Origin of the sequence: Flavobacterium gossypii (assembly GCF_014138495.1) — a bacterium.
Classification (GTDB): Bacteria; Bacteroidota; Bacteroidia; order Flavobacteriales; family Flavobacteriaceae; genus Flavobacterium; species Flavobacterium endophyticum.
Genome location: NZ_JACJIS010000001.1, coordinates 1892262 through 2003891, shown reverse-complemented (window position 1 = coordinate 2003891; position 111630 = coordinate 1892262). Strand labels below are relative to the sequence as shown.

101 protein-coding genes and 1 tRNA gene (1 of these 102 cut by a window edge) are annotated in these 111630 nt (G+C 37.6%); 57 read left to right on the top strand and 45 right to left on the bottom strand.

The genetic code is table 11. The annotated features are described in order from the left end of the window. Positions 1–378: 378 nt before the first annotated feature. Positions 379–951 (bottom strand): DUF4082 domain-containing protein, encoded by a 573-nt coding sequence (locus tag GGR22_RS09085; protein ID WP_121376015.1) that lies wholly within the window; start codon positions 949–951, stop codon positions 379–381. Positions 952–1118: 167 nt separating this feature from the next. Between GGR22_RS09085 and GGR22_RS09080 the strand changes: the two genes are divergently transcribed. Together GGR22_RS09080 and GGR22_RS09075 are read left to right on the top strand one after the other, a co-directional pair. Further along, positions 1119–1826 carry a LytR/AlgR family response regulator transcription factor gene (locus GGR22_RS09080; protein ID WP_121376014.1) on the top strand — a complete coding sequence of 236 codons (708 nt, stop codon included), beginning with the start codon at positions 1119–1121 and terminating at the stop codon, positions 1824–1826. Beyond that, positions 1823–3808, top strand: a complete 1986-nt coding sequence (locus GGR22_RS09075; RefSeq protein WP_182493365.1) for a tetratricopeptide repeat protein — start codon at positions 1823–1825, stop codon at positions 3806–3808. Before GGR22_RS09080 ends, GGR22_RS09075 begins: the two co-directional genes overlap by 4 nt. Before the next feature lie 53 nt (positions 3809–3861). Here the strand turns inward: GGR22_RS09075 and trxA are convergent, their stop codons facing one another. The 4 genes from trxA to GGR22_RS09055 form a co-directional block, all read right to left on the bottom strand. After that, on the bottom strand, positions 3862–4179 hold the full coding sequence (gene trxA / locus GGR22_RS09070; RefSeq protein WP_121376012.1) for a thioredoxin: 318 nt from the start codon (positions 4177–4179) through the stop codon (positions 3862–3864). Positions 4180–4297: 118 nt separating this feature from the next. After that, positions 4298–8797 carry a DNA polymerase III subunit alpha gene (dnaE, locus tag GGR22_RS09065; RefSeq protein WP_182493364.1) on the bottom strand — a complete coding sequence of 1500 codons (4500 nt, stop codon included), beginning with the start codon at positions 8795–8797 and terminating at the stop codon, positions 4298–4300. Between the two features lie 176 nt (positions 8798–8973). Next, positions 8974–9357: an RNA recognition motif domain-containing protein gene (locus tag GGR22_RS09060; protein ID WP_121376010.1), complete on the bottom strand. Its 384-nt coding sequence runs from the start codon at positions 9355–9357 to the stop codon at positions 8974–8976. 207 nt (positions 9358–9564) lie between these two features. Then, complete coding sequence (locus GGR22_RS09055) at positions 9565–10032, bottom strand: DUF6252 family protein (protein WP_182493363.1); 468 nt, start codon at positions 10030–10032, stop codon at positions 9565–9567. Between the two features lie 229 nt (positions 10033–10261). Between GGR22_RS09055 and GGR22_RS09050 the strand changes: the two genes are divergently transcribed. From GGR22_RS09050 to GGR22_RS09040, 3 genes are read left to right on the top strand one after another with little or no spacing between them, the layout of a single operon-like run. Next, entirely contained in the window at positions 10262–10834 is a 573-nt protein-coding gene (locus tag GGR22_RS09050; RefSeq protein ID WP_182493362.1) for a 30S ribosomal protein S16, read from the top strand. 13 nt (positions 10835–10847) lie between these two features. Further along, positions 10848–11372 (top strand): ribosome maturation factor RimM, encoded by a 525-nt coding sequence (gene rimM / locus GGR22_RS09045; protein ID WP_182493361.1) that lies wholly within the window; start codon positions 10848–10850, stop codon positions 11370–11372. Between the two features lie 38 nt (positions 11373–11410). Further along, entirely contained in the window at positions 11411–12121 is a 711-nt protein-coding gene (locus tag GGR22_RS09040) for a tRNA1(Val) (adenine(37)-N6)-methyltransferase (RefSeq protein ID WP_246336932.1), read from the top strand. A gap of 73 nt (positions 12122–12194) precedes the next feature. On the opposite strand, the gene GGR22_RS09035 is transcribed toward GGR22_RS09040, so the two are convergent. Further along, positions 12195–12398, bottom strand: coding sequence for a hypothetical protein (locus GGR22_RS09035; RefSeq protein WP_121376005.1), 204 nt, complete (start codon positions 12396–12398; stop codon positions 12195–12197). A 358-nt stretch (positions 12399–12756) separates the two neighbouring features. Between GGR22_RS09035 and GGR22_RS09030 the strand changes: the two genes are divergently transcribed. The 3 genes from GGR22_RS09030 (at position 12757) to GGR22_RS09020 (ending at position 16537) form a co-directional block, all read left to right on the top strand. Next, entirely contained in the window at positions 12757–13935 is a 1179-nt protein-coding gene (locus GGR22_RS09030) for an acyl-CoA dehydrogenase family protein (RefSeq protein ID WP_121376272.1), read from the top strand. A 75-nt stretch (positions 13936–14010) separates the two neighbouring features. Beyond that, the gene (locus GGR22_RS09025; protein WP_121376004.1) at positions 14011–14793 is read left to right on the top strand and encodes a DUF3050 domain-containing protein; all 783 of its coding nucleotides are present in this window, start codon (positions 14011–14013) and stop codon (positions 14791–14793) included. A 349-nt stretch (positions 14794–15142) separates the two neighbouring features. Continuing rightward, positions 15143–16537 (top strand): T9SS type A sorting domain-containing protein, encoded by a 1395-nt coding sequence (locus GGR22_RS09020; protein WP_182493360.1) that lies wholly within the window; start codon positions 15143–15145, stop codon positions 16535–16537. 51 nt (positions 16538–16588) lie between these two features. Here GGR22_RS09020 and GGR22_RS09015 read toward each other — a convergent pair whose 3' ends face one another. From GGR22_RS09015 to GGR22_RS08970, 10 genes are all read right to left on the bottom strand, one after another. Next, complete coding sequence (locus GGR22_RS09015; RefSeq protein ID WP_182493359.1) at positions 16589–16921, bottom strand: 2Fe-2S iron-sulfur cluster-binding family protein; 333 nt, start codon at positions 16919–16921, stop codon at positions 16589–16591. A 2-nt stretch (positions 16922–16923) separates the two neighbouring features. Continuing rightward, positions 16924–17976 (bottom strand): NAD(P)/FAD-dependent oxidoreductase, encoded by a 1053-nt coding sequence (locus GGR22_RS09010; RefSeq protein ID WP_121376271.1) that lies wholly within the window; start codon positions 17974–17976, stop codon positions 16924–16926. Between the two features lie 231 nt (positions 17977–18207). Continuing rightward, positions 18208–18447 carry a NifU family protein gene (locus GGR22_RS09005; protein ID WP_056071984.1) on the bottom strand — a complete coding sequence of 80 codons (240 nt, stop codon included), beginning with the start codon at positions 18445–18447 and terminating at the stop codon, positions 18208–18210. A gap of 79 nt (positions 18448–18526) precedes the next feature. Next, positions 18527–19654 carry an Mrp/NBP35 family ATP-binding protein gene (locus tag GGR22_RS09000; RefSeq protein ID WP_121376001.1) on the bottom strand — a complete coding sequence of 376 codons (1128 nt, stop codon included), beginning with the start codon at positions 19652–19654 and terminating at the stop codon, positions 18527–18529. Positions 19655–19810: 156 nt separating this feature from the next. After that, entirely contained in the window at positions 19811–21115 is a 1305-nt protein-coding gene (locus tag GGR22_RS08995; protein WP_182493358.1) for a TolC family protein, read from the bottom strand. After that, a complete protein-coding gene (locus GGR22_RS08990) occupies positions 21108–23537 on the bottom strand; it encodes an ABC transporter permease (protein WP_182493357.1) in 2430 nt (809 codons plus the stop codon). Before GGR22_RS08990 ends, GGR22_RS08995 begins: the two co-directional genes overlap by 8 nt. A gap of 45 nt (positions 23538–23582) precedes the next feature. Continuing rightward, the gene (locus GGR22_RS08985) at positions 23583–26006 is read right to left on the bottom strand and encodes an ABC transporter permease (protein WP_182493356.1); all 2424 of its coding nucleotides are present in this window, start codon (positions 26004–26006) and stop codon (positions 23583–23585) included. Between the two features lie 92 nt (positions 26007–26098). Beyond that, positions 26099–26797, bottom strand: coding sequence for an ABC transporter ATP-binding protein (locus GGR22_RS08980; protein ID WP_121375997.1), 699 nt, complete (start codon positions 26795–26797; stop codon positions 26099–26101). A gap of 51 nt (positions 26798–26848) precedes the next feature. Then, entirely contained in the window at positions 26849–27286 is a 438-nt protein-coding gene (locus GGR22_RS08975) for a hypothetical protein (protein WP_182493355.1), read from the bottom strand. A gap of 2 nt (positions 27287–27288) precedes the next feature. After that, entirely contained in the window at positions 27289–28527 is a 1239-nt protein-coding gene (locus GGR22_RS08970) for an efflux RND transporter periplasmic adaptor subunit (protein WP_182493354.1), read from the bottom strand. 142 nt (positions 28528–28669) lie between these two features. Here GGR22_RS08970 and GGR22_RS08965 point away from each other — a divergent pair, with 142 nt between their 5' ends. The 3 genes from GGR22_RS08965 (at position 28670) to aqpZ (ending at position 32144) form a co-directional block, all read left to right on the top strand. Beyond that, the gene (locus GGR22_RS08965) at positions 28670–30013 is read left to right on the top strand and encodes a sigma-54-dependent transcriptional regulator (RefSeq protein WP_182493353.1); all 1344 of its coding nucleotides are present in this window, start codon (positions 28670–28672) and stop codon (positions 30011–30013) included. Position 30014: 1 nt separating this feature from the next. Next, positions 30015–31337, top strand: coding sequence for a sensor histidine kinase (locus GGR22_RS08960; RefSeq protein WP_182493352.1), 1323 nt, complete (start codon positions 30015–30017; stop codon positions 31335–31337). A 102-nt stretch (positions 31338–31439) separates the two neighbouring features. Then, positions 31440–32144 carry an aquaporin Z gene (gene aqpZ, locus GGR22_RS08955; protein WP_121375994.1) on the top strand — a complete coding sequence of 235 codons (705 nt, stop codon included), beginning with the start codon at positions 31440–31442 and terminating at the stop codon, positions 32142–32144. A gap of 38 nt (positions 32145–32182) precedes the next feature. Here aqpZ and GGR22_RS08950 read toward each other — a convergent pair whose 3' ends face one another. Genes GGR22_RS08950 through trmB form a run of 3 tightly spaced genes read right to left on the bottom strand, consistent with a single transcriptional unit; the run spans position 32183 to position 33825 of the window. After that, entirely contained in the window at positions 32183–32512 is a 330-nt protein-coding gene (locus GGR22_RS08950; protein ID WP_182493533.1) for an MGMT family protein, read from the bottom strand. 10 nt (positions 32513–32522) lie between these two features. Then, on the bottom strand, positions 32523–33149 hold the full coding sequence (locus GGR22_RS08945; RefSeq protein ID WP_182493351.1) for a LysE family transporter: 627 nt from the start codon (positions 33147–33149) through the stop codon (positions 32523–32525). 1 nt (position 33150) lies between these two features. Then, a complete protein-coding gene (trmB, locus tag GGR22_RS08940; RefSeq protein WP_182493350.1) occupies positions 33151–33825 on the bottom strand; it encodes a tRNA (guanosine(46)-N7)-methyltransferase TrmB in 675 nt (224 codons plus the stop codon). Positions 33826–34038: 213 nt separating this feature from the next. Here trmB and GGR22_RS08935 point away from each other — a divergent pair, with 213 nt between their 5' ends. Further along, positions 34039–35097, top strand: a complete 1059-nt coding sequence (locus GGR22_RS08935) for a glycosyltransferase (RefSeq protein WP_121375990.1) — start codon at positions 34039–34041, stop codon at positions 35095–35097. On the opposite strand, the gene GGR22_RS08930 is transcribed toward GGR22_RS08935, so the two are convergent. Together GGR22_RS08930 and GGR22_RS08925 are read right to left on the bottom strand one after the other, a co-directional pair. Continuing rightward, positions 35071–36114 (bottom strand): sensor histidine kinase, encoded by a 1044-nt coding sequence (locus GGR22_RS08930; RefSeq protein ID WP_182493349.1) that lies wholly within the window; start codon positions 36112–36114, stop codon positions 35071–35073. The genes GGR22_RS08935 and GGR22_RS08930 overlap by 27 nt on opposite strands. A 3-nt stretch (positions 36115–36117) precedes the next feature. Then, positions 36118–36801, bottom strand: coding sequence for a response regulator transcription factor (locus GGR22_RS08925; protein WP_121375988.1), 684 nt, complete (start codon positions 36799–36801; stop codon positions 36118–36120). 184 nt (positions 36802–36985) lie between these two features. On the opposite strand from GGR22_RS08925, the gene GGR22_RS08920 reads away from it, so the two are divergent. The 5 genes from GGR22_RS08920 (at position 36986) to GGR22_RS08900 (ending at position 43643) form a co-directional block, all read left to right on the top strand. Next, complete coding sequence (locus GGR22_RS08920; RefSeq protein ID WP_121375987.1) at positions 36986–39730, top strand: TonB-dependent receptor; 2745 nt, start codon at positions 36986–36988, stop codon at positions 39728–39730. A 208-nt stretch (positions 39731–39938) separates the two neighbouring features. Next, entirely contained in the window at positions 39939–41072 is a 1134-nt protein-coding gene (locus GGR22_RS08915) for a hypothetical protein (RefSeq protein WP_182493348.1), read from the top strand. 103 nt (positions 41073–41175) lie between these two features. Continuing rightward, positions 41176–41517 (top strand): T9SS type A sorting domain-containing protein, encoded by a 342-nt coding sequence (locus GGR22_RS08910; protein ID WP_182493347.1) that lies wholly within the window; start codon positions 41176–41178, stop codon positions 41515–41517. 113 nt (positions 41518–41630) lie between these two features. After that, positions 41631–42524: a lamin tail domain-containing protein gene (locus GGR22_RS17140; protein ID WP_182493346.1), complete on the top strand. Its 894-nt coding sequence runs from the start codon at positions 41631–41633 to the stop codon at positions 42522–42524. Positions 42525–42662: 138 nt separating this feature from the next. Further along, a complete protein-coding gene (locus tag GGR22_RS08900) occupies positions 42663–43643 on the top strand; it encodes a LuxE/PaaK family acyltransferase (protein WP_182493345.1) in 981 nt (326 codons plus the stop codon). 8 nt (positions 43644–43651) lie between these two features. Here GGR22_RS08900 and tyrS read toward each other — a convergent pair whose 3' ends face one another. Continuing rightward, on the bottom strand, positions 43652–44947 hold the full coding sequence (gene tyrS / locus GGR22_RS08895; RefSeq protein ID WP_182493344.1) for a tyrosine--tRNA ligase: 1296 nt from the start codon (positions 44945–44947) through the stop codon (positions 43652–43654). Between the two features lie 128 nt (positions 44948–45075). On the opposite strand from tyrS, the gene GGR22_RS08890 reads away from it, so the two are divergent. Beyond that, positions 45076–46068 (top strand): NAD-dependent epimerase/dehydratase family protein, encoded by a 993-nt coding sequence (locus tag GGR22_RS08890; RefSeq protein WP_182493343.1) that lies wholly within the window; start codon positions 45076–45078, stop codon positions 46066–46068. On the opposite strand, the gene GGR22_RS08885 is transcribed toward GGR22_RS08890, so the two are convergent. The 3 genes from GGR22_RS08885 to GGR22_RS08875 are packed head-to-tail and all read right to left on the bottom strand — an operon-like array spanning position 46061 to position 48562. Then, positions 46061–46435, bottom strand: a complete 375-nt coding sequence (locus GGR22_RS08885) for a DUF4296 domain-containing protein (protein ID WP_182493342.1) — start codon at positions 46433–46435, stop codon at positions 46061–46063. The genes GGR22_RS08890 and GGR22_RS08885 overlap by 8 nt on opposite strands. Before the next feature lie 9 nt (positions 46436–46444). Further along, positions 46445–47785: a dihydroorotase gene (locus tag GGR22_RS08880; RefSeq protein WP_182493341.1), complete on the bottom strand. Its 1341-nt coding sequence runs from the start codon at positions 47783–47785 to the stop codon at positions 46445–46447. 51 nt (positions 47786–47836) lie between these two features. Continuing rightward, the gene (locus tag GGR22_RS08875; RefSeq protein WP_182493340.1) at positions 47837–48562 is read right to left on the bottom strand and encodes a polyprenol monophosphomannose synthase; all 726 of its coding nucleotides are present in this window, start codon (positions 48560–48562) and stop codon (positions 47837–47839) included. Between the two features lie 149 nt (positions 48563–48711). Here GGR22_RS08875 and GGR22_RS08870 point away from each other — a divergent pair, with 149 nt between their 5' ends. Together GGR22_RS08870 and GGR22_RS08865 are read left to right on the top strand one after the other, a co-directional pair. After that, positions 48712–49377 (top strand): DUF4271 domain-containing protein, encoded by a 666-nt coding sequence (locus GGR22_RS08870; protein ID WP_121375977.1) that lies wholly within the window; start codon positions 48712–48714, stop codon positions 49375–49377. Positions 49378–49397: 20 nt separating this feature from the next. After that, positions 49398–50156: a uroporphyrinogen-III synthase gene (locus GGR22_RS08865; protein ID WP_121376268.1), complete on the top strand. Its 759-nt coding sequence runs from the start codon at positions 49398–49400 to the stop codon at positions 50154–50156. 68 nt (positions 50157–50224) lie between these two features. Here GGR22_RS08865 and pckA read toward each other — a convergent pair whose 3' ends face one another. Together pckA and GGR22_RS08855 are read right to left on the bottom strand one after the other, a co-directional pair. Beyond that, positions 50225–51853: a phosphoenolpyruvate carboxykinase (ATP) gene (gene pckA, locus GGR22_RS08860; RefSeq protein WP_182493339.1), complete on the bottom strand. Its 1629-nt coding sequence runs from the start codon at positions 51851–51853 to the stop codon at positions 50225–50227. Positions 51854–51931: 78 nt separating this feature from the next. Then, the gene (locus tag GGR22_RS08855; protein WP_182493338.1) at positions 51932–52318 is read right to left on the bottom strand and encodes a DUF423 domain-containing protein; all 387 of its coding nucleotides are present in this window, start codon (positions 52316–52318) and stop codon (positions 51932–51934) included. 124 nt (positions 52319–52442) lie between these two features. Between GGR22_RS08855 and GGR22_RS08850 the strand changes: the two genes are divergently transcribed. Together GGR22_RS08850 and GGR22_RS08845 are read left to right on the top strand one after the other, a co-directional pair. Beyond that, positions 52443–53813, top strand: coding sequence for a saccharopine dehydrogenase family protein (locus GGR22_RS08850; protein ID WP_182493337.1), 1371 nt, complete (start codon positions 52443–52445; stop codon positions 53811–53813). Between the two features lie 118 nt (positions 53814–53931). Further along, positions 53932–54402: an Lrp/AsnC family transcriptional regulator gene (locus tag GGR22_RS08845; protein WP_121375973.1), complete on the top strand. Its 471-nt coding sequence runs from the start codon at positions 53932–53934 to the stop codon at positions 54400–54402. 366 nt (positions 54403–54768) lie between these two features. Here GGR22_RS08845 and GGR22_RS08840 read toward each other — a convergent pair whose 3' ends face one another. Both GGR22_RS08840 and leuS read right to left on the bottom strand, forming a co-directional pair. Beyond that, complete coding sequence (locus tag GGR22_RS08840; protein WP_182493336.1) at positions 54769–55473, bottom strand: zinc metallopeptidase; 705 nt, start codon at positions 55471–55473, stop codon at positions 54769–54771. A gap of 99 nt (positions 55474–55572) precedes the next feature. Further along, the gene (leuS, locus tag GGR22_RS08835; RefSeq protein WP_182493335.1) at positions 55573–58437 is read right to left on the bottom strand and encodes a leucine--tRNA ligase; all 2865 of its coding nucleotides are present in this window, start codon (positions 58435–58437) and stop codon (positions 55573–55575) included. Between the two features lie 247 nt (positions 58438–58684). On the opposite strand from leuS, the gene GGR22_RS08830 reads away from it, so the two are divergent. From GGR22_RS08830 to GGR22_RS08810, 5 genes are all read left to right on the top strand, one after another. After that, positions 58685–59560 (top strand): cell division protein FtsX, encoded by an 876-nt coding sequence (locus GGR22_RS08830; RefSeq protein ID WP_182493334.1) that lies wholly within the window; start codon positions 58685–58687, stop codon positions 59558–59560. 51 nt (positions 59561–59611) lie between these two features. Then, entirely contained in the window at positions 59612–59860 is a 249-nt protein-coding gene (locus GGR22_RS08825; RefSeq protein WP_121375969.1) for a DUF3098 domain-containing protein, read from the top strand. A gap of 61 nt (positions 59861–59921) precedes the next feature. Further along, on the top strand, positions 59922–60731 hold the full coding sequence (locus GGR22_RS08820) for an undecaprenyl-diphosphate phosphatase (protein ID WP_182493333.1): 810 nt from the start codon (positions 59922–59924) through the stop codon (positions 60729–60731). A gap of 7 nt (positions 60732–60738) precedes the next feature. Beyond that, on the top strand, positions 60739–61437 hold the full coding sequence (gene truB, locus GGR22_RS08815) for a tRNA pseudouridine(55) synthase TruB (protein WP_182493332.1): 699 nt from the start codon (positions 60739–60741) through the stop codon (positions 61435–61437). A 3-nt stretch (positions 61438–61440) separates the two neighbouring features. After that, the gene (locus GGR22_RS08810; protein WP_182493331.1) at positions 61441–62070 is read left to right on the top strand and encodes a YiiX/YebB-like N1pC/P60 family cysteine hydrolase; all 630 of its coding nucleotides are present in this window, start codon (positions 61441–61443) and stop codon (positions 62068–62070) included. 1 nt (position 62071) lies between these two features. On the opposite strand, the gene GGR22_RS08805 is transcribed toward GGR22_RS08810, so the two are convergent. Then, positions 62072–62806: a phytanoyl-CoA dioxygenase family protein gene (locus GGR22_RS08805; protein ID WP_182493330.1), complete on the bottom strand. Its 735-nt coding sequence runs from the start codon at positions 62804–62806 to the stop codon at positions 62072–62074. Further along, positions 62806–63417, bottom strand: a complete 612-nt coding sequence (locus GGR22_RS08800; RefSeq protein ID WP_182493329.1) for a thioredoxin family protein — start codon at positions 63415–63417, stop codon at positions 62806–62808. Before GGR22_RS08800 ends, GGR22_RS08805 begins: the two co-directional genes overlap by 1 nt. 124 nt (positions 63418–63541) lie before the next feature. On the opposite strand from GGR22_RS08800, the gene pyrH reads away from it, so the two are divergent. From pyrH to GGR22_RS08785, 3 genes are all read left to right on the top strand, one after another. After that, entirely contained in the window at positions 63542–64249 is a 708-nt protein-coding gene (gene pyrH / locus GGR22_RS08795; protein ID WP_121375963.1) for a UMP kinase, read from the top strand. Positions 64250–64320: 71 nt separating this feature from the next. Continuing rightward, a complete protein-coding gene (gene frr, locus GGR22_RS08790; protein ID WP_182493328.1) occupies positions 64321–64884 on the top strand; it encodes a ribosome recycling factor in 564 nt (187 codons plus the stop codon). Between the two features lie 176 nt (positions 64885–65060). Then, positions 65061–67559: a DUF5686 and carboxypeptidase-like regulatory domain-containing protein gene (locus tag GGR22_RS08785; RefSeq protein ID WP_182493327.1), complete on the top strand. Its 2499-nt coding sequence runs from the start codon at positions 65061–65063 to the stop codon at positions 67557–67559. A 130-nt stretch (positions 67560–67689) separates the two neighbouring features. Here the strand turns inward: GGR22_RS08785 and GGR22_RS08780 are convergent, their stop codons facing one another. The 3 genes from GGR22_RS08780 to GGR22_RS08770 all read right to left on the bottom strand — a co-directional run bounded on the left by GGR22_RS08780 (position 67690) and on the right by GGR22_RS08770 (position 71527). After that, positions 67690–69960, bottom strand: a complete 2271-nt coding sequence (locus GGR22_RS08780) for a cation:proton antiporter (RefSeq protein WP_182493326.1) — start codon at positions 69958–69960, stop codon at positions 67690–67692. A gap of 111 nt (positions 69961–70071) precedes the next feature. After that, on the bottom strand, positions 70072–70791 hold the full coding sequence (locus tag GGR22_RS08775) for a LytR/AlgR family response regulator transcription factor (protein ID WP_182493325.1): 720 nt from the start codon (positions 70789–70791) through the stop codon (positions 70072–70074). Further along, positions 70754–71527, bottom strand: coding sequence for a sensor histidine kinase (locus tag GGR22_RS08770; protein WP_121375958.1), 774 nt, complete (start codon positions 71525–71527; stop codon positions 70754–70756). Before GGR22_RS08770 ends, GGR22_RS08775 begins: the two co-directional genes overlap by 38 nt. Before the next feature lie 187 nt (positions 71528–71714). Here GGR22_RS08770 and asnS point away from each other — a divergent pair, with 187 nt between their 5' ends. The 3 genes from asnS to GGR22_RS08755 all read left to right on the top strand — a co-directional run bounded on the left by asnS (position 71715) and on the right by GGR22_RS08755 (position 75337). After that, the gene (gene asnS / locus GGR22_RS08765) at positions 71715–73148 is read left to right on the top strand and encodes an asparagine--tRNA ligase (RefSeq protein ID WP_182493324.1); all 1434 of its coding nucleotides are present in this window, start codon (positions 71715–71717) and stop codon (positions 73146–73148) included. Between the two features lie 113 nt (positions 73149–73261). After that, the gene (gene rpoN, locus GGR22_RS08760; protein WP_182493323.1) at positions 73262–74728 is read left to right on the top strand and encodes an RNA polymerase factor sigma-54; all 1467 of its coding nucleotides are present in this window, start codon (positions 73262–73264) and stop codon (positions 74726–74728) included. Between the two features lie 3 nt (positions 74729–74731). After that, positions 74732–75337, top strand: a complete 606-nt coding sequence (locus GGR22_RS08755; protein WP_182493322.1) for a hypothetical protein — start codon at positions 74732–74734, stop codon at positions 75335–75337. Here GGR22_RS08755 and GGR22_RS08750 read toward each other — a convergent pair. The 5 genes from GGR22_RS08750 to GGR22_RS08730 form a co-directional block, all read right to left on the bottom strand. After that, positions 75332–76156, bottom strand: coding sequence for a porin family protein (locus GGR22_RS08750; protein WP_182493321.1), 825 nt, complete (start codon positions 76154–76156; stop codon positions 75332–75334). The genes GGR22_RS08755 and GGR22_RS08750 overlap by 6 nt on opposite strands. A 62-nt stretch (positions 76157–76218) precedes the next feature. Continuing rightward, a tRNA-Ser gene (locus tag GGR22_RS08745) sits at positions 76219–76305 on the bottom strand. A 63-nt stretch (positions 76306–76368) separates the two neighbouring features. Beyond that, positions 76369–77397 carry an asparaginase gene (locus GGR22_RS08740; RefSeq protein WP_121375953.1) on the bottom strand — a complete coding sequence of 343 codons (1029 nt, stop codon included), beginning with the start codon at positions 77395–77397 and terminating at the stop codon, positions 76369–76371. After that, on the bottom strand, positions 77387–78523 hold the full coding sequence (locus GGR22_RS08735; protein ID WP_121375952.1) for a 1-acyl-sn-glycerol-3-phosphate acyltransferase: 1137 nt from the start codon (positions 78521–78523) through the stop codon (positions 77387–77389). Before GGR22_RS08735 ends, GGR22_RS08740 begins: the two co-directional genes overlap by 11 nt. Positions 78524–78589: 66 nt before the next feature. Then, positions 78590–79357, bottom strand: a complete 768-nt coding sequence (locus GGR22_RS08730; protein ID WP_182493320.1) for a TatD family hydrolase — start codon at positions 79355–79357, stop codon at positions 78590–78592. A 146-nt stretch (positions 79358–79503) separates the two neighbouring features. Here GGR22_RS08730 and GGR22_RS08725 point away from each other — a divergent pair, with 146 nt between their 5' ends. Beyond that, the gene (locus tag GGR22_RS08725) at positions 79504–79944 is read left to right on the top strand and encodes a retropepsin-like aspartic protease (protein WP_182493319.1); all 441 of its coding nucleotides are present in this window, start codon (positions 79504–79506) and stop codon (positions 79942–79944) included. A 68-nt stretch (positions 79945–80012) separates the two neighbouring features. On the opposite strand, the gene odhB is transcribed toward GGR22_RS08725, so the two are convergent. Further along, on the bottom strand, positions 80013–81254 hold the full coding sequence (odhB, locus tag GGR22_RS08720; protein WP_121375949.1) for a 2-oxoglutarate dehydrogenase complex dihydrolipoyllysine-residue succinyltransferase: 1242 nt from the start codon (positions 81252–81254) through the stop codon (positions 80013–80015). An 88-nt stretch (positions 81255–81342) separates the two neighbouring features. Then, positions 81343–84126 carry a 2-oxoglutarate dehydrogenase E1 component gene (locus tag GGR22_RS08715; protein WP_182493318.1) on the bottom strand — a complete coding sequence of 928 codons (2784 nt, stop codon included), beginning with the start codon at positions 84124–84126 and terminating at the stop codon, positions 81343–81345. 114 nt (positions 84127–84240) lie between these two features. On the opposite strand from GGR22_RS08715, the gene GGR22_RS08710 reads away from it, so the two are divergent. Then, positions 84241–84774: a hypothetical protein gene (locus tag GGR22_RS08710; RefSeq protein ID WP_121375947.1), complete on the top strand. Its 534-nt coding sequence runs from the start codon at positions 84241–84243 to the stop codon at positions 84772–84774. Between the two features lie 175 nt (positions 84775–84949). Further along, a complete protein-coding gene (locus GGR22_RS08705; RefSeq protein ID WP_182493317.1) occupies positions 84950–86179 on the top strand; it encodes a cation:dicarboxylate symporter family transporter in 1230 nt (409 codons plus the stop codon). Positions 86180–86595: 416 nt separating this feature from the next. Here the strand turns inward: GGR22_RS08705 and GGR22_RS08700 are convergent, their stop codons facing one another. Further along, positions 86596–86949, bottom strand: coding sequence for a hypothetical protein (locus GGR22_RS08700; RefSeq protein ID WP_182493316.1), 354 nt, complete (start codon positions 86947–86949; stop codon positions 86596–86598). A gap of 61 nt (positions 86950–87010) precedes the next feature. After that, complete coding sequence (locus tag GGR22_RS08695; protein ID WP_182493315.1) at positions 87011–87985, bottom strand: polyprenyl synthetase family protein; 975 nt, start codon at positions 87983–87985, stop codon at positions 87011–87013. Between the two features lie 170 nt (positions 87986–88155). On the opposite strand from GGR22_RS08695, the gene GGR22_RS08690 reads away from it, so the two are divergent. The 5 genes from GGR22_RS08690 to GGR22_RS08670 all read left to right on the top strand — a co-directional run bounded on the left by GGR22_RS08690 (position 88156) and on the right by GGR22_RS08670 (position 95182). After that, positions 88156–88752 carry a TetR/AcrR family transcriptional regulator gene (locus GGR22_RS08690; RefSeq protein WP_121375943.1) on the top strand — a complete coding sequence of 199 codons (597 nt, stop codon included), beginning with the start codon at positions 88156–88158 and terminating at the stop codon, positions 88750–88752. Positions 88753–88787: 35 nt separating this feature from the next. Next, positions 88788–90152, top strand: coding sequence for a TolC family protein (locus tag GGR22_RS08685; protein WP_182493314.1), 1365 nt, complete (start codon positions 88788–88790; stop codon positions 90150–90152). A gap of 18 nt (positions 90153–90170) precedes the next feature. After that, positions 90171–91232: an efflux RND transporter periplasmic adaptor subunit gene (locus tag GGR22_RS08680; protein WP_182493313.1), complete on the top strand. Its 1062-nt coding sequence runs from the start codon at positions 90171–90173 to the stop codon at positions 91230–91232. An 80-nt stretch (positions 91233–91312) separates the two neighbouring features. Further along, positions 91313–94486: an efflux RND transporter permease subunit gene (locus GGR22_RS08675; RefSeq protein ID WP_182493312.1), complete on the top strand. Its 3174-nt coding sequence runs from the start codon at positions 91313–91315 to the stop codon at positions 94484–94486. A gap of 138 nt (positions 94487–94624) precedes the next feature. Next, complete coding sequence (locus tag GGR22_RS08670) at positions 94625–95182, top strand: hypothetical protein (protein ID WP_182493311.1); 558 nt, start codon at positions 94625–94627, stop codon at positions 95180–95182. A 59-nt stretch (positions 95183–95241) separates the two neighbouring features. On the opposite strand, the gene GGR22_RS08665 is transcribed toward GGR22_RS08670, so the two are convergent. Next, complete coding sequence (locus GGR22_RS08665; protein WP_121375938.1) at positions 95242–95589, bottom strand: toxin-antitoxin system YwqK family antitoxin; 348 nt, start codon at positions 95587–95589, stop codon at positions 95242–95244. A gap of 293 nt (positions 95590–95882) precedes the next feature. Between GGR22_RS08665 and aspS the strand changes: the two genes are divergently transcribed. Further along, the gene (aspS, locus tag GGR22_RS08660; protein ID WP_182493310.1) at positions 95883–97628 is read left to right on the top strand and encodes an aspartate--tRNA ligase; all 1746 of its coding nucleotides are present in this window, start codon (positions 95883–95885) and stop codon (positions 97626–97628) included. A 32-nt stretch (positions 97629–97660) separates the two neighbouring features. On the opposite strand, the gene GGR22_RS08655 is transcribed toward aspS, so the two are convergent. Further along, on the bottom strand, positions 97661–99337 hold the full coding sequence (locus tag GGR22_RS08655; protein ID WP_182493309.1) for an AraC family transcriptional regulator: 1677 nt from the start codon (positions 99335–99337) through the stop codon (positions 97661–97663). Positions 99338–99772: 435 nt separating this feature from the next. On the opposite strand from GGR22_RS08655, the gene GGR22_RS08650 reads away from it, so the two are divergent. The 15 genes from GGR22_RS08650 to nuoH form a co-directional block, all read left to right on the top strand. Next, entirely contained in the window at positions 99773–100498 is a 726-nt protein-coding gene (locus GGR22_RS08650; protein ID WP_182493308.1) for a hypothetical protein, read from the top strand. A 223-nt stretch (positions 100499–100721) separates the two neighbouring features. Then, the gene (locus GGR22_RS08645; protein ID WP_182493307.1) at positions 100722–101168 is read left to right on the top strand and encodes a hypothetical protein; all 447 of its coding nucleotides are present in this window, start codon (positions 100722–100724) and stop codon (positions 101166–101168) included. A gap of 124 nt (positions 101169–101292) precedes the next feature. Next, entirely contained in the window at positions 101293–102144 is an 852-nt protein-coding gene (locus tag GGR22_RS08640) for an HTTM domain-containing protein (protein WP_182493306.1), read from the top strand. Positions 102145–102216: 72 nt separating this feature from the next. Further along, the gene (locus tag GGR22_RS08635; RefSeq protein WP_182493305.1) at positions 102217–102462 is read left to right on the top strand and encodes a hypothetical protein; all 246 of its coding nucleotides are present in this window, start codon (positions 102217–102219) and stop codon (positions 102460–102462) included. Positions 102463–102515: 53 nt separating this feature from the next. Then, complete coding sequence (locus tag GGR22_RS08630; RefSeq protein WP_182493304.1) at positions 102516–102965, top strand: hypothetical protein; 450 nt, start codon at positions 102516–102518, stop codon at positions 102963–102965. Positions 102966–102986: 21 nt separating this feature from the next. After that, complete coding sequence (locus GGR22_RS08625; protein WP_182493303.1) at positions 102987–104123, top strand: hypothetical protein; 1137 nt, start codon at positions 102987–102989, stop codon at positions 104121–104123. 217 nt (positions 104124–104340) lie between these two features. Beyond that, entirely contained in the window at positions 104341–104541 is a 201-nt protein-coding gene (locus GGR22_RS08620; protein ID WP_027310289.1) for a cold-shock protein, read from the top strand. Positions 104542–104843: 302 nt separating this feature from the next. Then, the gene (locus tag GGR22_RS08615; RefSeq protein ID WP_121375930.1) at positions 104844–105209 is read left to right on the top strand and encodes an NADH-quinone oxidoreductase subunit A; all 366 of its coding nucleotides are present in this window, start codon (positions 104844–104846) and stop codon (positions 105207–105209) included. 118 nt (positions 105210–105327) lie between these two features. Beyond that, positions 105328–105876, top strand: a complete 549-nt coding sequence (locus GGR22_RS08610) for an NADH-quinone oxidoreductase subunit B (RefSeq protein ID WP_121375929.1) — start codon at positions 105328–105330, stop codon at positions 105874–105876. 8 nt (positions 105877–105884) lie between these two features. Continuing rightward, on the top strand, positions 105885–106406 hold the full coding sequence (locus tag GGR22_RS08605; protein ID WP_182493302.1) for an NADH-quinone oxidoreductase subunit C: 522 nt from the start codon (positions 105885–105887) through the stop codon (positions 106404–106406). 25 nt (positions 106407–106431) lie between these two features. Continuing rightward, positions 106432–107667: an NADH-quinone oxidoreductase subunit D gene (locus tag GGR22_RS08600; RefSeq protein ID WP_121375927.1), complete on the top strand. Its 1236-nt coding sequence runs from the start codon at positions 106432–106434 to the stop codon at positions 107665–107667. A gap of 135 nt (positions 107668–107802) precedes the next feature. After that, positions 107803–108333 (top strand): complex I 24 kDa subunit family protein, encoded by a 531-nt coding sequence (locus tag GGR22_RS08595; RefSeq protein ID WP_182493301.1) that lies wholly within the window; start codon positions 107803–107805, stop codon positions 108331–108333. Between the two features lies 1 nt (position 108334). Further along, positions 108335–109702: an NADH-quinone oxidoreductase subunit NuoF gene (nuoF, locus tag GGR22_RS08590; RefSeq protein ID WP_121375925.1), complete on the top strand. Its 1368-nt coding sequence runs from the start codon at positions 108335–108337 to the stop codon at positions 109700–109702. Positions 109703–109793: 91 nt separating this feature from the next. Next, positions 109794–110843: a 2Fe-2S iron-sulfur cluster-binding protein gene (locus GGR22_RS08585; protein WP_121375924.1), complete on the top strand. Its 1050-nt coding sequence runs from the start codon at positions 109794–109796 to the stop codon at positions 110841–110843. A 5-nt stretch (positions 110844–110848) separates the two neighbouring features. Next, positions 110849–111630, top strand: partial view of an NADH-quinone oxidoreductase subunit NuoH gene (gene nuoH / locus GGR22_RS08580; protein ID WP_182493300.1) — the 5' portion only. Its footprint extends 253 nt past the window's final position; only the first 782 of its 1035 coding nucleotides appear in the window; its start codon is at positions 110849–110851; its stop codon lies beyond the right edge, outside the window.

The window sequence follows — 111630 nt, the reverse complement described above, 5'->3', positions numbered from 1 at the left end:
AACACTGCAGTTGACATCTTGAAATGACTTCACTTTGACCTGTCAACTCCGGTTGACACCCTGAAACGACCTCACTTTGACCCGTCAACTGCAGTTGACATCTTGAAATGACTTCACTTTGACCTGTCAACTCCGGTTGACACCCTGAAACGACCTCACTTTGACCCGTCAACTGCAGTTGACACCTTGAAATGACTTCACTTTAACCTGTCAACTGTGGTTGACACCGCGAAGCAACCTTGCTTTAACCAATTCAATCTGTTTTTCAATGTTATAAATACAATCAATAAGGTAATTTTGAGATTATAATAATTTACGACACAAAAAAGACTTGACAGATGAACTGTCAAGTCTTTTTCTAACTAACCCTAGAAACATCTATTCTGTCTGCTTAAAGTCAAAGCTCAAATCCCCACCGTTATAATTTAAGGATACGTTTGTTGGATACGTCTGTGTTGCACCAGACACCCATCTGTATTCTAAAAATTTAATATTTCCAGCCGTGATAGGATAGGTCGCATTTGTATTGTCTGCTTTACTTCTTTTGTACCAATCATTAGAATTCATGGTTATCAAGTATTTCTTGTCTTTTTCTAAAGCCAAGTCAGAAATAGTTTTCGTAACAAGCACATCTGCTGTTGCCACATTCATGTTTTCTGATTTTAAAACCGCCTTGGTATCGTAATCCCAAATGGTTACTCTTACCTCAGGGTTTGCTTCTGGTAGCTTTAACGTTATCGCTTTAATAACCCCTTTGACGTTTGGAGAAAATGCTAGCCCAAACTCATAACTGCCTGCATTTATAAAATTGGAAGTTGTCGTAAACCCAGCCTGCTGATGGTAGGACTCTAATGGATTTTCAACAGCATAAGAAGGACCGCTGTCATCGCTACTGCAAGAAATGGCAAAAATGGCTAATAAAGCTCCCGATAAAATTTTAATCGTTTTCATGATGTAATTTTTTGTTGTTAATTCTTTTAATCATTTGGTTAGACAAAGGTGCACTCATCATTAAGCTAAAAAAACCAGTAATAGACCAATAACATTTTAAATAGACCAATAACATTTTTTCTGTTAAATGTTAATTTTTTACTTATATTTGAGTAAATGCTTAAAATATGGAAAAGCTCAAATGCATTATAGTCGATGATGATGAAATAGACAGACTTACTGTAGTTTCATTTGCAAAAAGATTTGAAAATCTTGCCATAGTTGGGGCTTTTGACAATGCAGAAGAAGCTCTTGATGCCATAGAAAACACTACAATAGATATCTTATTTCTAGATATCGACATGCCTGGCTTGAGCGGCGTGGAACTTCGAAAAAGAGCATCTGCGGTACCCGCTTGTATCTTTATAACTTCGCATCCTGAATTTGCCGTAGAAAGCTTTGAATTAGATACTCTCGACTTTATCGTAAAACCTCTGAAATTTGACCGTTTCGCCCAAACCATGAGGCGCATTGAAGAATTTTTGGAAATAAAACATAAAGCACTGCTTTTTGAATCCAGCATAGGTGGTGACGTAATTTATATAAAAGAAGGGCACGAGCAGACGAAAGTAAAGCTGCACGACATTTTATATCTTGAAGCTTTGAAAGATTATACGCTGATCATTACTTCTAAAAAAAGACATTGCGTATTGTCGAGTATCGGACTGCTTTTAAAGGAAGACCACTTCCAATCTTTTATCAGGGTCCACAGAAGCTTTGCCGTACAAAAACAGTTTATAGAAAAGATCAATCCTCAAGAAGTGCTTCTCAATAATGGCGCTATGATTCCTGTTGGAAGAAGCTTCAAAGAAAATATCAATATGCTCCTATTATGAAAAAAGCCATCTTCTTTTTAGCGCTATGCCTATTTTCAATAACAGTAAACGCCCAAAAACAGGGGCAAATGCTGATTGATTCTTTAGAAACTTCACTAAAGAGCACCAAAGACAAAAAGACGATTGTTATCATAAAAAACAAGCTCAGCCAAGAATATTCTAGGGTAGATCCTGAAAAAGGAAAATCACTGGCTAAAAGCGCCATAGCAATGGCGGAAACGATCGATTTTAAAAATGGATTGGCGGAAGGCTATCGATGCTTAGGAATCAATACTACCGATTCGACGGCAATAAATTTTTACCGAAAAGGACTTGAAATTGCAAAAGAGACTAAAGATAAGCAGGTATTGAGCGTCTTGTACCGAAACATAGCAGTATATTACATTTACAGGAACGATTACAAAAACGGACTCGACTATAGTTTTAAATCCCTAAAATTAAGCGAAGAATTAAACAAACATGAAGAAATTGCAGGGACTTACATTAATATCGGATTCATCTACAACGACCTCAAAGACACGAAAAAAGCACTGGAATATTTCAAAAAAGCGTTGGAAATAAATAAAAAGTTCAACAATCCAACGATGAAGGCGGTAATCTTGGAGAATATAGGCGTTCTCTACAACAATCAAGAAAAAAATGAATTGGCTGTTTCCTATCTCAACCAAGCGCTGGCTATCAATAGAAAAAACAACAACCTGAATTTTGTCGCTACAAATCTAGGCACCTTAGGCAGCAGCTATCTCGAATTAAAAAAATATGACCTGGCAGAAAGCCATACCAAAGAAGCCTTAAAAATCAGCAAAGAATTAAAGATAAGCAGAATCATGTCGTATAACCTGCAAAATCTTTCCATTATCTACAGATACAAATACAACAATCCTAAAGACAAGTCATTTTATAAAAACGAGACTGTATTAGACACTTCCTTACTGATGCTGAGAGAAGCTGTAAACTACGACAAAGAAAGCAATGACATCAAATCGCTATCGAAAGATTTTATGGAAATTGCAGAGATTTATGAAGAAAAAGGAGATTCAAAAAATGCATTGCTTTATTTCAAAGAATTCAACTCTTATAAAGATTCCATCTACCAAAGCACCACAAAAGAAACCGTAAAGAATCTGGAGGATCAGCGAACCATCGAGTTAAAAAACAAGGAAATCCAGCTCAATAAGCTAAAAATCGAAAACAAAGAAAGACAAAAATGGTATTTTATCTTAGGTATCATTTTACTGGGAACTATTGGGATTTTATTATTCTATCAAAGCAGAAACCGCAAAAGAATTAATGAAAAATTGCAGCTGCTAAACAATGAATTAGATCAGGCTAATAAGACCAAATCTCGTTTTTTCAGCATCCTCAACCACGATCTCCGAAGCCCTGTCGCCAGTCTCATTCACTTCCTGCACCTCCAAAAAGAAAATCCTGAACTGCTTGATACCGAGAGCAAAAAAAGGATGGAAGATAAAACGATCATGTCTGCCGAAAACCTATTAAATTCTATGGAAGACCTGCTTTTATGGAGTAAAGGACAGATGGAAAATTTTAAACCTCAACCCAAAACAATTAGCGTTACTTCCTTGTTTGAAGACACTCAAAAGCATTTTTCAGGAGAAGCCATCCAGATGACATTCGAAAACCCAGAGAATATCATGCTGAATACGGACGAAAACTATCTTAAAACCATCATCAGGAATCTTACGGGAAATGCCATAAAAGCTTTGGCAAAAACAGAAAACGCTATCATTACATGGAAAGCATGGCAGGAAAACGGCCAAAAATACCTGTCTGTTTCAGATAATGGACCAGGCGGCACCCAGGAACAGTTCAAGGCTTTATACGACGACAAAGAAGTTGTGGGAATCAAGACCGGATTAGGATTGCACCTCATCCGAGATTTGGCAAAAGCCATCGATTGTAGGATCGATATCAAGACACAGCCGGGAGAAGGCACCACTTTTATCTTGACCCTAAATTAAAAAACCCTTCCAAAGCAAGCTTTGGAAGGGCATATTAAGATATAATCTTTCGATTATAACAATGCGTCAATTGCGTCTGTGTAGTTTTGTTTTGGTGCAACACCAACTTGTCTTCCTACAACCTCACCATTTTGAAAAACCAATACGGTTGGAATATTTCTTACGCCATATTTTGCTGCAAATTCTTGGTTTGCATCCACGTCAACTTTTCCAACGACAGCTTTTCCGCTATATTCAGTACTGATTTGGTCGATGATCGGACCTACCATTCTACAAGGTCCACACCATGCTGCCCAAAAATCTACTAAAACGGGTTTATCTGATTTCAATACAATTTCTTCGAAAGTTGCATCTGTTATTGCTTGTGCCATATTTTTTGTTCTTTAGTTTAACAGTACAAAATTAGTCATTTAATCTGTAATTTTTTGTTAATTGGAAATCACTTTTGATTATAAACGTATTAACAAATACTATCCGTGTATATTTCGCCTAATTCAGCTTGAATTTCAAATCTAAACTCTCCAATTCACGGAGCAATTCTCCCGAAATATTGACCTTTAATTTACGGCTTGGCATGGAAAGATAGGTAATCACTTTTGTTTCTTCAACAACTGTCGGAACAGCCAACTCCATTTCTTCTTCAAGATTTTCTTCATCTGAAGTTGCTTCAGGAGCTACTGCTTCAACTACAGCAGGAGCAATTTCTTTAGTGACTTTTTCTACTTCCATGACTTCAAAAGTCACGTTATTATCTCCGCTGTTCGCTTGAAAGATACGGCTTAGTTTCGTAATCATTTCTGACTGCAGCTCCTTTATGTTCATCGTAATAATCAGCTTTTTAGCAAAGCTTGCTAAAACATCTTGTAATTGCTTAGCTTCCAAAAACTGAATTCTTGCTTCCGATTTCTTTCCTGTATCTCTGTTTACCCAGCCTTCTTTTACACTCAATTTGAAATAAATAAATTGATTGTTGACCAAAAAGTGACGAAACTTTAGATATTCTTCATTGAACATTCTAAACTCGAAACTTTCGTCATAACCTTCGAGCGTAAACATTGCCCAGTCTTTTCCGTTTTTTGCAGTTCGGTATTGAACGTTCGTAATAATTCCGGCAATTGTCAAATTTTTTCCGACATGCATTTCTAAATTCTTCAATGCTTCCAACTTCGCATTGCAGAAATATTTCATCTCGAATTTAAAATCATCTAAAGGATGTCCAGAAATATAGATACCGACGACTTCTTTTTCTTTAGCCAGTTTTTCCATCGTGCTCCAATCTTCGCAAGGCGGCACGACCGGTTCTGGAATCTGAACGTCGCTCGATTCGCCAAACAAGCTTACTTGAGACGAATTTTCGTTTTCTTGGAATTTAGAACCGTAGCGTACTGCTTTTTCTAAAAACGTAATTCCGTCGCCTTCATCATGGAAATATTGAGCGCGGTGCGCCGTAAAACAATCGAAACCTCCTGCCAAAGCCAAGTTCTCGAAAGCTTTCTTATTTGCAGCACGCAGGTCAATGCGTTTTGCTAAATCAAAAATCGATTTGTATTTTGCTTCCTTTCTGTTTTCCACAATCGTTTGCACCGCTCCAGAACCGACTCCTTTAACCGCTCCCATTCCGAAACGCACGGCATAATTTTCGTTTACTGTAAATTTATAGAACGATTCATTGACATCTGGTCCGAGAACCTGAAGTCCCATTCGCTTACATTCTTCCATAAAAAACGAAACCTGCTTGATATCGTTCATGTTGTTCGAAAGTACCGCAGCCATATATTCGGCAGGATAATGCGCTTTTAAATAGGCTGTCTGGTAGGCAATCCAAGCATAGCAGGTCGAGTGCGACTTGTTGAATGCGTATTGGGCAAATGCTTCCCAGTCTTTCCATATTTTTTCGAGCTTATCGGCAGCATGACCATTTGCTACGGCCTGGTCGATAAACTTAGATTTCATCTTATCCAAGACATCTTTTTGCTTCTTACCCATAGCCTTACGCAAGACATCGGCATCACCTTTCGAGAAGCTTGCCAGTTTTTGCGACAGCAACATTACCTGCTCTTGGTACACCGTAATTCCGTAGGTATCTTTTAGGTATTCTTCGCAAGCTTCAAGGTCATAGACAATTTCTTCTTCGCCATTTTTTCTTCGGACGAAACTCGGAATATATTCCAACGGACCTGGACGATATAAGGCATTCATTGCAATCAAATCTCCAAAAACCGTAGGCTTCAGGTCTTTCATGTATTTCTGCATCCCGACAGACTCGTATTGGAAAATCCCAACCGTTTCTCCTCTCTGGAAAAGCTCATACGTCTTGACATCATCGATAGGGAATGCATCAGGATCTAATTGGACTCCTGTTCTATATTTTACCAGCTTGACCGTATCTTTAATCAACGTAAGGGTCTTCAGACCCAAGAAGTCCATTTTTAGCAATCCGGCGCTTTCTACGACCGAGTTGTCAAATTGCGTCACATACAAATCCGAATCCTTTGCCGTAGCTACAGGAACGAAATTCGTGATATCGTCTGGCGTAATAATCACACCGCAAGCATGGATACCTGTATTTCGAAGGTTTCCTTCTAACAGTTTTGCTTGGGTAATTGCTTCTCCGCCTAAATCGCCTGCATTAGCTAAAGCGATTAGCTCTTGAACCTTGTCAAATTCTTCGGCTCGAAGGGCTTTTTTTAGCTGTTCGTTATCGTAGGTAAAAATCTTGGCCAAATTCAAGTTCATCGGAATGAGCTTGGCAATCTTGTCTGCTTCAAACAACGGCAGATCCAAAACACGGGCAGTATCTCTAATTGAAGATTTTGCCGCCATAGTACCATACGTTATAATCTGCGCTACCTGATTAGAACCGTATTTTTTGATTACATAATCCATTACGCGACCGCGACCTTCATCATCAAAATCGATATCGATATCGGGCATGGACACACGATCTGGATTCAAGAAACGCTCAAAAAGCAAATCGTAGAGCATCGGGTCAATATTTGTAATTCCCAAACAATACGCAACTACAGAACCCGCCGCAGAACCACGACCAGGACCAACGGAAACGTCTAAATTCCTAGCTTCGGCGATGAAATCCTGAACAATCAAAAAGTAACCCGGGTAGCCCGTTTTTTCAATAGTCTGCAATTCAAAATCCAATCGTTCTTGGATTTCTGGCGTAATTTCTTTATATCTTCTTTTGGCGCCTTCGAAAGTAAGGTGCTTTAAATATAAGTTTTCACCTCTTTTCCCTCCGTCTGCTTCATCTTCGGGAACAATAAACTGTTCTGGGATATCGAATTTTGGAAGCAATACTTCGCGTGCCAAGTCAAAGATTTCTATTTTTTCTACAATCTCTTGGACATTAGAAATTGCTTCTGGCAAATCAGAAAAGAGAGCTTTCATTTCGTCTCCAGACTTGAAATAATATTCTTTGTTTGGCATTCCGTAACGATAGCCGCGACCACGGCCTACGGGCGTAGACTGCTTTTCTCCATCGCGGACGCACAAAAGAATATCATGGGCATTCGCGTCTTCTTTGTTTATATAGAAAATGTTATTCGTCGCAACTAGTTTCAAATCGTGTTTTCTCGCCAATGAAATGAGGGAAGTATTGACACGATTTTCATCTTCTTGGTTGTGGCGCATCAATTCGATGTAGCAATCTTCGCCGAATTCTTGTTTCCACCAAAGCAATGCTTCTTCTGCTTGGTTTTCGCCAATATTTAAAATCTTGTTGGGAATTTCTCCATAAAGGTTTCCCGACAAAACAATAATGTCTTCTTTGTATTTTTTAATGACTTCTTTGTCTATTCTTGGAACATAGTAAAATCCTTTAGTATAGGCGATGGAAGACATTTTGGCTAAATTGTGATAGCCGTTTTTATTTTTTGCCAACAAGACAATCTGATAACCGTTGTCTTTTCTGGAACGGTCTAAATGGTCTTCGCAGACAAAAAATTCGCAGCCGACAATGGGTTTCATCGGAACTTCTGTCGGCTCTTCTCCATTATCGATCAGGGCTTGATTTTTTGCCTTGGCCGCTTTATTATGATTTAGGACATCACGCACAAAGTGAAAAGCACCCATCAAATTAGCATGGTCTGTCATCGCAACGGCAGGCATTTTATACTTTGCCGCAGCTTTAACCAAATCCCCAATACTGATCGTTGATTGCAATACCGAAAACTGCGTGTGATTGTGCAGATGTACAAAATCGACATCGGCTAAAGAAATGTTGCTTTCTTCTGTCTGCTTTTTAGCGGTATCGTCGGTTGCTTTTTGCAAGCGGGCACGAATCTCATCTGAAGCTTGTTTCAGATTGATATGCTTCAATCCGATAAGCTGGATTTCTTTAGGGTTGTTTTCGTTAAACTCCCTGAAATAATCCGCAGGAACATCAAGCTGTTCTTTCGTGAAAGCTTCGCGACGGATCAGCTCTAAAAAACAGCGGGTCGTCGCTTCAACGTCGGCAGTTGCGTTATGCGCTTCTGCAAAAGGCTGATTGAACAGAAACTGGTGTAGTTCTGTTAATGTTGGCAATTTGAATTTTCCACCCCTACCTCCAGGCAATTTTAAAAGCTCTGCCGTATATTCGGTACAGGTATCCAGCACTGGCATTTCGGCCATTTTGGAATCCACTCCAAATCTGTAAAACTCGCAACCCATAATATTCACGTCAAAACCGACATTCTGGCCAACGATGAATTTGGATTTTGAAAGCGCTATATTGAATTTTTCTAAAACTTCTGAAAGTGCTACGCCTTGCTCTGTAGCCAATTCGGTAGAAATTCCGTGAATCCTTTCGGCATCATAGGGAATATTAAAACCTTCTGGCCTTACCAAATAATCCTGACTTTCTATCAGATTCCCCATGGCATCATGCAGCTGCCAAGCAATCTGAATACAACGCGGCCAGTTATTTGTATCGGTTATAGGCGCGTCCCAACGTTTTGGCAATCCGGTTGTTTCTGTATCGAAAATTAAGTACATCGCTAATTAATAAGGTTTTATGTTTTTGAAAAATCAAAAAATGTAGTTTACAAAAATAAGCTTTTTTAAGCGAAAATATCTGTTTAAGTTATCAACAGGAATATAATATCTGAGTGCTTTTTGAGCATAAAAAAAGCTGCCAAATCGGCAGCTTTTAATTCAATATATTGTAAGGCTTAGTAACCTCCTCTGTTTCCACCTCCACGGTTGTTTCCATATCCACCACCGCTATTGCGATCGTTTCCATAACCGCCACGGCTTCCACCACGAGAGTCACCACCACTACGGTTGTTGTTGAAACTTCTTCTTTCTCCTTCAGGTTTTGGCTCTGATTTGTTAACAACGATAGCACGTCCTTGAACAGTAGCACCGTTTAGCTCATCAATTGCTTTTTGACCTTCTTCGTCATTTGGCATCTCTACGAAACCAAAGCCTTTACTTCTTCCAGTAAATTTATCTGTAATAATTTTTACAGAATCAACTGCACCATAAGCCTCAAAAGACTCTCTTAAATCTGCTTCCTCAATACTGAACGGAAGGCTTCCAACGAAAATATTCATATGTACGATAATTATAATTACAACAAATGTACTTTAATTTTTCCGTAAAGCACTATATATTAGAATATTTTATCATTAAATCTTTTCATCAAAGGGATTACTAGCAATGGCGCCCGATTTAACCGCTTTTTTGAATCTTACAGTATTTAATAAAAACAAAAATCCCAACCAAATGGTCGGGATTTCTAATTTATTAAGATCAAACTGTTATTGAGCCGCTTGAATCGGAACTCTATAAAAATGTCCTTCTTGGTAATTTACAGATGGCGCTCCTATCGGATCAGCGATTGTTGATGGCGCATTAAAATAAAAAGTACCCGTTACAGTTCCTTCTGGGCTTGCTTCAATTTTAATCTGTCCATCTCCTATACCTGTTCCCGTTGAATAGGTAGAAGTAATTCCGTCAGCTTCAAAACTATAGGAAGCTTTGTTTGAATTATTTACACCCAAAGTATACGTTCCTGGTGCAGTCGAAGCCGTAATCAGGGTCAACGTTTCAAAAGGAGTGTATGCATTAATGGTCATAACGCCGCCAGTAATAGTCGCTGTCGAGCTAGATGCTCTCCATAAAACGTTGTCTTTTTTACCTTGAACGGATGGGTTATTAAAACTAGCATCATCTTCACAAGAAGCGAAAACGGCCACAAGCACTAAAAGTGATAAAATCTTTTTCATATATGGTTATGGATATGGGTAATCAAATTTTTACATCGACAAAAATAGTTTTTTATAGAATATATGCTAATGAATTTTGAAAAAATAACATCAAAATCGCAAAATAATACAATCATAAACTGCAAAAAATGACAAAAATTGCATGCAGAATAGTTTGTATTACAAAGTTTTGTATATTTGCACCCTTAATTAACAGAGGTCGTGTACCTCAAAATTTAATCACTAGATTATGTCTGTAAAAATTAGATTACAAAGACACGGTAAAAAAGGAAAACCTTTTTACTGGGTTGTAGCGGCTGATGCTCGCTCAAAAAGAGATGGTAAATTCTTAGAAAAAATCGGAACTTACAATCCAAACACTAACCCTGCGACTATCGACTTGAACCTTGATAGTGCTGTTCAATGGTTGCACAATGGTGCTCAGCCAACTGATACAGCTAGAGCAATTCTTTCTTACAAAGGAGCTTTATTGAAACACCACCTTGATGGAGGAGTTCGTAAAGGTGCTTTGACTCAAGAGCAAGCTGATGAAAAATTAGCAAAATGGCTTGATGAGAAAGCTGGAAAAGTTAACGCTAAAAAAGAAGGTCTTTCTACTTCTAAAGCAGATGCAAAAGCGAAAGCTCTTGCTGCTGAGAAAAAAGTAAATGAGGATCGTATCGCTGCTGCTAAACAAGCTGAGCTAGATGCTGCTAAAGCTGATGAGCCTGCTGTTGAAGAAGAAGTTGCTGATGTTGAGGCTGAAGTTTCAACTGAAGAAGCTCCTGCTGCAGAAGAAAACAACGAAGAGACTCAAGCTTAATTTTGATGCGATAATGCGTAAAGAAGAGTGTTTCTATTTAGGTAAAATCGCGAAAAAATTTAGTTTTAAAGGTGAAGTCCTTGTCTATCTTGACACTGATGAGCCTGAGTTATACGAAAATTTGGAATCAGTGTTTGTCGAATGCGGCAAACACTTGGTTCCTTTTTTTATTGAAAACAGTTCGCTTCACAAAAACGACTTTCTCCGAGTTCGTTTTGAAGATGTAGCTACCGAAGAAGAAGCAGATGCTCTCATAGGGAATGCTGTTTACTTACCTTTAAACATGCTGCCGAAACTAGAAGGCAACAAGTTTTATTTCCATGAAGTCATTGGTTTTGAAGTAGAAGACAAGCGTCTAGGCGTAGTCGGAAAAATACAATCCATAAATGATTCCACAGCCCAGCCTTTATTTGAAGTCTTGAACGGCGAAGCGGAAATCCTAATTCCGATGATTGATCACTTCTTGGTGAAAATTGATCGCGAAAACAAAAAAGTACTCATGGATCTTCCTGAAGGATTGATCGAGATGTATCTTTAGTTCATCTTTTTCTTTATTCTCTAATTTCAATTATACTCATGCCTTTCCAATTCAAGCAATTCTCTGTAGAACAAGACCGTTGCGCTATGAAAATTGGAACAGACGGCGTATTGCTAGGTGCATGGGCGCCTCTACTAAACAATCCTTTTAGCGTTTTGGATATCGGGGCAGGAACCGGAATTATTTCGCTGATGATTGCTCAAAGAAGCAATGCGCAACAAATTGATGCGCTGGAAATCGACGAAGATGCGTACGAACAGGCCGTAGAAAATTTTGAAAACTCTCCGTGGGGCGACAGGCTATTTTGCTTTCATGCTGGATTGGACGAATTTATGGACGAGCCAGAAGACGAATACGACTTGATCGTTTCTAATCCGCCATTTTATACCGAAGATTACCAATCCGGAAACGAACAACGCGACTTAGCCCGTTTTTCGGACGCCTTACCTTTTGAAGATTTGGTGGAAGCCGCTGATTTATTGCTTTCTGAAAACGGAATCTTTGCGGTAATCATACCCTTTAAGGAAGAAAAAAAAATTATAGCCTTGGCGAAAGATTTCGACTTGTTTCCGATGAAAATCACACGCGTCAAAGGAGCACCTTCTACCGAAATCAAGCGCAGTCTTTTGGCTTTTAGTAGAAATTCTGCTGAAAACTTTCCAGTTGACGAATTAGTCATTGAAACGTCCAGGCATATTTATACTCCCGAATATATTGAATTGACCAAAGACTTTTATTTGAAGATGTAACTCTTTTAAATAAAAATTCTATTGCCCAAAGAAACTTCAAGCAATAGAATTGTTACTTTTTTGTGTTGTAAATCTAAGAATCTGTTCCGCAAAGCAGTTTTGTCAATATTTCACAATTGTCGGCATGTCCAACAACAAGAGTACCTGACCCTGGGCAAATACAAGCAATAATCGGATCTCCTCCACCGCCTCTAATTACACCATTACCTTTAATTGATTTTTGTTCACCATTGCTTAATTCGTGAACACCTTCTAATTTTAAAATGTTTTCTAACATACTGTAGGTTTTAAAAATTATGAATAACCCAATCATTTAAAGACACTTAGGTTTTATGTCTGGACTACCTTAAAATATTCATTTTTATTTTCTGAAATTTTGTTTTTATAAAATTGTAAGATAAATGTAACAAAAAAATAGTTACGCTGAATAGGCTTCCTTCAATTTTATAAGTGATTTTTTGTCAAAAACGCAATTATTGAAGCTATTACCGAAAATATATTAGTCGTTTCTAACATTTGCTAATTGTTTTGTTGCAATTCTTTATGTAAGTTTGCAAACGTTTTCGCAGGAAACAAAAACGAGTATAAAACATGAAGGCGATACTTACGCAAAGCCTTCCAAATGATAAAAAAAAATGAGACCCGATCTTTTTCAAGCTCCAGATTATTACCTTTTAGACGAATTATTGTCAGACGAACATAAAATGGTACGTGATGCGGCCCGCGAATGGGTAAAGCGCGAAGTATCTCCAATCATCGAGGACTATGCTCAAAAAGCAGAATTTCCAAAACAAATCATCAATGGTTTGGCAGAAATAGGCGCTTTTGGACCTTACATCCCAGAAGAATATGGCGGTGCTGGCTTAGACCAAATTTCGTATGGCTTGATCATGCAAGAAATTGAAAGAGGCGATTCAGGCGTGCGTTCTACAGCTTCTGTTCAGTCTTCCTTAGTTATGTATCCGATTTGGAAATACGGTAACGAAGAACAAAGAATGAAATACCTTCCAAAACTAGCTTCTGGCGAGTTCATTGGATGTTTCGGACTGACAGAACCAGACCACGGTTCTAACCCTGGAGGAATGGTCACTAATTTTAAAGATAAAGGCGACCACTATTTATTGAACGGTGCCAAAATGTGGATTTCAAATGCTCCTTTCGCAGATATTGCTGTAGTTTGGGCAAAAGATGAAACAGGAAGAATTCACGGACTGATTGTAGAAAGAGGAATGGAAGGCTTTACGACTCCTGAAACGCACAACAAATGGTCGCTTCGTGCTTCTGCAACTGGAGAACTTATTTTTGACAATGTAAAAGTTCCAAAAGAAAATTTATTGCCAAACAAATCGGGTCTTGGAGCTCCGCTTGGATGTTTAGATTCGGCTCGTTACGGAATTGCTTGGGGTGCTATCGGTGCTGCAATGGATTGCTATGATACAGCGCTGCGTTATGCTAAAGAAAGAATCCAGTTTGACAAGCCAATTGCTGGAACTCAGCTACAACAGAAAAAATTAGCCGAAATGATTACTGAAATCACGAAGGCGCAATTGCTGACTTGGAGGCTGGGCGTCTTGAGAAACGAAGGAAAAGCAACTTCTGCTCAAATTTCTATGGCTAAAAGAAACAATGTTGATATGGCTATCAATATTGCTAGAGAAGCAAGACAAATTCTTGGAGGAATGGGAATTACGGGCGAATATTCAATCATGCGACACATGATGAACTTAGAATCTGTAATTACGTATGAAGGAACACATGATATCCACCTATTAATTACCGGATTGGATATTACCGGAATTCCTGCATTTAAATAATAAACAAATATTAAAGTATCATAAAAAGCTTCTCTATAATGGGAAGCTTTTTTACATTTGTAAAAATCCCTCGTCATGAAAATTGAAAACATTAACGCCAGTATCCAGCCACAAAAAGATATTTTATTAAATCACCCGTTGTACAAAAAAGTACAAAACCTTGAAGATTTACGTCGATTTTTGGAAAGTCACGTATATGCAGTTTGGGACTTCATGTCGCTATTGAAAGCATTACAATCCAAATTAACTTCGACAACAACACCTTGGCTTCCTGTCGGAAATCCAGAAATCCGCTATTTGATCAATGAAATTGTCTTGGCAGAAGAAACTGACTTAACTCTTGATGGAAAAAGACAAAGCCATTATGAGATGTATATAGACGCCATGAAAGACTGCGGTGCTGATATTTCTGAAATCCAAAAATTTTTAGAGAATGTCATCACAACACAAAATATTTATGTCTCTATTAAACAGAGCGAACTGCACCCTAAAATAAAAGCATTCTTGGATTTCACCTTCCGCGTTATTGACGAAGGAAAGCCGCATGAGATTGCCGCCGCTTTCACTTTCGGAAGAGAAGACCTGATTCCTTCGATGTTTACGGAAATATTAAAGAATTTTCAAGAAAATTTCCCAAATACCGACTTGAGAAAACTGATCTATTATTTTGAAAGACATATCGAACTGGATGCAGACGAACATGGCCCGATGGCCATGCAAATGATTGAAGAATTATGCAACAATGACGACCATAGATGGCATGAAGTAAAAGAAGTTTCGATTCAGGCCCTAGAAAAAAGAATCGGTCTTTGGGATGCCATTGAAGAACAGATTTCAATGAAGGCCGAAATGGCTTAAAATAAAAACGGCAAATCTGCCGTTTTTTTATGCCAGCATCTTGCATTGCATTTTATCTATCGGCAATTTCTTCTTATCAATCTACAAAATATTCTTATCCGTATATTAAAAGAAATAAACAAAACAATAAAACCTACTTTTAGGCTCGAATTTGTATGTATAGTAGGATGTCGAAAAGCAATTGTATATAATACAAAACAGTTTTTTCTTACTATTTAGATTAGTTTTAAATTATTTTTATTAAAATATGCTTTTAATTCCTAGATATTTATAACTTAGCGCACTTTTTAAAATAGAAAAATAACAAATCCTATTTAAATAATTATTAATTACCCAACTTTCATATTCAATGAAAAAAATTACCCTCTTTAAATTTTTAATAGCAGTGTGTCTTAGCATAGTAAGCGTTGATGCTATTGCACAAAATGTACCTCAAAAAGAAAGAACTGTCTTTGGAAGAAAAGTCCAAAGCATCAATCCAAAATCAGGATTGATTAGATGTGTTTCTTCTGAATACGAATTATTCTTGCAAGAGCAAGATCCTAAAAGAGCAACAAATCAACAATTCGAGGAATGGATCGCTCCAAAAGTAGAAGCTATCAAATCAAAATTATTAGCAAGTAGAGGCACGCAAGGAACTGCTGCTGTAGTTACTATCCCTGTTGTAATACATGTTATTCATACTGGTCAAGCAGTTGGTACTAGCAGAAATATTTCAGATGCTAGGGTACTATCACAAATTACAGTCCTAAATCAAGATTTTAGAAAAATGCTAGGAACGCCAGGGCACAACACTAACCCAATAGGTGCCGATGTTGAAATCGAATTCTGTTTGGCAAAAGTAGATCCAAGCGGAAATGCAACTACTGGGATCGATCGTATTAACAGAAGCACAACTTGGAGCTATAATAATATTCAAACGATTTTGAAGCCACAAACGCAATGGGATCCTACAAAATATCTTAATATTTGGGTATGTCAGTTTGGAGGAGATTTAGACGGTGTTCTTGGATATGCCCAATTCCCAAGCGGCTCAGGCCTAGAAGGATTACAAGGACCATTTACTGCTAATACTGACGGAGTAGTAATCGATTGGAGAGCCTTTGGTTCTTCAGATTATGCCCCTGGAAATTACTTTCAACAAATAGACAAAGGAAGAACTACTACTCACGAAGTAGGACATTATTTCGGACTAAGACATATCTGGGGAGATGCTGGAAATCAAGAAGACGGCCTTAACTGTGGCGGTACTGATTACTGCGCGGATACTCCAAATGCCGGCTGGGAAAACTATGACTGTGATGATGTTTATGACTCATGTCCGGAAGAAGGAAACGACATGACAGAAAACTATATGGATTATACGAATGACACCTGTATGAATATCTTTACTTTAGATCAAAAAGCAAGGATGATGGCCGTACTACAAAATTCTCCAAGAAGAAGCACATTGCCAGCTTCTACTGTATGTCAGCCACCTTTAAGCAATCCTTCATTTGAATTGTTGCAAGGAATAAAACTATATCCAAACCCTGCTAATGAGGTTTTAAACATTGCTGTTTCAGGTAATATGACTCCAGACAGTTATACTATTTATAATAGCCTAGGACAAGCTGTTATGCAGGTTACTACTGTTTCAGAATCTAATTTAAAAGTAAATACTTCAAATTACGCTACTGGAATCTACATGATACGTTTTACAAAAGACAATCAAAGCAAGACTTTACAGTTCGTTAAAAACTAATAAGTCCTGACTCTAATAAAAAAGCCTCCAAATTGGAGGCTTTTTTATTTTTTAATATTCTGGTGCTAATTCTATTTCTAAGCCATCCAGCTCTTCCGTAATATGAATCTGACATCCTAGACGACTGTTTGATTTGACAAAAAAAGCTTCCGAAAGCATGGCTTCTTCATCATCGCCCATTTCTGGCAATACAATATCGTTTAAGACATAACACTGGCAAGAAGCACACATTGCCATGCCTCCACAGACACCAATCGTTCCTTCGGGCGCTAATTCATAAGCACGAACCAGCTCCATGATATTCATGTTCATGTCTGTCGGTGCTTGGACTTCATGTGAAATCCCTTCGCGGTCCGTTATTTTTATAGTAACGTCTTGAGACATTTTTAATCTATTGATTTGACAACTGCTTTTTCGGCTTCCTTTCTTGTTCCATCAAAGCCATCAACACCAGAAACTGTAGTGTATTTCAACACATATTTCTTGCCTGGATTCAATTTGTTATAAACACTTTGGCACATCAATGTCGCTTCGTGGAATCCGCAAAGAATCAATTTCAGTTTCCCTGGATAAGTGTTCACGTCTCCAATAGCATAAATGCCCTCGATATTCGTTTGATAATCTAGTGCGTTGTTTACCTTGATTGCATTTTTTTCAATTTCGAGGCCCCAATTGGCTATCGCTCCTAATTTTGGAGACAATCCGAAAAGCGGTATAAAATAATCCGTCTTGATAGTCCTGTGTGCCCCATTTTCATCTATATCGATCGATTCTAAATGTTCAGCTCCGTTTAATCCTATGACTTCCGCTGGAGTTATCAGATGGATTTTTCCGGCATGTTTCAATTCTTGTACTTTTTCTACCGAATCTAAGGCACCACGGAATTCATTTCTTCTGTGGATCAACGTTACTTCTGAAGCTACATTGGAAAGAAAAATACTCCAATCTAGCGCCGAATCTCCTCCTCCTGCAATTACTATTTTCTTATTGCGGAATAATTCTGGATCTTTTACGAAATATTCGATTCCTTTATCTTCATAAAATTCGATGTCTTCAATCAAAGGTTTTCTTGGTTCAAAACTTCCCAATCCGCCTGCAATAGCAACAGCTTTGCACAAATGTTTTGTTCCTTTATCTGTGGTGACGATAAAAGTACCATCAGCTTGTTTTTCAATTGTGTCTGCTTTTTCATTCAGCGTAAACCCAGGCTGGAACTGTTTGATTTGTTCCATAAGATTGTCTACCAAATCTCCTGCCAAGACAGAAGGATATCCCGGAATGTCAAAGATTGGTTTCTTAGGATAAAGCTCTGACAATTGGCCGCCTGGCTGTGGCAGAGCATCGATAATATGGCATTTTAATTTTAGCAGTCCTGCTTCAAAAACGGCGAATAGTCCAGTGGGTCCGGCGCCGATTATTAGTATATCTGTTTCAATCATTTCTTTACGATTCTGAAGTTTTTGGCTTTCTGAGATACAAAATTCAGAAAACCAGAAGTATTTTTCTATGATAAATATCATGTCGCTGGACCGCGTGAGTGATTGCAGCGAAAATCCTTTTGTCCATTAGATTGCAAGGCAACGAAGCAATCTTGACAAAAGATTGTAGCGAAAAGCACGACCGCAGGAAAATGCCATCAGGCTTTTTCATGGGGTCACGCCAAAAAAAATTTAAGCTACATTGACCACAGTTTCAATCTGCGGCGCATATTTTTTTATGGTAGTCTCAACACCAGCTTTCAGCGTCATCTGGTTCACGCTGCATCCGACGCATGCTCCTTCGAGACGAACTTTGACATGTTTGTCGTCTTCAATCTCGATAAGCGAAATATTTCCACCGTCTGATTCAAGAAAAGGACGAATCTCGTCCAATGCTTTCTCTACGTTTAATTTGATTTCTTCTGTTGTCATAATTTTGTTTTTTGGATTATTCGGATTTTTCAAGCGTTAGATAAATACGATCTAACGGATTTTCTAAATCTAAAAAATCTTATTTTTTTACTGCAGAACATCCAGCCATTGTCGTGATTTTCACGGCTTCTGACGGCGGCAGGTTTTCGTTTCTGCTTACGGTTTCCTGAACGACGTTTCTAGCAATTTCTTCAAAAACTTTTTCTAATGGAGAAGCTGTCTGCAATGCCGCTGGACGACCATAATCTCCAGCCTCACGGATGGACTGAACGATTGGAATTTCTCCTAAAAATGGAACCTCAAGATCTTCTGATAAGTTTTTAGCTCCTTCTTTTCCAAAGATATAATATTTATTTTCTGGAAGTTCTTCTGGCGTAAAGTAAGCCATATTCTCAATAATTCCCAATACAGGAACATTAATTGAATCAGATTGGAACATTGCTACTCCTTTTTTGGCATCTGCCAAAGCTACAGCCTGCGGCGTGCTCACAACGACAGCTCCAGTAATTGGCAATGATTGTACGATAGACAAATGGATATCGCCTGTTCCTGGCGGCAGGTCAATCAGCATGAAATCTAATTCGCCCCAATCTGCATCAAAAATCATTTGGTTTAAGGCTTTTGAAGCCATCGGGCCTCTCCAGATTACCGCCTGGCTAGGAGCTGTAAAAAATCCTATTGAAAGGATTTTTACCTCATAGCTTTCAATCGGTTTCATTTTGGATTTTCCGTCAACAGTAACTGAAATTGGCTTTTCAGATTCAACATCGAACATAATTGGCATGGACGGGCCATAAATATCTGCGTCTAATATTCCGACGCTAAAGCCCATTTTCGCTAAAGTTACCGCCAAGTTTGCCGTAACTGTCGATTTGCCTACGCCTCCTTTTCCAGAAGCGACCGCAATAATATTTTTGATTCCAGGAATTGACTTTCCTTTGATTTCAGGTTTTTCAGGAGCTTCAACTTTGATGTTGACTTTTATTTTGGCTTCTGCCGAAATTTTTTCCTGAATGGTTTTGATAATATCGGCTTCTGCCCGTTTTTTGATATGCAATGCCGGTGTTGAAAGGGTCAACTCGACTACGACTTCTTCTCCGAAAGTAAGTACATTTTGGACTGCGCCGCTTTCAACCATATTTTTACCTTCTCCAGCAATGGTAATAGTTTCCAATGCTTTAAGAACTTCTTTTCTATCTATTTTCATTTTGGGTATAGCTCTCTTTTTCAAGCCTTTAAATTAGACTGATTTTAAATTGCAAAGATAGCATGAAAACTTCGTAATGTAAAGTTAATAGATTGAAAAAGTTTATGGTTTGATAGAGGAAATTGGGTTTGTGAATTTTGCCGATTTAGATAGCAGTTACAGTTCGTTTTTTTGGATCAAATTAATCTTCAGCGAAGCGTACTGTACTAATAAATTATTTTTCAAGAAATCGTATTCTGAAGAAAGCAATTGGTTTTTTACTGAAGTATAAATCACCGCATCAACTTTTCCGCTGGTGAATTTTGCCTGTGTTGTTCTAAATGATTCTTTGGCATATTTCAACGTATTCTGCAGGTTTGAAGCCAATTGCAGGTATTGTTTTTTTCGGGTGGTCTCTAGTTCGACTTGCTGTTTGATCTTGATTTTTTCTTGTTCAGAAATCAACTTTACTTTTTCTGCTTCAATTTTAAAAGCGGTAATCTGTCTGTTTTTGCGGAATCCTGTGAATACGGGAACATTGAGCCTAAGCCCTACTTCATGGTTTTTATTGTCATCAAATTGGGATTTAAAGCTGGGCACAGTACTATTAGGCTGGTTTATGGGTGAGGAATAAAACGTAGAAAGGCTATAAAATCCTGAAATAGAAGGAAGGTTTTCGGATCTAAGAATTGAGATTTCTTTTTTGGAGCTTTTATAGGCTAAATCGGCATATTCGATTTTTGGATTTTTAAAAGGCGATTCGCTTTCGGTCTCCGTTTCTTTAGCAAGATAAACTTCAAAGGTAATGGCTTCGAGGTTTTCTACAGGAAAATTCATCAGCTGAAAAAGCTGCAGTTTTTGAGTTTCAAATAATTGTTGTGCTTCAAGCAAGCGTTTTTCATCTTGAGAAAAGCTCAATTGGATGTCATACAAATCACTTTCTGGCTTATTGCCAATTTCTACTTCTTTCTTGATTCGGTCTAAGTTGAAAGTCGTATTTTGAATCTGCTCTTTTTGGATTTTGACTAATTCCTGCGAAAACAAGGCATCAAAGTATTTTTCTAGAAGCTGCAGCTTGTATTCATATTCGATTACTTCTTTGTCTGCTTTGGCCAATTCAATATTTATCTTATTTCTTTGGGCAACGGCTAAGTTTCCAAAATTTAAAAGACTTATGTCTGCTCCAAGATTCAAGTTATCGTATTGGATATCAGAACTCACCCTATTATTGGTGCTCGGATCAATAGTAGAACCAAAATTATAGTTGTGATTGCCCGTTAAGTTTACCGTTGGAAATAATTCCAAGAGCGGATGCGTATAAAGCTTCTTGGCTTTGTTGATTTCGAGCTGTTTGATTTTTATATCGATGTTGTTTTCTAAAGCGATAGCAAAACACTTTTGCAATGACCAAGAATTTTCTTGGCCATTAACAAAAATGCTCGAAGTAATTAGGAGCAAGCTCAAAATTAGTCTCTTATTCATATTTTAAATATTTTAAAACATTGACTCTTGTGGCTTGATACGCTCTTGACAATACGACTAGCAGCATCAAACATAGAAGAGCAATAAAACCAATTATAAAAGGAACAACAGAAATATCAATACGGTAGGCAAAGTTCTCCAGCCATTTGTTTAACAGGAAATAAACAGGAAACAGAGCAATCAGGAATCCGATGATACAGAAAAGCACATACTGCTTGGAAAGCTCTTTCAACAGTATTTTTGTTTCTGCTCCTAACGTTTTTCGGATGGCTATTTCCTTCATTCGGCGCTGGATCGAATAGGATGCCAAAGCAAACAAGCCGGAAAGCGCAATGAGTATCACGACAATATTCAGCAATGAAAACAAGTTTCGTTGGTTTACATAAGCTTGATAAGATCTTGCATAGCTTTTGTTTACAAAATCGTATTTGAAAGGGTATTCGGTATCGACTTTCTTGATCCAAAAACTCTCAATTTCCTTGAGGGCACTTTCCATGTGCTGTGCTTCTATTTTTACAAAAACCTTGTTTGCATTTTGAATCATCCAATTGATCGTTTTATAATGGAAAATCGTCATCGGCGGAATTTCATCTTGCGGGCCGCTGATATGAAAATCTTTGGCGACACCCACAATTTTTAATTTTTTGTCATTCCAATTGATTTCTTTCCCAAGAGGGTCCTTTTCTTTCATCAGCCTTATGGCTGTTTCATTGAGGATGATAGAATTTACGGTATCAGATGAAAACGAAGCGGACAAGTCCCTACCTTCTTCTATTTTTATTTTCATCATGTCCAGCATTCCAAAATCAATTGCCATATTTTTTCCTTGAACGCCTATGCCTTCGTAATCAAATCCAGAAGAAGCCTGAGCGCCGCTTCCAAAATCAAACGACCCGATAGAAACTTGCTGTACTCCTTTTATCTTTAATAATTCTTGTCGGATCGTTTCATAACGACGTACTATATTTTCCAGATAGCCTTTTTCGCGATAATCATACGGGTTTCTATAGCTCACCTGCACGACCTGATCTCCTTGGAATCCTAAATCTTTAGAATTCATATAGGAAACCTGCTGATAAACAATATAGGAGCCGACAATAAAGAAAGAAGCGATTGCAAATTGCAGGATAAGCATTCCGTTTCTAAGCCAGATTCCGTTTTTGCTTCTTCCAAAATTGCCTTTCAAAACTTTTAAAGTTTCAAAGTTTGACACGTATAGCGCTGGGAAAATGCCTGCGAGTACTACTACCAATCCAAATATCAATAGGATCTGAAGGTAAAACTGTCCGCTATGAATAAGCAGGTCTTTTCCTAAAAACTCATTATAATACGGCAATGAAAGTTCTACGATTACCAGCGAAATCAGTATAGAAAAACCGGCCGTCAGTATCGTTTCAAAAATAAACTGCTTCACAATGTTGCTTCTGGAGGCTCCTACTATTTTCCGAACACCGACTTCTTTGGCTCTTTTGATTGCATTTGCGGTCGCCAGGTTTACATAGTTTACAATAGAAAGCGTCAAAATTAAAAGAGACAGTCCCATCATGATTAGCAAAAACTGGTAATTCCCTCTTCCTTCTGCGTAATTTTCTACAACGGAATGAAGTCTTGCCTTTGTTAAGGGTTCTAGGATAATTTTAGAGCCATGATCGCCATTCTTTTTTCGCCATTCTTCAGGACTTAAGCCTTCTTGCTTGGCCCATTTCAGGTCTCTGTTTTCATAAAGCAGTCTTTCTAATTTTAACTGTACAGATTTCGTCTGTTCTGGGTCTTTTAATTTCAGCATCAACGCGTAATTAAAATTTCCCCATTGTGTTCTGTCTCCCTCTAGCCTGCTATCGATTGTACTGATGACAACGTCTGGAGCCATAGAAGATCTGCCTTGAATCTTATAAACTCCTCTTACCACAAACTTCTTGTCAGAACAAGCCACTTCTTTTCCTATTGGGTCTTCATTTCCGAATAATTTATGGGCCGTCTCTTCAGACAAAACAATGCTGCCTTTATCTGGCAAGGCATTTTTTGCACTGCCTTTTATAAATTCAAAGGGAAAGAATTCGAAAAAGTTTTTCTGAGCATCGGTAATTTTCAGGATTTCCTTTTTGTTCTTATAGCGAACGATATCTTCTGTATATTCATTATCAAAATAGCAATAGGATTCTAGTTCATCATAATTTTTAAGGTAAGGTTCATAACCTGCAACGTTGGTAGACCACATCATGTCTTCGCCAAGGTTAGAAATAGAAAGGAATATTCTTTCTTTATCAGGATTCCAATCGTTATAGGAATGTTCATCATTCCAATAGAGAATGGCAAAAATCAAACCTGCGATTCCCATACTTAGTCCCAAGACATTTAAAGTCGTGAAAATCTTATTGTCTTTAATTTGATAGAAAAATATTTTTAGCCAGTTTTTCAGCATTTTATACTTTTTTAAATTAGTTAACTCTATTATTGGGTCTTGAGATTATTCGTATTTCAAATATTTCAAGACATGGATTCGTGTTGCCTGATAGGCCCTTGAAATCACCACAGTCAGCGTAAGCAGCATTAACAAAAAGAAGCCTATTACAAAAGGAAGCAAGGAAATATTAATCCTGTAGGCAAAATTCTCCAGCCAGCCGTTTAACAAATAATAGACTGGGAAAAGCGCAATCAAAAAGCCAATGATGCAGAAAACTACATATTGCCTAGATAGCGTGGACAATAATGTTTTTGTATCAGCTCCTAATGTTTTTCTGATGGCAATTTCTTTCATCCGGCTTTGAATCGAATAAGAAGCCAGTGCAAACAATCCGAAAAGAGCAATAAGGATAACTACCAGATTTAATAGCGAAAACAAATTTCGCTGGCTGATATAGCCTTCATAAGTGCGTGCAAAATTTTTATCTACAAAATCATAAGAGAACGGGTATTTGGCATCCACTTTTGCCGTCCAAAACCGTTCTATTGCGGCTATGGTTTCTTCCATGTTTTCAGGAGCAATTTTTATATACATCCTGCTTAAAAAATTACTTTCCGAAATGGTTTTCATGTGATAGATTAGTATCGGAGGAATCTTTCGCTGGGGTCCATAAGTATTGAAATCTTCTACAATACCGACAATCTTCAGGGTTCGTATGCCAGGATTATCGCCCTCATCTTCAAAGCGAAATTCTTTTCCGATAGGATCTTTTTCGCCCATCATTTCGGCAGTAGCCCTATTGATAAGCACTGAACTGATCGTGTCTGAAGCATAGGCCGGTGAAAGATTTCTCCCTTCTGCTATTTTGATTTGCATCATATCCAGCATTCCAAATTGCATCGACATGTTTTCTATTTCGACATCTTTGCCTTTGTAGTCAAAAACGGTCGTAAAATAGCCTCCGCCTCCAAAAGAAAAATTACCAGATGAGACCTCTTTTACTCCTTTTATTTTCAATAATTCGTTATGAATCATTTCGTAAGTATCTTCCTTTCTTATTTCATTGAGATTGATATCCAAGACCTGGCTGCCATTAAAACCTAAATCCTTATCCATCATGAAATTTACCTGCTGGTGGACGATATAGGAGCCAACGATAAAAAAAGAGGCAATCGCAAATTGGAAAATCAGCATGCCGTTTCTGAGCCAGGTTCCTTTTTTGCTTCGACTGAAATTTCCTTTCAGCACTTTCAGCACATCAAAATTGGCGATATAGAGCGCTGGAAAAATGCCTGCAAAAACAACCGTGATTACAAAAACCAAAAACAACTGAAGGTAAAACTGGCCGCTGTGCATCGCCATGTTTTTTGACAAAAATTCGTTGTAATAAGGCAATAAAAGTTCTACAATCACCAAGGCAAAAAGTATTGAGAATACTGTGATAATTACAGTTTCAAATAAAAACTGCCTCACGATTTGTGCTTTTGTTGCGCCAATAATTTTGCGAACACCGACTTCTTTTGCACGTCTGATTGCATTTGCGGTCGCCAGATTCACATAATTTACGATGGAAAGCACCAAGATCAAGATTGATAATCCTAGCATAATCAGCAGAAATTGGTAGTTGCCGTTTCCTTCTGGATAACCATTGCTGACTTTGGAATGCAGTCGGGCCGTTTTTAGCTGTTCTAGATACGGAATATCCACTCCATAATTTTTGAGGAAAGCCTCTACCGAAATCCCTTTTGCTTTAGCGTTGCCCTTGGCCTGCTTGTCAATATAAATTTGATAAATCTGTTTTTCGACAGCTTCTTTGGCCGATGGGTCTTTTAATTTTACGACTAAAAAACTCGTATGGCTTCCCCAATTATCGGCATTCCTTTTAATTTCTTCTTCGTATTCTTCTCGTAAGACAGCTGTCGGTTCTACTGAGGATTTCCCAGTAATTCGATATACGCCTCCGACAACGCAATTTTTTTCGCCTACTTTTATCAGTTCGCCCATTGGGTCTTCATCGCCGAATATTCGTTGGGCCGTTTCTTCAGAAATCGCAACATTGTTTTTTTCTTTCAGGGCTGTTTTTACGTTTCCTTTTATAAATTGGAAAGGAAAAAAAGAGAAAAAATTGCCTTCTGATCTTAAGATTTTCTTTACTAATTCTGTCTTGCCTTTGTATTCGATAAGCGCTCCATTATAACCTGGATTAAAATGGCAGTATTCTTCTACTTCGGGCGAAATCTGTTTCAAACGTGCACCTAGAGGCATCACATTGTACGCTAAAAATCCTGATCGTGGCTGATTATTTACCACCTGAAAGACGTTTTCTTTTTCAGAATTCCAGCTATTATAAGACTGTTCATCATTCCAATACAGAATGGAGAATATCAAACCAGCAATGGCTATGCTCAATCCCAAAATGTTCAGGATCGTGAAGAATTTGTTCTTCTTGATTTGGTACAAAAATATTTTTAGCCAGTTTGTCAGCATAAGATTGTTATTTGAGATTCATAGATTAAATCCAGCATTAGGTATCAAGATGGTTCTTCTTGATACCTCTGCTTTCAATTCTTATTGACAAACTATGCTAAAACATTCACGTTTCTGCTGTTCAATTTCTCTGAAAGTATGATTCCGTCTTTCATAAAGATGGTCTTTTGAGAAAAAGAAGCATCATAATCGGAGTGGGTCACCATTAAAATAGTGGCACCGTTGGCATGAAGGTCGGTCAAAAGCTCCATTACTTCGTTTCCGTTTTTACTGTCCAAGTTGCCTGTAGGCTCATCGGCAAGAATAATTTTTGGATCGTTGATCAAAGCTCTTGCGACCGCAACCCTTTGCTGTTGTCCGCCTGAAAGCTGTTGCGGAAAATGCCTCAATCGGTGAGAAATCGCCAATCGTTCTGCCATAGCCTCAACTTTTTTCTTTCTTTCGGAAGCACCTACATTGTTATAAATCAGAGGCAGTTCGATATTGTCATAGACCGAAAGCTCATCGATTAGATTAAAGTTTTGAAAAACAAAACCGATGTTCTGTTTCCTTATTTTTGATTTTTCGCTTTCTTTTAGGCCTTTGATTTCTTGCCCCAGCAACTTATAGCTTCCTGAAGAAACATCATCTAAAAGTCCGACGATATTCAACAATGTTGATTTCCCGCAGCCGGATGCTCCCATAATGGTTACAAACTCGCCTTGTTTTACTTCTAGTGAAATTTCGTTCAGCGCTTTAGTTTCTACTTCTTCTGTTCTGAAAACTTTTGAAAGATTTTGAATTTTGATCATGATTTGATTTTTTTAATGATTATTCGTTTTTTGATTGATGATTGACGATGATTATTTTTCGATCCATTGGCAGAAATAAGAGCCGCCGGTCTGTTTTCCTATAAATTTGATTCTGTATTCTTGGTACTTTTGAAACGAAACTTCTGTCTCGCTTTTGACATCTTCTGAAAATGTCTTTTGAAAAAGTACTTTGTCTTGACTGTCGGCAACAACCATTTCTAACTCGCCTTTGCCTACTTTGATTTCGTATTTCAATACAACAGCAATATCTTTCGAAGTATTGATCTTGACGAAGGTCTCTCCGTCATATTCGGTATATTTTGCTTTTGTAAAAGACCTCCCGTTTTCGTTTCTCCACTTTTTGTCCTTGACAGGCTGTGTGAAATGTGTTCCGTGAGCTTCAATGTGTGCATTCTTGACGTCTGATTGGGCAAAAAGACTAAATGAACTCAATATCAGGAATGCTATTAGTAATAAAAATTTTTGCATGATTATTTAAAATTTAAAATTTCTATGTCTTTATAATCTTTATAGGACGATGTCACTACTTTGTCGCCTTGTTTCAGGCCACCCAAAACTTCATAATACAAAGGATTTTCTCTTCCTAATTTGATTTCTTTTCGTACAGCTTTGTCGCCGTCTACTACAAAAATCCATTTTCCTGATGTGTCTTCATAAAAACTTCCTTTTGACAGTACCATGCTTTTCGACTTTTCAGAAAGCATCAATCGTACTCCAAAACTCAAGCCTTGCCTTAAGTCTAATTTTTCTGTGCTCAAGAAATTAAGCTCTACTTGAAACCTTCCGCTTTTTACTTCTGGAATTACCTTCGAAACAACCACTTGAATAGTTTCTCCCTTGTATTCAATCTCTGCTTTTTGGCCTACTGAAACCTTTTCAAGATAGAATTCATCGACATCTGCTAATAATTTATAACCTTTCATCACGTCTATTTTTCCGATGCTTTCTCCAGCCTGATAATTTTTACCTAAGACAGGTTCAAAAGAGGAAAGTCTTCCCGACAATGGTGCAGTAACCAAAAAATTCTTTTTGTTGGTTCTTAAAATCTCTAAACTTTTCTGCATGATTGCCTGCGATTGGTTGATTTGGGATATCTGTATTTTATTGGCTTGTTTTTCTTTTTGTATGCTTTGCTGGATTATATTTTTTCGTTCTTTTTGGAATCTGAAATTTTCCTGCGTCTTCTCCCATTCGTTTTTTGAAAGGATCTGTTCCTTGAATAACTTCTCGTTTAGTTCATACAGGCTCTTGGCATCCAGATAATCATGCTCAATAGCAACTAAATCTTTTGCCAGATTCAGTTCCTGATTTCTTAAATCCAGCTTTACCTTATTAAGATTGTTGATTTGTTCGATCATCGACGTTTCTTGAGTCATATAACCTAGTTCTGTGTTCGGATTATACAATCTTGCTAGCGGCTGTCCTTTTTCGACGAAGTCTCCGTTGCCAACAAAAATTTCTTGGATCGATCCGCCTTCAATAACATTCAAGAGCATCGAATTTAAAGGTTCTACTTTCGCTTGAAAAACAATGAAATCTTCAAAATAATCATTTTCCACAGTTTTGATTGTAACTTCCGCCTTTTTTACATCCAATCCTCTTTTTTTAGTGACTGATGAAAATACAACATAAGCCGCCAATAAAAAAAGAGGCAAACCAATTAACAGGTATTTATTTTTTCTATTTTTACGAGGAACGATAGTGTCCATATTAAATTATTTGTGATACTATATAGTAATTTTGTGCCACGATTTTAAAAACTACAAGACCCTATATTTCAGCACTTTTTATTTTTAGATAAAACCATAAGTGTCCGAAAATGAACAGTATTTGTCCAAAAGCGAACAGTCGATGAAAAAAACGCAAGCTACTATTTTAGTAATTGATGACCAGGAAGACATTTTATTTGCTTCTAAAATGGTCTTGAAGAAACATTTTGAGACGATTCATACCTTAAACAATCCGAAAAACATACTCGATACTTTGTCGGGAAACCAGATTGACGTGGTTCTTTTGGACATGAATTACAGGATTGGATTTGAAGACGGACGTGAAGGAATTTATCTTCTGAAAGAAATAAAAACATTTTCGCCCCAAACTTCCGTAATCTTGATGACAGCTTTCGGAAAAGTAGAAACTGCCGTTGAAGGGCTAAAAGCCGGGGCACTCGATTATATCTTAAAACCTTGGGATAATGAAAAGCTGTTGGCCGTCGTAAAAACAGCTGTAGAAGAAAGCAGGAAGGAAAAGAAGAAAGCCTCGAAAGCGCCAAAAAAAGAATCTTTTTTTATCGGGAATTCTTCCAGCATACAGAAGGCCTATTCCTTAGCAGAAAAAGTAGCCAAAACCGACGCGAACGTATTGATTTTAGGTGAAAACGGAACTGGAAAATATGTACTCGCAAATTACATCCACCAAAATTCTAACCGAAATGCTCAGCCTTTTGTTCATGTCGATTTGGGTTCGCTGAACGACAATATTTTTGAAAGCGAGCTTTTTGGCTATGCCAAAGGTGCTTTTACGGATGCTAAAAACGATACGCCTGGAAGGTTCGAGTTAGCGCAAAACGGAACTATTTTTTTGGATGAGATTGGAAATGTTCCTTTGCACCTGCAGGCAAAATTATTGCAGGTCATACAAAACAAATCAGTAACAAGATTAGGAGAAGCAAAGCCAAGGCAATTAGATGTCCGAATCATTACGGCAACCAACATCGACCTAAAACAGGAAGTCAATCACAAGAATTTCAGGGAAGATTTGTATTACAGGATCAACACTATGGAAATCCTACTGCCGCCTTTACGAGAACAACGACAAGATATTATACCGATGGCGGAGTTTTTATTGGATCGGATCATCGAAAAATACAATCGTGAAGAAATTGTCTTTGACAATAATGCTTTGGCACAGATGGAAAAACATTCTTGGAACGGAAACATACGCGAGATGGAAAACAGGATCGAGCGTGCCGTGATTCTATGTGAAAACAATACCATTACAGTTTCTGACCTTGACTTGGACACAATCTCAAAAGCAGAAAATAATGACGACCTGCAGCTTTCGGATATTGAAAAATCTACCATTGAAAAAGTATTGCAGAAAAACAATTTCAACATCAGCAAATCTGCTGAAGAATTAGGACTTTCAAGAGCTTCTTTATACCGAAGGATGGAGAAATATAAAATTGACAATTAAGATGATTTCAAATAGAAATACGGCATTGCTATTGCGATTCTGCCTTATCTTGGCAGGAACCGCCTTTGGATTTTTCTTGCTTCAAAAGGGCTTGATTTATACTTCCTTTTTTCTGTTTTTCATCATGTTTCTTTTAATACTGGAATTATTTTCAGCCATACGAAGCATGTTTTTGTTTTATGACAAGACAATTCATGCCATACTGAATAACGACTTCGCCGCCGACTTTTCAAAATATGCTTCGTATGACAATTACAAGGTGCTTTTCAGGCTGTACGACAATCTGAAAGCAAAACAGAACGAGCAGGTTTCAAAAGATTTGGTGTATCGTTCCATTCTCAACAACATCGAAACTGGCGTCCTGATTCTGCAGAAAGAAGAAAACAATTGGAACATTTTTCTGATGAATGACTATTTCTCAAAGCATTTTCAGGTTCCGAAAGTTTCAAAATGGCATTACCTAAAAAACCAATTGCCTTCGCTGTGTACGATTATTGAAGAACGTGATTTCGAGGAAATCAAGACTTCCTTACAGATCAGCGTAGACAAACAGGCTGCTCAGACCTTTATACTGCAAGCTTCTAAAACAAAAACTTACGATACGGAATATTATATCATCCTGCTTGACTCTATCCAAAAAGTAATCGAGAAAAAAGAAAAAGAAGCCTGGATCAACCTGATGAAGGTTATATCGCATGAATTGATGAATTCCATCACGCCAATCCGCTCGCTGACGCAAAACCTCAATGAAGTGATGCGCCAAGAAACATTATCAAAAGAGGATTTGGAAGACATTAGGCAGAGCGTCACCACCATACTTCATAGAAGCGACCACCTTCAAAACTTTGTGGAAAGCTACCGCAAGCTGGCCATGCTCCCGACTCCAAATAAAGAATACATTGAACTCAATTCGTTAGTTGAGAGCACATTGCAGGTAATGGAACCTCTTTTCAAAAAAGAGAAAATTACCGTAAAAAATACAATCGAATCAAACAGACGCATCACTGCTGATAAGTTTCAGATGGAACAGGTTCTGATCAACCTGCTTACAAACAGCCTCTATGCTCTTGAAGAAAGAACAGAAAAAAACATAGAGATTGCTTCTGAAGAACGGAACAATCGAATCTTCATCACCATATCCGATTCTGGGAGCGGCATTGATCCTGCCATTGAAGAAAAAATCTTCCTTCCTTTTTTTACCACTCGAAAAGAAGGAGCTGGAATCGGGCTCACGCTTTCAAAAAACATTATTGAGGCTCATGGCGGTTATTTGAGTTTTAGCTCCGTAAACGGCAAAACAAGTTTCACTATCTGCTTATTATAATCCCTGTTATTTTATAAAAAATAACTACAATTATATAACAAAAACAATATTGTCTTATTTTTTAGTATAAATTTGTGTTAATTAACCTAATAATTTATACTTATGAAAAAATTATTCGCAGAGTTTTTTGGAACATTTTGGTTGGTATTTGGCGGTTGTGGCAGCGCATTATTTGCGGCCGGAATTCCAAATTTGGGAATTGGTTTTGCTGGAGTCGCTTTAGCTTTCGGACTTACCGTACTCACGATGGCTTATGCTGTTGGTCATATCTCTGGAGGACATTTTAATCCGGCTGTCTCTTTTGGACTTTGGGCTGGCGGAAGATTTTCTGGAAAAGAGTTGGTGCCTTATATTCTTTCACAAGTAGTAGGAGGAATTGCAGCGGCCGGAGTTTTATATTTGATTGCTTCTGGAAAAGAAGGTTTTGCGATTGACCCGACAAAGGCAGGTGCTTTTGCCGCTAATGGTTTTGGAACCTTATCGCCTGAAGGTTATTCTTTAGAAGCTGCTTTTATTGCAGAGTTCCTTTTGACATTTTTCTTCTTGATAATCATACTTGGAGCTACAGACAGATTTGCTAACGGAAAATTTGCGGGAGTCGCTATTGGATTAGGACTGACCTTGATTCACTTAATCAGTATTCCTATTACAAATACTTCTGTGAATCCAGCGAGATCTACTTCACAAGCTTTATTTGCCGGCGGAGAGTATATCCCTCAGCTTTGGCTGTTTTGGGCCGCTCCTATTTTAGGTGCTTTGTTGGCCGGATTTGCCTATAAATTTCTTTTGCAGAAAAACGATGAATAAGACATAAAAAAGGCGGGAAATTATCCCGCCTTTTTTTATTATCTCAATTCAATTCCTGGATCCCAAAAATGTTTTTCAAAATCCACGACCTGATTATTTTCAACTTCGATGCCTTCATTTTCCAAAAGCTGCTGCATTAGGTTTGTTCCTTCAAAATGGTGCTTTCCAGACAAAAGTCCGTTACGATTTACGACTCTATGTGCCGGAATATCATCTCTTCCATGAGAAGCATTCATCGCCCAGCCTACCATTCTAGCCGAACCTCTAGATGCCAAATAGTTGGCAATAGCTCCATAGGAAGTTACTCGTCCATAAGGAATCTGGCTTGCGACTTCATAAACTCTTTGAAAAAAATTATCTTCTTTCATCATCAAAAGCTTAATTCCTCAGAATCTTGATTAAGTTTATAATGGCAACCAAGCCTGTGACAGAACCTAGAAAATAATTCATGTTTTCCATCATCCAGTTTGTCTTGTGCTCAATTTTCTTGAAGAAAATAATATATAAATAGAAAATAGAAAACGATCCGATTACGACTCCTGTGACAAACATCCAAATCAAGATCGGTGTAAATTCCAGATAACCGTTATTGGCCAAGGTAATGCTGACGAAAACATAATACGGAATCGGGAAAAAATTTAAGGCCGAAAGCAACATCCCTAAGAAAAATCTTCCGACTTTAGTCCTGATCTTGCTGACTTCTTCTTTAAGTTTTGGCTTCTTGGCAATAAAGAAAAAATAAACAGTCAGCAACGTAAATAATCCTAGTCCGATTTCTTGTAGCAAATGGATAATATCAGGCCTGCTGTTTATAAATTTTGCAAAAGCAACAGCAATATACGTCTGGAAGAAAACAATGACAGTGGCACCCAGTGCGAAATAAAAAGCACGTGAACGTCCATCGCGGACACTGATTTTAGCAGCCGTCATGTTTATCAAACCGGGAAGAGCAATTCCAACAGCCGATAGAAAAATTCCCCACAACAGCGCCATCGCAATTGCCATATTACTTTATTTTAAATCTAATATAGGTAATTGCCTTGTTAATTTCCAAATATTGTTTCTCATAAAATGTCTGTATGCTTGTTACTTCCTCCGGACTTCCTTCGTTTTTATACACATTATGATTCGCATACAAAACCTCGTGCCCTTCGCCATGAAGCAATCCGAGCGTATAGCCGTGCATGAATTCGCTATCGGTTTTTAAATTCATTACGCCATCTGGCTTCAATATTTTTTTATATAGTTGCAAGAATTCAGAATTGGTCATCCTATGTTTCGTTCTTTTGTATTTGATCTGCGGATCTGGAAAAGTAATCCAGATTTCATCTACTTCACTGGTTGCAAAAATATGGTCAATCAACTCGATCTGTGTTCTGACAAAAGCTACGTTATGCAGCCCATCTTCTACAGCAGTCTTGGCGCCGCGCCAAAAACGAGCTCCTTTTATATCAATCCCGATAAAATTTTTATTCGGATATTTTTCTGCCAGTCCAACGGAATATTCTCCTTTCCCACAGCCTAATTCCAAAACTAAAGGATTGTCATTCTTAAAAAAAGAAGCATTCCATTTCCCTTTTAATGGAAATTCTCCGCTTACCACTTCTTCTCTAGTTGGCTGAAAAACATTGCCAAATGTGGCGTTTTCCTTAAAACGTTTTAACTTATTTTTACTTCCCACGGCTTAATTTAAAATTTTGGTAAAATTAAGGAAATATATAAGAACTGAATTACTTTTATCTTGCTTAAGATTTAATTAGAGATTTGGAGCTAAAATTCGGGCTTTATGAACCATTGTATCCCGCTCTCCTGCCTAGATCTTTCAGGCATGTAGTGCGGCAAAACGAAACAGTATTGATTATTTTTAAACTTTTAAAAGCAGGACCGAAACGCTATGTCTTCAAAAAAAATATTAGTTGCTCCGCTAAACTGGGGCCTAGGCCATGCCACAAGATGCATTCCTATCATAGAAGCGCTTGAAAATAACGGCTATACACCGATTATAGCATCCGATGGAGTTGCGCTGCAGATGCTCCAAAAAGAATTTCCGCACTTGCAGAGCCTCGAACTTCCGTCTTACCATATAGAATATGCCAAAAATGGGGCTTTCTTTAAATGGAAAATGATCAAGAACTCTCCAAAAATGATCGAAGCCATACTTCAGGAGAAAAAAACAATCCGACAATGGATTGATGAGTATGATATTTCTGGAATTATTTCGGACAACCGACTTGGCGTCTATTCTAAAAAAATACCTTCTGTTTTTATTACTCACCAATTGAACGTACTAACTGGAAATACGACTTGGATTTCTAGCAAAGTACATCAGCGTATCATCAAAAAATTCAGCCAGTGCTGGATTCCAGATGTAGAAACAAAGCCAAATCTTTCGGGTAAGCTTGGCCATCTTGAAAATCCGGAAAGCAACATAAAATACATCGGACCATTAAGTCGCTTGCACAAAAGACCGGTCGATAAAAAATATGATTTGATGGTAATTCTTTCGGGGCCAGAACCGCAACGCGGCATGCTGGAAACGCAATTGACTACCGAAATGGATCTGTTTAAAGGGAAGGTAATTTTTATCAAAGGAAAGATTGAGCCGGAACAAAAAGTCGAGCAGGTCGGCAATGTGACTTATTACAACTTCATGAATACCGAACAGCTGGAAAATACGTTTAACGAAAGCGAAATGGTACTCTGCCGCTCTGGCTATACTACAATAATGGATTTGGCACAGTTGGGCAAGAAGGCTTTCTTTATACCGACTCCAGGCCAATACGAACAAGAATATTTGGCCAAAAAACTAAAGAAAGAAGGATTGGTTCCTTTTGCGAAGCAGGAAGATTTTAAGATTGACAATCTTTTAGAAATCGACTTGTTTAAAGGATTAAAAAACTTTGGGACTGCAATAACTTGGAATAAGTTATTTTGTCTTTTCGAGGGTAAATGAGAATTCTGAGCCTTTTCCTACCGTGCTTTCCACATAGATTTTTTCGTCATGAGCTTCAATAATATGCTTCACGATTGAAAGCCCGAGTCCAGAACCTCCTTCGCTTCGGGCACCGCTTTTGTCTACGCGATAGAAACGTTCAAAAAGTCTTGGGATATGGTGCTTTTCGATTCCTTCGCCATTGTCCATAATTCGGACGATGACTTTATTGTTGACTAGATCTTCCACGCTGACTTCTGTCGTTCCGTCTTCTTTCCCATATTTTATGGAGTTAACGACAAGATTCGTGACAACTTGCTGAATTTTTTCCTTATCGCCATATACAAAAATCGGCTTCAGGTATTTCAAGTCGAACATGAGCATGATATTCTTTTCGGAAGCTTTCATTTCAAGCAAGTCAAAAACATTCTGAATGACTTCTAAAATATCAAACCGGGTGTTGACTAGATTCAATTCTCCCGCTTCTAATTTTGTAATCATGTCCAAATCTTGGACAATATAAATCAGTCTTTCGACTCCTTTTTCAGCTCGCTGCAGGTATTTTTTGCGGATGGTCTTGTCTTTCATGGCACCATCCAGCAATGTTGAAAGATAACCTTGTACAGTAAAAAGCGGCGTTTTTAATTCGTGGGAAACATTTCCGATGAATTCTCTTCGGTATTCTTCACGGACTTTCAGTGTTTCGATTTCAAGTTTTTTGTCGGTAGCAAATTTTTTAACTTGCTTGGTCAGCGTCGCCATATCAGTAGTAATGGGCTGTGACCTAAAATTGGTGGATTCAAGGAGCGAAACATCGTCATAGATTTTTTTCACTCTCCTATAAATAAATCTTTCGACGCGGTATTGCAGTACGAAGAAAGAAAAAATGACGATGCATATTGCAAAAGCAAGGCAGAATTTCCAAGAAAAAGTAAAAAATAGGCTGGTAAGGATTCCCGCCAGTCCGGTCGAGAAAAAAGTAATGTATAGCGATGATTTTACCGCGAACCGGTATGTTTTCTTGAAACTTACGGACATTAATTATACTTCTAATTTATAGCCAACTCCTTTGATTGTCTTGAACAATTCTTCTCCGATTTTTTCTCTTAATTTTCTAATGTGAACATCGATTGTTCTTCCGCCAACAATGACTTCATTGCCCCAAACCTTGTCTAAAATTTCTTCTCTTTTGAAGACCTTTCCAGGTTTTGATGCCAACAAATAGAAAAGTTCGAATTCTTTTCTCGGCAATATGATTTCTTTTCCGTCTTGGATAATCTTGTATTCTTCTCTGTTGATTTCGATACCGCCAACATTCAAGGTTTCAGAGTTTTGTTCTTCTTCTTTTAGTCTTCGCAACAACGATTTTACTTTGCTCACCAACAATTTCGGCTTGATTGGTTTTGAAATATAATCGTCTGCTCCTGCATCCAATCCTGCCACTTGAGAATAATCTTCGCTTCTTGCCGTCAGGAACGTAATGATTACGTTACTCAATTCAGGCAATTTCCTAATATTCTCGCAAGCTTCCATTCCATCCATCTCGGGCATCATAACATCCATGATAATCAGGTGGGGCAATTCCTTTTTTGCTTTCAATATTGCCTCTTTTCCATTGCTTGCCGTTACAATCTGATAGCCTTCTTGCGAAAGATTATAACCTACAATTTCTAGGATATCCTGCTCATCGTCAACCAATAAAATCTTAATGTCTTTCTTTTTCATGTTTGGGAAAAATTATGCGTTTAGCGGTTGTAAATGTAAATATAAAACAAAAGGATTATATGTGTTAACGGTAATTTAATATCGTAACAATTTAGTAAAGTTCTTGAAACTTAATAGTAACAAGTCAGTAACATCATCTTTACAAAACGAGCGTTCCTTTGCGCCAAATTTAAACATCACACAAATGAAAATTAAACTATTATTCATTACTTTATTGCTTAGCACTCTTGGTTTTGCACAAAGCAAAGGTACGATTTCAGGAGTAATTACTGATAAAGATTTGAATAACGAAACGTTGCCTTTCGCAACAGTCACGGTTAAAGGAACTACTACTTCGGCCCAGACAAACATCGACGGAAAATATACTTTAACTGTAAAGCCGGGAAATTATGTCTTGGTTTTTGCTTTTTTAGGGTATGATTCGCAAGAAGAAAGTGTAAGCATCAAAGAAGGAGAAACAAAAACAATAAACAAAGCGCTAAGCTCTGGAAGCGTAACGCTTGAAGACGTTGTGATTGAGTCGGTACAAAGTCGTGAAAAAGAAGCGGCCTTGCTTTTAGAACAGCAAAAAGCAGTAACAATCACTCAAAGCATCGGGGCTCAGGAATTAGCCCGTAAAGGTGTAAGTGATGCCGCAGCTGCAGTAACCAAAGTTACCGGAATTTCTAAGCAAGAAGGAAGCAGCGGTATTTTTGTACGCGGATTGGGTGACAGATATAACAGTACGACTTTAAACGGACTTCCATTACCTTCAAACGAGCCGACAAACAAAAACGTGGCATTGGACTTATTCTCTACAGATGTAATCCAATCGGTAGGAGTTAGCAAAACCTATTATACAGATTCTTATGGAGATGTTGGCGGTGCGAACATCAACATCGTTTCAAAGGAACACAACGGAAAAGGAAAATTAAATATTGAAATTGGAAGCGGCTTAAACAACAATGCATTCAATTCTAATTTTAAGGTTGCCGATGGAATTGAAAAAACTGGTTTTTATAATGTAAGAAAACCGAACAACATCAATGCATACCAATTCCAAAACAAATGGGTTCCGAATTCAGAAAATCATCCTGCTGATATAAACTTTGGAATTTCTGGAGGAACAAGTTTTGATATTGGAGAAGAGAGCAAATTGAGCATTTTTGCAACCGCTTCTTTTGAAAATGGTTATGGCCTTAAAAAAGGATCTCAAAAAAACATAGGAAATACCAATGATAACGTAATTGAAGATTTCTATAACGTAAACAAGTTTGAGTATGGCACAAAGACAACCGGAATGGTAAATCTTGCCTACAAGATAAATTCAAACCACAACTTGAAATTAAACAGTGTTTTTGTCAACTCATCTAAAAGCGATGTGAATGAATACGACTTTTTTAATGAAAATGGCACAAACAGTTTCACAAGACAAACTATCACCGAGCAAAATAAATTATTTGTAAACCAGCTTTTAGGAAGAGATGTTCTTACTGAAAGGCTAGAGCTAAACTGGGGCGGATCTTATGGAATGGTAAATTCTGACATGCCAGACAGGATTACAAGTACTTTGCTTGAAGGAGCTAACGGATTTACATTCAACACGAATTCACAATCAACCAATAACCGATATTTCCAATCGCTTGAAGAAAATGAAATTGCGGCAAAAGCTGTTTTTTCATACAAACTTTTCAAAGGTGAAGGCGAAGACTACAAAGGAAAACTTTCTTTTGGATATAATGGAAAAATGAAAACAAGAGATTTTGAAGCAACACAGTTCAACTTCAGAATCAACGGAAGCGTTCCTACAACAGCGAATACAATTGATGATTTCTTGAATGCAGACAATCAGTCTAATTCAACAAACATCAACAATACTTTCAAAATCTTGACTTCAAGAAATGCAGGAAGCCTTAAGCCTTTTACGTATTCAGCAGACTTAGACGTTCATTCTGGATTGGTTAATTTTGAATATTCTCCATCAGAAAAACTGACGTATACTATTGGCGTTAGAGCTGAAAAAGTATTACAAGAAATGGAATGGGATACAAACATCTCATTGCCAAACGTAAATTTCAATGATGCGAAAATCGACGAATTGTACATTCTTCCTGTAGCTACCTTGAAATACAGCTTAAACGACAAACAAAATCTTCGTGCTGCGGTAAGCAAAACATACACATTGCCACAATTTATCGAAAAAGCCCCTTTCAGATTTGAAGTAGTTGGAGAAAGCACCGTAGGTAACGCCTTCTTGAATCCGTCAGACAATTACAATTTTGATATCAAATGGGAAATGTTCCCTAGCAAAGACGAATTGTTTTCTATTACCGGTTTTGGAAAATACATAATCGACCCTATCAGTAAAGCGAGATTGAATTCTGCTTTGAATGACAATACTTTCGTGAATGCTGGTGACAATGCCTTTGTTGTTGGAGCTGAATTTGAAGTCAGAAAAAATATCTGGAACGTTGAAGACAAACAAAACCTGTCAGCTGGTTTCAATTTCACGTATATGTATTCTGAGCAAAAACTAGATTCAGATAAAGTTGCTGCTGAAACAAACAATACGATCAGTGTTAGCTTTAACGATACAAAAGACGGACTGCAAGGCGCATCTCCTCTTTTGGTAAATGCAGATATTACTTATAGAATTGAAGGCGGCACATTCAAACCGACAATCTCATTGGTTGGAAACTATTTCCATGACAGGATTTACTCTCTAGGAAACATCCAGACGGGAGGAAACGTAATGGAGAAAGGCATCCCGACTCTTAATTTAATTTCAAGTGCTGCTATTGGCGATCGTTTGAACATTAGCTTCAATGTCAAAAACCTTTTAGACAGTAAAATTGAAAGATACCAAGAAAATGCCGAAGGAGATGTTACTACATATTCTTATAAAACAGGCCTTGATTTCAGCTTGGGAATCAAATACAATTTATTCTAAAAAAGAATCTTCATCATAAAAAAAGGCAGTCCTTCTACGGGCTGCCTTTTTTAGTTTAGAATATCTGATTCCCTGAATATTGAGTAACATTAAATTTACAATAACGCCATCTTAAAATAAAGATTAGATAATACTCGCTTAACCAGATTAATAATCCCTCTCGCCATATTTGCACTACTAAATATAAACAACATAATTACTTTAGAAAATGAAAAAATTAGTATTTAGCCTAGCTATTTTAGGTACACTTTTTACAAGTTGTTCAAGCGATGACAGCAACGACGGACCAGATGTTCCAGCAACAGGCGTCTTGAGTGGCAACATTACGCAAGACATGACACTTAATGCAGAGACAGTTTATACTCTAAGAGGTTCTACTTATGTTAAGCCAGGTGTTACATTAACAATACCAGCTGGAACAAGAATCGAGGCTGATGCTGCATTCGAAGAAGTTGCTTTCTTAGGAATTGAAAAAGGAGCTAAGATCATTGCTCAAGGAACTGCTGCTAATCCAATCTTATTTACTTCTAACAGTGCAAATCCAGCACCACAAGATTGGGGAGGAATTGTAATTTGTGGTAATGCAATAACAAATTTAGGAACAAACGTAACTGCAGAGGTTACAGGTTTGACTTACGGAGGTTCTAATCCTGCTGACAACTCTGGTATTCTTTCTCACATTATCGTAGAATATTCTGGAAACTTGATCAACGAGGATGCAGAATTCAACGGAGTTACTTTCTATGCTGTTGGTTCAGGAACAACTGTAAACAACATTTTAGTGTACCAAGGTTCTGATGACGGTTTTGAGTGGTTTGGTGGTTCTGTAAACGCTACAAACTTAGCTGCAATCGGATGTCAAGATGATTCTTTTGACTGGACTGAAGGATGGAACGGAACTGTTTCTAACCTATACTCTGACCAATCTTCTGCTACAGGTCTTTCAGCTGACAGCCGTGGTTTAGAAGCGGATAACAACCAAACTAACCCGCTTTTGGCTCCAATCTCTAACCCAACAATCAGCAACATTACGCTTATTGGTAGAGGTACTGCAGATGTTGCTAAAGAAGCAGGAATGTGGTTGAGAAGAGGAACTTACGCTACAATCACTAACGCTTATATTGCTAACTTTAACAGTACTGCTTCAGGATCTGGTTTTGGAATTAACTTTGACGGTACCGACTCTCAAAATTATTTCACAGCACATCCGTTAGCGAACATCACAATCACTGATGTAACTACACCTAGCAACATGGCAGCAGGTTTCAATGCTACTACTACTGCTACAGGAGCTGGAAATGGAGCTACTAAGCCAAGCTGGATGAACTGGATGGGCCTATAATTCAATAAAAAAAAATGACAAAAATGCCTTTCATTAGAAAGGCATTTTTTTTGGTATAATAATTGAAATATCTTTTATATATTTACACTACCAAATCTAGGCAATGACAAAAAAATACTTTTATACTATCATTTTCTTCCTGTTCCTTTTCTCTGCAAGCCTTTCAGCTCAGGAGACAAGAACTTCCGCTAGCGGAAGAATGCAGGAGACAGCCATTGAAGGTTTGAACTTCTATCCAAACCCGGTGAGCAATGGTAAGATTTATATTACTTCAAAGTCAACCTCAAACAAAGAAATTGCCATTTATGACGTATTAGGCAAGAAAGTTTTGCAGGCTGTCATGACCTCAAAAGAGCTTAATGTTTCTTCTCTTTCTCCGGGAGTTTATATCATAAAAATAAAGGAAGGCGAAGCTACTGCTACTAGAAAACTAATAGTCAAATAGTTGACACTTTTCTGATTTCTTACATTTAACCATAAATTTACACAGATATTTTTGTCTCTGACAAATAGTTCCTATCTTTGCACTATATTTTTATAACAAAAAAACAAGTTAACATGAAAAAACTTTACATTTTATTATCTGTTGCTTTTGTATCAGTTTCGGCTTCTGCACAAGTAGTTATTAGCCAAGTTTATGGTGGAGGCGGAAATAATGGAGCAACGTACACGAACGACTTTATTGAATTATACAACAGAGGAACAGCTGCTCAAAGTTTAAACGGTTGGTCTGTTCAGTATGCTTCTGCTGCAGGTACATCATGGGCCGTTCAAACCCTTCCAAACGTTACAATACAACCTGGAAAATATTATTTAATTCAGCAAGCTGCTGGAACAACTCCGGTTTTAGCTTTGCCAACGCCAGATTTAGATGGTGTTACATGTGGCTGTACTGTTTCTGGTGGGGCAAGCCCGACTCCACAGGCTGGTTTTGCAATGTCTGGTACTAACGGTAAAGTTATCTTAGTAAACACAACGGTTGCTGAAACTACTGCTAATCCAACTGGTGCTCAAATAATTGACAAAGTAGGATATGGTAGTGCAACTGGTTTTGAAGGATCTGCTGCGACTGCTGTATTGACAAATTCTACAGCTGCAATCAGAAATAACAATGGTTGTACAGACACAAATGATAATGCTGCTGATTTCACAGTTGCTGCACCAACTCCTAGAAACTCTGCATCTGCAACTAACACATGTTCATTAGGTGTTAACGAAAATACTATCGCTGGCCTAAAAGTATATCCAAACCCAGTAACTAACGGAAAATTATTCATCACTACAGATTCAAATGTTGAAAAAACAGTTGCTATCTACGATGTTTTAGGAAAACAAGTAGTAAACACTACAGCTACAGAATCAGTAAATGTTTCTAACCTAAAAGGTGGTGTTTATATCGTTAAGATTACAGAAGAAGGAAAAACTGCTACTAGAAAATTAGTTATCAAGTAATTAGTTCTTTCAAAATATTTAAGAGCATCCCAATTGGGATGCTTTTTTATTTTCAGCTTTTTGGCAAGTTCAATCAGCAATAAAACGTATCGGATTATTTTTTAAAAATGAATTACCTTTGCTAAAAATAATTTCCTTTTGATTCCAGCATCCGACATATTCAGCATTTCCAACAACAAGCAGTTTGAGAAAATAGCCCTAAAAGTATTCCGATTCCAATATGAAAATAACAGCGTCTATCGCGAATTCTGCCAGTTTCTGAATGTAGAAAAACAGCAGGTAAAATCAATCGAGCAGATTCCTTTTTTACCGATACAGTTTTTCAAAAGCCATGAGGTTCTTTCTTCACAAGAGAAAATCCAGGAAACCTTCACCAGCTCTGGCACGACCGGAATGACAACCAGCAGACATTTGGTTACGGATATCTCATTATACGAAGAAAGCTACAGAAAAGGCTTTTCGCAATTCTACGGAAATATTGAAAATTATGCTGTACTGGCTCTGCTTCCTTCCTATTTGGACCGAGAAGGTTCTTCTTTGATTTACATGGTCGACGACCTCATCAAATTATCCAATCATCCGGAAAGCGGTTTTTACCTCAACAACTATGACGAATTGATTCAAAAGCTACTCGAATTAGATGCTGCCGGAGAAAATATTATTTTGATCGGAGTGACCTATGCCTTATTAGATTTAATTGAAAAGCAGAATTTCCAGTTAAAAAATACGATTATCATGGAAACTGGAGGCATGAAAGGAAAACGCAAGGAAATGATCCGTGAAGAACTCCATGAGCTGCTCTGCAAAGGTTTTGGAGTAGAAGCCATCCATTCAGAATACGGAATGACAGAACTTCTTTCGCAAGCTTATTCGCTCGGAAACGGAGTTTTTGAATGCCCGAACTGGATGCAGATACTCATTCGCGATACCGAAGATGCCTTATCGTATGTTGGAAATGGAAAAACAGGAGGAATCAACGTAATTGATCTGGCCAATATCAATTCTTGCTCATTTATCGCTACGCAAGATTTGGGCAAAAAACAGCCCAACAATTCGTTCGAAGTATTGGGCCGTTTTGATAATTCTGATATTCGAGGCTGCAACCTGATGGTGCTGTAAAAACTTACTTAAACCGCTCTTACGATAAAATAATTTTTCTTTCCGCGTTGTAATAACACAAATTGATCATTAATCAAATCTTTTGTCGAAAGGCTGAATTCTTCCGTCACTTTTTCTCTATTTACAGAAATTGAATTCTCTGACAAAGCTCTTCTTGCTTCACCATTTGACTTCAAAAAGCCTGTTTTCTCATTCAATACAGAAACGATATCGATTCCTTTTTCGATATCTTCTTTGGCTACTTCAGCCTGAGGAACGCCATCAAAAACTTCTAAGAAAGTAGCCCCGTCCAATTGCTTTAAGTCTTCAGAAGTAGCATTTCCAAACAAAATATTTGAGGCTTGGATTGCTTTTTCTAATTCTTCTTTACTATGCACAAAAATTGTAATTTCTTCTGCTAGTTTTTTCTGAAGAACTCTCAAATGCGGCGCTTGTCTGTGTTCTTCGATTAACGCTTCTATCGTGTCTTTATCTAAAAACGTAAAAATCTTGATGTATTTTTCCGCATCAACATCAGTCGTATTAACCCAGAATTGGTAGAATTTATATACCGAAGTCTTATCGGCATCCAGCCAGATATTTCCTCCTTCTGATTTTCCGAATTTTGAACCGTCTGCCTTAGTGATCAACGGAGTCGTCAACGCATAAGCCTTGGCATTTTCGCCGCCCATTCTTCGAACGAGTTCTGTTCCGGTGGTGATATTCCCCCATTGGTCAGAGCCTCCCATCTGCAAAAGGCAATTGTAATTTTTATATAAGTGATAGAAATCATACCCTTGGATTAGCTGGTAGGTAAACTCTGTAAATGACATTCCCTCGCCTTCACCGCTGAATCTTTTTTTCACGGAATCCTTTGCCATCATATAATTCACCGTGATACGCTTTCCAACTTCACGAGCAAAATCGATAAATGAAAAGTCTTTCATCCAGTCATAGTTATTCACCATTACCGGAGCGTTTTTATCCGCAGCATTAAAGTCTAGAAAACGAGACAAGACACTTTTGATTCCCGCTACATTCTTAGCCAGCGTTTCTTCATTCAGCAAATTCCTTTCGTCGGATTTCCCCGAAGGGTCGCCAATCATTCCTGTAGCACCTCCTACCAATGCAATAGGCTGATGTCCAAAATTCTTTAGATGAACTAAAAGGATAATCTGAACCATGCTGCCGATATGCAATGAGTCAGCGGTCGGGTCAAATCCAATATAAGCCGTCGTAACTTCTTTAAGCAATTGTTCTTCGGTTCCCGGCATGCTGTCATGGTACAGCCCTCTCCACTTTAATTCTTCAACTAAATTTTTCATTTTTTCTACTAATTTGCGCAAAGATAAGGGTATTGAGATAATTAGAAAATTAGAAAGGGCTTCAATTCTAATTTAGACGCAAAATTTATTCTGACTTAAAATCCGACAATCTCCTTATATTTGCATTTATGGTTTTAGTAACAGGCGCTACCGGATTAGTAGGTTCACACCTAGTGCTTCATCTCCTTGAAAATGGGGAAGAAGTTCGCGCCTTATATCGGAACAAAGAAAACATCCAAAACACGAGATCTTTTTTTGAATGGAAAAAGCAGTCTTCTCTTTTCGAAAAAATAAATTGGACAGAAGGCGACATAACCGATATTCCTTCACTAGAAAGCGCATTTGAAACTATAGACTATGTTTATCATTGCGCCGCATTTATTTCTTTTGATCCTGATGATGAGGAACAGATGCGAAAGACAAACATTGAAGGCACAGCGAACATCGTCAATTTTTGCTTGGCAAAACAAGTAAAAAAACTCTGCCATGTCAGCTCTATTGCTGCGCTCGGAGATCTGCAGGAGCATGAAACCATTATCACGGAAGAAACCGAATGGAATCCGGAAATATCACGCAGCGATTATGCGATCTCAAAATTCGGAGCCGAAATGGAAGTCTGGAGAGGTCAGCAGGAAGGCTTGAGCGTAGTTATCGTAAATCCAGGAGTCATTCTTGGTCCAGGATTTTGGAAAAGCGGCAGCAGTGAAATTTTCCATAGAATAAAAAAGGGGCTCAACTATTATACAGAAGGCGCTACTGGATTTGTAACAGCTGAAGACGTAGCTAGATCGATGTACGGTTTGATGAAAAGCCCTATTCAAAAAGAACGCTTCATTTTAGTTACAAAAAGCATTACCTATCACGATTTATCAGATCTTATTGCCACATCATTGGGCAAGAAAAAGCCATCGGTCTATTTAAAGCCTTGGGTCACGGGACTAGCATGGCGAGCAGACTGGCTGATTGCTACGCTTTTTTTTAGGAAAAGACAATTATCTAAGGCTACTGCCATTGCATTGCATACGCAATCTCAATTTGATAATTCTAAAATAAAAAATGCCCTCAATTTTGAATTTGAGGACATTGATAAGTATATCTCGAAGATTTCCGATACTATTTAGGAAGCTCTTTAGTTACATTTTCTTTGGCAAGCAAACTATCTGCATGAGTCTTTTCTTTTCTGACCCTATCATTGATCTCTTCATACATTTTCTTGTAATTCTTTACATTTTCAATGGCATAATACTGATCGCTTTTAGCAAACTGAAGGCTATCGACTTTATATTTTTTATAGACATAGGTAGTCGCATCAATCTGGTTTGAATCTAAAACAGCTTGATTGACGCCTTTTATAGCTTGAAGCAAGGAAAGATCATAGATAATATCTTTCATCTTATCTCTAGGAATAAGATTTTCTGGTTTTTCGACAGCTTCTTTTTTACATGACGCGAGGAACACCAAAGTCAGTACTAAAAAATATTTTTTCATAATCATCTTTTAACGGTCAAACTCCAAACGCATTCCTGCACGAGCATCTTTTACCTTGAAATTATTATAGACCAATTCGCCATTCACAAAGGTATGCGTTATCCTTGATTTAAAGGTAAATCCTTCGAAAGGCGACCAGCCGCATTTGTAAAGGATGTTTTCTTTTTTCACGCTCCAAGGCAATCCAGCATTGACAATAGCCAAATCGGCATAATACCCTTCTTTGATAAAGCCTCGCTTTTCAATCTTGAAAATTTTGGCTGGATTATGGGCCATTTTTTCAACGATCTTCTCAACCGAAATCTTTCCTTGATGGAAGGCCTCGAACATAGCCACGACAGCATGCTGTACTAGTGGCCCTCCTGATGGCGCAGAAGTATATGGATTTTTCTTTTCTTCTAACGTATGTGGCGCATGGTCAGTAGCAATAACATCAATCCTGTCATCGAGCAAAGCTTCCCAAAGTGCATCTTTATCAGCTTGGGTTTTGACAGCAGGATTCCATTTGATCAATGTACCTTTTTTATCATAATCTTCGTTAGTAAACCACAAATGATGGATACAAGCTTCGGCAGTAATTTTCTTTTCTTCTAAAGGAATTTTGTTCGTAAACAGCTTCATTTCTTTTGCTGTCGAAAGATGGAAAACATGCAAGCGTGCACCAGTCTTCTTCGCCAATTCGATTGCTTTTGACGAGGAAATATAACACGCTTCTTCGCTTCGGATCAGATGATGGAATTTCATCGGAATATCGTCTCCGTATTCTTCCTTATATTTAGCCAGATTGTTTTTGATGGTTTCCTCATCTTCGCAATGCACAGCAATCAGCAACGGCGTGCTCGCAAATATTTTTTCTAAAACTTCTTCATTATCCACCAGCATATTTCCCGTTGAAGAGCCTAAGAATAATTTTAGTCCCGCTACGGTTTTTGGGTTTACTTTCAGAATTTCTTCCAGATTGTCGTTAGTGCCGCCAAACATAAAAGAATAATTTGCCACCGATTTTTCAGAAGCGATCTTAAATTTTTCCTCCAGCAATTCAATCGTAGTGGATTGAGGATTGGTATTCGGCATCTCTATAAAAGACGTAATTCCTCCAGCAACAGCCGCACGTGATTCTGAAGCGATATCTCCTTTATGCGTCAAACCTGGTTCGCGAAAATGCACTTGATCGTCAATAGCACCTGGAATCAAGTAGTTCCCTTCGGCATTGATGATTTTTGTTGACGATGATTTTGCGCTAATCGTTTCTGCAATTTCAACAATAAATTCGTTTTCAATTAAAACGTCTCCTTCAAAAATAGTTCCTTCGTTTACTATTTTGGCATTCTTAATCAAAACACTTTTCATCTCTTCTTTTCTTTGTTATTTTCGCATTGCTAGAACAGCAAGCAAAGTTACCTACAAACTGTTGAATATTTTCTTTATCCTTAAGACAATTACACCGAAAATGGCCTCTTTGATAATTGAGTTACTCATTTTTGACTGTCCTTTCGTCCGGTCGGTGAAAATAATTGGCACTTCAACAATTTTAAATTTTTTGGCGTAAGCCCTGTATTTCATTTCTATCTGGAAAGCATATCCGATAAATTTAATCTTATCAAGATTGATACTTTTCAAGACATTTTTTTTGTAGCATACAAATCCAGCTGTGGTATCTTGGATTTCCATTCCTGTAATCATCCGAACATAGACCGAGGCAAAATAAGAAAGCAATACGCGGCTCAAAGGCCAGTTCACGACATTTACGCCCGTAACATATCGAGAACCGATTGCGACATCATAGATTCCAAAACGGCAGGAATCATAAAGCTTCTCTAAATCATGTGGATTGTGCGAAAAATCGGCATCCATTTCAAAAATGTATTCGTATTCACGCTCCAAAGCCCATTTGAATCCATGCACATAGGCTGTACCTAAGCCTGATTTTTTACTGCGTTGTTCCAAGAATAGCCTATCAGGATATTCTTCCTGAAGCGCTATTACTTTTTTTGCGGTATGATCTGGGGAATTGTCATCAATTATCAAAACGTGAAACGGCTTCTGCAGAGAAAACACAGTCCTGATGATGCTCTCGATATTTTCAATTTCGTTATAAGTGGGAATTATAACAATGCCGTCGTTCATATTTGCATAATTTCATGACAAAAGTAAACTTTTTATGGTTGCTGATTCATAATAAAATTATAATAATCGAATCCTTTTTGAATTTTTATTGCCTACAAGCTGCTTAAAAAATAAAAATGAAAGCAATAAAAAATCACTAATTTTGCCTCATGTTAGAAATTGTTTTACAGCCGAGAATTTTGGAAAGCAAGGATTGGGCAACAGTTCTTTTTGTGCTTTGCTTTGTACTTATTGCTGCAACGAAAGGTGTTTTTGAAAGCCGTTTTTCTGATTTTTCCAGATTGGCCTATAGCGATAAATATATCAAGATTTATAGAGACAGCGGCAACTTAATGAACTGGTTTACGATTTCATTGTTTGTAGTCCAAGTGATTTCTTTTGCATTTTTTATTCAGATAATGCTTAGTTATTTTGGATATGCTTCAAAAACCGACTGGATTACCTACATACAAATCGTTACGCTTTTGAGCGTTTTTATACTTTCTAAATATCTGATAGAGAAGATAATAGCCACTTCTTTTAATGTCGAAGAATTTAACGAGCAGTTTAATTTACAAAAAGTAAGCTACAGAACCTATATTGGACTTTGTATTCTTCCTATTAATGTCATTTTATTTTATAACGATACGCCAATAGATTTATTAATATATTTTCTTATTGCTATCATTTTGTTAATAAATATCCTTACTTATCTTCTTTCTTTAAAAATTTATCAAAATTTGATTATTGGCAAGTTGTTTTATTTTATTTTGTATCTTTGCGCACTTGAAATAGCACCTTATTATTTCATGTATTATTGGTTTACAAAAAGGTAGCACACAAGAAAATGTCAACTATGAAAGTGAAAACAATTTTGGTTTCGCAACCAGAGCCTAAAGTAGAAAATTCTCCATATTTTGAGTTGCAGCAAAAGCACAAAGTCAAAATTGATTTCAGGCCTTTTATCCACGTTGAAGGCGTTAGTGCAAAAGACGTGAGACAGCAAAAAATTGACTTGAACAATTTTACAGCCATCATTTTAACTAGCAAAAATTCTATCGATCACTTTTTCAGAGTAGCTGAGGAAATGAGATATAAGATTCCAGAGGATTTAAAATACTTCTGCCAGTCTGAAGCTATTGCTTTTTATCTTCAAAAATATGTAGTTTACAGAAAACGTAAGATTTATGTGGGCCAGAAAGACTTTGCTGATTTATCGCCACTGATCAAAAAGTACAAAGACGAGAAATTCCTTTTGCCGGCTTCAGACCAATTGAATGCTGATGCGCCGCAGACTTTGAATAATTTGAAAGTTAATTGGACACAGGCTACTTTTTACAAAACTGTAATGAGCGATTTGTCTGATTTAGCAGATGTGTATTATGATGTATTGGCTTTTTTCAGTCCGACAGGAATCAAATCATTATTCATGAACTTCCCTGACTTCGAGCAAAACAATACTAGAATTGCTGTTTTCGGGAGCACTACACAAAAAGAAGCTTTGGATCACGGATTAAGAGTCGATATCATGGCTCCGTCTCCTGAAGCACCATCCATGACAATGGCTTTGGAAAAATATATTGCAAAAGCAAACAAAGAAGACAAAGGAAAATAATTCTTTTGTTTCTTTTTAAACATAAAAAACCCTGCAATTGCAGGGTTTTTTATTTATAGCATCGCTAATTAGTCAACTTGCGGCCCTGCTTTCACAAGGTTTTTGCCTTCTTCATTAGTTGCATATTGCACAAAGTTCTTTACGAAAAGCCTTCCTAAATCTTTGGCCTTAGCTTCCCATTCTGATTCGTTTGAATAGGTTTTTCTTGGATCAAGGATATCAGCATCTACTCCTTCTAAAGTTGTAGGTATTTCAAAATTGAAAATTGGCAAAGTCGTAGTTTCTGCGTTTTCCAAAGAACCATCTAAGATTCTGTCGATAATCGCTCTTGTATTTTTAATTGAAATTCTTTTTCCAGTACCGTTCCAACCTGTATTTACGATATAAGCGGTTGCGTTGTGTTCTTCCATCTTTTTAACCAATTCTTCACCATATTGTGTAGGATGAAGCGAAAGGAAAGCTTTACCGAAGCAAGCTGAGAAAGTAGGCTGTGGTTCTGTCACACCTCTTTCAGTTCCTGCTAATTTTGCAGTAAATCCTGAAAGGAAGTGGTATTTAGTCTGTTCTGGCGAAAGTTTTGCAACTGGAGGCATAACTCCGAACGCATCAGCAGTCAAGAAAATTACTTTTGAAGCATGTCCAGCCTTAGAAACCGGTTTTACGATATTATCGATATGGTAAATAGGATAAGAAACTCTTGTATTTTGAGTCACTGAACCGTCTTTGAAATCAATCTTGCCGTCTGCATCAACAGTTACGTTTTCTAGCAAAGCATCTTTTCGGATTGCATTGTAGATATCCGGCTCGTTTTCTTTGCTTAAGTCAATTGTTTTTGCATAACAGCCGCCTTCGAAATTGAAAACACCGTCATTGTCCCAACCGTGCTCATCGTCACCAATCAATTCGCGTTTAGGATCTGTAGAAAGCGTCGTTTTTCCAGTTCCAGATAATCCGAAGAAAACAGCAACATCGCCATCTTTTCCTTTATTGGCAGAACAGTGCATCGAAGCTATTCCTTGCAACGGCAGGTAATAGTTCATCATTGCGAAAAGTCCTTTTTTCATTTCACCGCCATACCAAGTTCCTCCAATAATTTGGACTTTTTCAGTAAGGTTGAAAGCGATATACACTTCAGAATTCAATCCATGATTTTTATAATCGGCAAATTCTGTTTTTGATGCGTTCATTACCACAAAATCAGGCTCTCCATAGTTTTCAAGCTCTTCTTCTGTCGGACGGATGAACATGTTTTTCACGAAATGTGCCTGCCAAGCTACCTCAACGATAAAACGTACTTTCAGCCTGGTGTTCTCGTTGGCGCCGCAAAAAGCATCCACGACATATAATTTTTTATTTGAAAGCTGCTCGACTGTAGTTTTCTTTAAAGCTTCCCAAGTATTTTGGCTGATCGGCTTATTGTCGTTAACCGCTTTGTCCGATGTCCACCAGATCGTATCTTTAGTAACATCATCTTGAACAATATATTTATCTTTTGGAGAACGACCTGTAAAATCACCCGTCATTACATTCACTGCTCCAAGCTCTGTCAATTGTCCTTTTTCAAATCCTATAAGGCTAGGATTTAATTCTTCGGCATAAAGCAATTCATAAGAAGGATTATAGATCACTTCTTCGACATTCTTGATTCCATATTTTTCTAACGAAATCGATTTCGTAAATTGGGTGTAATTATCCATAGAATTCTAATTGAGTTGTGTTTAATTATTTCGCAAAAGTAAAAATTAAATTTCAGATTGGATATATTTGGTAAAACTTTATGCTTTTCTCTTAAGAATATTCAAAAAAAGAAGCCCCCAAGCCATAATCATTAGCAATCCTCCAATCGGTGTTATAAATCCTATAACGCTGAAATCCACGTTTGTTACGTTTTTTGTCGCCAAAAGATAGATAGAACCCGAAAAAAGTATAACGCCAAATACGACTAAATAATATAAGGTCTTTTTTGCTTTTTCTGAGATCAGATTTGTGCTCCCGGCAAACAGGAGAAACAGCGCATGATATATCTGATATTTTACTCCTGTTTCAAAAGAAGCGAGCTGTTCAATGGTTAAGACTTTTTTCAAGGCATGAGCGCCAAAAGCACCTAAGATGATTGCGATAAAACCTAAAATTGCTGCTGTAGAAATTATTTTTCTGTCCATTATTGTTTAATTTGAAGCACAAAGTTACGCATCTTGAAAACTTTATGATAATCAAACGCCTTTAAGTTTTTTTAAATATAACAAATAATTACTTTTGTGTTATTATTAAAAAATTACGGTTTTCATGAGACATATTCTAATAATCGGGGCCGGAAGGTCTGCTTCTTCACTAATTCAATACCTTCTAAACAAATCAGAAGAAGAAAACCTGCATCTTACCATCGGAGACCTTTCTTTAGAATTGGCTCAAAGAAAAACCAAGAATCATAAAAATGCTACGGCAATTGCTTTTGATATCTTCAACGAAAACCAGCGAAAGGAAGAAATCCAAAAAGCAGACATCGTGATTTCGATGCTTCCTGCCCACATGCACATTGAAGTGGCCAAAGACTGCATTACTTATAAAAAACACATGGTCACCGCTTCTTATGTCAGTGAAGCGATGCAGAATCTCGATGCTCAGGCTAAAGAAAACAACTTAGTGTTCATGAACGAAATAGGACTTGATCCTGGAATCGACCACATGAGTGCCATGAAAGTAATTGATGAAATCCGCGAACAAGGCGGTAAAATAATTCTTTTTGAATCGTTTTGCGGCGGCTTGGTAGCACCAGAATCGGATACTAATCTTTGGAACTATAAATTTACTTGGAATCCAAGGAATGTGGTTTTGGCCGGACAAGGCGGTGCTGCGAAATTTATCCAAGAAGGAACCTACAAATACATTCCGTATCACAAGTTATTCAGAAGAACAGAATTTATGGAGGTTGAAGGCTACGGCCGATTTGAAGGCTATGCCAACCGTGATTCTTTAAAATACAAAAGTGTTTATGGACTGGACGATGCCTTGACTTTATACAGAGGAACCATCCGTCGTGTTGGTTTTTCGAAAGCTTGGAATATGTTCGTGCAATTGGGAATGACGGATGATAGTTATACGATGGAAAATTCTGAAACGATGACCTATCGTGAATTCACGAATTCTTTCTTGCCTTATCACCCGACAGATTCTGTAGAAATCAAATTGCGCTTGAGCCTGAAAATGGATCAGGACGATATCAAATGGGACAAGTTGTTAGAATTGGATTTATTTAACAACAACAAAATCGTAGGACTAAAACATGCGACACCTGCTCAAATCCTTGAAAAGATATTGACAGAAAGCTGGTCGCTGGAAGAGCATGATAAGGATATGATTGTGATGTATCATAAATTTGGCTACCAGCTAGACGGCCAAGAAAAACAGATTGATTCTACCATGGTTTGTTTGGGCGATGACCAGACGTATACTGCTATGGCTAAAACTGTCGGCCTTCCTGTTGCTATGGCGACCTTGCAGATTTTAAATGGAAACATCAAGACACCTGGCGTGCAATTGCCGATAAACAAAGAAGTATACCTGCCGATTTTAAAAGAATTGGAAAGCTACGGCGTCGTCTTCAATGAAAAGCAGGTTCCTTATATGGGCTACAATCCAAAGAACGTTGCAGGATAATATCAGAAACCTATATCGAAAGATGTAGGTTTTTTTTGAGCTTAACTGAAAAGCAAAATTCAGTATATTTGTTTGTAAATAAAACTGAAAGCTTAAATTCAGTTATAAATTGCAACCAATGAAAATAAATTCCCTACAAATAGAAATTGACGGTATCGACAAAGAAATTCTTCGGGATTTGATGGAAGATGCCCGAAAACCAATTCTTCAGATTGCCAATAAGATTGGCATTTCTGGCGCAGCGATTCACCAGCGTCTTCGAAAGCTGGAACAGTCGGGCGTAATTTCAGGCTCAAAGTTTGTAGTAAACGTAAAAGTTTTAGGCTACAGCACGATGGCTTTTGTAGGCGTGTATTTGGACAAGGCGGCACGAAACCCTGAAGCGGTTCGTGAACTAAGAAAGATTCCCGAAGTCTTGGAATGTCATTATACTACTGGAAACTGGTCAATCCTCATCAAGATTATCTGCCGAGATAACGAACACCTAATGCAATTGCTGAATACTAAAATCCAAGCTATTGAAGGTGTTTCGAGAACAGAAACTTTTATTTCTTTGGATCAGCAGATTGAGAGACAGATCCAGCTGTAGATTTTTGATTTTGGATTTGAGATTTTTGATTTTGGATGCTTTGTGTGTAGATTCACTTGCTGATGCCTATGCTTTGTATGCTTGTGAGTGAGATGGAATGCTTTGTGTGGAGGCTTAAATTGCTAATAAGTATGCTGCAGTTGCTCGTGAGTGAGACAAAGTGCTTCGTGCGTAGATTCAAATTGATACTGCATACACTGTCCCTGCCTGTGCGGAAATAGCTTTGGTCTGTATGGAACATGATAAATACAATCCAAAAAAAAATCCGCACCTAAATGGCACGGATTTTTTTAATTATTTATATACTTCACAAATTATTTACTCTACAAAAATCAGAAATCTAAAACCAGAAATCTAAAATTCCCCTTAGTTTCTTCTTCCTCCAAAAACCTGCAATGCCCAATACAGCAAAGAGGCAATAGCACCCAACGCTGCTACTAGATACGTTCTTGCAGCCCATTTTAGGGAATCTTCGGCTCCGGCATATTCTTGCTGGCTTAGCATATTTTTGTTTTTCAGCCAAGCCAAAGCACGGTGGCTAGCATCATATTCTACAGGAAGCGTAATGACGCTGAATAACGTTGCAATTGACATCAAAACTAAACCGGCAACGGCAATATAAAATCCGGCTCCTACTCCTGCGGCGGCTCCTAAAACAAGACCGATTATAATCACCCATTGCGAAATTGGCGCAGCGACATTCACCATCGGAACTAATTTAGAACGCATAGTCAGCCATTGATATGCTTGGGCATGTTGTACCGCATGGCCTACTTCGTGAGCAGCAACTGCGGCAGAGGCAGCGTTTCTTTGGTTATATACTGCTTCGCTTAAGTTTACCGTTTTATCAGACGGATTATAGTGGTCTGTCAAACGGCCTGGAGTGGAGATTACTCTGACTCCTGAAATGCCATGATCTTGAAGCATTTTTTCTGCAATTTCAGCACCGCTCATTCCGTTGCGCAAATGTACTTTTGAATAAAACTCAAATTTGCTTTTTAATTTAGCACTTACTGCCCAGCTTACCAAAGCGATAACACCCAGTAAGATATAATATCCTATCCCTATCATTTTTTTGTTTTTTTATTTAGTAATGAAAAGCAAAAACCTCGCCAATTTGACGAGGTTTAAAGATACTGAAAGTTTGTCAGTGATAAAAATTTCTTAAAATCATCCTACCAAATTGATGATCTTTCCTGGAACAATAATGACTTTGTTCGGAGTTCTGCCATCTAATTGCTTGATCGTTCTTTCGTCGGCCATGACAATCTTTTCAATTTCTTGGACTGTCAGATCAAGCGGAAGGTTTATCGTAAAACGCATTTTTCCGTTGAAAGAAACCGGATATTCTTTATTGCTTTCTACCAAATATTCTGGGTTGAATCTCGGAAAAGGAACTTCTGAAATACTTTCTTTATGGCCTAGCCTTTCCCATAGCTCTTCAGCAATATGCGGTGCATAAGGGGAAATCAGTACTACTAACGGTTCTAAAACAGAACGTTCGTGGCAATTCATGGCAGTTAATTCGTTTACGGCAATCATAAAGGAACTCACGGAAGTATTGAAAGAGAAATTCTCGATATCTTCCTGAACCTTTTTAATTGTCTTGTGCAACGTCTTCAACGCTTCTGGCGCTGCAGGGCTTGAAGTTACGATGAGTCCGTTTTCATCAAAATACAATTTCCAAAGTTTTTTTAAGAATCCGAATACACCCGTGATTCCAGCTGTATTCCATGGCTTGGCTTGTTCTAAAGGACCGAGAAACATTTCGTACAGACGTAACGTATCGGCTCCGTATTCTTCGCAAATATTGTCTGGATTTACAACATTGTATTTCGATTTGGACATTTTTTCAACCTCGCGGCCAACAAAAAATCTTCCGTTTTCAGTTATAAATTCAGCATCCTGAAACTGCGGCTGCCAACTTTTTAGTTTTTCTGTATCTATCTCATCCGAAGCATTTACAAGACTTATATCGATATGAATTCCCTCTGTTTCGTAATTATTTTTAATGTTTTTAGAAACATAGGTGTTTGTACCAGAAACTCTGTACACCAAAGCACTCATTCCCAAAATCATTCCTTGATTGATCAATTTCTTGAACGGCTCTTCTTGATTGACAAAACCTCTATCTTTCAAAAATTTGTTCCAAAAACGAGAATACAACAAGTGTCCTGTGGCATGTTCGCTTCCTCCAATATACAAATCGACATTTTGCCAATAGTTTTGAGCCTCGTCAGAAACAAATTCATCTTCGTTATGCGCATCCATATAACGCAACCAATACCAAGAACTTCCTGCCCAGCCTGGCATCGTATTCAATTCCAAAGGAAAAATTGTCACATTATCAATTAATTCACAATCCGTAACTCGCAATTCTTTTGTGTCCCAAGCCCATTCTGTTGCATTTCCTAAAGGCGGTTGTCCGTCTTCGGTTGGCAAATATTTTTCTACTTCTGGAAGACGAATCGGCAGATGCTTTGTTTCGATCATCTGTGGCAATCCGTTCACATAATACACCGGGAAAGGTTCTCCCCAATATCTTTGGCGAGAGAAAACAGCGTCACGCAAACGGTAATTGGTTTTTCCTTTTCCTTGTCCTAATTCTTCTAAAGCTTCGATGGCTTTTTTAGTCGCTTGTTTGTAATCCAATCCATTTAGGAAATCGGAATTATCAATCACGACATTGTCTTTCGAGCCATAGGCTTCTTCGGAAATATCTACATTTTCAAATATATTTTTAATCGGAATATTGAAATGTTTCGCGAAGGCATAATCGCGTTCGTCACCGCAAGGAACTGCCATTACAGCTCCAGTTCCATAGCCTGCTAAAACGTAATCGCCAATCCAAACCGGAATGGCTTCTTTGGTAAACGGATGCTCTGCATAAGCTCCTGTGAAAACTCCAGAAATGGTTTTTACATCAGCCATTCTTTCACGTTCGCTGCGTTTTGCAGTCGCTTCCACATAAGCGTCCACGGCTTTCTTTTGTTCTGGGGTCGTAATTTTCGCAACCAAATCGTGTTCTGGCGCCAACGTCATAAACGTCACTCCAAAAATGGTATCGGGACGGGTCGTAAAAACTTCAATAACATGGTCATTCGTTTCGTCGCCACTTAAGATATAATCGACAGCATTTCTTTCAAATTCTGAATCTTTTACTTTGAATGTTACCGAAGCTCCAACCGATTTTCCGATCCAGTTTCTTTGGCTTTCTTTCAAAGATTCTGTCCAATCGATGGTTTCCAATCCTGTCAGCAAGCGTTCAGCATACGCCGAAATTCGCATGCTCCATTGCGTCATTTTTTTACGGATTACTGGATAACCTCCACGTTCTGAAACGCCATTTATGATTTCGTCATTTGCCAAAACGGTTCCTAATGCCGGACACCAGTTTACTTCGGTCTCAGCCAAAAACGTCAAACGGTATTTTAATAAAATTCGTTCTTGCTCTTCTTTTGAATAGGATTTCCAATCGTTAGCAGAAAAAACAGGAATATTGTCGTCAGAAACAGCATTTACTTTTGCGTTTCCGTTTTCTTCAAATTCTAAAACAAGCGTCTTGATATCTCGTGCTTGGTCGGCATCTTTATCATACCATGAATTGAACAGCTGGATAAAAATCCACTGGGTCCATTTGTAATAATCAGGACTTGACGTTCTTACTTCGCGGCTCCAGTCAAACGAAAATCCGATTTTATCCAACTGCTCTCTATAGCGAGCAATATTTTCTTTGGTTGTCTTATCTGGGTGCTGTCCGGTTTGGATAGCATATTGTTCTGCCGGAAGTCCGAAACTGTCATAACCCTGCGGATGCAAAACATTAAATCCTTGGTGCCTTTTAAATCTTGCGTAAATATCTGAAGCGATATAGCCTAGCGGATGCCCAACATGGAGTCCGGCTCCAGAAGGATAAGGAAACATGTCCAAAACATAATATTTTGGTTTATCAGAATTATTTTCTGCATGAAAAGTTCCGTTTTCAGCCCAATACTTTTGCCATCTGGCTTCAATTTCGTTAGGATTGTATTTCATTTTATAAGGTTCTAAGTCGCTACGTTTTTAGGTACTAAGGTTAATGTTAAGATTACTAGTGATGATTGAAAAATAGATACGCAATGTCCCGTTTCTCAATAATTCGGCTCAAAATAATTTGTTGTATACAAAAAAAATCAATTCGAGGAAGCAAATTTACGTTTATTGTACGAAAGTCAAAACTTTGAGCGTTATAAACTGTGTTTAAAGAAATTCTTTATTATTTTTACGGCATTAAATTAAAACTATGGCTTCATCATTCGAAAAATTTCAAAAGCGACGACTTATTTCTTCTTATTTTTCTGTGGTATTGAGTGTTTTCTTGGTACTTTTTTTATTGGGAATATTAGGGTTATTCGTAATCAATTCGAAGAAATTATCGGATGATTTCAAGGAAGAAATTGCCATGTCTGTTTATTTCAAAAACGAGGCAAACGACAGTATTATCAATGCTTTCGATACGCAATTAAAGACTTCGAAATTCGTAAAATCATATGATTTTGTAACCAAAGAAAAAGCGGCCAAACAACATACGGATATTATCGGCGAGGATTTCATGGCTTTTTTAGGCGAAAATCCTTTAGAAAATTCATTTGACATCCACTTAAAAGCGGATTATATCGTAACGGACAGTATCAAAAAATTTGAAACGAAAATCTTGGAAAACCCTATGGTTTCTGATATTGTTTACGACAAAGTTTTAGTGAATTTAGTAAACGACAACATCCAAAGAATCAGTTTCTGGATTTTAATTGCTAGCGGATTTTTGGCATTAGTAGCGGTTTTGCTAATCAACAGCTCTATGCGTCTGTCGATTTATTCAAACCGTTTTATCATCAAGACGATGCAGATGGTTGGCGCAACAAAGTCCTTCATCAGAAAGCCATTCATTTGGAGAAGTATCAAGCTAGGTGTTATCGGTTCTCTTTTGGCAATTTTTGCTTTAATGGGCGTATTGTATTATGTGGATACTAATTTCCCGAATCTGGGAATCATGCGAGATCAGTTGATGATTGGTCTAGTATTGGTCGGCGTTTTGATTGTGGGAATCTTGATTACTTGGTTCAGCACATTTTTCGCTACGCAGCGATTTTTGAATTTGCGTACAGACGATCTTTATTAATCTTGGATTTTTGATTTAAGATTTTAGAATATTAACTTTTGACTTGAAATTATGAGTACTAAAGAAACGAATACACAAAAAAACGAATTCCTTTTTGACAAGGTAAATTATAAATTCTTATTGATTGGAATTGGGGTTATTGCGCTTGGCTTTATCTTGATGTCTGGTGGTGGAACAGATAATCCTGCTGTTTTTAGCGATAAAATTTTTGATTTCAGAAGAATTCGCTTAGCTCCAACAACCGTTTTGATTGGTTTTGGAATTACGATCTATGCTATTCTAAAAAATCCTAAAAAATAGATTGGGCTTGTTTTGCCTTTTGCATGACTTTCTCAACAAACAAAACAATCTAAAAAAGTAAATGGATTTAATTGAAGCAATCTTAATAGCCATCGTCGAAGGCTTAACAGAATATCTGCCCGTTTCTTCTACAGGACATATGATTTTTACGAGTTCTTATTTTGGAATTCAAGAAGATGATTTTACAAAATTATTTCAGGTTTCGATTCAGTTCGGAGCTATCTTGGCTGTAGTAGCTTTATATTGGAGAAAGTTTTTCAACTTCAGCAAGTTCAATTTTTACATCAAGTTAGCTTTAGCCGTAGTTCCGGCCTTAATATTAGGCTATCTGTTTGACGATTATATTGATGCCGTATTGGGCGATCCGATTCCAATTGCAATCGTGCTGATAATCGGCGGTTTTATCTTATTATTTATTGACAATTATTTTAAGAATCCTACTGTTGCGCATGAGGAGGATATTTCTATCAAAAAAGCAGTGACTATCGGTTTTTGGCAATGTCTGGCCATGATGCCAGGAACAAGCCGTTCTGCCGCTTCAATTATTGGCGGAATGCAACAAGGCTTGACACGTCAGACTGCTGCTGAGTTTTCTTTCTTTTTAGCCGTTCCGACCATGCTAGCCGTAACTTGCTATTCTGTGTTTTTGAAAACTTATAAAGTTTCAGGATTAAAAGGATATGAATTATTGATGCAATCTGGAGACAACCTAAAGTTATTTGCAATCGGAAACATTGTAGCCTTTATCGTTTCGATTATTGCTATCAAATTCTTTATCGGAGTCATTAAAAAATATGGTTTCAAGCCTTGGGGTTATTACAGAATTATTGCTGGAGCCTTACTCTTGATTTATTTCATCTACATAAAATAATTTAGCATTGACAGCACAAGATTTTCAAGACGGCCAAGTTTTATTAATTGACAAGCCTTTGAATTGGACATCGTTTCAAGCGGTGAACAAATTAAAATGGGCCTTGAAGAGCAAACTCGGCTTGAAAAAAATTAAGATTGGTCATGCTGGGACTTTAGATCCTTTGGCTTCTGGATTGCTTTTGGTCTGTACCGGAAAATTCACCAAAAGAATTACCGAACTGCAAGGCCAGGCTAAAGAATATACTGGAACGATTACCGTTGGCGCAACCACGCCTTCGTATGATTTAGAGACTGAAATCAACGAAACTTTCCCGACAGAGCATATCACAGACGAGCTGATTCATGAAACGGTAAAGCAGTTTCTAGGCGAAATCGACCAGCGTCCTCCTATTTTTTCTGCCTTGAAAAAAGACGGAATTCGCTTGTACGAGCATGCCCGAAATGGAGAAGAAGTTGAAATTCCGACTAGAAAAACAACAATCCACGAATTTGAAATTACTCGAATTGCTTTGCCTGAAATCGACTTTAGGGTGGTTTGCAGCAAAGGAACTTATATCCGTTCGCTAGCCTTTGATTTTGGAAAAGCATTACATTCTGGCGGACATCTTACCGCGCTGCGAAGAACGAAAATCGGTGACTATGATGTAAAAAACGGTTATGGCTTAGAAGCTTTTGTAGATTCACTTTCTGAAAAAACGGAGTAGATTATGAAAAAAACGCTCTTATTATCCGTCCTTTTTTTCTCTTTTATTTCTTATTCTCAAATAAAGCCTTCTGACTTAAAAACAGGCGATTTTATTTTTCAAGATATGGATTGTGGTCCGCTTTGCGATGCTATTGAAGCTGTGACCGAAGGTTATAAAGGAAACGATTTCAGCCATATGGGATTGGTCTACAAGAAAAATGACACGATATATATCATTGAAGCCGCTGGTGCTGCCGTGCGATTGAACACCTTAGAAAAATTTTCTAAAAATACCTCCAAACCAATGTACATCGGCAGGGTCAAAAAGAAATACAGCAAGTTGATTCCTGAAGCGATTTCTTTTTCTTTAAAGCAAGTTGGGATTCCGTATGACGATGATTATGTTTACGATAATGAAAAATACTATTGCTCTGAATTAATCTACGATGCTTTTAAAAAGGCAAACAAAGAAAAACCTTTTTTTCAATTGTTTCCGATGACCTACAAAGAACCTGGAACCAATGACTTTTTCCCGGCTTGGGTAGAGTATTATAAGCAAATTGGAAGCGAGATTCCTGAAGGAAAACCAGGCTGTAATCCAGGCGGAATGTCTACTTCTGACAAGATTTATATCCTCGGAACTTTAAAATAACCTACGAACGGAATAGTTCTTTATTTTTCAGCTTTTTCAAAATTTCTTCTGACGGATAATTGCTTTGGTCGATAAAGCGCTTGATTTCAGGAATATTGTTGCAAAAAATTACGTCAAAAGAAAAGCGATCTTTTCCATAAATTCCTCGATGGATCATATTGGCAGAAAAAACAAGCAAGTCGCCACGATTTAGCTGGATTGTCTTTCCTCTTTCCAAATCATCGTTTGGTTTCGAATTATTTAATGAATTCCTGACATCAAATTCATGAGGCAAGTCCCATTCGCGATGTGTTTTTGGTATCAATTCTATTCCTAATTCTGCTTTCATCGGAATCCTGAAATGAACTACATCTTGATGTTTTATAGCTTGTTTTTGCTCTTCCACTGACAGCCCAGTGTATTGGATATCGCGATGCCAATAATTTTTCTGGCTATTATCTTTCGGGTCGAAAAAAAGCTGCGTATTTAAGAAAACGGGCTTATCGGTATAAATTGCATCAATGATTTCTTGAATGCTTTGTTGAGAAATAAATTGGAAAAGCGCTGTTTTTTCTTCTATGTCCAAATAATTTCCTGAAGTCAAACTATGGCTGTTTAAAACTCCTTTTTCAAAACTTGAGACATTATCTACCATCCACTTTTCGTGAAATTCATATAGGACTTTTTCAATAGCCTGCAAGTCCGTTTCCGTAAAGAAATTTTCTAAAAGCAGATAACCATTTTCTTTGTAGCTCATTATTCTTGAATTTCAAGTAATCGCATAAGTTCGATTAATTCATTTTGAGTACTTAAGCCTTTGTCGTGCAGATACCACATTTGCAATTCGGTCTTAATTTTTTCATCGATAACACCATGCTTTTCCTTATAATTTTTAATCAAATCGAATGCTTCTTTCGGTCTTGGGCCCCAATCTGCCAAAACTTCCAATGTTTCTTTATCCAAGACAATTAATTTTGGAATAGATCTTCCGCCATTCGTCAAAAATTTATCCATCAATGCAGGATTTTCATCACGAAGGACAATCTTAAAATCGATGTTATCCGACAACACCTCCATTTTGTGCATGATCGGAAGCAATTGTGCCGCATCGCCACACCAACCTTCCGAAATTACAAGCCAGATATATTTTCTTCTTAAGAGATTGATTCTTTCCGTATTCTCTGGAGAAATAACAATCGTCTTTTCCAAGCGATTCATTCTCGTTTCGTTCAGCTTGCTATAATGCAACAGATCATCTGTCTGGATTGGACCTGTAGATTTTCCCTCTAAAAGCAAATCTGTAACCAGTTTTCTATATTCAAAATAAGTCAAGCTTTTAGGCAGACTGGCCTTGATAATCTCTTCCATATTCTCGATTTAGTACTGCAAAATTAATTCTAAAAACCCAAAATACTTTTTTTTTGCCAACTTATTCCAAAAAAACAGATTATGACTATATTTGCACAACTTAAGCGAAAAACAAAATCAGCGCATGAAATATAAAAGAATACTCCTAAAATTAAGTGGAGAAGCCTTGATGGGCGACAGACAATACGGTATCGATCCGCAAAGATTAGCCGAATATGCAGATGAAATCAAGGAAATTCATGACAGAGGCGTTGAGATTGCAATCGTAATCGGAGGAGGAAATATTTTTCGCGGTGTAGCCGGAGCCAGCAATGGAATGGACAGAGTTCAAGGGGATTATATGGGAATGCTAGCTACCGTAATCAACGGAATGGCGCTTCAAGGAGCTCTTGAAGACAAAGGAATGCTGACTCGTCTACAGACTGCTTTGAAAATTGAAGCCATCGCTGAACCATATATCAAAAGAAGAGCGGTTCGCCATTTGGAGAAAGGAAGAATCGTGATTTTCGGAGCGGGAACAGGAAATCCTTACTTCACGACTGATACAGCGGCCGTATTAAGAGGTGTTGAAGTTCATGCTGATGTAATCTTGAAAGGTACTCGCGTCGATGGAGTATATACTTCTGATCCAGAGAAAAACGCAGATGCTGTGAAATTCGATACTATTTCATTTGAAGACGTCTTAAAAAAGGGACTGAACGTAATGGATACGACAGCATTTACGCTGAGCCAAGAAAATGCCCTACCGATTGTTGTTTTCGACATGAACAAAAAAGGAAATCTTTTGAAAATCTGCGAAGGCGAAAATATAGGAACAGTAGTTAATGTATAATTAGAAAACAGAATCAAGATAGCAGTCGAATGGCTGAAATCTGAATCTGAAATCTGAAATTCTAGATAAAAATGACTGAAGAAATTGATTTTATATTAGATAGCACTGAAGAATCGATGACAGGTTCAATTGCTCATCTTGAAAAAGAATTCTTGAATATCCGTGCTGGTAAGGCAAGTCCTGCTATGTTAGGAAGCGTATTTGTTGATTATTATGGCGCTGCTACTCCGCTTAGCCAAGTATCGAACATCAACGTTCCCGATGCAAGAACGATTACGATTCAGCCTTACGAAAAAAGCATGTTGCAGCCAATCGAAAAAGCAATTCAAATTGCAAACATCGGCTTTAATCCGATGAACAATGGCGATGTAATCATCATCAGTGTGCCGCCTTTAACAGAAGAGCGCCGTCGTGACTTGGTAAAACAAGCCAAATCAGAAGCCGAAGATGCAAAAATCGGAATCAGAAACGTACGTAAAGATGCTAATACAGACATCAAAAAATTAGAAAAAGAAGGAACTTCAGAAGACATGTGCAAAACAGCCGAAGATAAAGTTCAAAACCTGACCAATGCTTTTATTAAAAAAGTAGACGAGCTTTTAGCCGTTAAAGAAGCTGAAATTATGAAAGTTTAATTCTTTTACATTCTAAAATATACGAGCCGGATAATTATCCGGCTTTTTTATATCTGAACGTTTATTTTATGCTGCCAAATATTAAAATCCCCTTAAATAGTGAATTTTTTTACAGAAGTCACTTACTTTTGCAATGTGTAACAAAACTACCATCTATTCGTCTGTTACATAACCCTATGAAGCATTTAACTTTTTTATTTTTCCTTCTTTCTGTTTCCGTGCAAGCACAATTTCAGATTTCTGGAATCGTGAAGGATGAAAGCACCAAAAAACCGCTTCCTTTTGCTACAATATCCAGCAATAATAGAGCTACAGTGACTGATGTAGACGGAAAATTCTTGCTTCAGGATGAAAATCAGATTGCCTTTTTCACGATTTCTTACATCGGATATAGCCCTAAGACGATACTAGGAGATCGCAACAAAAAGTATTATGAAATTCTGCTTTCTCCAAAATCAGAAAACTTAAGCGAAATTGTACTTTCTTCGGAAGAAAATCCTGCGAATGCAATTATTCGCCAAGCCATAAAAAATAAAAAAGATAACGATCCGCAACAAAAGTTGCAAAGCTTCCAATTCAAGTCTTATAACAAATTGATTGTTTCTGCCAATCCAGATTCTATCGACGGAAGTATTGATTCTGTATTTGTAGAAAGGTATTATGGAAAAGAATTCAAGGAAGTCGATTCTACGAATTATAAATTCAAGAAGATTATCGACCGCCAGCATTTATTCCAGACCGAAAAAGTATCTCAATTTCAATTCAGCAACAAAAAGCTGAAAGAAACGATTTTGGGCACAAAAATGGCGGGACTTAAAAATCCGATTTACGAAATCATTGCTTTTAACCTGCAATCTTTTTCGGTTTATGATTCTAAATACGAGCTATTTGAGACCAAATACAACAGCCCGATTGCGCCGGATGCTTTTGCGGATTACCGTTTTAGAATATTAGACACCGTGAAAGTCGGAAACCGAGACACTTACATGATTTATTTTAAGCCGAGAAAGAAACGAAAATCATCGGGATTAGAAGGAGTAGTCTACATCGATAAAGAAAACTATGCTATTGCCAAAGCCATCATGAGAATCCGCGGCGTATTGGATATTTCGGCAACACACGAGTTTGAATATCTCGAAAATGAAAAAATCTGGTTCCCGACACAAAAAGAGTTTAAAATCGTGAAAGGGAAAAACGACGACGACATCCGTATCTTAGGCGGCACAATCAAGTTTGAAGGCGATCTTGACAGCAACAATACGACAAGAAAAAAAGACGCTTCCGATTTTACGTACCTGGTTTCTAAATCTTATAATTTCGACAGACAGCAGAACATTCCGGTAAAAATAAAACATCCTGCCATTTATATCGAAGTAAAGGATGACGCTATAAAAAAAGACGATTCTTTCTGGAACAGCTACAGAAAAGACAGCCTCGATACTCGAAGCGAAAGAACTTACATTGCTCTGGATAGCATCGCCCAAAAAGAACGTTTGGAGAAAAAACTTCGCTTCGGTCGAAAAATATTAAATGGATACGTTCCTATTGGGCCAGTGGATATGGATTTGCGTTATCTTTTAAGCTATAACAACTACGAAGGTTTCAGAGTTGGCTTGGGAGGTATTACAAACGAGCGATTTTCAAACAAGTACCGCCTAGACGGCTATACGGCTTACGGAACCAAGGATGGCGATTTCAAATACAGCATTGGCGGAGCGGTTCGCGTAGGTATCTTTTCAAATTCATGGATCGGAGGAAGCTATACGGATGATGTGCGAGAGATTGCGAGTACCTCTTTTGCCATCGACAAGAGGGTTTTTAAAATTTATGATCCTCGTCCGATCAACTTAAGTACTTTCTATAACCACAAAACGTGGCGAGGTTATATCGAGACAAAAATCCTTCCTAAAACGGAAAGCATCTGGCAGCTTACACATAGCAGGATTGAGCCTAAGTTTGACTACTTGTATACTGTAGACGGAAAATCGTATACTAACTACGACATGACAACTGCAATGGTTTCGCTGCAATGGAATCCTTTTAGCGATTATATGCAGACGCCTACGGGAAAGCTAGAAATAGAAAAACGCTATCCGAAATTCACATTCCAATTCACGCAATCATTGCCAAAGGTTTTTGAAAATGATTTTACTTTCTCTAAAATAGATTTGAGAGCAGAATATGAAAAACGCTATCTAAACGGACAAAGGACAGCACTTTTAATGGAAGCTGGTTATGCGATAGGCGATGTACCTATTTCACATCTTTACAATACCTCTCCGAACAGCCTTACGAAGGAAAAATTAATTGAACGAATCACGATTGCAGGAAAGAACAGTTTTGAGACGATGTATTTCAATGAATTTTTCTCTAGCAAATATGTGATGTTCCAATTCAAACACGGCTTTAAAAGAGTTACCGTTTTCAAAGGAATCAAACCTTCTCTAGTTTTAGTTTCAAGAATGGCTTGGGGTGATATGGAAAAGCCAGAACAGCATATCGGACTTAATTACAAAACCTTAAGAGATGGCTATTTTGAATCGGGAATCGAGCTGAATCAAATCTACAAAGCCTTCGGATTGTCTGGATTTTACCGTTATGGTCCGAATCAATTGGCCAAATTTGAAGACAATCTTTCTATCAAATTAACCTTTATCCTAAATTTAGGTTTTTAAGGCGCTGTTTCATAAACTTCTTATAAATAATATAAAACCTGCCAAGTTTTAGCTGGGCAGGTTTTTAGAATTAATAACAACGTAATCTTTATAAGTATTTAATCCGATACAAAAGTAGGACTTTTAAAATTTATGGTTTAATAATTAACACAGAAGGCGTATTATTTAACCAAACGCTCTGTGAATCAACCAATTTCTTCCAGCTTTCAAGGCTGATAATCATCATGTCTTGTCTTTCAAGAAATTCTTTTTTCATCGTTTTCTCGCCTGACATGGCAATATGATTTGGAGCAATCTGCTCGATAGAACGGATGCTTTCCTTGATTTCTGAATTGTTTTTTATTTCTCCCGTAGGATCCAAGATGGTAACTTGACAACCATTGTTATGGATTAACTTTTGGGCATATTCTATCAAAAATCGATCTTCGGCACAAAATAATGGCATAAAGACCTGGTCGATTTCTTCTAGGTTTTTATCTACTAAAATACCTACCGGCATTTTGCTGTAAGCAACGATATGACGCGTCCTTTCATCGAAAGGAGAGTTTTCAAACAAACCTTCCTTTCCAGTAAATTTATCAATCAGCCTATCGGGATTTATGATTCGAGTCGTATATCCTAGAACTCTTCCCAGCAAGGTGCCTTCAAAAATAGACTGTCCCAATCCGATTAACAGCAAGTCAAATTCGCCTTGATTTGCGATTTCAGTAATGTCTGAATCGATATCTACCGAAGCTTTGAAAAGCGTGATGATTTTTTGGTCGAGATTTTCAGCTTCATTGACGATTGGCTTGAAGACCTCTTGTTCATAATGACTCGCATCAAATCCGTGCAATTCGTTACTTGACGACAAATGCATGGCTGTTACAATGGCATTCCCGTTTTGTTTTCGCACCAAGCTATTGGCTACTTTCAGCAAGGCAATTCCTCTATCTGGAATAGAGAAAGAAAGCAATATCTTGTATTTTATCTTACTGCTGATGGTTTCTGGAATAATCGAGTTTTTAGTCTTGAAAATAAAATTAATCAAATCCAAAGCAGGCCCAGTCATAAATGTCGTCACTAAAGCCATGATGACCATCATTGTGAAGATCATCGGAGAAAGCACGCCCAATTCATATCCAATATTCAACACTATTAATTCCATCAAGCCACGAGTATTCATTAGGGCTCCGATATAAAGACTGTCTCTCCAATTCTGCCCGACAAATTTTGCCGCCAACGTACTTCCTAAGAACTTTCCAACGACTGCTACTGCAATAATTAAAGCCGTGATTTTCCACAGATACGGATCGTCCAAAAGTCCGATTTCGGTTCTTAAGCCCGTGAAGACAAAAAACAATGGCAGCAATACAATCAGAGCAATATCTTCTACTTTCTCAATGAAAATACTTCTAAACTTGGCACTTTCTGGCATAATCACGCCTGCCATAAAAGCTCCAAATAAAGCATGGATTCCGATGACTTCTGTCACATACGAAGAAATGATCAACGTTAGAAAGAAAATAGCAACAACCGGCTTGCTTAATGTTTTTCGAGAAGAATATAAATCGCCAACTCTTTTCAAGAAAGGCTTAACGATCATGATCATCAAGAAAACATACGTCACAGCCAAAACAATAATGTATAAGGAACTTACAAAAGATCCTGCTTTTACGATAGCAATTACCGCCGCTAAAATGCACCAAGCCGTGATATCATCTGCTGCAGCACAAGTAATAACGATGCTTCCTAATTTTGTCTTGTGTATGCCTCGTTCTTGCACGATTCTCGCCAAAACAGGGAAAGCCGTGATGCTCATCGCGATACCGCAAAAAAGAGCAAAAGATAAAAAAGCTACGCCTTCAGGAGCGAAAGTATCATACATAAAATAAGCCAATCCGATTCCTAATGTAAAGGGAAAAATGATGCTGGCATGGCTTATAACTACTGCTTCATGGGCTTTATTTCGCAAGACTTTCAAATCCAGCTCCATTCCGATAACAAACATGAAAAGGATTAGTCCGATTTGGCTCAAGAATTGTAAATTTCCAAGAGAAGCTACTGGGAAAAGAGTTTCTTTAAATTCTGGAAAATACAATCCTAACAAGGAAGGTCCGAGCACAATTCCGGCAATGATTTCACCGACAACCGAAGGCTGTCCGATTTTCCTGCAAATCCATCCAAAAAATCGTGCCACTAAAATAATCGTCAAGATCTGGGCTAGTAAAATGGCCAAAGGATGTTGCAAGCTATGCTGCATCGAATCAACAAATTCTGCCCATTGTGATTTGTCAGAAGTTTTTTCGATTATTGTTTTTCCGTGTTGCAGATGTTTTCCTTGGTCTAAGAACCAATAAATGATACCAGAGAAAACAACTATGAGGACAACATAGAAAATAGAGTTTTTGTGTTTTTGCATTGGGTAAGTCGTTTGTAGGCACAAATATCTGCATTGAAAATTTCTTACAATTTGATTTTGTAAAATAGTTTAGGGCAATTGTAATAAGAAGGAAAAAATTTGTAACGAAACTTAAATATTGACTTTGCAAAGAAAATCCGAACGGTAAATATCACTCAAAAACAAGACAAGACTTTTCCCGTTCTTATCTAGGATAGTTGTCGTGATTTCATCATGGGCAAAGAATTTCACAGCTTTCATTGCTATAATTTCTTTTTTGTTGATTCTACAAAAATCCGCTTTCGGCAACTGCGAGAGCAATTTGGCAAAAGTTATGTTTTTGAGCAGAATTATATTTCCATCTTTCATCAAAACTTCCTTATCGCGGCTGTCGGTTTCAGAAGGTTGTATGTAGATAATCTGGTCGAAAAACAGCAAGGCTTTTCCTTTGTCTGTATTCAGTTGTGTAAATTTTTTGTTGGACGATTTCTTGTTCATCTTTTCCAAAGCCTTGACAACCGCTTTCTGCAGACGTTCTTTTTTTACAGGTTTTGTAATATAATCGACCGCTTCAATATCAAAAGCATCCGCAGCATATTCTTTATAGGCTGTCGTAAAAATTACCATTTTGTCCTTTAAGAGATTGGCCACACTAAGCCCGTCTATCCCTGGCATTTCAATATCCGTAATACAGAGGTCGAAATCAAGGCTTGACATTTCGGCAAGCAATTTTTCTGGATTGTCAAATGCCTTCACGACATCCAGTTCAGGAATCTGCTCGCAAAGCATTTTGAGATACGTCAATCCTGGCAATTCATCGTCCAGCAGCAAGCATTTGAGCTTTGTATTCAAGTAAGTTTATTTTTAGGTGAGCAATATAAACATCATCTTCGATAAATTTATCGAGCTTGTAATTATTATTGTAAATTATTTTCAATCGCTGGTCTAACGTATTAGAACCCAAACCGCTATTGTCTTTTTTCAAGGTCTTATGGTCGGATATCTTATTCGAAACCGTAAGATAAAAACAGCTATCCTTAAATTCAAAAACAATGGAAATAAAAGCATCCGGACTTTTTAGATCTGCATGCTTAAAAGCATTTTCTATCAAATCAATAGAAACCATCGGCGCTAAAATCGGCTGTTCGTATAGCAATTCATCTTCCTTGATTTTGGTTTTTACCTTCAATCCAAAAAGCGGACTGACTTTAATCTTGTTGATTTCAATCAGGTTTAAGGCAAATTCGATTTCTTCTCTAGGAGACACAAATTTCTTTTGGCTTTCGTATAAAATATAATCGAGCACATTCGCTAATTTATCAAGCGCATGATAAGTCTGGTAAGCATGCGATTGTATCGAATTCAATATGTTTTTAAAAAGATGCGGATTTAATTTTGATTCGAGCGTCTCTAATTTCAAACCGTTGACCTTCAATTCGAGCGAATTGTATTTTTCTTCAAATTCTTGCTTTTGAGCTTTTGCCTTCTTTAATTTGTACAACAGCACGACAGCTACAGTGATAAGAATTATGATGAAAATAATCCCAATAACATAAAGCGTGTTCGAGATCAGGACATTGGTTTTCATTTTATTTTTTTTGTAAAATTAGATAAAAAAATGAAACTCCCTCTCTACTTATGTTGCCATTGCGTTTAGCATCTGAATTCTAAAATCTGTAGACTGAATTTTTTACTATCTTTGCGTTCTGTTTTGCGAAAAGACCTCTTTTTGTTTCACAGAAGAACAATTCAAGAATATTTTATAACAATTAAAAATGAAACACACAAAAGTTAAAGAGCTATTGAACAGCGCTCAGACAATGCAGGAAGTTTATGTAAAAGGATGGGTTAGAACATTTAGGAACAATCAATTTATTGCTTTAAATGACGGCTCGACTATTAATAATATCCAATGTGTGGTTGATTTTGAAAATACTCCTGCAGATACCTTGAAGCGAATCACGACTGGTGCAGCCGTGGCCCTGAAAGGTGCTTTGACAGAAAGCAAAGGTGCCGGACAGAAATATGAAATTCAGGTAAGCAGTTTGGAAATCTTGGGAGATTCTGATCCAGAAAAATTCCCGATGCAGCCGAAAAAACATACGCTTGAGTTTTTGCGTGCCAATGCGCATTTACGTGTAAGAACGAATGCTTTTGGGGCAATCATGAGAGTACGTTCTGTATTGTCTTTTGCTGTACATCAATATTTCCAAGAAAAGGGATTTGTGTATGTAAACACGCCAGTAATCACTGGAGCTGATGCAGAAGGCGCTGGAGAAATGTTCCAAGTGACTTCACTGCCTTTAGACAACTTGCCAAAAACAGAAGAAGGTCATATCGATTATAAAAAAGATTTCTTCGGAAAACATACCAATTTGACCGTTTCTGGACAATTAGAAGGAGAAACTTTTGCTATGGCTTTGGGTCAGATTTATACTTTCGGACCAACTTTCAGGGCAGAAAATTCCAATACATCGCGCCATTTGGCTGAATTCTGGATGATTGAGCCAGAAGTGGCTTTTAATGATTTAGACGACAACATGGATTTGGCAGAAGATTTTATCCAATACGTGATCAAATACACCATGGATAGATGTGCCGATGATTTGAAGTTTTTGGAAGGCCGTTTATTGGAAGAAGAAAAGACAAAACCACAAGCAGAAAGAAGCGAAATGACACTGCTTGAAAAATTGAATTTTGTTCTTGAAAACAACTTCAAGCGTGTTTCTTATACCGAAGCGATTGATATTTTAAAGAATTCAACACCGAACAAAAAGAAAAAATTCCAATATATCATTGAAGAATGGGGCGCTGATTTGCAATCAGAGCACGAGCGTTTCTTGGTAGAAAAGCACTTTAAATGTCCGGTAATTTTATACGATTATCCAGCAAACATCAAAGCATTTTACATGCGCCTGAATGAAGACGGCAAAACAGTTCGCGCCATGGATATTCTTTTCCCGGGTATCGGAGAGATTGTTGGAGGCTCTCAAAGAGAAGAACGTTATGACGTTTTAGTAGAAAAGATGAAAGTTTTAGGAATCGACGAAGAAGAACTTTGGTGGTACCTTGACACTCGTCGTTTCGGTTCTGCTGTCCATAGCGGCTTCGGTCTTGGATTTGAAAGATTGGTTTTGTTCGTAACTGGAATGACCAATATCAGAGACGTAATTCCTTTCCCAAGAACTCCTGGAAATGCCGAGTTTTAGGAATCAAGACACTATATAAATCATATCAAAAATGGCACAAGTTTATCTTAACGTGTGCCATTTTTAGTTGAAAATGATTAAATTTGAACTATAAATACCAAATAACTCAATAGATGCTCAAGCAGTTTTTACAACTTAAATTATCACAGAAATTATCTCCACAGCAAATCCAGCTGATGAAGCTAATCCAATTGCCTACGCAAGCTTTTGAACAACGATTAAAAGAAGAAATGGTCGAAAATCCAGCATTGGAAGCTGGAAAAGAAGAGGATGAATACGAAAAAGACGAATTCGAGACCGAAGAATATGATGATTATGATGAATTCGAAAACGACAGAATCGATGCCGAAGACATCAACATCGACGAATATTTAAGCAACGACGAAACGCCGGATTATAAACTTCAGGCAAATAATTATAGCGATGACGACGAAGACCGAAGCATGCCATTTGCTGCGCCGGTAAGTTTCCATCAAGACCTGATCAATCAGCTCAATACTTTTATATTAAATGACGAAGAACGTGAAATTGCAGAATTTCTAGTCGGAAGCATTGATGATATGGGTTACATTCGAAGAAGTGTTCCGGATATTGTAGATGACATGGCTTTTACGCAAGGCATTTACACGGATGAAAAAAATGTAGAACGAATACTGCACATCATCCATGAATTAGAGCCTTCCGGAGTCGGCGCACGTGATTTGCAGGAATGTCTTTTGCTACAGCTAAAACATAAAACACCGACAGAATCTGTCGACTTGGCCATTGATATTATAGAAAACCAATTTGAAGCTTTTACTAAAAAACATTACGACAAACTGCTACAGAAATACGGTATCTCCCAAGACCAGCTTAAAAAAGCTATTGACGAAATTGAAAAGCTGAATCCAAAACCAGGCGGTGCTTTTACCGGAAACAATAAAATGATTGAGCACGTCGTTCCTGATTTTACCATCAGAATTGTCGACGGCGAATTAGAACTGACCTTGAACGGACGAAATGCTCCAGAGCTTCACATTTCTAAAGATTATCAGGAAATGATGCAGACATACAAAGCTTCTCGTGATAAGTCAAACCAACAAAAAGAAGCGGTACAGTTTATCAAGCAAAAGCTAGATTCTGCCAAATGGTTTATTGATGCCATCCGCCAGCGCCAGGAAACGTTGTTCGTAACCATGAATGCCATTATGCATTACCAACAAGAATATTTCTTGGATGGTGATGAAACCAAACTGAAGCCAATGATCTTAAAAGACATTGCAGACATGATCGGCTTGGATATTTCAACGGTTTCTCGTGTAGCAAATAGCAAATATGTCGAAACACCTTACGGCACAAAATTAATCAAGGAATTCTTTTCGGAAGCCATGAAAAATGATCAAGGCGAAGACGTTTCTACGCTAGAAATCAAGAAAATATTGCAGAATGTAATTGAGGAAGAAGACAAGCAAAAACCGCTTCCAGACGACCAATTGGCTGAAATATTAAAAGAAAAAGGCTATCCGATTGCTAGAAGGACAATCGCAAAATATAGAGAGCAGCTTGATATTCCTGTGGCGAGAATGAGGAAGAAAATATAGGTAGTGAAAAAAATCCTTTCTATATTCTCCTATATTTTCCACCCGATGTTTATCTCGGTATATGCCGTCCTGCTGTATTTTTTCTTAACAGACCGGTATCATACGTATCAAGAACTTTTCTTAGTGACAATACAAGTCATTATCTTGACGATCTTGATTCCGATTTCGATATTTTATTTCTTGATGACTTTGGGCAGGGCAAATTCTTTTATGCTTTCGGAGATTTCACAACGAAAAATTCCTTTAGCGGCAAATGCCATATTGCTTTATATTTTGATTACGGAAAGTATCCGAATTGAGCTGATTCCTGAATTGTATTACTTTTTCTTTGGTGCTTTAGTTAGTACGATTTTAGCTTTCTTGTTTACTTTTATCAACTTGAAAGCCAGCATTCACATGATCGGAATAAGTTCGCTGACAGTTTTCGCAATTGGATTTAGCCTTCATACGCAGACAAACCACATCTATCTCGTTGCTTTTTGTTTGTTGCTTACAGGAATCGTAGCCACATCAAGGCTATCTATGAAAGCACATGATACTAAAGAATTGATTGTAGGTTTTTTATCGGGAATTTTACCGCAGATAGGGCTTCTCTATTTCTGGCTATAGAATGTAAAACATCAGCCCGATATTTACGGTATTCATGTCAATTGACTTACCGTCAATTTTTGCATCAGATTTGAATAACGAATTGAGTCCGTAATAGGCATGGAAATTCCATGTATTGTAGCCAAAAGAAATGTAGGCTCCATATTGCAGCTTATTGAAATCGTCATTGCCGAAAATCCTGATTTTTTCATTCCCTTCAACATATTTCGATTTGTTTAGCAACAAATAGCTCAACTTAAAACCGGTATATACTCTCCAAAAACGATGGCTTTGTATGGTCGAAGTCCTCCATCTAAATTCAAATGGAATATCAACATAATGCAAGGCGAATTTATTTTTGTCGAAATTCACTTCACTTTCATTGACCACCTCATAAAAAGGTTTTCCGTCAACTTCTGTAATCTTGATATTCTGCCTATAATCATTCATAGAATATCCCAATCCAATTGCGATAGCAACATTTCGTCGCTTGTTAAGCGGAATATCTCTTAAAAAACCGATATGGAATCCTGATGAGAAAGAGTTTTGGCTGACACCATCTGGCCTTTTCTGCAATAGATCATACGTCAGGCCTATATAAAACTGGTCTTCTCTATACAAAGAATCGACAACAGTTACGGTACTTTGCACCGAATCTTTTTTTCTTCTTACTTCTTCTAACTCGCGTGTTTCAGTCGCTTTTTCATTACTCAACACTTCCTTGATGCGTTCTTGCTCTTCCTTCTCTTGTGCTTCCTTAATCTGCTTATCCTTCACAGGATCTTGGGCAAGAGCATGTAGAGAAATGATGCATATAAGAATACTGAAGTACTTTTTCATAAGTAGAAAGTTATGCTAATAAAAGTAATAAAAAAAGACAACCTAAAAAAGTTGTCTTTTTGCAGAGAGGATGGGATTCGAACCCACGATACAGTTACCCATATACAAGCTTTCCAGGCTTGCTCCTTCAACCACTCGGACACCTCTCTATTTATTTGCGGTTGCAAAGAACTGCAAAAATTCCGACTAAAGAAAATTTATAGCTTAAAAATTTAGGTCAATTCACCTCTCAAAGCCGTTTCATAAATAGTCTTGAAAACATTTGGAGAAACTTTCTGCCCAATAAGATACATCAGCTTGGTGATAGCGGATTCCGTTGTAATGTCTTTCCCAGAAATCACTCCTATTTTTTTCAGCGATGTACTGGTTTCATAGTGCCCCATACTAACACTTCCTGCCGTACATTGAGTCACATTGATAACATGCAGTCCATTTTTGATGGCTTTTTTTAATAAGGAAATAAACCATTCGTCTGTCGGAGCATTTCCAGCGCCATACGTTTCTAAGACAATTCCTTTTAAGTTTGGAATATTAAAGATGGCGGCCAATACATTTTCGCTGATTCCAGGAAACATTTTTACGACGGCTACATTATCATCCAATTCCTTATGCACTTGGAATTTCTTGCTTCCTGATTTTGGTAACAACAAATCGTTATTTACTTTTAGATGAACGCCTGATTCTGCCAATGGAGAATAATTTGGCGACAAAAATGCATTAAAATGTTCTGCATTAATTTTTGTGGTACGATTTCCTCTGTATAATTTGTATTCGAAATAAAGGCAGACTTCATTAATAACAGGCTTATTCTTGTGCTGTAATGAAGCAATTTGTATAGCCGTAATCAGATTCTCTTTTGCGTCAGTTCTCAAATCTCCAATCGGCAATTGCGAGCCTGTAAAAACAACCGGCTTAGCAAGATTTTCAAGCATGAAGCTTAGTGCCGAAGCCGAATACGACATCGTATCAGAACCGTGAAGCACTACAAATCCGTCAAAAGACGCATAGTTTTCTTCAATTATGGATGCAATCTGGATCCATTTTTGGGGATTCATGTTCGAAGAATCTATCGGAGTGTCAAAAGAAATCGTTTCTATTTCACAGTCCAATTGTTTCAGCTCTGGAATTCTTTGCAGTAATTTGCTAAAGTTGAAAGCTTTCAAGGCACCTGTCTCAAAATCTTTCATCATACCGATGGTACCACCCGTGTAGATTAAAAGTATTTTTGCTTTAGACAGCATTCTCGTATTTTGATTTATTCACTACTGGATTGGCATACATGGCCAAAAATCCTTGCAGTTCTACTGGATTATTTTCGTCAATTCTTATTTCTAATCTTCTTTCAAAAAGTGATTTTTCTTTTTCAGTATAGAGGTGGGAATATTTGTCTGTATTGTTGATTAAATCGTAAGCGATATAATTCGTCGGCCAAAGCTTATAGCTTGCCAAAATAGAATCATCTATTACTTGTGCTAATGCTTGTATTTGTTTGTTTGAGTTATCGAATTTAGAAGCGATTTCATCTAATTCTTCTTCTAAAACATCTCCGACATGGATATGGATTCTTTTTTTCTGGCCCATGATACCGCTCAAGAGCGTCATGAAATCTTCATTCTTTTCTTTTATATACACCTCATCATTTGCCTCGGCCATCAGTTGCGGCATTTTTAGCGCATCCGTCGGATCGTATTCATATGAAATCGATACGGGAACAATCTTTAATTTTTTGAAATAGTCCATCAGATTTTCTTCTTCAGAACCCATCGAAAGCATTTTTAGGACGCCCGGATGTGTAGCGTCATTGCCATCTTTTGTTCTTCCTTCGCGCTGGGCAATCCAAACCGAACGGTTTTCTCTCAGAATAAGCTGGCAAATATATTCCGACATCAATTTTGAGCTTTGAAGCAGTTCTCTAGGCGCCAAGCCTCGCTGTACTAAAAAATTTCTGTTTAATTTGGATAACGTATGCAGGAAAGATTTTTTAACCAAATTATCTCCAATTGCCGAAGCGGTCATGACCAATCCATGGTCAAAAAGACAGGTATTCAGAAGAGAAGTATCCAAAATGATATCCCTATGGTTAGAGATAAAAAGGTAAGGCGTATGTTTTTCTAATTTTTCAAAACCAGAAGTAGTCAGTCCATCCGAACTTTTTTCGACAACCTTCATCACAGCATGGTAAATAAAATTGCATTGGAAATCTCGTATCGAATGCGTTCTTTTCAGCTGTTCTATCCAATCTTTTTCATCAGCGTCAGGAAACGTAAAGCTCATCATGGCTTTCATCATCGGATGATCGGCAACCTTGCACAAGGCTTCGTTTACTTCACTATCATAAAACGGTCGAATTTTATCGAATTTTGACATTTACTTTAGTTTTTTTAACAATCTACAAATGAACAAAAATTTTATGAATTTGGTATGATTTCTTTGTTAAATACCAAAAACAGCTTTGGCATTTTCTGTCGTAATTTTCGCAATTTCTTCGACAGGAATTCCATAAATTAAAGCTAATTTCTCTGCTACCAGTTTCGTATAACTGCTTTCATTACGCTTGCCTCTATAAGGCACGGGAGCCAAATAAGGAGAGTCTGTTTCTAAAACGATATGTTTTATAGCGATCTGGTTTAAAAACTGGTCGATTTTTCCGTTTTTGAAGGTCGCAACACCGCCAATTCCAAGTTTCATATTGTATGAAATTGCTTGTAAGGCTTGATTAAAATCACCTGTAAAGCAATGGAAAATACCGAAAAGCTCTTCGCTTTTTTCGGATTCCAAGACTTCAAAAACTTCGTCAAAAGCATCGCGGCAATGAATATTGATCGGCAACTTGTATTTTTTGGCTAATTGAATCTGTCTTTTAAAGGCTATTTTTTGCTCTTCCAATCGAGTCTTGTCCCAAAAAAGATCGATGCCTATTTCGCCAACAGCATAAAACTTTCTTTTCGACAATTCTGCTTCTACAAAAGCCAGTTCTTCCTCATAATTTTCTTTGACATACGTAGGATGCAATCCCATCATCAAAAAGACATTTTCAGGATATTGCTGCTCCAAATCGTACATTTTCTGTGTATAAGTGGAATCGATTGACGGAACAAAAATTCTTTGTACTCCGGCATCAAATGCACGTTGCATCATTTCTTTTCTATCTTGATCGAATTCTTCGCTATAGATGTGCGAATGTGTGTCTGTTAAAATCATTTTGCAAAAATAGGAACAATGAAAGGAGTTGCAAAATATAATGCGAAAGAAGCCCGCTTAATCAGGAAATCTTAATAAAATATTATGTTTTGATTTTAATCTCTTTAGCTATAAATGGTTATTTTTGATTTACTCATATCTTAAAAATGGACAAAATTTTCGATGCCTTAAAAAGCAAAGGCTATAAAAAAATAAAATTAAAAATTTCGAAGACGCATCATTTAGTCATCAAGGCTAAAGTTAATGGCATCAGCGGCAATTTCATTCTAGACACCGGAGCTTCTAGCAGCTGTGTAGGTTTTGGAGATGTTGAGCATTTTAACCTCAGGGCAGAGGAATCGCTCACAAAAGCAGCCGGAGCTGGAGCTGTTGGAATGGACACTCAGATGTCTTCTAACAATACGTTGCAATTGGGACGTTGGAAAACAGATGATTTTTCGCTAGTCATTTTCAATATGTCGCATGTAAATTTAGCCTTAGAACAATATAAAGCAAAGCCTGTTCACGGCATCATCGGGGCTGATATCTTGATGAAAGGCAAAGGGATTATTGATTATCATGGAGAGTATTTTTATTTGAAACAGTAACCGCAATTCGTTATAATAAAAAATCCCGCTCTTTTGAACGGGATTTTTTATTTATACAAAACTTGAAACTATAGTTCCAACGCTTTTTTAGGATTGTTGTCCATCAATAATTCTGCTGGATTTTCTAAGCCTTCTTTTACGGCAACTAAGAAACCAACTGACTCACGTCCGTCGATAATTCTGTGGTCATAAGAAAGTGCCACGTACATCATCGGGTGTATTTCCACTTTACCATTTACAGCGATTGGACGCTCGATAATGTTGTGCATTCCCAAGATTCCAGATTGTGGTGGGTTGATGATTGGTGTTGAAAGCATACTTCCGAAAACACCTCCATTAGAAATCGTAAATGTTCCGCCAGTCATATCGTCAACAGTAATCTGTCCATCACGCGCTTTGATTGCCAATCTCTTGATTTCAGATTCGATTCCGCGGAAAGTCAGGTTTTCTGCATTTCTAACTACAGGAACCATCAATCCTTTTGGTCCAGAAACTGCTACAGAGATATCACAGAAATCGTATGAAATCTTCTCTTGTCCGTCGATCATAGAGTTCACATCTGGATATAATTGCAACGCTCTTGTCACTGCTTTTGTAAAGAAAGACATATAGCCTAATCCTAAGCCGCCGTGTTTTGCTTTGAACGCATCTTTATATTCGTTACGAATCGTATTGATAGGTGTCATGTTCACTTCGTTAAACGTAGTCAACATTGCTGTTTCGTTTTTAGCAGCAACAAGACGTTCTGCTACTTTTCTACGAAGCATTGACAATTTTGTTCTTTCAGAACCACGGTTTCCTCCGGTTGGAGTTCCCATTGAAGGTGTTGCATTTACAGCATCATCTTTCGTGATTCTTCCTCCTTTTCCAGTTCCAGAAACTGAAGCAGGCTCAATATTTTTTTCGTCCAAAATTTTTCTTGCCGCTGGCGAAGGAGTTCCTGATGCATACGTCTTTTCAGCTGCCGGAGCCGCTTTTGGAGCTTCTGCTTTAGGTTCTTCTTTTTTAGCTTCCGCTTTTGGAGCTTCTTCTTTCTTTTCTTCTTTTGCTGGAGCGCTACCTTCTGGTTTCGCTGCATCTGTATCGATTAAGCAAACTACTTGACCAACTGCTACAGCATCGCCTTCTTCTGCTTTTAGCGTGATAATTCCACTAGCTTCAGCTGGCAATTCCAAAGTTGCTTTGTCTGAATCTACTTCAGCAATCGCTTGATCTTTTTCTACGTAATCTCCGTCTTTTACTAACCAAGTTGCGATTTCAACTTCGGTGATTGATTCCCCTGGTGAAGGAACTTTCATTTCTAAAATCATCTGTATATAATTTTATGGTGTGTTATTGTATACTACTTATTATTTCAAATTTACGTTTTTTAGCCTTGACTCGCGCTAAAAATCTTTATTAGCTGAACAGATTTTTATCAAAAACCATTGCTATCGCAGCTGCATGACGTTTTTTAGAACGAGCATAGCTTCCCGCTGCAGGCGCACTGTAGGCTTTCAATGAAGCTACTCTCAATTTCACTAAATCAAAGTTCATCAGCATGTAGCTGTAAGCTCCCATGTTTTTAGGTTCTTCTTGCGCCCAAACATAATCATCAGCGTTTGGATATTTTTCAATAATCGCTTTTAATTGTTCTACTGGCAATGGGAAAAGCTGCTCGATTCTCACGAATGCTACGTCTTTTCTTCCGTTAGCTTCTCTTTCTGCCATTAAATCGTAGTAGAATTTACCTGTACAGAATACCAATGTCTTAACGTCTTTTGCATTTACATTTGGATCGTCCAAAACTTCTTGGAAACTTCCGTTTGCAAACTCATCTACTGAAGAAACTACTGACGGATGACGCAATAAACTCTTTGGAGTAAATACAATCAAAGGTTTTCTGAACGTCGTTTTCATCTGTCTTCTCAACAAATGGAAGAAGTTGGCTGGCGTCGTACAGTCTGCCACAAACATATTATGGTTAGCGCAAAGCTGTAAATATCGTTCCATTCTAGCTGAAGAGTGTTCTGCTCCTTGGCCTTCATAACCGTGAGGCAATAACATTACCAAGCCGTTTTGATTGTTCCATTTGTCTTCTGCGGCAGAAATATATTGGTCAATCATGATTTGGGCACCGTTAGAGAAATCTCCAAATTGTGCTTCCCAGATGGTCAATGTTTTTGGACTTGCTAAAGCATATCCGTAATCAAAACCAACAACACCATATTCAGACAAAAGTGAATTGAAGATGTTGAATTTTCCTTTTTGGTTTTTCAACTGCTGTAAAAGGATTACTTCTTCTTCAGAATCTTCTACTTTCACGACTGCATGACGGTGAGAGAAAGTTCCTCTTTCCACGTCTTGTCCTGAAATACGAACATCATAACCTTCTGTCATTAAAGAACCATACGCTAGCAATTCGGCCATAGCCCAATCTAGTTTGTCTGTTTCAAACATTACTTTTCTGTCATTAATCAGCTTTTGGATTTTGCTGATAAACTTCTTGTCGCTTGGCAATGTCGTAATGGTCTGAGCAATCTCTGTAAGTATCTCTTTTGAGAAAGTCGTATTTACTTTTTGAAGCATTTCTGTTTCATCTGCCTGAACATAACCGCCCCATTCGTTTTGCATGAATGGCGTGATGATTGTCAAGTCTTTTTTACGAGACGCTTCAAGATTTTCATCTAAAACGGCTTTGTATTCTTTTTCTAATTTGCCAACATACGTATCGTCAATAACACCTTCTGCAATTAATTTAGCAGCATAGATGTCTCTCGGATTTTCGTGTTTTGCAATAATTTTGTATAATTTAGGCTGTGTAAAACGAGGTTCATCACCTTCGTTGTGGCCGTATTTTCTATATCCTAACAAGTCGATAAAGACATCGCTTCCGAATTGCATTCTGTAGTCTAATGCAAAAAGCATAGCATGAACAACTGCTTCTGCATCGTCCGCATTTACGTGTAAAACCGGCGAAAGCGTCACTTTTGCAACATCGGTACAATACGTAGAAGAACGGGCATCCAAATAATTCGTCGTAAATCCAACCTGGTTGTTGATGACCAAATGGATGGTTCCTCCTGTTTTATAACCGTCTAATTGTGCCATCTGAACGATTTCATACACAATTCCTTGTCCAGCAATTGCCGCGTCACCATGAAGTGCGATTGGCAATACTTTTGAGAAATCGTCTGGGAAATGACGGTCTTGTTTTGCTCTTGTGATTCCTTCAATCACGGCACCAACCGTTTCCAAGTGCGATGGATTTGGCGCTAAATTGATGTTTATATTTTTTCCTGATTTTGTCTTTTTGTCAGCCGTCAAGCCTAAGTGGTATTTTACGTCACCGTCGAAAAGCGCATCATCATCATAATCTTTTCCATCAAATTCAGAGAAGATGTCTTGGGTATTTTTTCCGAAAATGTTTGCCAAAACGTTCAAACGACCACGGTGAGCCATTCCCATGACAAACTGCTCTACACCTTTTTCAGCAGCAGCTTCAATCAAGGCATCTAAAGCCGGGATTAAAGTTTCGCCACCTTCAAGAGAGAAACGTTTTTGTCCGACATATTTTGTATGAAGGAAGTTTTCGAAAGAAACTGCCTCATTTAATTTATTTAAGATGTTTTTCTTTTCGTCAGCAGAAAATCTAGGATGGTTATCGTTGTAACCGATTTTATCTTGAATCCATTGGATTACTTCTGGTTTACGGATATACATATACTCCACACCGATATGCTGGCAGTAAATATTGTCCAAATGGCCAATAATTTCTTGCAAACTGCAAGGCGCAATCTTGATTGCTTTTGCCGCATCAAAAACGGTAGTCAAATCTGCTTTTGAAAGTCCGAAGTTTTCAAGCTCCAAGTTTGGACTGAAAATTCTTCTTTCACGAACCGGATTGGTCTTAGTGAATAAGTGACCGCGCGTTCTGTAAGCATCGATCAGCTTTAAAACATTAAATTCTTTTTGTAATTTTTCAGAAATCTGGCTTACGTCAACATTGTTTGATGTTGCGTAATTCGCTAGCTGCTGTGCAGGAGCCTGATATTCTTCATTGTATGTTTCCATCCCGAAGTCAAAACCTTGGAAAAAACTTCTCCAGCTTGGTTCTACGCTATCTGGGTTTTCAAGATATTGATCGTATAATTGAGCAAAAAATTCAGTATGTGCCGCGTTTAAAAAGGAAAACCTATCCATAATATAATTGAATGTCCTAATTTGTTAAAAATATTTTTGCAAAAGTACGACAATTAGAACAATCTAATAATTATTTCATACTTTTATGTCTTAAACTTAACTTAAAATTTGCGCATGAAAATACTTAATCTAAACCATATAACAAAAACCTTGATAGCAGTTATTTTCTTGACTGTTTCTGCTGATGCTGTAGCGCAGCAAAATCAAGGTGCTGATTTCGAAAGCAGGATACGTTTCGGCGGCGGATTAGGACTCAGTTTTGGCTCTGGATATACGAATGTTACAGTTGCTCCAAGTGCGCTTTATGACTTCAATCCTTATTTTTCTGCAGGACTAGGATTGCAGGGAAGCTACGTTAGGGATAAAGATTTTTATGAATCGTATATTTACGGCCCTAGCTTGATATTGTTGGGAAATCCGATTCCAGAAATCCAGCTTTCTGCGGAACTGGAACAGTTGAGAGTAAATTTAGAATATGATGATGAATTTGGAGGTGGTTCTGACAACTTTTGGAATACTGCGTTATTTCTAGGCGCTGGGTATCGTATGGAAAATGTCACAATCGGAGCTCGATATAACGTATTGCACGACAGTGATAAAAATGTGTATAACGACGCACTTATGCCGTTTGTCAGAGTTTATTTCTAAAACATAACTTTCCCAATAACACATCATAACAGTAATTATCAGTCCCGAGATAATTGTCAGTATCAATCCATGCACTTTCATCTGATTGCAAGCGGCAACTGGAAACACTTTTTCGGCACAATTGCTGGTTCAAGTAGTTTTCTAAAAAATTCAGATACAAATTAATACAACACTAATGAACACTACCCTAAACGAAAATAGCCTATTCCTTAAAATCATAACCAATCTTACTTTTTGGGTATTGATCGCCATTGTTGTTGGTGTGCTCGTTGGACACTATACTCCTGACACTGGCGTAAAAATGAAGATTGTTGGCGATACGTTCATCAGCATCATCAAAGTTTTTATAGCGCCAATTATTTTCTTGACGATAGTCTTGGGTATCAGCGGCATGGGAGATTTGAAAAAAGTGGGACGCATCGGAATAAAATCCTTGGTCTATTTTGAGATCGTTACCACTTTTGCGCTTGCCATTGGTGTTATCGTTGCCTACCTGATACAGCCAGGAAAAATTGACAAGACTGGCCTCAATATTCAAGATGCAAGCCAGTATACAAATGCGCCGCAAAAGGAATTCAACTGGCTTCATTTTTTCATGGAAAACCTTACGCTTCAGGTTTTGTTGGTAGCGATAATTGTGGGAATCCTGCTCAACTATTATTCTAAAAGAGAAGAAGTAGTAGCCGTGCTTTACAAATGCTCAAATATCGTTTTCAAGGCATTAAAATTTGTCATGTATCTGGCACCGCTGGGCGCTTTTGGAGGAATGGCCTACACCGTTGGAAAATTTGGACTTAATACTTTAATGCCATTAGGAAAACTGATGCTTACGGTATATGTCACCATGTTTATTTTTATCTTCCTCATCTTAGGAAGCATCTTGAGATATTTCAAGGTCAACATCTGGTCGTTTATAAAATACATCAAGGCAGAATTGCTGATCGTATTAGGAACTTCTTCATCAGAAGCCGCATTACCAAACTTGATGAAAAAGCTAGAGAACATGGGATGCAGCAAATCCGTGGTAGGATTAGTCGTTCCAACAGGATATTCGTTTAATCTTGACGGAACCTCCATCTATCTTTCTATGGCGACAATCTTTTTGGCACAGTTGTATAATGTCCATTTAACTTTTGGAGAGATTCTGACTGTAATTGGCCTATTAATGATTACTTCAAAAGGTGCTGCAGGAGTTACTGGGAGCGGTTTTATTGTCTTGGCTTCAACATTAACAGCCATACACAAAATTCCGCTAGAAGGATTGGCTTTTCTATTGGGTGTAGATAAATTCATGAGTGAAGCCAGAGCTATTACTAATTTTATTGGAAATGGGGTGGCTACTATCGTGATTTCTAAAAGCGAAAAAGAATTTGTGGCGATAAAAGAAGACACTTTAGAGCCGTAGCAGCATTTTAAGATCATAATTGTAGAGAATCTACCTATTCAAGTTAAACAAGAGCAATTTCAACTTAAGCATAAGTGATTAAAACCTCAACATTAGCAATTTCAACTTAAACATGAGTAATTTTAACTTAAACATGGGCTGCTTCAACTCGAACATTACCCCTGTCCAACTTAACAAGAGAGATTTTAACTTGAACAAAAGCCTATTCAACTTATACATTAGTGATTTCAACTCGAACATTAGCCTTATTCAACCTAACAAGAGAGATCCCAACTAGAACATGAGCCTGTTCAACTTCAACATTAGCTATTCCAACTCGAACATACGCCTATACAACTTAAACATACGTGATTAAAACCTCAACATTAGCAATTTCAACTTAAACATAAGCCTGTTCAACTTAAACAGTTGCCCTATTAAAACTTATTACGAAACCAAACTTTTTGCCATTCTCTTTTTAAAATCAAAAAAGCAACTTGTTCAGAAAGTTCGACCAAATTGGAGCCGTCCAGTTTTTTGACTTCTGCTTCTGGTACATCAATAATATAAAGCAGGTTTAAATATTCGGCAAACTTGTGCTGAATCAAGCGGTAGATTTTTTCATGTAGCTGGATTTTTAATTCCACAGGCTTTGTGCTTAATGGAAAATCGATCGGTTCGTTTGCAAAATTAAAGTCCTTATTGATCTGCTCTAGCAGTTTCAAGTATAGATTTTCTTTTTCTGCTTCAGAAAGTAAATTGTCTGTATTTATTGGCGCGATAAAATTCATAGTGTTCTTTTGACCCTGACAGGGTTTAAAACCCTATCAGGGTTGTTGGATAATTATTACTTTATACTTTCCTTCCCATCAAATTCTCACCAAAAGCTTTTAATATTGCTTTTTTATCGTCTTCAATGTGTAATTTTTCTAAGGTATCAAAAGCTTTAAAAGTATATTCCTTAATCGCTTCCTGAGTTGCTTTTGAAGCGCCTGTAGTAGTAAAGATATCTTTTACAGAATTTATTTTTTCCGAATTATCTGTAGGCTGGATAGAATACAAATGGAGCAATTGCTCTTTTTCGTCCGATGTTGAAAACTCAAGCGCTTTCAAATAAAGATAGGTCTTTTTATTTTCTATAATATCGCCACCGACCTGTTTTCCGAAAGTTTCAGGATCTCCAAAAGCATCTAAATAATCATCCTGAAGCTGGAAAGCAATTCCTAAATTTAGTCCGAAATCATAAATCGCGTCGCAATTTTCGGCAGAAGTTTCTGCAATTATCGCTCCCATTTTCATTGCCGCAGCAACCAGCACCGCTGTCTTATATTCGATCATTTTCAAGTATTCTGAAATGGCCACATCGTCGCGGTTCTCAAAATCCACATCCCATTGCTGGCCTTCGCAAACTTCAAGAGCCGTTTTGCTGAACAATTTTGCCAACAACTGGAAAATCACTGGTTCGTATTTTTCAAAATACTGATAGGCTAAAATCAACATCGCATCGCCAGAAAGGATTCCCGTGTTAATATTCCACTTTTCATGAACCGTTTCCTTTCCTCTACGTAGGGGCGCATCATCCATTATATCATCATGCACAAGCGAAAAATTATGAAAGACTTCAACTGCCAAAGCGGCCGGCAAGGCTTTTTTATACTCTTGGTTAAAAATTTCGGCCGCCATTAATGTCAGTACCGGACGAATTCTTTTTCCTCCAAGCGATAAAATATAATGAATAGGTTCGTAAAGTGATTTGGGTTCTTTAATAATCGTCTGGCTTTCTAAATAGTTCAGAAAACTTTGTTGGTATTCGCTAATGGAATGCATAAAAATAATTTTGGCTAATTTACAGTATTCTTACCAACAGAAACTTTCCTTTTTTAAAATTTTTCATCTCCTTCTAAAACGTTATTTGTTAAATTAATGTTAAGATACATTTGACAAATTTGTCAAAATAAATTATTTAATAATTTTGTTTAACAAAAATGTTAAACACTATGTATATCAAAAATAAAGACGAAGCAACTGAGGAATTGATTAAAAATACCGCCAAGAGATTATTCTTTGGAGAAGGTAAATTTAATGCAACGACTCAAGAAATTGCTGATGCGGCGGGAGTTAACAGAACATTGATAAATTATTATTTCCGCTCTAGAGACAAGTTATTTGAAATTGTTTTTAGCGATGCACAAGATAAAGAACAGCAAAGAACCGAATCAATTATTTTCTCTGAACTGCCTTTTAAAGCAAAAATTGAAGAGTTTATAGACGATTCTTTTGTCATGGCGAAAGAATATCCTTACATGGAAATCTATTTGGTAACCCAATTCAACCAAGGTTGCTATTTTAAAGATGAAGAAGGAATGGAACGAATGCTCAAAAAATTTTATGAAGAATTAAACATCGAGATGAGCAAAGGAACTATCGAAAAAATGGAGCCGATACAATTTATAATCAATATGGTTTCGCTGATCTCCTTCCCTATTTCTATGCGTCCGCTCTTTCAGAGAACCATGCGCCTGACAGACGCAGAATATGAAAAGATTCTGGACGACAGGAAAGAAATCATCATGAACACCTTATTTGGAAAATAAAATCAAAATCAATCAATAATAAATAATTATATCAAATGAAGAGTATTTATAGCCTTGCGAAAGTCAAGGGACTCGCAATCCTACTGATTGGATTCATTTTTTCACAAAGCGCTTTGGCACAAACCAAGACGCTTACGCTGAAAGATGCCATCCAATATGCCTTGGAAAATAAAGCAGACGCTAAAAAAGCCAAGCTCCAAGTAGAAAACAGCGAATATCAGATCCAAGAAGTTCGCTCCAGAGCACTGCCACAAATCAGCGCTGATGGAAATCTAACTCACAATCCTATTTTACAGCTGAATGCACTACCTGGTGACTTCTTTGGATCTCCAGGAACTACAGTCTTAGCGCCTTTGGGACAAAAATGGAGCGCTACTGGAGGTGTTACTTTGACACAAAATATTTTTGACCAAGCTGTTTTTACAGGTTTAAAAGCGGCCAGATCAACAAGAGAATTCTACCTAATCAATCAACAACTTACCGAAGAGCAGGTTATTGAAAGAGTGGCTAACAATTATTATCAGGTTTTCGTCAAAAGACAAAAGCTTGCCGTAGTGGACAGCAATTATGTGAATACTTCTAAAGTTAAGGATGTCATCAAAGGTCAATTCGACAATGGTTTGGCTAAAAAAATCGATTTGGACCGTATCACCGTAAAATTGTATAACATCAATACACAACGTCAGCAATTAATTAACGAGGTACAACTACAGGAAAATTCTTTGAAATTCTATATGGGAATGCCAATTCAGACTTCAATCTACATTCCTCAAACAGAATTTGCAGTAAGTCCGCAAGCAATTTCAGAAACTCCAGATGCGACACAAAGAACCGATTATCTTTTGCTGAAAAAACAAGAAGAGCTTTTGGATTACCAAAAGAAATCTGTTATCGCCGAATATTACCCGAAATTATCTTTAGTTGGAAGCTATAATTATATCGGACAAGGTCCTGAAATGCCTTTGTTTGCGAAATCTAGAGATCAAGTCTATTGGTCCGATTATTCAACTATCGGATTGAATCTGAAAGTCCCAATCTTCACCGGTTTCGGGACAAGAGCAAAAGTTCGTCAGGCAGATGTTGAAATACGACAACTGAAAGAAGATATGATAGAAAAGAAACTTTCTCTTGATTTGGACTTCGAAAATTCTAAAACACAAATCAACAATAGCATCATTACGATCAATGATCAAAAAGAGAATGTTAGGCTGGCTCAAGAAGTGTTGAGCGATACTAAAAACAATTATTACAACGGATTGGCCTCATTAACTGATTTGCTGGATGCGGAAAACTCACTTGTTGAAGCACAAAACAATTACACTTCTGCCCTATTGGATTACAAATTAGCAGAAATTCAGCTGATCAAAGCTAAAGGAGAATTAAGAACATTAATCAATTAAAAAATCAATCATACAAAGATGAAAAAATTAATATATATAGGTATCGGAATAGGAGTCCTGGGACTGATAGGATTCACGTTAATGAACAACAAGAAAAAGAACGAAGCAGAAACAGCAATCGTTTCAGAAAAAAACAGCGCAGTTGCGGTACGAATTGATACAGTAAAAACAGAAGCTATAAAGTCTGATTTTGTTGCGAACGGAAATTTCATTCCGTCGCAAGAATTGAAATTCTCAGCAGAAAACTCTGGAAGAGTAATCAAAGTTTTGGTGGATGAAGGAAGTCCTGTAAGAATCGGACAGACTTTAGCAATCATCAAAGGCGACCAGCTTTCTATTGATGTACAAAATGCAAACGCAGCTTATCAAAATGCTTTGACAGACAGCAGACGTTATGAAAATGCATACAAAACTGGAGGTGTAACGCAACAACAGTTAGATCAAGCAAAACTGAGTCTTGTAAATGCAAAAGCAAAATTGGATCAAGCCAAGATTACGTATGGAGATGCGACTATCAAATCGTCTATTAACGGGATCGTAAACAAGAAAAGCATAGAGCCAGGTTCTGTAGTTGCTCCAGGAACAGAATTATTTGAATTGGTTAATGTTTCAAGATTAAAACTGAAAGTTGCCGTAAGCGAAAACCAAATTCCTGACCTAAAAGTAGGTTCAGTTGTAAAAGTAAAAGCCAGCGTTTTTCCTGATAAAGAATTCTCTGGAAAAATTACTTTTATCGCTCCAAAAGCAGATGAATCATTGAACTTCCCTGTCGAAATCGAAATCACAAATAATCCTGCTAATGAAATTAAGGCGGGAATGTATGGAACTGCAGAATTTGCTTCAAAAGCAACGCAACAAAAACCATTGCGAATCATTCCAAGGAATGCTTTTGTAGGAAGTGTCAGCAGCAATCAAGTTTTTGTAATCCAAGACAATGTTGCAAAATTGAAAAAAATCGTTGCAGGACGAGTATTCGGAGAAAAAGTAGAAGTTTTGGAGGGCTTGAATGACGGCGAAATCGTTGTTACGAGCGGCCAGATCAACTTGACTGACGGAACAAAAGTAAATCCTATTAAATAGTTCTTAGTTTACAGTTGATAGTCGATCGTTAGTAGCTTTTGACTTTAGACTTTAAAACTTCAAGACTTTAAACTTAAAAAATGAAAATAGCAGAAATATCAATCAAACGACCAACCCTAGTGATTGTGTTGTTTATCATTCTAACGCTCGGCGGGCTCTTCAGTTACAGCCAATTGAGCTATGAATTGATCCCAAAGTTTGAAATAAACGTGGTAACGATTTCTACAGTCTATCCGGGAGCTTCTCCAGGAGAGGTAGAAAATACGGTAACCAAGAAAATCGAAGACGCCGTTTCTTCTCTGGAAAACGTAAAGAAAGTAGAATCGAAATCCATCGAAAGCTTGTCAATCGTAATGGTTACTTTGGAACCAGAAGCCGATGCTGATTACTCTCTTAATGATGCCCAAAGAAAAATCAACGCTATCGAAAAAGATTTACCAGAAGATGTCGATCCGCCATCTTTGACCAAATTCTCTTTGAGCGATTTGCCGGTAATCACAATTGGAGCTACCGCAAAAATGGACGAGGTTGCTTTTTATGACTTATTGGATAAAAAAATCCAGCCGATTCTTTCGCGTGTAAAAGGTGTAGCACAAGTAAACTTAGTCGGTGGTGAAGAAAGAGAAATTCAAGTAAGCCTTGACCAAAACAAACTAAAAGGCTACGGATTATCTGTTCCTCAAGTACAACAAATGATTTTATCTTCCAACTTGGATTTTCCTACCGGAAACATCCAGACGAGAGAAACTACGATGCTAGTTCGTCTTGCCGGAAAATATAAAAACGTTGAAGAAATGAGGAATTTGGTAATTTCCTCTAAAAACGGAATCCAAGTTCGTCTTGGTGATGTTGCCGATGTTCAGGATTCACAAAAAGAAGTAGAGAAAATTGCCCGTGTCAACTCTAACAATGCAATCGTATTGCAAGTTATCAAACAGACAGACGCGAATGCCGTAACAGTAAGTGAAGAAACCTATGCTGCAATTGCCAAAATCGAAAAAGATTATGCTGCACAAGGACTGAAGCTAAAAGTTGCGAACGACAGTTCTGAATTTACTTTGGCTGCGGCCGATTCGGTAATTCACGATTTATTCTTGGCGGTATTCTTAGTGGCATTCGTAATGCTCTTCTTCCTGCACAGTATCCGAAATGCGTTCATCGTAATGGTTTCGATTCCGGCTTCGTTGATTGCGACTTTCATCGGAATCTATCTTATGGGTTATACCCTAAACTTGATGAGTTTGCTAGGTCTTTCGCTAGTGGTTGGTATCTTGGTCGATGATGCAATCGTTGTATTGGAAAACATTTACCGTCACATGGAAATGGGCAAAAACAAAGTCCGTGCTGCTTTTGACGGAACCGCAGAAATCGGGTTTACAGTAACCGCAATTACCTTAGTTATCGTGGTCGTATTCTTGCCGATTGCGATGAGTACAGGATTGGTAGCGAATATTATTACGCAATTCTGTGTTACCGTAATTATCGCTACGTTGCTTTCCCTACTATCGTCATTTACTATTGTGCCTTGGCTTTCTTCTCGATATGGAAAACTAGAACATGTGACAAACAAAAATCTGTTTGGAAGAATCATCTTGAGCTTTGAAAGAGGACTTGATAAATTTACGCACAAAGTAACCGATATCTTAAAATGGTCTTTGAAATATAAAAAATCAACACTTTTAATTGTTGTCGTATTATTCTTTAGCTCAATTGCATTAGTAGGTGCTGGGTTTATTGGAGGAGAATTTTTCCCGAAAATTGACCGTGGACAGTTCTTGGTACAAATCGAATTGCCGAAAGATGCTTCTATTGAGCAATCGAATTTTATAGCCCAAAAAGCAGAGAAATACCTTCGAGACAAAAAAGAAATCGAAGAAATCGTAACAACTGTTGGACAAACAAGCGAAGGTTTTGGATCGACACAGGCTACCGTCTACAAAGCTGAAATCGACGTGAAGTTGATTGACAAATCGCTTCGCGAAGACGGAACGTATATCTATGCGGCGAAAATGAAACGAGAATTAGAAAAGATTCTAGTAGGTGCTAAAATCAAGACCGTTCCAGTAAGTATCATGGGTGGTGCCGATGAAGCACCGATTTTCTTGACCGTTACAGGTCCTGACTTAGAAAGCGCAACAGCCTTTGCTAAAAAAGCAGAAGTACAGTTGATGAAAATCAAAGGTGCGACAGAAATCAAATTATCGGTGGAAGAAGGAAGTCCAGAAATTGCCGTTCAGGTAGACAGAGACAAGATGGCCGCACTTGGCTTGACCTTGCAAACTGTCGGAATGACAATGCAGACAGCCTTCAACGGAAATACAGACGCCAAATTCCGTGCAGGAGAATATGAATATGATATTAATGTGCGTTTCAACGAATACGATCGTTCTAATATCAACAACGTAAGCGACTTAGTATTCATCAATGATGCCGGACAGCAAATCAAACTTTCGCAATTTGCAAGCGTAAAAGAAAGTTCTGGTCCAAGTTTATTGGAACGTCGTGACAAAGCGACTTCTGTTTCTATTAAAGCACAAACCATCGGTAGACCTTCTGGGGACGTTGCGGCAGAATGGGAAGCTCAGTTTTCACAACTAAAAAAACCAACTGGTGTAGGCTATGTTTGGGGTGGAGATATGGAAAACCAAGAAGAAGGTTTTGGTACATTAGGAATCGCCTTATTGGCCGCTATTATCTTGGTTTACTTAGTAATGGTAGCATTGTATAACAGTTTTATATATCCGTTCGTGGTATTGTTCTCGATACCGCTATCGTTCATCGGGGCACTATTAGCCTTGGCATTGACGAATAACTCACTGAACATCTTTACAATTTTGGGGGTTATCATGCTTATTGGTCTGGTATGTAAAAATGCGATCCTTCTGGTGGATTTCGCGAATCACAGGAAAGCCGAAGGTGAAACGACTTATATGGCGTTGATTCAAGCGAACCATGCTAGGCTTCGTCCAATCTTGATGACAACCATTGCGATGGTTTTCGGGATGGTGCCTATTGCCCTAGCTTCAGGAGCTGCTGCCGAAATGAACAATGGTTTGGCTTGGGTAATTATCGGAGGATTGATCAGTTCGTTATTCCTGACCTTGATTATCGTTCCTGTGGTGTATGCTATTTTTGACAGCTTAATTGCCCGCTTCAACAAAGGCAAAGAAGTTACAAAATATGAAGAATTAATGGTTGCTGATTATGAGCACAAAGAATTGAGCGACGATGGCTTTACCGCAAAGCACTCTTAAAAAATTGTCTCAAAAAACAAGTTGACCCTTGGAAAATTTCCCGATTGAATCTATCAGTCGGGATTTTTTTTGCTTTATTGGAAAATCTTTCTGCCCTATCTTGAACGTATTTTTTATATTGCAGTAAAATTCAATCTTATGAAGAAGATAATCGTACTCTGCCTTTTTGCTTTTTTGTTTTCTTGTGATTCAAATAAAGTAGAAACCGTAACTGTTAAGAATAAGTTTTCTCTGGAACTTCCTTCCTTTCTTTCAAAAGCAAGAGACCTGCATAATGATGCTTCACTGCAATATCAAAATGCCTTTAAAGAATTTTACGTCGTCGTTATTGACGAGCCAAAACAAGAGTTTTATGATGTCGCGAATACAACGACCGACTTTACTCCCGACCTCAACGGATATTATCAAATCTTAAAAAACAGTCTTGAAGAATCTATTAGTGACACCCAGTTTACTCCAACAAAAGACATACAGATTAACGGACTGAAAGCCAAAACATTTTCATTCACAGGAGAAATAGACAACCTCCCTATTTTTTATGACATTGCGTATATCGAAGGAAAAGAAACTTTTTACCAAGTCGTAATCTGGACCTTAAAAGGAAGCAAGGAAAAATTTAATGAACCGATGGACAAGATTATTTCTTCGTTTAAGGAAATCGGTTCAGGAAGAAAAAGCGACAGAAGCAAAAAATAGAAATAAAAAAAATCCATTAGAAGGTTCTAATGGATTTTTCTTTTGAAAGATAATCAGATTTAATTTCTGTTTGCAAGAGCATCTTGCTTCCAGTTTTTTACCAAAGCGACTCTGCTATCAGAATAATCAACTTCACTTAAATTATTATCTGTCCAAAAAAACCATTTCCCGGTTTTTGCACCGTTGTTATATTCTCCAAGAGATTTTTTGTTTCCTTCAACATCATAAGAAACCCATTTTCCGTGGACTTTCCCATCTTTATAGAATCCTTCTTGCATCACCTTCCCATTATCATAAAAATAAGTGGCTTTTACCATATTATCTACAACTTCATATTTATGGTTCACATCTTGTGCAAAAACAACTCCAGAAACTAGCATAACTGCCATAATCATAAACTTTTTCATAATCTGTCTTTTTAGTTATTTACAATTCTCTAACAAATATAAATATTAGTTTACAATAAAAAAACTTTAGCTTAACAATTTGGTAACATTAAGCGAAAACTTAACATTGGAATTGCCTAAAACCCAGTAAACATTGGCTATTTACAAAAGCAGTTCTAAAACCATTCAAAATTAAAGTTGGGTCATAAATAACAATAATCCTAGAAAAGAATAAAAAATCTCCTCTTTATAATTTAAAATTCATAATTCATAATTGACAATTATCACTAAATTTGCCATCTAAAATTTTAATAATGTATAGAAGTCATAATTGTGGCGCATTAAACGCTTCACATATTGCTACAGAAGTTACTCTCGCCGGATGGGTTCAAAAATCACGTGATAAAGGTTTCATGATTTGGGTAGACCTGCGTGACCGTTATGGAATTACACAGCTGATTTTTGATTCTGAAAGAACAGATACTGCTGTTTTTGAAATGGCTAAGACATTAGGCCGCGAGTTCGTCATTCAAGTAAAAGGAACCGTTATTGAACGGGAATCCAAAAATAAAAATATGGCGACAGGCGATATTGAAATTTTAGTTTCAGAACTGACCATCTTAAATGTCGCACTGACGCCTCCGTTTACGATTGAAGACGAAACAGACGGCGGTGAAGACATCCGAATGAAATACCGTTACTTGGATATCAGAAGAAATCCGGTAAAAAACAGCTTGCTTTTCCGTCATAAAGTAGCGATGGAAGTTAGAAAATACCTTTCTGATTTGGATTTCTGTGAAGTGGAAACTCCTTACTTGATTAAATCAACTCCGGAAGGAGCAAGAGATTTCGTTGTTCCGTCAAGGATGAACGAAGGCCAATTCTATGCGTTGCCGCAATCGCCGCAGACATTCAAGCAATTGCTAATGGTAGGCGGAATGGACAAATATTTCCAAATCGTAAAATGTTTCCGTGATGAAGATTTAAGAGCCGACAGACAGCCTGAGTTTACGCAGATTGACTGTGAGATGGCTTTTGTGGAGCAGGAAGATATCTTGAACGTTTTTGAAGGACTGACAAGACATTTGCTAAAAGAAATCAAAGGAATTGAAGTAGATAAATTCCCAAGAATCACTTATGATTATGCGATGAAGACTTACGGAAATGACAAACCAGACATCCGTTTTGGAATGGAATTTGGCGAGTTGAATGAAGTAGCGCAACATAAAGAATTTTCGGTTTTTAATACTGCCGAACTGGTTGTAGGAATCGCGGCTCCAGGCTGTGCTTCTTATACAAGAAAAGAAATAGACAATTTAATTGATTGGGTAAAACGTCCGCAAATAGGCGCATCGGGAATGGTGTATGCCAAATACGAATTGGACGGAACGATCAAATCATCTGTAGATAAATTTTACGACCAAGAAGATTTGTTGAATTGGGCAAAAGTTACAGGCGCAAAACCTGGCGACTTAATCTTGGTTCTTTCAGGTCCGGCCCATAAAACAAGAACGCAACTGAGCGCCTTGAGAATGGAAGTGGCTACACGTCTGGGATTGAGAAATCCAGAAGTTTTTGCCCCATTATGGGTCGTCGATTTTCCTTTATTGGAATTTGATGAAGAAAGCGGCAGATATCACGCAATGCACCATCCGTTTACCTCGCCTAAACCAGAAGATATTGCCTTGCTTGAAACCGAACCAGGCAAAGTAAGAGCAAATGCTTACGATATGGTCTTGAACGGGAATGAAATCGGCGGCGGTTCTATCCGTATCCATGACAAAGCAACACAGCAATTGATGTTCAAATATCTTGGATTTACGGAAGAAGAAGCAAAAGCACAATTCGGATTCTTGATGGATGCCTTCCAATTTGGAGCGCCACCACACGGAGGATTGGCTTTCGGCTTGGATCGACTGGTAGCCATTTTAGGAGGACAAGAAACTATTCGTGATTTTATCGCTTTCCCAAAAAACAACTCAGGACGAGACGTTATGATTGACGCGCCATCTGTAATCGATGACAAGCAATTAGAAGAACTCCATATCCGACTTAAATAATACAAAAAAGGCCTCGAGAAATCGGGGCTTTTTTATGTAACGCTATCTCTCTCTTTGTTCAGTTCATTAAGGAAATAAGAAGGATAAATTCCGGTTGATGCAAAAAATGCTTTTGAAAAATGCTGGGGCGTACTGAAACCCGATTCATCCGCAAGAGCCTTAATCGTATAGTTTCTATATTTAGATTGGCTTTTCAGCAGGTCGACGATATAATCGATACGCAGGTCGTTCAAATAGTTATTATAATTCTTGTTTCGATAATGATTTATCACCTTGGAAAGATAATTTGAATTCGTGTTAAATGCCGAAGCAAGGTTGACCAGCGTCAGGTCTTTTTCTAAAAACTTTTTCCGGCTTTCAAATTTTTCCAGCTCTTTTAATATCGCAGTCACGACGTCTGGATTGATATCAAGTCCTTTTTTCTCGGTATCCTCTTTGTGTATCGAGATAGGATCTTGCGGTTCCTCCTTTTTTGCATCCATCAATTCTTCAAACTTCTGGCGGTATAGCTTCTGGTTGCTATAATAACGATAGAAAAAATACAATGTCAAGAAGAAAAAAACGGCCAGCGAAAAATACAATAATAAGGTAGTTTTTTCTTTGCCGGCTAGCTGTTTTTCGATTTCTTGCTTGGCTTGACGAAGTGCCTTCGTATCATATTCTTTGTGAATCTTTCCCGACATATATTTAAAATTCGCATTAAGCACACTGTCTGCCTTCATCAGCCTGTTGATGTAATACAGCTGGTTTTTCACATCTCCTTTTTCTTTGTAATAGCCTACGAGGAGCTCATAGTTTTCTCTTAAATCAGGGCGTATATAATTTTTCTCCGCAAAAGTGCGATCTACTTTTTTAAAATAAGGCAGTGCCTTTTCCTGTTGTTTTTGATCCCAATAACATTTTCCGATATAGAAATACCCGACTGCCTCATTAGCAAAGTCATTATTTTTTATGATTGCAGGCAAAGCTTGCTGTATATCATGAACAGCTTTTATATAATTTTTTTTGAAATATTGGTTGATTCCTTCAGAATGGATAATATAGTTTTGTGTCAGGTCTATATTCAGGCGTTTGGCTTCTTTTAAGGCGAATTCATTTGTTTCTGTACTTAAATCGTATTTGCCAAGTCGGTTATAGACTAACCCCAGCGAATGCAAAGAGTTCAGATAACCTCTTTGATAATCATATTCATCGTATTGCTTGAAATAATCGACACATTCTTTTAGCAATACCAAAGCTTCATCATTAAACCCTAAATGTATTTTGATTCCAGCAATATGATATTTAAGCTCATATTTCAAATAGGCATCATCAGAATTAGAGATGTAGTCGCTTGCCAAGAGATAAAAATTCAGGGCTTGAGCATAATTCTTAATAGAATAGTAAAAATTCCCTTTAGAAATATAAGCGGAGCCTATAACGGGAGGATCGTTCGTCATTTTTGCCGTAGCGACTATACTATCGGCATAAGCAAGTTTTAAATTTTCAGGAACGAAGAAGATCGCGTTGGAATAGGCATTGACCATTTCGTTTAAATTTTTCTCCGATTTTGCTTTTGACAAATAAGAATCCAGATAAAAAAGTGCCTTTATGGTATCCTCTTCATAAAGATCTATCCTATTATTAAGATAATCATAAGACTTATCTTTTAAAGAATCGGGCAGCTGAAATCCCTTTTGTTGAGAAAAAACAGGAATCGCTATTACCAAACAGAGTAAGTAAAAAATGTTGAACTTGTTTATCATAAGAAATTTCTGCTGTTTTTGATTTTGCATCATTAACTTTTAAACATGGAGGGTTATAAATGTAGCATAAAAAATATAAAAAACCGTAAAAATCCCTGTTTTTTAATCTTTAGAAATGCCTTGCAAAAAACAGATCAAACAATAAATCACAAAATACTTTAATCAACTGATTTACAATGTATTAATTATTAAAAAACGCACTACGAATTCATGAATTCGTAGCGCGTTTTTCGCGAATTCGTATTGTATACACTTGCAAACGGCAAATTCCCAAGATAGCTTTGTCAATGAAATCCTGAAGCAATTGGATGGGATTAAAATTTCAAAGGTTCAATGTCCGGACAAAAATGAACTGAAGAATAAGATGAGTTTAACAACAAACACTAACACCTCCTCCTTATGAAAAAGTTATTATCATTATCGCTGTTTTTATCTCTTACTTTTTTATCATGTTCTACAGACGAAGATCTTGAAAACATAGAATTACAATCCGAAACATCAACTTCTTTAAGTCTTAAAGAAAACCCACATAACTGGAATCCGGCAAATACGGCGAACTCCTACGATGCAGCCGGAAGCTTATATCGCAAGATTCTGGAAGAATATTATGATAATGCTCCAACTTCAACAACTCCATCGCAAATCATTTCTGATGTTGAAACTATAGCAAACAGCTTTTCAGAATTTACACCGATGAAAAATAATATCTATATGCCTCTTGCTTATAGCAATATCAATTGGATATTGAATACAAGCGACAGTTATCACATTGCCATTACCAATAATACTGTCCTGAGCTCGACGGCTAAAAACCAGCTTGAGATTCTGGCTGCAAACCTGACTCTCCTGATAGATGCAGAAGCTTCGGCAAAAAATATCCATGACCACATTGTTGGTTTTGAAGCAACAATAGTATCAAGCCAGGCTTTGACAGCAAATGACAAAAAAGCAATCCTTACTTCCACCTCGATAGCCCGACATGCCAATTACCTGCGCAGAAAAGGAAGAAGATGGGACATCCACCACGGAATAACAGGATGCATCCAAGGCGATACTGAAAGCATGGCTAAAGCCGTAACTACCGCTGCAAGCGTCAATGCAGTCGGAAACAGCGTAGCCGAATAAATTCGAAAGTAGTTAAGTAAATAAAGTTCAAACCAATTAATCAACCAAAAAACATGAAAAATATCAGAGACCACCCTAGCCAGTCCTAATCCGGAAAAACCTCATAGAATTTAGTTTGGATTCTATAAAAACCAAATAATCAAACAAAAATTTATTAATCAACCATGGTAAGTCCATCGCTTAAACCAACCACGATGAAACTGCCCACTTAAATTTAAACATTATGAAAAATTTACTATTCAGCCTAATGGCAATCGCTTTGTTCAGCTTCAACGCTAACGCTAATGAAATCAAAGAAAATACAATTAATGTATGTGACAAAATTGAAACAAATCCTGACGCAAGACCAGCCGTAGTAATAGGACTTGAATGGGGAAGAGCAAGTAGAGATTGTAATGGCAATGGAATTTGTATTATCATAACTACAAGGGACCTCTCTCCTTACCAACTATCAACAACTGATAACAATAGTTTAGTTTTTAAAGCTGATGCCAGAGGCCTTGAAGCTGTTAGAGCCCGTTTCGGTTCAAACACAATCATAGTTGAAGAAAGCTATAAATTAACAGCAGATATAACAAAAGCACTTGGATTGCCAGCCGATTATACCATCAGAGCAGGAAGATACACGCTAGTAGCTGATGGAAACGGAAGCTATGCAGCAACGATGTAGTATACTATAATACTGTAATTAAATGCACTATCTGAATTCTCAGATAGTGCATTTTACAAAATTTAGTACTTAATTACAGTTATCAAGAAAAGGCAAAATACGTTCAAATGACAAAACTGGAAGTATGAAATTCTTGTACAATCCCAATCTAAAGGTCGAGTGGAATTCTTTTTTTAGATTTTCAATCGCATTTTATTGCATTTTAAGCTTGTTTTCTTTTTGGGAAGATATTTCCAAAATACTGATTCAAGGCGACCTTACCCATGATTCAGCGTTAGCGTCCTTACATAGTTTTATAATGGAATATGGTTTCAATACACTCTTTGATGATTTTGTTTACCTCGTTATTTACGTCTATCTTTTTATGCTGGGCTTGTTATGTCTGGGAGCATTTACTAGGATTTCGGCTTTATTTGCGTTCCTATTTAATCTGATAATCACAAAATCAATAAACGACGGTCTTCATGAGGCAAGCTATTTTGCAACATCAGCTTTATTTTATTGCGTGATTTTTCCAAGAGGAAAATTCTCGATGGATTATTACATTAAAGAATTTGAAATAAATGAAACGCTGCTCAAATGGTCTTTATATTTATTACAAGCTCATTTATGCCTCATTTATTTTTTATCAGGAATTGGAAAAAGCCTCAATATCGATTGGCCACTATTATCTGGAACCAATTATGATGTACAGATTCCTCTTTCTAGATTTATCTTGCCAGAAGCTCTATCAGCTGGAATTAGTTTTTTTGTCATAATCATTGAAATATTTTATCCTGTTTTTATTAATTATTCCAAGACTCGAAAACTATGGCTGGCCATGACTATTCTACTGCATGTCTGTATCGTCAGTCTTACAGGGTTTTATTTTTTTGGAATCTTGATGATCATTCTTAATATTTCGGCCTATTATATTCCATTTTTAAAGAGCAGTCCAGACAATGATGGAGAATCTGAAGAACAATTAGCCTATTAATAACATTGGCATTTAAATTAAAATAGCTATCAAAATGAAAAATAGTCATCCTGCTTCATAACACCATAAACCATGAAGTTAGCCACTAAAATACCACTAATCTTTATCATTCTTGTCAATGTTGTCAATCTCTATTTTATAATTGACCTATCAAATTATGACGAAATGATAAGCTATGTAAAAAACGAAGGCGAAAAAATTAGCAGTCCCAAAGAAACCGTATTAGTCTTTCTATTCACTAGCTTGACCAACCTATTGTTTGTATGCATTGTGTTCATGAGAAGCATAATCTTTTCAAGCAAGACAAGATCACGATGATTAACCAAGCTCCGATTAAATCAACCTTAATTGCAGCTCTAAAACAACAAAAGATGAAAAAAATATTATACATCGCGGCACTCTTATTCTCAGGGCTTTCATTAGCGCAAAGCAGTCCAAATCCCAAAGTCGCTATTGACGATAATGGATTGGGAAGGCAATTTCCTGACTGCCTCTTGAGCGGTTCCGTATGCAAGTTGTTTACAACTGGCCAAGACCCCAAAACTTCGAATGCAAATGCATACAAAACCGGAGAAAACTCTTTTTGCATAGGAATAAGAAAAGCGACCATTTCTGAAGAAAAACAGATCGCCATCATGGGCAAGGCATTAAAAGACGTCAATTCTGGAGAAAGTCTTACTTTCAGAATAAATACTCCCTATACTGTCGAGCAAGATTTTCTAAAAGCAATCAACATCAATTCAACAAATGTTGTAATTGCTGCCGGAAGCTATCCAATAGAAATCAATGCCGAGTATATCCTCATTAGGTTATCCTTTTAAGAGAACTAAAAAACTACAATTATGATACGATTAGTCTTATTGGTTACGTTCGTTTTTCTCACTACGATTCCATCGGCTCATGCCAATGGCTCCGATCCCGAGTTCAATGCTATTTTTCAGGAAATGCAAAAAGAATTTAAAAAGATAAGCGCCTATTATGCTCCGAAAATCAAGGAAAAAGAATCCCGAATTCAAGATATGACGGCAAAGCTTTATGAAGTAAAAGAAGCAGAAGCAAAAATCAATTTTTTAATTCAAAAAGACATCCTGAAGGAAGAAATTCTTCTTCTTAAAAAGGAAGAAATGCAAGATCTTTCCAAAATCAGATACTTGAAAGGACTCCAGATTATTCGGCTTTTATACGAAAAAGTATTGAGCCTGGATCATCATTTTGCGTCGGTGAGGACATTCTCGGAAATTAATAAGCTGTCGAATCCCAACCAATATCCCGAATACGAAAAACTAAAAGAGCTCGTAAAAAACAAAAAGGATAAAAAAGCAGGTTTTGATCTCACGTCTATTCTGGGCACCAATACTATTGTTTCTGTTGTCCAGACATTTTCGAACCTGATGGTTTCATCACTGTCAAAAGAAGAAAAAGATAAGGAGATTGCAAATATTGAGTGTATCCTGGATTTTACGCTCCGAATGCAAAATGATTTGAATACTATTTATTTTGAAACTGCCTTTTTGCAGAAAAGCAATGACAAGATGAGGGCAGATATTGAAACCCTATTCAAAGATTATACAAAGCCGATCGGTTATGCCAATACACTGGAAAGCTGCAGAACATCAGACGACTGGGATGCCGTAAGGCAAAAAACGAACGATTATTTGGCGAATCTGAAAACACAACAAGGGCCGCAGCTTTATACCTCTCAAGTCAATATTATTTTTCCAATCGACAGGTTGTTGCAATTTATAGCTCAATACAACAACTTTATAGATCAAGGAGGAAAATTCTATGAAAAATTCAAGATTATCCTCAATAGCTATGAAAATGAGAAGCAATGCGAAACCAAGCTTCCTCTTGAATATAAAAAGCTAAAAGATGATATCGACGTGGCAATAAACAAATTCAACATGGCCTACAGGCCGGTTGAAGTCAACGGATCTAAGATGAAAGAAATCTTATACGGAATTAATGAGTTTGAATAATCCTCACGATAATACTATGAGTTTTATCTTTCTCTTAAATAATTAAAAAAATTACAGAATTTAGTTTAAAATCTGAAAAACAATCTATTGTATTTCTCAAATAATCACAAAAAGATTTTCTAATCAATAATTTTTTTTCAATTTATTAACATAAAATTATACTTCGTATTAGATTAAATACTACATTTGCTTATTATTAATTATTTTTATTATTACAATGCGTACAGGTACAGTTAAATTTTTCAATGAGTCTAAAGGTTACGGGTTCATTACAGACGAAGAAACAGGAAAAGACATTTTCGTTCATGCTTCAGGAATCAGAGCGGAAGAACTTCGCGAAGGTGACAGAGTATCTTACGAAGAAGAAGAAGGAAGAAAAGGTAAAGTCGCTGCACAAGTTGCAGTACTTGAAGACTAATATATAGCATACTATTTTTAGTTACCTCACAACTAAGCCGCTCCAATTGGAGCGGCTTTTTTTTACCTTAAATTTATTATGTTGCATATTTTATAGCACAATTTTAATAACATTACTACACTATTCTTTTTTTTTAAATTAAAAAACTATAAAATACACAATTTACACAAAACAGAACTGGTTATTATTCTTATTCATTCTAAATTAAAATTAACAACAATACTATATAGTATTGAAATCGTTAGGCTGTGTTTTAAATATTGGCTCGTATATTTGTAACTATTTTATAAAATAAATTCTTTATGAATACAGATCAGGCTAGTTATTTCCCAATATTGATGCAATTTTTGCTTGCTGTTGGGTTTGTGGTTATGACAATTATTGGCTCTAGTTTTTTAGGCCCAAGAAGAAAGTCGGTCAACAAGGATAAAAGTTTTGAGTGCGGTATCGAATCTGTCGGAAACGCCCGTATTCCTTTTTCAGTAAAATACTTTTTGGTCGCTATCTTATTCGTATTATTCGATGTCGAAGTAATATTCATGTATCCTTGGGCAGTGAATTTTAGAGAAATGGGCTTTGCCGGACTAGCGAAAATGGGAATCTTTATGTTTCTTCTTGTCGTGGGCTTTTTCTACGTGATGAAGAAAAAAGGTTTAGAGTGGGAATAATTAAATTTTTGATTTGAGAATTTCGACATAAGACTTTCTCAAATTTATAAAACCGATGAACAGATTTATGCTTTGGATTTTCTGAAATCCGAAATCTGAAATCTAAAATCAAGAAAAAATGAGTGATTCAAAAATAAAAATGGTAGAAGCTCCTGAAGGAGTTGAAGGAACCGGATTTTTCGCTACAAAACTAGACACTGTAGTCGGACTTGCCCGTGCGAATTCCCTTTGGCCTTTGCCATTTGCTACTTCTTGTTGCGGTATTGAATTTATGGCAACAATGGGCTCGCATTATGACGTTGCACGTTTTGGTTCTGAGCGTATGAGTTTTTCGCCACGCCAAGCCGATATGCTACTAGTTATGGGGACGATTGCTAAAAAAATGGCTCCGATTTTACGTCAAGTCTACGAACAGATGGCGGAACCAAGATGGGTTATAGCCGTTGGTGCTTGCGCTTCTTCTGGCGGTATTTTCGATACTTACTCTGTTTTGCAGGGTATTGATAAAATTATCCCAGTTGATGTTTATGTTCCTGGCTGCCCGCCAAGACCTGAACAAATACTTGATGGTGTAATGCGTTTGCAGGATTTGGTAAAATCTGAATCCGTAAGGAGAAGAAGTTCTCCAGAATATCAAGAATTACTAGCTTCATATAATATTTCTTAAAGAAAAAAATGGCTTTAGAAACCTCCGATATACAGAATAAGCTTGTTGATAATTTCGAATTAATTGTCAGCGATTTTACGCAACAACACGATATTTTTTCTTTTGAAGTAGATTCAAAATCAATACTCGAAGTCATGCAGTTTCTTAGAGATGACAAGACTTTGCGTTTTAACTTTCTTACAGATGTTTGCGGCATCCACTATCCAGACGCAGAATTAGACAGGCAGTTTGCTGTCGTATACCACATGCACAACTGGATGGATAATGTACGAATCAAAATCAAATGTTTCTTGAATGGCGAAAATCCTGAGATCGATACTGTGACCAGCCTTTTCCTTGGAGCCAACTGGCAAGAAAGAGAAACTTACGATTTCTTCGGGATTATCTTCAAAGGCCATCCGCAATTGAAAAGAATCTTGAACATGGACGAAATGGTTTCTTTCCCGATGCGAAAAGAATTCCCATTAGAAGATGGCGGAAGAACTGATAAAGACGACCGTTTCTTCGGAAGAACAACAGATAATTGCTAATAGTACTGAAATAATATTGATATAAATGTCAGACTTATTATTACCACCAGAATTACGATATGCCGATATCATCAAGCAAAGGCAGAATGAAGACGGAAGCGAGCTATCCATTCTGAACTTAGGGCCTACGCATCCTGCAACGCACGGAATTTTCCAAAACATTCTTCTAATGGATGGAGAGCGAATCGTTGAAGGCGAAGGTACCGTTGGCTATATCCACCGCGCATTCGAAAAAATTGCTGAAAACAGACCTTTTTACCAAATTACGCCATTGACCGACAGGATGAATTACTGTTCGTCGCCTATCAACAATATGGGATGGTGGATGACCTTGGAAAAAGCATTAAATATAGAAGTCCCAAAAAGAGTACAATACCTTCGAGTTATCATAATGGAATTGGCACGTATCGCTGACCATATCATTTGCAACTCGGTTTTAGGTGTAGATACGGGCGCTTTGACTGGTTTCTTATATGTATTCCAATTCAGGGAAAAAATATATGAAATCTACGAAGAAATCTGCGGTGCGAGACTTACCACCAACATGGGAAGAATCGGAGGCTTTGAAAGAGAATGGAGTCCAGCAGCATTTCGTAAAATCAATGAATTTCTAGAAGAATTTCCGCCGGTTTGGTCTGAATTTGAAAAACTTTTGACGCGAAACAGAATCTTCATGGACAGAACGATAAACGTTGGTCCGATTTCTGCAGAACGTGCCATGAGCTACGGTTTTACAGGTCCAAATTTAAGAGCTACAGGTGTTGATTACGACATCCGTGTCATGCAACCATACAGCTCTTACGAAGATTTTGAATTCAACGTCCCAGTCGGAAAATCTGGAGATACTTATGACCGATTCTGCGTTAGAAATGCCGAAGTTTGGGAAAGTATCAGCATTATCAAACAAGCTTTGGCAAAAATGCCAGAAGGTCCTTACCATGCAGATGTTCCGGATTACTATCTTCCTCCAAAAGAAGATGTGTATACTACGATGGAGGCCTTGATTTATCACTTTAAAATAGTAATGGGAGAAATTCCTGTTCCGGTAACCGAAGTATATCATCCGGTTGAAGGCGGTAATGGAGAACTAGGATTTTACCTTATAACCGACGGAAGCAGAACGCCGTATAGGCTGCATTTTAGAAGACCTTGCTTTATTTACTATCAAGCATTTAATGAAATGGTAAAAGGACAGATGCTCTCTGATGCCATTGCTACATTGTCAAGTTTGAATGTAATTGCAGGAGAATTAGACGCATAAGAAATTTATGATTTATGAATTTAGATTTAATGGCAATTGTTTCAAAAATCTGAAATCATAAATCTCAAATATAATTTAGGAGTATAAATTTTGAATTTTAGACCCAGTTCTAAAATCTAAAATCCGAAACAAAAAATGGAACGTTTACATATTAAACAAGAAATAAATATCACGGAAGCTTTGATGGAACGCATCAACGAGCTTTTGAGCCATTATCCAGCGGACAAGAAAAAATCTGCCTTGCTGCCGGTCTTGCACGATGTTCAAGATGCCCATGACAACTGGCTGAGCATCGAGCTGATGGATAAGGTTGCCGAAATATTAGAAATCAAGCCGATCGAAGTATATGAAGTTGTGTCGTTTTATACGATGTTCAATCAGAGGCCGATTGGAAAATATATGTTTGAATTCTGCCAGACTTCCCCATGCTGCTTGAGAGGCGTTGAAAACTTGATGGATTACACCTGCGACAAGCTAGGCGTAAAAGTTGGAGAACCTACAGCAGACGGCATGTTCGAAGTAAGAGGCGTTGAATGTCTTGGAGCTTGCGGCTATGCACCGATGATGCAGCTAGGCGACTTTTTCCAAGAAAATCTGACCAAAGAAAAAATCGACCAGCTGATAGCTGATTGTAGAGATAACAAGGTTACATTACACGATAAATAATATGTCAAAGAAAATATTATTAGAGAAAGCAAGTATTCCTGGGATTAAGACCTATGAAGTTTATCGCCAAAATGGCGGTTATGCTTCTGTAGAAAAAGCCCTGAAAACAATGACGCCGGACGAAGTTGTGGAAGAAGTGAAAACCTCTGGATTAAGAGGTCGTGGTGGTGCTGGTTTCCCTACTGGAATGAAATGGAGTTTCATCGATAAAAAATCAGGCAAACCAAGACATTTGGTTTGCAATGCTGACGAATCGGAACCGGGAACTTTTAAAGACCGTTTCTTGATGGAATACATTCCGCACCTTTTGATTGAAGGAATGATCACGTCAAGCTTTGCTTTGGAAGCTAACTTGTCTTACATCTATATTCGCGGAGAATATATGTGGATCTATAAAATTCTTGAAAGAGCCATCAAAGAAGCCTATGCCGCTGGATGGTTAGGAAAAAATATTTTAGGTACTGGTTACAATTTAGATTTATACGTTCACTGCGGAGGAGGTGCTTATATCTGCGGAGAAGAAACCGCTTTGATTGAATCCCTTGAAGGGAAAAGAGGTAATCCTCGTATCAAGCCACCGTTTCCTGCCGTTTCTGGTCTTTGGGCCAATCCTACAGTAGTAAATAACGTAGAATCAATCGCAGCAGTGCCATGGATTGTCAACAATACCGGCGCAGAATATGCAAAAATCGGAATCGGAAGATCAACTGGAACTAAATTGATTTCTGCTTCAGGACATATTAAAAACCCTGGAGTTTATGAAATTGAGCTCGGTTTAAGCGTTGACGAATTCATGAATTCTGATGAATATCTTGGCGGAATGATCGATGACAGACCTTTAAAGGCATTCGTGCCAGGTGGTTCATCTGTTCCTGTTTTACCTGCCAACTTGATTTATAAAACTGCAAACGGAGAAGACCGATTGATGTCGTATGAATCATTAAGCGACGGCGGTTTTGCCACAGGATCTATGCTAGGTTCTGGCGGATTCATTGTGTATAATGACACCGCTTGTATCGTTAGAAATACATGGAATTTCTCCAGATTCTACCATCACGAAAGCTGTGGACAGTGTTCGCCTTGCCGTGAAGGAACTGGCTGGCTTGAAAAAGTATTACACAGAATTGAAAACGGCCACGGCCGCGAAGAAGATATCGACCTGCTCTGGAGCATCCAAAGCAAGATTGAAGGAAATACGATTTGTCCGTTAGGCGATGCGGCAGCTTGGCCGGTTGCAGCAGCAATTCGTCATTTTAGAGAGGAATTCGAATATCATGTTCGTTTCCCAGAAAAAATAAAAAACAGAGACCATTTTGTGGCCGAGCCTTTTGAAAAGGTAAGACATTTGGTAGCAAAGCAAACAGTTTAAATTTAGTCGAAAGCCATAAGGTCGAAAGTCATAAAGTCAAAGGCTTGAAGACTTGGAAGCTTTACAACTTTAAGACATCAAGAATAAAAAAATGAAAGTAACAATAGACGGTCAAACAATAGAAGTAGAACCAGGAACCACTATCCTGCAAGCTGCTCGAATGATTGGTGGCGAATCCGTTCCGCCAACGATGTGCTATTATTCAAAACTAAAAGGTTCTGGCGGAAAATGCCGTGCCTGTCTGGTTGAAGTTTCAAAAGGAAGTGACGCCAACCCTACTCCAATGCCAAAACTAATGGCTTCTTGCGTGACTGGTGTTATGGACGGCATGGAAGTCAACAGCATCAAATCAGACCGAGTTACAGAAGCTAGAAAATCGGTTACGGAGTTTTTACTGATTAATCATCCTTTGGATTGCCCTGTTTGCGATCAAGCCGGAGAATGCGATTTGCAGAACCTAAGCTTTAAGCATGGAAAATCACAGACTCGTTATATTGAAGAAAAAAGAACTTTTGAACCAGAAGATATTGGTCCGAATATCCAATTGCACATGAACCGTTGCATTTTGTGCTACAGATGTGTGATGGTTGCGGATCAATTGACTGACAATCGCGTTCATGGCGTTATGGACAGAGGGGATCATTCTAATATTTCGACTTGTATCTCAAAAGCAATCGACAATGAATTCTCTGGAAACATGATCGATGTTTGTCCTGTTGGAGCATTAACCGACAAAACATTCCGTTTCAAATCTAGAGTTTGGTTCAACAAGCCTTTTAACGCACACAGAGAATGTACGACTCCAGGATGCTGCGGAAAAACTACAGTTTGGATGTTCGGTAACGAAATCCAAAGAGTTACAGGAAGAAAAGACGAATTCCACGAAGTAGAAGAATTCATTTGCAACGAATGCCGTTTTGACCATAAAGACACAAAAGACTGGGTTATTGAAGGTCCAAGAAAATTCGAGAAAGATTCTGTTATCAACCAAAACAATTACACTAGAAAATTAGATACGGTTGTAATCGAAACAGAAAAAGGAATCTTAAAAGGACGCGACCAAGACAGAAAGAAAATCAGTATGCCAGCAGTTCCTCTAAAAAAAGAAGAAGAGCAAGCATTTAAGGAAGGTAATATTTAATCGAAATGGATAGTACGATAATTATAGAAAAAGGAATTTTCATTGTCATCATCTTTGCAATAACAATGCTGATGGCGATGTATTCTACGCTTGCGGAAAGAAAAGTTGCGGCTTGGCTTCAAGACCGAATCGGTCCGAACAGAGCCGGAAAAGGAGGAATCCTGCAACCACTTGCCGATGGTCTGAAGCTATTCTCAAAAGAAGAATTCTTGCCAGACACGCCAAACAAATTCCTATTTGTTGTTGGCCCTGCAATTTCGATGAGCGTAGCCTTAATGACAAGTGCCGTTATTCCTTGGGGAGACAAGCTGCATCTATTTGGAAGAGATATTATCCTGCAAGCCACCGATATTGATGTTTCCATCCTATACATATTTGGAGTATTGTCAGTCGGTGTTTACGGAATCATGATTGGAGGCTGGGCTTCTAACAACAAATTCTCGTTGATGTCTGCCATGCGTGCGGCTTCGCAGATGATTTCGTATGAAGTAGCTATGGGACTTTCAATTATTGCTTTGTTGATGATGGAAGGTACCTTGAGCCTAAGAGAAATTTCAGCGAACCAAAGCGGCATGCACTGGAATGTGTTCTATCAGCCGATTGGCTTTATCATTTTCTTGGTATGCTCTTTTGCAGAAACCAACAGAACGCCTTTCGACTTGGCAGAATGTGAGGCCGAATTGATCGGTGGTTACCATACAGAATATTCATCTATGAGAATGGGATTCTATTTATTTGCGGAATATGCAAGTATGTTCATCTCATCAACTATTTTAGCAGTCCTTTA

Excerpts from the sequence above, each read along its gene's own strand:
- GGR22_RS17140 (WP_182493346.1), top strand. The coding sequence starts at position 41,631 with ATGAAAAAACTTTACATTTTATTATCTGTTGCTTTTGTATCAGTTTCG.
- GGR22_RS08880 (WP_182493341.1), bottom strand. The coding sequence starts at position 47,785 with ATGAAAAGTGTTTTGATTAAGAATGCCAAAATAGTAAACGAAGGAACT.
- rimM (WP_182493361.1), top strand. The coding sequence starts at position 10,848 with ATGCGTAAAGAAGAGTGTTTCTATTTAGGTAAAATCGCGAAAAAATTT.
- GGR22_RS08635 (WP_182493305.1), top strand. The coding sequence starts at position 102,217 with ATGAAGTTAGCCACTAAAATACCACTAATCTTTATCATTCTTGTCAAT.
- GGR22_RS08630 (WP_182493304.1), top strand. The coding sequence starts at position 102,516 with ATGAAAAAAATATTATACATCGCGGCACTCTTATTCTCAGGGCTTTCA.
- GGR22_RS08805 (WP_182493330.1), bottom strand. The coding sequence starts at position 62,806 with ATGAGCTACAAAGAAAATGGTTATCTGCTTTTAGAAAATTTCTTTACG.
- GGR22_RS08675 (WP_182493312.1), top strand. The coding sequence starts at position 91,313 with ATGAAAATAGCAGAAATATCAATCAAACGACCAACCCTAGTGATTGTG.
- GGR22_RS08595 (WP_182493301.1), top strand. The coding sequence starts at position 107,803 with ATGGAACGTTTACATATTAAACAAGAAATAAATATCACGGAAGCTTTG.
- GGR22_RS08825 (WP_121375969.1), top strand. The coding sequence starts at position 59,612 with ATGAGTACTAAAGAAACGAATACACAAAAAAACGAATTCCTTTTTGAC.
- GGR22_RS08960 (WP_182493352.1), top strand. The coding sequence starts at position 30,015 with ATGATTTCAAATAGAAATACGGCATTGCTATTGCGATTCTGCCTTATC.
- GGR22_RS08950 (WP_182493533.1), bottom strand. The coding sequence starts at position 32,512 with ATGAAAGAAGATAATTTTTTTCAAAGAGTTTATGAAGTCGCAAGCCAG.
- GGR22_RS08700 (WP_182493316.1), bottom strand. The coding sequence starts at position 86,949 with ATGAATTTTATCGCGCCAATAAATACAGACAATTTACTTTCTGAAGCA.
- GGR22_RS08870 (WP_121375977.1), top strand. The coding sequence starts at position 48,712 with ATGTTAGAAATTGTTTTACAGCCGAGAATTTTGGAAAGCAAGGATTGG.
- GGR22_RS08780 (WP_182493326.1), bottom strand. The coding sequence starts at position 69,960 with ATGCAAAAACACAAAAACTCTATTTTCTATGTTGTCCTCATAGTTGTT.
- GGR22_RS08740 (WP_121375953.1), bottom strand. The coding sequence starts at position 77,397 with ATGCTGTCTAAAGCAAAAATACTTTTAATCTACACGGGTGGTACCATC.
- GGR22_RS08920 (WP_121375987.1), top strand. The coding sequence starts at position 36,986 with ATGAAAATTAAACTATTATTCATTACTTTATTGCTTAGCACTCTTGGT.
- GGR22_RS08615 (WP_121375930.1), top strand. The coding sequence starts at position 104,844 with ATGAATACAGATCAGGCTAGTTATTTCCCAATATTGATGCAATTTTTG.
- dnaE (WP_182493364.1), bottom strand. The coding sequence starts at position 8,797 with ATGTACTTAATTTTCGATACAGAAACAACCGGATTGCCAAAACGTTGG.
- GGR22_RS08730 (WP_182493320.1), bottom strand. The coding sequence starts at position 79,357 with ATGATTTTAACAGACACACATTCGCACATCTATAGCGAAGAATTCGAT.
- GGR22_RS08605 (WP_182493302.1), top strand. The coding sequence starts at position 105,885 with ATGGCTTTAGAAACCTCCGATATACAGAATAAGCTTGTTGATAATTTC.
- trxA (WP_121376012.1), bottom strand. The coding sequence starts at position 4,179 with ATGGCACAAGCAATAACAGATGCAACTTTCGAAGAAATTGTATTGAAA.
- GGR22_RS08850 (WP_182493337.1), top strand. The coding sequence starts at position 52,443 with ATGAGACATATTCTAATAATCGGGGCCGGAAGGTCTGCTTCTTCACTA.
- GGR22_RS09005 (WP_056071984.1), bottom strand. The coding sequence starts at position 18,447 with ATGACAACAGAAGAAATCAAATTAAACGTAGAGAAAGCATTGGACGAG.
- GGR22_RS08685 (WP_182493314.1), top strand. The coding sequence starts at position 88,788 with ATGAAGAGTATTTATAGCCTTGCGAAAGTCAAGGGACTCGCAATCCTA.
- rpoN (WP_182493323.1), top strand. The coding sequence starts at position 73,262 with ATGCTCAAGCAGTTTTTACAACTTAAATTATCACAGAAATTATCTCCA.
- GGR22_RS08785 (WP_182493327.1), top strand. The coding sequence starts at position 65,061 with ATGAAGCATTTAACTTTTTTATTTTTCCTTCTTTCTGTTTCCGTGCAA.
- GGR22_RS08975 (WP_182493355.1), bottom strand. The coding sequence starts at position 27,286 with ATGCAAAAATTTTTATTACTAATAGCATTCCTGATATTGAGTTCATTT.
- leuS (WP_182493335.1), bottom strand. The coding sequence starts at position 58,437 with ATGAAATACAATCCTAACGAAATTGAAGCCAGATGGCAAAAGTATTGG.
- GGR22_RS08935 (WP_121375990.1), top strand. The coding sequence starts at position 34,039 with ATGTCTTCAAAAAAAATATTAGTTGCTCCGCTAAACTGGGGCCTAGGC.
- GGR22_RS08915 (WP_182493348.1), top strand. The coding sequence starts at position 39,939 with ATGAAAAAATTAGTATTTAGCCTAGCTATTTTAGGTACACTTTTTACA.
- GGR22_RS08875 (WP_182493340.1), bottom strand. The coding sequence starts at position 48,562 with ATGAACGACGGCATTGTTATAATTCCCACTTATAACGAAATTGAAAAT.
- GGR22_RS08985 (WP_182493356.1), bottom strand. The coding sequence starts at position 26,006 with ATGCTGACAAACTGGCTAAAAATATTTTTGTACCAAATCAAGAAGAAC.
- GGR22_RS09050 (WP_182493362.1), top strand. The coding sequence starts at position 10,262 with ATGTCTGTAAAAATTAGATTACAAAGACACGGTAAAAAAGGAAAACCT.
- GGR22_RS09085 (WP_121376015.1), bottom strand. The coding sequence starts at position 951 with ATGAAAACGATTAAAATTTTATCGGGAGCTTTATTAGCCATTTTTGCC.
- GGR22_RS09030 (WP_121376272.1), top strand. The coding sequence starts at position 12,757 with ATGAGACCCGATCTTTTTCAAGCTCCAGATTATTACCTTTTAGACGAA.
- odhB (WP_121375949.1), bottom strand. The coding sequence starts at position 81,254 with ATGATTTTAGAAATGAAAGTTCCTTCACCAGGGGAATCAATCACCGAA.
- GGR22_RS08910 (WP_182493347.1), top strand. The coding sequence starts at position 41,176 with ATGACAAAAAAATACTTTTATACTATCATTTTCTTCCTGTTCCTTTTC.
- GGR22_RS09040 (WP_246336932.1), top strand. The coding sequence starts at position 11,411 with ATGCCTTTCCAATTCAAGCAATTCTCTGTAGAACAAGACCGTTGCGCT.
- GGR22_RS08650 (WP_182493308.1), top strand. The coding sequence starts at position 99,773 with ATGAAAAAGTTATTATCATTATCGCTGTTTTTATCTCTTACTTTTTTA.
- GGR22_RS08725 (WP_182493319.1), top strand. The coding sequence starts at position 79,504 with ATGGACAAAATTTTCGATGCCTTAAAAAGCAAAGGCTATAAAAAAATA.
- GGR22_RS08800 (WP_182493329.1), bottom strand. The coding sequence starts at position 63,417 with ATGGAAGAGATTATCAAGGCCAGTCTGCCTAAAAGCTTGACTTATTTT.
- GGR22_RS09020 (WP_182493360.1), top strand. The coding sequence starts at position 15,143 with ATGAAAAAAATTACCCTCTTTAAATTTTTAATAGCAGTGTGTCTTAGC.
- GGR22_RS08690 (WP_121375943.1), top strand. The coding sequence starts at position 88,156 with ATGTATATCAAAAATAAAGACGAAGCAACTGAGGAATTGATTAAAAAT.
- GGR22_RS09000 (WP_121376001.1), bottom strand. The coding sequence starts at position 19,654 with ATGAAAATAGATAGAAAAGAAGTTCTTAAAGCATTGGAAACTATTACC.
- GGR22_RS08980 (WP_121375997.1), bottom strand. The coding sequence starts at position 26,797 with ATGATCAAAATTCAAAATCTTTCAAAAGTTTTCAGAACAGAAGAAGTA.
- GGR22_RS08810 (WP_182493331.1), top strand. The coding sequence starts at position 61,441 with ATGAAAAAAACGCTCTTATTATCCGTCCTTTTTTTCTCTTTTATTTCT.
- asnS (WP_182493324.1), top strand. The coding sequence starts at position 71,715 with ATGAAACACACAAAAGTTAAAGAGCTATTGAACAGCGCTCAGACAATG.
- GGR22_RS09025 (WP_121376004.1), top strand. The coding sequence starts at position 14,011 with ATGAAAATTGAAAACATTAACGCCAGTATCCAGCCACAAAAAGATATT.
- GGR22_RS09010 (WP_121376271.1), bottom strand. The coding sequence starts at position 17,976 with ATGATTGAAACAGATATACTAATAATCGGCGCCGGACCCACTGGACTA.
- aspS (WP_182493310.1), top strand. The coding sequence starts at position 95,883 with ATGTATAGAAGTCATAATTGTGGCGCATTAAACGCTTCACATATTGCT.
- GGR22_RS08705 (WP_182493317.1), top strand. The coding sequence starts at position 84,950 with ATGAACACTACCCTAAACGAAAATAGCCTATTCCTTAAAATCATAACC.
- GGR22_RS08665 (WP_121375938.1), bottom strand. The coding sequence starts at position 95,589 with ATGAAAAAGTTTATGATTATGGCAGTTATGCTAGTTTCTGGAGTTGTT.
- GGR22_RS08735 (WP_121375952.1), bottom strand. The coding sequence starts at position 78,523 with ATGTCAAAATTCGATAAAATTCGACCGTTTTATGATAGTGAAGTAAAC.
- GGR22_RS09060 (WP_121376010.1), bottom strand. The coding sequence starts at position 9,357 with ATGAATATTTTCGTTGGAAGCCTTCCGTTCAGTATTGAGGAAGCAGAT.
- GGR22_RS08970 (WP_182493354.1), bottom strand. The coding sequence starts at position 28,527 with ATGGACACTATCGTTCCTCGTAAAAATAGAAAAAATAAATACCTGTTA.
- GGR22_RS09080 (WP_121376014.1), top strand. The coding sequence starts at position 1,119 with ATGGAAAAGCTCAAATGCATTATAGTCGATGATGATGAAATAGACAGA.
- GGR22_RS08620 (WP_027310289.1), top strand. The coding sequence starts at position 104,341 with ATGCGTACAGGTACAGTTAAATTTTTCAATGAGTCTAAAGGTTACGGG.
- GGR22_RS08600 (WP_121375927.1), top strand. The coding sequence starts at position 106,432 with ATGTCAGACTTATTATTACCACCAGAATTACGATATGCCGATATCATC.
- GGR22_RS08625 (WP_182493303.1), top strand. The coding sequence starts at position 102,987 with ATGATACGATTAGTCTTATTGGTTACGTTCGTTTTTCTCACTACGATT.
- GGR22_RS08990 (WP_182493357.1), bottom strand. The coding sequence starts at position 23,537 with ATGCTGAAAAACTGGCTAAAAATATTTTTCTATCAAATTAAAGACAAT.
- aqpZ (WP_121375994.1), top strand. The coding sequence starts at position 31,440 with ATGAAAAAATTATTCGCAGAGTTTTTTGGAACATTTTGGTTGGTATTT.
- GGR22_RS08930 (WP_182493349.1), bottom strand. The coding sequence starts at position 36,114 with ATGTCCGTAAGTTTCAAGAAAACATACCGGTTCGCGGTAAAATCATCG.
- pyrH (WP_121375963.1), top strand. The coding sequence starts at position 63,542 with ATGAAATATAAAAGAATACTCCTAAAATTAAGTGGAGAAGCCTTGATG.
- GGR22_RS08965 (WP_182493353.1), top strand. The coding sequence starts at position 28,670 with ATGAAAAAAACGCAAGCTACTATTTTAGTAATTGATGACCAGGAAGAC.
- GGR22_RS08995 (WP_182493358.1), bottom strand. The coding sequence starts at position 21,115 with ATGAATAAGAGACTAATTTTGAGCTTGCTCCTAATTACTTCGAGCATT.
- pckA (WP_182493339.1), bottom strand. The coding sequence starts at position 51,853 with ATGGATAATTACACCCAATTTACGAAATCGATTTCGTTAGAAAAATAT.
- GGR22_RS09055 (WP_182493363.1), bottom strand. The coding sequence starts at position 10,032 with ATGAAAAAGATTTTATCACTTTTAGTGCTTGTGGCCGTTTTCGCTTCT.
- GGR22_RS08640 (WP_182493306.1), top strand. The coding sequence starts at position 101,293 with ATGAAATTCTTGTACAATCCCAATCTAAAGGTCGAGTGGAATTCTTTT.
- GGR22_RS08885 (WP_182493342.1), bottom strand. The coding sequence starts at position 46,435 with ATGAAAAAATATTTTTTAGTACTGACTTTGGTGTTCCTCGCGTCATGT.
- GGR22_RS08855 (WP_182493338.1), bottom strand. The coding sequence starts at position 52,318 with ATGGACAGAAAAATAATTTCTACAGCAGCAATTTTAGGTTTTATCGCA.
- GGR22_RS08770 (WP_121375958.1), bottom strand. The coding sequence starts at position 71,527 with ATGAAAACCAATGTCCTGATCTCGAACACGCTTTATGTTATTGGGATT.
- GGR22_RS08710 (WP_121375947.1), top strand. The coding sequence starts at position 84,241 with ATGAAAATACTTAATCTAAACCATATAACAAAAACCTTGATAGCAGTT.
- GGR22_RS09035 (WP_121376005.1), bottom strand. The coding sequence starts at position 12,398 with ATGTTAGAAAACATTTTAAAATTAGAAGGTGTTCACGAATTAAGCAAT.
- GGR22_RS08890 (WP_182493343.1), top strand. The coding sequence starts at position 45,076 with ATGGTTTTAGTAACAGGCGCTACCGGATTAGTAGGTTCACACCTAGTG.
- GGR22_RS08845 (WP_121375973.1), top strand. The coding sequence starts at position 53,932 with ATGAAAATAAATTCCCTACAAATAGAAATTGACGGTATCGACAAAGAA.
- GGR22_RS08865 (WP_121376268.1), top strand. The coding sequence starts at position 49,398 with ATGAAAGTGAAAACAATTTTGGTTTCGCAACCAGAGCCTAAAGTAGAA.
- GGR22_RS09075 (WP_182493365.1), top strand. The coding sequence starts at position 1,823 with ATGAAAAAAGCCATCTTCTTTTTAGCGCTATGCCTATTTTCAATAACA.
- frr (WP_182493328.1), top strand. The coding sequence starts at position 64,321 with ATGACTGAAGAAATTGATTTTATATTAGATAGCACTGAAGAATCGATG.
- nuoF (WP_121375925.1), top strand. The coding sequence starts at position 108,335 with ATGTCAAAGAAAATATTATTAGAGAAAGCAAGTATTCCTGGGATTAAG.
- GGR22_RS08820 (WP_182493333.1), top strand. The coding sequence starts at position 59,922 with ATGGATTTAATTGAAGCAATCTTAATAGCCATCGTCGAAGGCTTAACA.
- GGR22_RS08610 (WP_121375929.1), top strand. The coding sequence starts at position 105,328 with ATGAGTGATTCAAAAATAAAAATGGTAGAAGCTCCTGAAGGAGTTGAA.
- GGR22_RS08585 (WP_121375924.1), top strand. The coding sequence starts at position 109,794 with ATGAAAGTAACAATAGACGGTCAAACAATAGAAGTAGAACCAGGAACC.
- GGR22_RS08925 (WP_121375988.1), bottom strand. The coding sequence starts at position 36,801 with ATGAAAAAGAAAGACATTAAGATTTTATTGGTTGACGATGAGCAGGAT.
- GGR22_RS08680 (WP_182493313.1), top strand. The coding sequence starts at position 90,171 with ATGAAAAAATTAATATATATAGGTATCGGAATAGGAGTCCTGGGACTG.
- GGR22_RS08750 (WP_182493321.1), bottom strand. The coding sequence starts at position 76,156 with ATGAAAAAGTACTTCAGTATTCTTATATGCATCATTTCTCTACATGCT.
- GGR22_RS08945 (WP_182493351.1), bottom strand. The coding sequence starts at position 33,149 with ATGGCAATTGCGATGGCGCTGTTGTGGGGAATTTTTCTATCGGCTGTT.
- GGR22_RS08695 (WP_182493315.1), bottom strand. The coding sequence starts at position 87,985 with ATGCATTCCATTAGCGAATACCAACAAAGTTTTCTGAACTATTTAGAA.
- GGR22_RS08715 (WP_182493318.1), bottom strand. The coding sequence starts at position 84,126 with ATGGATAGGTTTTCCTTTTTAAACGCGGCACATACTGAATTTTTTGCT.
- GGR22_RS08830 (WP_182493334.1), top strand. The coding sequence starts at position 58,685 with ATGGCTTCATCATTCGAAAAATTTCAAAAGCGACGACTTATTTCTTCT.
- GGR22_RS08645 (WP_182493307.1), top strand. The coding sequence starts at position 100,722 with ATGAAAAATTTACTATTCAGCCTAATGGCAATCGCTTTGTTCAGCTTC.
- tyrS (WP_182493344.1), bottom strand. The coding sequence starts at position 44,947 with ATGAAAAATTTAGTTGAAGAATTAAAGTGGAGAGGGCTGTACCATGAC.
- GGR22_RS08670 (WP_182493311.1), top strand. The coding sequence starts at position 94,625 with ATGAAGAAGATAATCGTACTCTGCCTTTTTGCTTTTTTGTTTTCTTGT.
- GGR22_RS08840 (WP_182493336.1), bottom strand. The coding sequence starts at position 55,473 with ATGATAGGGATAGGATATTATATCTTACTGGGTGTTATCGCTTTGGTA.
- GGR22_RS09015 (WP_182493359.1), bottom strand. The coding sequence starts at position 16,921 with ATGTCTCAAGACGTTACTATAAAAATAACGGACCGCGAAGGGATTTCA.